Annotated in this window: 116 protein-coding genes and 2 pseudogenes (2 of these 118 only partly in view); 35 read left to right on the top strand and 83 right to left on the bottom strand. The window is 62.5% G+C overall.

Going from position 1 to position 111,200, the window contains the following annotated elements; all coding sequences use genetic code 11:
• The 8 genes from ACVWZM_RS01655 to ACVWZM_RS01690 form a co-directional block, all read right to left on the bottom strand.
• Window positions 1-728 carry the 5' portion of a CaiB/BaiF CoA transferase family protein gene (locus ACVWZM_RS01655; protein ID WP_456851585.1) on the bottom strand. 514 nt of this gene lie to the left of the window's left edge, so only the first 728 of its 1,242 coding nucleotides appear in the window; its start codon is at window positions 726-728; its stop codon lies beyond the left edge, outside the window.
• A 27-nt stretch (window positions 729-755) separates the two neighbouring features.
• Entirely contained in the window at window positions 756-1,655 is a 900-nt protein-coding gene (locus ACVWZM_RS01660) for an enoyl-CoA hydratase-related protein (RefSeq protein ID WP_456851587.1), read from the bottom strand.
• Window positions 1,655-2,869 (bottom strand): acyl-CoA dehydrogenase family protein, encoded by a 1,215-nt coding sequence (locus ACVWZM_RS01665; protein ID WP_456851589.1) that lies wholly within the window; start codon window positions 2,867-2,869, stop codon window positions 1,655-1,657. The genes ACVWZM_RS01660 and ACVWZM_RS01665 overlap by 1 nt, the downstream gene beginning before the upstream one ends.
• A gap of 169 nt (window positions 2,870-3,038) precedes the next feature.
• Complete coding sequence (locus ACVWZM_RS01670) at window positions 3,039-3,794, bottom strand: helix-turn-helix domain-containing protein (RefSeq protein WP_456851591.1); 756 nt, start codon at window positions 3,792-3,794, stop codon at window positions 3,039-3,041.
• 217 nt (window positions 3,795-4,011) lie between these two features.
• Entirely contained in the window at window positions 4,012-4,497 is a 486-nt protein-coding gene (locus ACVWZM_RS01675; protein ID WP_456851593.1) for a hypothetical protein, read from the bottom strand.
• A gap of 54 nt (window positions 4,498-4,551) precedes the next feature.
• Entirely contained in the window at window positions 4,552-4,878 is a 327-nt protein-coding gene (locus ACVWZM_RS01680; protein WP_456851595.1) for a hypothetical protein, read from the bottom strand.
• A 61-nt stretch (window positions 4,879-4,939) separates the two neighbouring features.
• Window positions 4,940-5,128: a hypothetical protein gene (locus ACVWZM_RS01685; protein WP_456851597.1), complete on the bottom strand. Its 189-nt coding sequence runs from the start codon at window positions 5,126-5,128 to the stop codon at window positions 4,940-4,942.
• 138 nt (window positions 5,129-5,266) lie between these two features.
• Window positions 5,267-6,163 (bottom strand): LysR family transcriptional regulator, encoded by an 897-nt coding sequence (locus tag ACVWZM_RS01690; protein WP_168857411.1) that lies wholly within the window; start codon window positions 6,161-6,163, stop codon window positions 5,267-5,269.
• A gap of 224 nt (window positions 6,164-6,387) precedes the next feature.
• On the opposite strand from ACVWZM_RS01690, the gene ACVWZM_RS01695 reads away from it, so the two are divergent.
• The 6 genes from ACVWZM_RS01695 (at window position 6,388) to ACVWZM_RS01720 (ending at window position 11,018) form a co-directional block, all read left to right on the top strand.
• Entirely contained in the window at window positions 6,388-6,528 is a 141-nt protein-coding gene (locus tag ACVWZM_RS01695) for a hypothetical protein (RefSeq protein ID WP_168857412.1), read from the top strand.
• A 562-nt stretch (window positions 6,529-7,090) separates the two neighbouring features.
• On the top strand, window positions 7,091-7,312 hold the full coding sequence (locus ACVWZM_RS01700; protein WP_141340166.1) for a hypothetical protein: 222 nt from the start codon (window positions 7,091-7,093) through the stop codon (window positions 7,310-7,312).
• 31 nt (window positions 7,313-7,343) lie between these two features.
• Window positions 7,344-9,398: an FUSC family protein gene (locus ACVWZM_RS01705; RefSeq protein ID WP_456851599.1), complete on the top strand. Its 2,055-nt coding sequence runs from the start codon at window positions 7,344-7,346 to the stop codon at window positions 9,396-9,398.
• On the top strand, window positions 9,395-9,604 hold the full coding sequence (locus ACVWZM_RS01710) for a DUF1656 domain-containing protein (RefSeq protein WP_141340168.1): 210 nt from the start codon (window positions 9,395-9,397) through the stop codon (window positions 9,602-9,604). The genes ACVWZM_RS01705 and ACVWZM_RS01710 overlap by 4 nt, the downstream gene beginning before the upstream one ends.
• Window positions 9,601-10,038: a DUF983 domain-containing protein gene (locus ACVWZM_RS01715; RefSeq protein ID WP_141340169.1), complete on the top strand. Its 438-nt coding sequence runs from the start codon at window positions 9,601-9,603 to the stop codon at window positions 10,036-10,038. Before ACVWZM_RS01710 ends, ACVWZM_RS01715 begins: the two co-directional genes overlap by 4 nt.
• Window positions 10,035-11,018 (top strand): efflux RND transporter periplasmic adaptor subunit, encoded by a 984-nt coding sequence (locus ACVWZM_RS01720; protein WP_141340170.1) that lies wholly within the window; start codon window positions 10,035-10,037, stop codon window positions 11,016-11,018. Before ACVWZM_RS01715 ends, ACVWZM_RS01720 begins: the two co-directional genes overlap by 4 nt.
• Window positions 11,019-11,220: 202 nt before the next feature.
• Here ACVWZM_RS01720 and ACVWZM_RS01725 read toward each other — a convergent pair whose 3' ends face one another.
• A complete protein-coding gene (locus ACVWZM_RS01725) occupies window positions 11,221-11,445 on the bottom strand; it encodes a hypothetical protein (protein ID WP_141340171.1) in 225 nt (74 codons plus the stop codon).
• Window positions 11,446-11,986: 541 nt separating this feature from the next.
• Between ACVWZM_RS01725 and ACVWZM_RS01730 the strand changes: the two are divergent.
• Window positions 11,987-12,612 (top strand): annotated as a pseudogene (locus ACVWZM_RS01730) (FMN-binding negative transcriptional regulator).
• 128 nt (window positions 12,613-12,740) lie between these two features.
• Here ACVWZM_RS01730 and ACVWZM_RS01735 read toward each other — a convergent pair.
• The 5 genes from ACVWZM_RS01735 to ACVWZM_RS01755 are packed head-to-tail and all read right to left on the bottom strand — an operon-like array spanning window position 12,741 to window position 18,209.
• Window positions 12,741-12,887 (bottom strand): hypothetical protein, encoded by a 147-nt coding sequence (locus ACVWZM_RS01735; RefSeq protein ID WP_159109525.1) that lies wholly within the window; start codon window positions 12,885-12,887, stop codon window positions 12,741-12,743.
• A complete protein-coding gene (locus ACVWZM_RS01740; protein ID WP_141340172.1) occupies window positions 12,884-13,240 on the bottom strand; it encodes a hypothetical protein in 357 nt (118 codons plus the stop codon). The genes ACVWZM_RS01735 and ACVWZM_RS01740 overlap by 4 nt, the downstream gene beginning before the upstream one ends.
• A 54-nt stretch (window positions 13,241-13,294) precedes the next feature.
• Window positions 13,295-16,426 carry an efflux RND transporter permease subunit gene (locus tag ACVWZM_RS01745; RefSeq protein WP_456851602.1) on the bottom strand — a complete coding sequence of 1,044 codons (3,132 nt, stop codon included), beginning with the start codon at window positions 16,424-16,426 and terminating at the stop codon, window positions 13,295-13,297.
• On the bottom strand, window positions 16,423-17,628 hold the full coding sequence (locus ACVWZM_RS01750) for an efflux RND transporter periplasmic adaptor subunit (RefSeq protein WP_456856592.1): 1,206 nt from the start codon (window positions 17,626-17,628) through the stop codon (window positions 16,423-16,425). Before ACVWZM_RS01750 ends, ACVWZM_RS01745 begins: the two co-directional genes overlap by 4 nt.
• A 2-nt stretch (window positions 17,629-17,630) precedes the next feature.
• The gene (locus ACVWZM_RS01755; protein ID WP_141340173.1) at window positions 17,631-18,209 is read right to left on the bottom strand and encodes a hypothetical protein; all 579 of its coding nucleotides are present in this window, start codon (window positions 18,207-18,209) and stop codon (window positions 17,631-17,633) included.
• Window positions 18,210-18,290: 81 nt separating this feature from the next.
• On the opposite strand from ACVWZM_RS01755, the gene ACVWZM_RS01760 reads away from it, so the two are divergent.
• The gene (locus ACVWZM_RS01760) at window positions 18,291-19,181 is read left to right on the top strand and encodes a LysR family transcriptional regulator (protein WP_141340174.1); all 891 of its coding nucleotides are present in this window, start codon (window positions 18,291-18,293) and stop codon (window positions 19,179-19,181) included.
• Window positions 19,182-19,247: 66 nt separating this feature from the next.
• Window positions 19,248-19,436 carry a hypothetical protein gene (locus ACVWZM_RS01765; RefSeq protein ID WP_456851604.1) on the top strand — a complete coding sequence of 63 codons (189 nt, stop codon included), beginning with the start codon at window positions 19,248-19,250 and terminating at the stop codon, window positions 19,434-19,436.
• A gap of 500 nt (window positions 19,437-19,936) precedes the next feature.
• Here ACVWZM_RS01765 and ACVWZM_RS01770 read toward each other — a convergent pair whose 3' ends face one another.
• The 4 genes from ACVWZM_RS01770 to ACVWZM_RS01785 are packed head-to-tail and all read right to left on the bottom strand — an operon-like array spanning window position 19,937 to window position 26,146.
• Entirely contained in the window at window positions 19,937-23,083 is a 3,147-nt protein-coding gene (locus ACVWZM_RS01770; RefSeq protein ID WP_456851606.1) for an efflux RND transporter permease subunit, read from the bottom strand.
• Complete coding sequence (locus tag ACVWZM_RS01775) at window positions 23,080-24,156, bottom strand: efflux RND transporter periplasmic adaptor subunit (protein WP_168857420.1); 1,077 nt, start codon at window positions 24,154-24,156, stop codon at window positions 23,080-23,082. Before ACVWZM_RS01775 ends, ACVWZM_RS01770 begins: the two co-directional genes overlap by 4 nt.
• Window positions 24,153-25,277 carry an efflux RND transporter periplasmic adaptor subunit gene (locus tag ACVWZM_RS01780; RefSeq protein ID WP_456851608.1) on the bottom strand — a complete coding sequence of 375 codons (1,125 nt, stop codon included), beginning with the start codon at window positions 25,275-25,277 and terminating at the stop codon, window positions 24,153-24,155. The genes ACVWZM_RS01775 and ACVWZM_RS01780 overlap by 4 nt, the downstream gene beginning before the upstream one ends.
• Window positions 25,274-26,146, bottom strand: coding sequence for a histidine kinase dimerization/phosphoacceptor domain -containing protein (locus ACVWZM_RS01785; RefSeq protein WP_456851610.1), 873 nt, complete (start codon window positions 26,144-26,146; stop codon window positions 25,274-25,276). Before ACVWZM_RS01785 ends, ACVWZM_RS01780 begins: the two co-directional genes overlap by 4 nt.
• Window positions 26,147-26,352: 206 nt before the next feature.
• On the opposite strand from ACVWZM_RS01785, the gene ACVWZM_RS01790 reads away from it, so the two are divergent.
• Window positions 26,353-27,006 (top strand): TetR/AcrR family transcriptional regulator, encoded by a 654-nt coding sequence (locus ACVWZM_RS01790; RefSeq protein ID WP_141340178.1) that lies wholly within the window; start codon window positions 26,353-26,355, stop codon window positions 27,004-27,006.
• A 44-nt stretch (window positions 27,007-27,050) separates the two neighbouring features.
• Here ACVWZM_RS01790 and ACVWZM_RS01795 read toward each other — a convergent pair whose 3' ends face one another.
• The 4 genes from ACVWZM_RS01795 to ACVWZM_RS01810 form a co-directional block, all read right to left on the bottom strand.
• The gene (locus ACVWZM_RS01795) at window positions 27,051-27,446 is read right to left on the bottom strand and encodes a hypothetical protein (protein ID WP_456851613.1); all 396 of its coding nucleotides are present in this window, start codon (window positions 27,444-27,446) and stop codon (window positions 27,051-27,053) included.
• Window positions 27,431-27,688 (bottom strand): TetR/AcrR family transcriptional regulator, encoded by a 258-nt coding sequence (locus tag ACVWZM_RS01800; RefSeq protein ID WP_456851614.1) that lies wholly within the window; start codon window positions 27,686-27,688, stop codon window positions 27,431-27,433. Before ACVWZM_RS01800 ends, ACVWZM_RS01795 begins: the two co-directional genes overlap by 16 nt.
• A gap of 8 nt (window positions 27,689-27,696) precedes the next feature.
• Complete coding sequence (locus ACVWZM_RS01805; RefSeq protein WP_456851615.1) at window positions 27,697-28,134, bottom strand: hypothetical protein; 438 nt, start codon at window positions 28,132-28,134, stop codon at window positions 27,697-27,699.
• A 71-nt stretch (window positions 28,135-28,205) separates the two neighbouring features.
• Window positions 28,206-28,457: a hypothetical protein gene (locus tag ACVWZM_RS01810; protein WP_141340180.1), complete on the bottom strand. Its 252-nt coding sequence runs from the start codon at window positions 28,455-28,457 to the stop codon at window positions 28,206-28,208.
• Between the two features lie 153 nt (window positions 28,458-28,610).
• Here ACVWZM_RS01810 and ACVWZM_RS01815 point away from each other — a divergent pair, with 153 nt between their 5' ends.
• The 10 genes from ACVWZM_RS01815 (at window position 28,611) to ACVWZM_RS01860 (ending at window position 34,205) form a co-directional block, all read left to right on the top strand.
• Complete coding sequence (locus ACVWZM_RS01815; protein ID WP_141340181.1) at window positions 28,611-28,814, top strand: hypothetical protein; 204 nt, start codon at window positions 28,611-28,613, stop codon at window positions 28,812-28,814.
• Complete coding sequence (locus ACVWZM_RS01820) at window positions 28,811-28,966, top strand: hypothetical protein (protein WP_456851617.1); 156 nt, start codon at window positions 28,811-28,813, stop codon at window positions 28,964-28,966. Before ACVWZM_RS01815 ends, ACVWZM_RS01820 begins: the two co-directional genes overlap by 4 nt.
• A 21-nt stretch (window positions 28,967-28,987) precedes the next feature.
• Window positions 28,988-29,695: a hypothetical protein gene (locus ACVWZM_RS01825; RefSeq protein WP_456851619.1), complete on the top strand. Its 708-nt coding sequence runs from the start codon at window positions 28,988-28,990 to the stop codon at window positions 29,693-29,695.
• Between the two features lie 30 nt (window positions 29,696-29,725).
• Window positions 29,726-30,328, top strand: coding sequence for a PepSY domain-containing protein (locus ACVWZM_RS01830; protein WP_456851621.1), 603 nt, complete (start codon window positions 29,726-29,728; stop codon window positions 30,326-30,328).
• A gap of 40 nt (window positions 30,329-30,368) precedes the next feature.
• Window positions 30,369-31,541 (top strand): DUF3734 domain-containing protein, encoded by a 1,173-nt coding sequence (locus ACVWZM_RS01835; protein WP_456851623.1) that lies wholly within the window; start codon window positions 30,369-30,371, stop codon window positions 31,539-31,541.
• A gap of 29 nt (window positions 31,542-31,570) precedes the next feature.
• Entirely contained in the window at window positions 31,571-32,362 is a 792-nt protein-coding gene (locus ACVWZM_RS01840) for an acetoacetate decarboxylase (protein ID WP_456851625.1), read from the top strand.
• A 73-nt stretch (window positions 32,363-32,435) separates the two neighbouring features.
• The gene (locus tag ACVWZM_RS01845) at window positions 32,436-33,224 is read left to right on the top strand and encodes a 3-hydroxybutyrate dehydrogenase (protein WP_456851627.1); all 789 of its coding nucleotides are present in this window, start codon (window positions 32,436-32,438) and stop codon (window positions 33,222-33,224) included.
• Window positions 33,225-33,250: 26 nt separating this feature from the next.
• Entirely contained in the window at window positions 33,251-33,499 is a 249-nt protein-coding gene (locus ACVWZM_RS01850; protein ID WP_456827375.1) for a hypothetical protein, read from the top strand.
• Between the two features lie 98 nt (window positions 33,500-33,597).
• Window positions 33,598-33,747: a hypothetical protein gene (locus tag ACVWZM_RS01855; protein ID WP_309143781.1), complete on the top strand. Its 150-nt coding sequence runs from the start codon at window positions 33,598-33,600 to the stop codon at window positions 33,745-33,747.
• A 23-nt stretch (window positions 33,748-33,770) separates the two neighbouring features.
• Entirely contained in the window at window positions 33,771-34,205 is a 435-nt protein-coding gene (locus ACVWZM_RS01860) for a hypothetical protein (RefSeq protein ID WP_456851629.1), read from the top strand.
• A gap of 149 nt (window positions 34,206-34,354) precedes the next feature.
• Here the strand turns inward: ACVWZM_RS01860 and ACVWZM_RS01865 are convergent, their stop codons facing one another.
• A complete protein-coding gene (locus tag ACVWZM_RS01865) occupies window positions 34,355-34,591 on the bottom strand; it encodes a hypothetical protein (protein WP_456851631.1) in 237 nt (78 codons plus the stop codon).
• A gap of 97 nt (window positions 34,592-34,688) precedes the next feature.
• Between ACVWZM_RS01865 and ACVWZM_RS01870 the strand changes: the two are divergent.
• Window positions 34,689-34,823 (top strand): annotated as a pseudogene (locus ACVWZM_RS01870) (nitroreductase family protein); the annotation flags it as partial.
• Between the two features lie 19 nt (window positions 34,824-34,842).
• Here the strand turns inward: ACVWZM_RS01870 and ACVWZM_RS01875 are convergent.
• From ACVWZM_RS01875 to ACVWZM_RS01935, 13 genes are all read right to left on the bottom strand, one after another.
• Window positions 34,843-36,459 carry a dihydroxyacetone kinase subunit DhaK gene (locus ACVWZM_RS01875; RefSeq protein WP_456851633.1) on the bottom strand — a complete coding sequence of 539 codons (1,617 nt, stop codon included), beginning with the start codon at window positions 36,457-36,459 and terminating at the stop codon, window positions 34,843-34,845.
• Between the two features lie 162 nt (window positions 36,460-36,621).
• Window positions 36,622-37,623, bottom strand: a complete 1,002-nt coding sequence (locus tag ACVWZM_RS01880; RefSeq protein ID WP_456851635.1) for an ABC transporter substrate-binding protein — start codon at window positions 37,621-37,623, stop codon at window positions 36,622-36,624.
• Window positions 37,624-37,864: 241 nt separating this feature from the next.
• Complete coding sequence (locus ACVWZM_RS01885) at window positions 37,865-38,680, bottom strand: ABC transporter permease (RefSeq protein WP_456851637.1); 816 nt, start codon at window positions 38,678-38,680, stop codon at window positions 37,865-37,867.
• An 11-nt stretch (window positions 38,681-38,691) separates the two neighbouring features.
• Window positions 38,692-39,489 carry an ABC transporter ATP-binding protein gene (locus tag ACVWZM_RS01890; RefSeq protein ID WP_141340189.1) on the bottom strand — a complete coding sequence of 266 codons (798 nt, stop codon included), beginning with the start codon at window positions 39,487-39,489 and terminating at the stop codon, window positions 38,692-38,694.
• A 96-nt stretch (window positions 39,490-39,585) separates the two neighbouring features.
• The gene (locus tag ACVWZM_RS01895; protein WP_456851639.1) at window positions 39,586-40,635 is read right to left on the bottom strand and encodes an alpha/beta fold hydrolase; all 1,050 of its coding nucleotides are present in this window, start codon (window positions 40,633-40,635) and stop codon (window positions 39,586-39,588) included.
• Window positions 40,636-40,645: 10 nt separating this feature from the next.
• Entirely contained in the window at window positions 40,646-41,158 is a 513-nt protein-coding gene (locus tag ACVWZM_RS01900; protein ID WP_229189061.1) for a GlcG/HbpS family heme-binding protein, read from the bottom strand.
• A gap of 247 nt (window positions 41,159-41,405) precedes the next feature.
• A complete protein-coding gene (locus ACVWZM_RS01905; RefSeq protein WP_456851642.1) occupies window positions 41,406-41,933 on the bottom strand; it encodes a helix-turn-helix transcriptional regulator in 528 nt (175 codons plus the stop codon).
• Window positions 41,905-42,315, bottom strand: coding sequence for a hypothetical protein (locus tag ACVWZM_RS01910; protein WP_456851643.1), 411 nt, complete (start codon window positions 42,313-42,315; stop codon window positions 41,905-41,907). Before ACVWZM_RS01910 ends, ACVWZM_RS01905 begins: the two co-directional genes overlap by 29 nt.
• 419 nt (window positions 42,316-42,734) lie before the next feature.
• Window positions 42,735-43,418: an SGNH/GDSL hydrolase family protein gene (locus ACVWZM_RS01915; RefSeq protein WP_316399197.1), complete on the bottom strand. Its 684-nt coding sequence runs from the start codon at window positions 43,416-43,418 to the stop codon at window positions 42,735-42,737.
• 7 nt (window positions 43,419-43,425) lie between these two features.
• On the bottom strand, window positions 43,426-44,373 hold the full coding sequence (locus ACVWZM_RS01920) for an ABC transporter permease (protein WP_456851645.1): 948 nt from the start codon (window positions 44,371-44,373) through the stop codon (window positions 43,426-43,428).
• Window positions 44,374-44,376: 3 nt separating this feature from the next.
• On the bottom strand, window positions 44,377-45,318 hold the full coding sequence (locus ACVWZM_RS01925) for an ABC transporter permease (RefSeq protein ID WP_141340193.1): 942 nt from the start codon (window positions 45,316-45,318) through the stop codon (window positions 44,377-44,379).
• A 15-nt stretch (window positions 45,319-45,333) separates the two neighbouring features.
• A complete protein-coding gene (locus ACVWZM_RS01930; RefSeq protein ID WP_456856594.1) occupies window positions 45,334-46,830 on the bottom strand; it encodes a sugar ABC transporter ATP-binding protein in 1,497 nt (498 codons plus the stop codon).
• Window positions 46,831-46,909: 79 nt separating this feature from the next.
• Window positions 46,910-47,983, bottom strand: coding sequence for an ABC transporter substrate-binding protein (locus tag ACVWZM_RS01935; protein ID WP_168856804.1), 1,074 nt, complete (start codon window positions 47,981-47,983; stop codon window positions 46,910-46,912).
• 322 nt (window positions 47,984-48,305) lie between these two features.
• On the opposite strand from ACVWZM_RS01935, the gene ACVWZM_RS01940 reads away from it, so the two are divergent.
• Window positions 48,306-48,971 (top strand): SGNH/GDSL hydrolase family protein, encoded by a 666-nt coding sequence (locus ACVWZM_RS01940; RefSeq protein WP_456851647.1) that lies wholly within the window; start codon window positions 48,306-48,308, stop codon window positions 48,969-48,971.
• Window positions 48,972-49,019: 48 nt separating this feature from the next.
• Entirely contained in the window at window positions 49,020-50,102 is a 1,083-nt protein-coding gene (locus ACVWZM_RS01945; RefSeq protein ID WP_456856596.1) for an ROK family transcriptional regulator, read from the top strand.
• Window positions 50,103-50,256: 154 nt separating this feature from the next.
• Here the strand turns inward: ACVWZM_RS01945 and ACVWZM_RS01950 are convergent.
• The 5 genes from ACVWZM_RS01950 to ACVWZM_RS01970 all read right to left on the bottom strand — a co-directional run bounded on the left by ACVWZM_RS01950 (window position 50,257) and on the right by ACVWZM_RS01970 (window position 55,701).
• Window positions 50,257-51,020, bottom strand: a protein-coding gene (locus ACVWZM_RS01950) for an IS5 family transposase (RefSeq protein WP_139481326.1) whose coding sequence is annotated in 2 segments (ribosomal slippage) — window positions 50,257-50,682 and window positions 50,685-51,020 — 762 coding nt in all. Because the reading frame shifts where the segments join, the coding sequence is not laid out codon by codon here.
• A gap of 514 nt (window positions 51,021-51,534) precedes the next feature.
• Entirely contained in the window at window positions 51,535-52,215 is a 681-nt protein-coding gene (locus tag ACVWZM_RS01955) for a cupin domain-containing protein (protein ID WP_141342442.1), read from the bottom strand.
• 90 nt (window positions 52,216-52,305) lie between these two features.
• Window positions 52,306-53,616, bottom strand: a complete 1,311-nt coding sequence (locus ACVWZM_RS01960; RefSeq protein ID WP_057017167.1) for a tetratricopeptide repeat protein — start codon at window positions 53,614-53,616, stop codon at window positions 52,306-52,308.
• The gene (locus ACVWZM_RS01965; protein WP_253623982.1) at window positions 53,613-54,488 is read right to left on the bottom strand and encodes a glycine reductase; all 876 of its coding nucleotides are present in this window, start codon (window positions 54,486-54,488) and stop codon (window positions 53,613-53,615) included. Before ACVWZM_RS01965 ends, ACVWZM_RS01960 begins: the two co-directional genes overlap by 4 nt.
• Before the next feature lie 19 nt (window positions 54,489-54,507).
• Window positions 54,508-55,701: an MFS transporter gene (locus tag ACVWZM_RS01970; protein WP_456851650.1), complete on the bottom strand. Its 1,194-nt coding sequence runs from the start codon at window positions 55,699-55,701 to the stop codon at window positions 54,508-54,510.
• A gap of 263 nt (window positions 55,702-55,964) precedes the next feature.
• Here ACVWZM_RS01970 and ACVWZM_RS01975 point away from each other — a divergent pair, with 263 nt between their 5' ends.
• Window positions 55,965-56,744: an AraC family transcriptional regulator gene (locus tag ACVWZM_RS01975; RefSeq protein WP_456851652.1), complete on the top strand. Its 780-nt coding sequence runs from the start codon at window positions 55,965-55,967 to the stop codon at window positions 56,742-56,744.
• A gap of 134 nt (window positions 56,745-56,878) precedes the next feature.
• Here the strand turns inward: ACVWZM_RS01975 and aspT (ACVWZM_RS01980) are convergent, their stop codons facing one another.
• Both aspT (ACVWZM_RS01980) and aspT (ACVWZM_RS01985) read right to left on the bottom strand, forming a co-directional pair.
• The gene (gene aspT / locus ACVWZM_RS01980) at window positions 56,879-58,573 is read right to left on the bottom strand and encodes an aspartate-alanine antiporter (RefSeq protein WP_456849886.1); all 1,695 of its coding nucleotides are present in this window, start codon (window positions 58,571-58,573) and stop codon (window positions 56,879-56,881) included.
• 26 nt (window positions 58,574-58,599) lie between these two features.
• Window positions 58,600-60,291, bottom strand: a complete 1,692-nt coding sequence (aspT, locus tag ACVWZM_RS01985) for an aspartate-alanine antiporter (RefSeq protein ID WP_057017161.1) — start codon at window positions 60,289-60,291, stop codon at window positions 58,600-58,602.
• Between the two features lie 366 nt (window positions 60,292-60,657).
• Here aspT (ACVWZM_RS01985) and aspD point away from each other — a divergent pair, with 366 nt between their 5' ends.
• Entirely contained in the window at window positions 60,658-62,283 is a 1,626-nt protein-coding gene (gene aspD, locus ACVWZM_RS01990) for an aspartate 4-decarboxylase (protein ID WP_141342439.1), read from the top strand.
• Window positions 62,284-62,388: 105 nt separating this feature from the next.
• Here the strand turns inward: aspD and ACVWZM_RS01995 are convergent, their stop codons facing one another.
• The 12 genes from ACVWZM_RS01995 to ACVWZM_RS02050 form a co-directional block, all read right to left on the bottom strand.
• Entirely contained in the window at window positions 62,389-63,126 is a 738-nt protein-coding gene (locus ACVWZM_RS01995; protein ID WP_057017159.1) for an outer membrane protein, read from the bottom strand.
• Between the two features lie 214 nt (window positions 63,127-63,340).
• On the bottom strand, window positions 63,341-63,571 hold the full coding sequence (locus tag ACVWZM_RS02000; protein WP_028344998.1) for a hypothetical protein: 231 nt from the start codon (window positions 63,569-63,571) through the stop codon (window positions 63,341-63,343).
• A gap of 247 nt (window positions 63,572-63,818) precedes the next feature.
• Window positions 63,819-64,112, bottom strand: coding sequence for an HdeA/HdeB family chaperone (locus ACVWZM_RS02005; protein ID WP_076826336.1), 294 nt, complete (start codon window positions 64,110-64,112; stop codon window positions 63,819-63,821).
• 23 nt (window positions 64,113-64,135) lie between these two features.
• Window positions 64,136-64,432, bottom strand: coding sequence for an HdeA/HdeB family chaperone (locus ACVWZM_RS02010; protein WP_016842236.1), 297 nt, complete (start codon window positions 64,430-64,432; stop codon window positions 64,136-64,138).
• 53 nt (window positions 64,433-64,485) lie between these two features.
• Window positions 64,486-64,914: a universal stress protein gene (locus ACVWZM_RS02015; protein ID WP_456851654.1), complete on the bottom strand. Its 429-nt coding sequence runs from the start codon at window positions 64,912-64,914 to the stop codon at window positions 64,486-64,488.
• 187 nt (window positions 64,915-65,101) lie between these two features.
• On the bottom strand, window positions 65,102-65,524 hold the full coding sequence (locus tag ACVWZM_RS02020; protein ID WP_246786803.1) for a hypothetical protein: 423 nt from the start codon (window positions 65,522-65,524) through the stop codon (window positions 65,102-65,104).
• 29 nt (window positions 65,525-65,553) lie between these two features.
• Window positions 65,554-66,438, bottom strand: a complete 885-nt coding sequence (locus tag ACVWZM_RS02025; RefSeq protein ID WP_456856598.1) for a DUF2950 domain-containing protein — start codon at window positions 66,436-66,438, stop codon at window positions 65,554-65,556.
• A 44-nt stretch (window positions 66,439-66,482) separates the two neighbouring features.
• Entirely contained in the window at window positions 66,483-68,228 is a 1,746-nt protein-coding gene (locus ACVWZM_RS02030; RefSeq protein ID WP_456851656.1) for a DUF3300 domain-containing protein, read from the bottom strand.
• 99 nt (window positions 68,229-68,327) lie between these two features.
• The gene (locus ACVWZM_RS02035) at window positions 68,328-69,650 is read right to left on the bottom strand and encodes a TAXI family TRAP transporter solute-binding subunit (RefSeq protein ID WP_229189525.1); all 1,323 of its coding nucleotides are present in this window, start codon (window positions 69,648-69,650) and stop codon (window positions 68,328-68,330) included.
• 91 nt (window positions 69,651-69,741) lie between these two features.
• Window positions 69,742-70,155 carry a hypothetical protein gene (locus ACVWZM_RS02040; RefSeq protein WP_229189524.1) on the bottom strand — a complete coding sequence of 138 codons (414 nt, stop codon included), beginning with the start codon at window positions 70,153-70,155 and terminating at the stop codon, window positions 69,742-69,744.
• 24 nt (window positions 70,156-70,179) lie between these two features.
• Entirely contained in the window at window positions 70,180-71,412 is a 1,233-nt protein-coding gene (locus ACVWZM_RS02045; RefSeq protein ID WP_057017152.1) for an HlyD family secretion protein, read from the bottom strand.
• Window positions 71,405-71,842 (bottom strand): hypothetical protein, encoded by a 438-nt coding sequence (locus tag ACVWZM_RS02050; RefSeq protein ID WP_194295332.1) that lies wholly within the window; start codon window positions 71,840-71,842, stop codon window positions 71,405-71,407. The genes ACVWZM_RS02045 and ACVWZM_RS02050 overlap by 8 nt, the downstream gene beginning before the upstream one ends.
• A 155-nt stretch (window positions 71,843-71,997) precedes the next feature.
• Between ACVWZM_RS02050 and ACVWZM_RS02055 the strand changes: the two genes are divergently transcribed.
• Both ACVWZM_RS02055 and ppk2 read left to right on the top strand, forming a co-directional pair.
• Window positions 71,998-72,453: a hypothetical protein gene (locus ACVWZM_RS02055; protein WP_057017151.1), complete on the top strand. Its 456-nt coding sequence runs from the start codon at window positions 71,998-72,000 to the stop codon at window positions 72,451-72,453.
• Between the two features lie 22 nt (window positions 72,454-72,475).
• Window positions 72,476-73,276: a polyphosphate kinase 2 gene (gene ppk2 / locus ACVWZM_RS02060; RefSeq protein ID WP_057017150.1), complete on the top strand. Its 801-nt coding sequence runs from the start codon at window positions 72,476-72,478 to the stop codon at window positions 73,274-73,276.
• 40 nt (window positions 73,277-73,316) lie between these two features.
• Here the strand turns inward: ppk2 and ACVWZM_RS02065 are convergent, their stop codons facing one another.
• The 3 genes from ACVWZM_RS02065 to ACVWZM_RS02075 all read right to left on the bottom strand — a co-directional run bounded on the left by ACVWZM_RS02065 (window position 73,317) and on the right by ACVWZM_RS02075 (window position 78,473).
• Complete coding sequence (locus tag ACVWZM_RS02065) at window positions 73,317-73,751, bottom strand: hypothetical protein (RefSeq protein WP_456856599.1); 435 nt, start codon at window positions 73,749-73,751, stop codon at window positions 73,317-73,319.
• Window positions 73,752-73,842: 91 nt separating this feature from the next.
• Window positions 73,843-76,593 (bottom strand): decarboxylase, encoded by a 2,751-nt coding sequence (locus tag ACVWZM_RS02070; RefSeq protein WP_057017149.1) that lies wholly within the window; start codon window positions 76,591-76,593, stop codon window positions 73,843-73,845.
• Between the two features lie 185 nt (window positions 76,594-76,778).
• Entirely contained in the window at window positions 76,779-78,473 is a 1,695-nt protein-coding gene (locus ACVWZM_RS02075; protein WP_456851659.1) for a SulP family inorganic anion transporter, read from the bottom strand.
• Window positions 78,474-78,636: 163 nt separating this feature from the next.
• Between ACVWZM_RS02075 and ACVWZM_RS02080 the strand changes: the two genes are divergently transcribed.
• Both ACVWZM_RS02080 and ACVWZM_RS02085 read left to right on the top strand, forming a co-directional pair.
• Complete coding sequence (locus ACVWZM_RS02080; protein ID WP_456851661.1) at window positions 78,637-79,524, top strand: alpha/beta hydrolase family protein; 888 nt, start codon at window positions 78,637-78,639, stop codon at window positions 79,522-79,524.
• A 27-nt stretch (window positions 79,525-79,551) separates the two neighbouring features.
• Window positions 79,552-80,133, top strand: coding sequence for an invasion associated locus B family protein (locus ACVWZM_RS02085; RefSeq protein ID WP_076826317.1), 582 nt, complete (start codon window positions 79,552-79,554; stop codon window positions 80,131-80,133).
• Between the two features lie 16 nt (window positions 80,134-80,149).
• Here ACVWZM_RS02085 and ACVWZM_RS02090 read toward each other — a convergent pair whose 3' ends face one another.
• The 3 genes from ACVWZM_RS02090 to ACVWZM_RS02100 all read right to left on the bottom strand — a co-directional run bounded on the left by ACVWZM_RS02090 (window position 80,150) and on the right by ACVWZM_RS02100 (window position 83,193).
• Window positions 80,150-80,569 carry a response regulator transcription factor gene (locus ACVWZM_RS02090; RefSeq protein ID WP_456784541.1) on the bottom strand — a complete coding sequence of 140 codons (420 nt, stop codon included), beginning with the start codon at window positions 80,567-80,569 and terminating at the stop codon, window positions 80,150-80,152.
• 124 nt (window positions 80,570-80,693) lie between these two features.
• On the bottom strand, window positions 80,694-81,326 hold the full coding sequence (locus ACVWZM_RS02095) for a response regulator transcription factor (RefSeq protein ID WP_076826313.1): 633 nt from the start codon (window positions 81,324-81,326) through the stop codon (window positions 80,694-80,696).
• 118 nt (window positions 81,327-81,444) lie between these two features.
• Window positions 81,445-83,193 carry a sensor histidine kinase gene (locus tag ACVWZM_RS02100; protein ID WP_159109522.1) on the bottom strand — a complete coding sequence of 583 codons (1,749 nt, stop codon included), beginning with the start codon at window positions 83,191-83,193 and terminating at the stop codon, window positions 81,445-81,447.
• A 348-nt stretch (window positions 83,194-83,541) separates the two neighbouring features.
• Between ACVWZM_RS02100 and ACVWZM_RS02105 the strand changes: the two genes are divergently transcribed.
• Window positions 83,542-84,210: a helix-turn-helix domain-containing protein gene (locus ACVWZM_RS02105; RefSeq protein ID WP_316397267.1), complete on the top strand. Its 669-nt coding sequence runs from the start codon at window positions 83,542-83,544 to the stop codon at window positions 84,208-84,210.
• Window positions 84,211-84,216: 6 nt separating this feature from the next.
• On the opposite strand, the gene ACVWZM_RS02110 is transcribed toward ACVWZM_RS02105, so the two are convergent.
• Together ACVWZM_RS02110 and ACVWZM_RS02115 are read right to left on the bottom strand one after the other, a co-directional pair.
• A complete protein-coding gene (locus ACVWZM_RS02110) occupies window positions 84,217-84,654 on the bottom strand; it encodes a potassium channel family protein (protein ID WP_038374727.1) in 438 nt (145 codons plus the stop codon).
• Window positions 84,654-85,733 carry an AI-2E family transporter gene (locus ACVWZM_RS02115; RefSeq protein WP_456851664.1) on the bottom strand — a complete coding sequence of 360 codons (1,080 nt, stop codon included), beginning with the start codon at window positions 85,731-85,733 and terminating at the stop codon, window positions 84,654-84,656. The genes ACVWZM_RS02110 and ACVWZM_RS02115 overlap by 1 nt, the downstream gene beginning before the upstream one ends.
• 404 nt (window positions 85,734-86,137) lie before the next feature.
• Here ACVWZM_RS02115 and ACVWZM_RS02120 point away from each other — a divergent pair, with 404 nt between their 5' ends.
• A complete protein-coding gene (locus ACVWZM_RS02120; protein WP_057017141.1) occupies window positions 86,138-86,557 on the top strand; it encodes a hypothetical protein in 420 nt (139 codons plus the stop codon).
• Between the two features lie 36 nt (window positions 86,558-86,593).
• Here the strand turns inward: ACVWZM_RS02120 and ACVWZM_RS02125 are convergent, their stop codons facing one another.
• Together ACVWZM_RS02125 and ACVWZM_RS02130 are read right to left on the bottom strand one after the other, a co-directional pair.
• On the bottom strand, window positions 86,594-86,911 hold the full coding sequence (locus ACVWZM_RS02125) for a hypothetical protein (protein WP_456851666.1): 318 nt from the start codon (window positions 86,909-86,911) through the stop codon (window positions 86,594-86,596).
• Window positions 86,912-87,351: 440 nt separating this feature from the next.
• Entirely contained in the window at window positions 87,352-87,996 is a 645-nt protein-coding gene (locus ACVWZM_RS02130) for an ATP-dependent Clp protease proteolytic subunit (RefSeq protein WP_141342514.1), read from the bottom strand.
• A gap of 619 nt (window positions 87,997-88,615) precedes the next feature.
• On the opposite strand from ACVWZM_RS02130, the gene ACVWZM_RS02135 reads away from it, so the two are divergent.
• On the top strand, window positions 88,616-88,738 hold the full coding sequence (locus ACVWZM_RS02135) for a hypothetical protein (protein ID WP_256520575.1): 123 nt from the start codon (window positions 88,616-88,618) through the stop codon (window positions 88,736-88,738).
• Between the two features lie 30 nt (window positions 88,739-88,768).
• Here ACVWZM_RS02135 and ACVWZM_RS02140 read toward each other — a convergent pair whose 3' ends face one another.
• The 10 genes from ACVWZM_RS02140 to ACVWZM_RS02185 all read right to left on the bottom strand — a co-directional run bounded on the left by ACVWZM_RS02140 (window position 88,769) and on the right by ACVWZM_RS02185 (window position 97,936).
• Entirely contained in the window at window positions 88,769-89,761 is a 993-nt protein-coding gene (locus tag ACVWZM_RS02140) for a formate dehydrogenase subunit gamma (RefSeq protein WP_057017138.1), read from the bottom strand.
• A gap of 41 nt (window positions 89,762-89,802) precedes the next feature.
• Window positions 89,803-90,399, bottom strand: a complete 597-nt coding sequence (gene fdh3B / locus ACVWZM_RS02145) for a formate dehydrogenase FDH3 subunit beta (protein WP_011088224.1) — start codon at window positions 90,397-90,399, stop codon at window positions 89,803-89,805.
• A 13-nt stretch (window positions 90,400-90,412) separates the two neighbouring features.
• Window positions 90,413-93,355, bottom strand: a complete 2,943-nt coding sequence (locus ACVWZM_RS02150; RefSeq protein ID WP_200844576.1) for a formate dehydrogenase subunit alpha — start codon at window positions 93,353-93,355, stop codon at window positions 90,413-90,415.
• 2 nt (window positions 93,356-93,357) lie between these two features.
• A complete protein-coding gene (locus tag ACVWZM_RS02155; RefSeq protein WP_028345027.1) occupies window positions 93,358-93,576 on the bottom strand; it encodes a twin-arginine translocation signal domain-containing protein in 219 nt (72 codons plus the stop codon).
• Window positions 93,577-93,605: 29 nt separating this feature from the next.
• Window positions 93,606-94,385 (bottom strand): Cro/CI family transcriptional regulator, encoded by a 780-nt coding sequence (locus tag ACVWZM_RS02160; RefSeq protein ID WP_456851668.1) that lies wholly within the window; start codon window positions 94,383-94,385, stop codon window positions 93,606-93,608.
• Between the two features lie 129 nt (window positions 94,386-94,514).
• Entirely contained in the window at window positions 94,515-95,132 is a 618-nt protein-coding gene (locus ACVWZM_RS02165; protein WP_456851670.1) for a DUF3306 domain-containing protein, read from the bottom strand.
• On the bottom strand, window positions 95,129-95,644 hold the full coding sequence (locus tag ACVWZM_RS02170) for a DUF3305 domain-containing protein (RefSeq protein WP_456851672.1): 516 nt from the start codon (window positions 95,642-95,644) through the stop codon (window positions 95,129-95,131). Before ACVWZM_RS02170 ends, ACVWZM_RS02165 begins: the two co-directional genes overlap by 4 nt.
• The gene (locus ACVWZM_RS02175; RefSeq protein WP_456851674.1) at window positions 95,641-96,648 is read right to left on the bottom strand and encodes a DUF6352 family protein; all 1,008 of its coding nucleotides are present in this window, start codon (window positions 96,646-96,648) and stop codon (window positions 95,641-95,643) included. Before ACVWZM_RS02175 ends, ACVWZM_RS02170 begins: the two co-directional genes overlap by 4 nt.
• On the bottom strand, window positions 96,645-97,184 hold the full coding sequence (locus ACVWZM_RS02180; protein WP_456851676.1) for a DUF6505 family protein: 540 nt from the start codon (window positions 97,182-97,184) through the stop codon (window positions 96,645-96,647). The genes ACVWZM_RS02175 and ACVWZM_RS02180 overlap by 4 nt, the downstream gene beginning before the upstream one ends.
• Window positions 97,181-97,936, bottom strand: coding sequence for a biotin/lipoate--protein ligase family protein (locus ACVWZM_RS02185; RefSeq protein ID WP_456851678.1), 756 nt, complete (start codon window positions 97,934-97,936; stop codon window positions 97,181-97,183). Before ACVWZM_RS02185 ends, ACVWZM_RS02180 begins: the two co-directional genes overlap by 4 nt.
• 152 nt (window positions 97,937-98,088) lie before the next feature.
• On the opposite strand from ACVWZM_RS02185, the gene ACVWZM_RS02190 reads away from it, so the two are divergent.
• Entirely contained in the window at window positions 98,089-100,059 is a 1,971-nt protein-coding gene (locus ACVWZM_RS02190) for a 4Fe-4S binding protein (protein WP_456835192.1), read from the top strand.
• Window positions 100,060-100,063: 4 nt separating this feature from the next.
• Window positions 100,064-100,357 (top strand): hypothetical protein, encoded by a 294-nt coding sequence (locus tag ACVWZM_RS02195; RefSeq protein WP_253640146.1) that lies wholly within the window; start codon window positions 100,064-100,066, stop codon window positions 100,355-100,357.
• A gap of 52 nt (window positions 100,358-100,409) precedes the next feature.
• Here the strand turns inward: ACVWZM_RS02195 and ACVWZM_RS02200 are convergent, their stop codons facing one another.
• Window positions 100,410-101,702, bottom strand: a complete 1,293-nt coding sequence (locus tag ACVWZM_RS02200) for a c-type cytochrome (protein WP_316397286.1) — start codon at window positions 101,700-101,702, stop codon at window positions 100,410-100,412.
• 117 nt (window positions 101,703-101,819) lie between these two features.
• On the opposite strand from ACVWZM_RS02200, the gene ACVWZM_RS02205 reads away from it, so the two are divergent.
• Entirely contained in the window at window positions 101,820-102,221 is a 402-nt protein-coding gene (locus tag ACVWZM_RS02205) for a hypothetical protein (RefSeq protein ID WP_225646077.1), read from the top strand.
• A 128-nt stretch (window positions 102,222-102,349) separates the two neighbouring features.
• Here ACVWZM_RS02205 and ACVWZM_RS02210 read toward each other — a convergent pair whose 3' ends face one another.
• The 7 genes from ACVWZM_RS02210 to ACVWZM_RS02240 all read right to left on the bottom strand — a co-directional run.
• Window positions 102,350-102,544 carry a hypothetical protein gene (locus ACVWZM_RS02210; RefSeq protein WP_456835193.1) on the bottom strand — a complete coding sequence of 65 codons (195 nt, stop codon included), beginning with the start codon at window positions 102,542-102,544 and terminating at the stop codon, window positions 102,350-102,352.
• Window positions 102,545-102,680: 136 nt separating this feature from the next.
• Entirely contained in the window at window positions 102,681-103,985 is a 1,305-nt protein-coding gene (locus ACVWZM_RS02215) for an acyl-CoA dehydrogenase family protein (RefSeq protein WP_057017126.1), read from the bottom strand.
• An 11-nt stretch (window positions 103,986-103,996) separates the two neighbouring features.
• Complete coding sequence (locus ACVWZM_RS02220; protein WP_168856833.1) at window positions 103,997-105,673, bottom strand: AMP-binding protein; 1,677 nt, start codon at window positions 105,671-105,673, stop codon at window positions 103,997-103,999.
• 111 nt (window positions 105,674-105,784) lie between these two features.
• Entirely contained in the window at window positions 105,785-106,540 is a 756-nt protein-coding gene (locus ACVWZM_RS02225; protein ID WP_028345041.1) for a GntR family transcriptional regulator, read from the bottom strand.
• 49 nt (window positions 106,541-106,589) lie between these two features.
• Window positions 106,590-108,131, bottom strand: a complete 1,542-nt coding sequence (locus ACVWZM_RS02230) for a sugar ABC transporter ATP-binding protein (protein ID WP_456856602.1) — start codon at window positions 108,129-108,131, stop codon at window positions 106,590-106,592.
• On the bottom strand, window positions 108,128-109,246 hold the full coding sequence (locus ACVWZM_RS02235; protein WP_057017124.1) for an SMP-30/gluconolactonase/LRE family protein: 1,119 nt from the start codon (window positions 109,244-109,246) through the stop codon (window positions 108,128-108,130). The genes ACVWZM_RS02230 and ACVWZM_RS02235 overlap by 4 nt, the downstream gene beginning before the upstream one ends.
• A gap of 3 nt (window positions 109,247-109,249) precedes the next feature.
• Window positions 109,250-111,200: the 3' portion of an ABC transporter permease gene (locus tag ACVWZM_RS02240; protein ID WP_456851680.1), read on the bottom strand. The gene runs 161 nt beyond the window's last position; the window shows 1,951 of its 2,112 coding nt (coding positions 162-2,112); its start codon lies off the right edge, out of view — the gene reads right to left on this strand; the stop codon is at window positions 109,250-109,252.

Here is a 111,200-nt window from a genome sequence, read left to right on the forward strand (position 1 = left end):
TAGACGTTCGCCGCCGCATTGGCAGGATGCGTGCGGTCGTGCATCGGCGGAAACTTGGCGCCGGCGAGAGCTGCCTGAATGGAAACACTCGCGGACCACACGCCCTGGGCCAGCAGAGATGTCGTGACATACGAGCCCTTGCCGGTGCGCTCGCGCCGGTACAGGGCGGTCACGATCGCCGCATAAAGACCGACGGCCGTGGCGTTGTCGCCGCTGCCTCCCACCGGCCAGGTGGGCGGCGCGCCGGCATCGCGCGTCATCGACAACAGACCGCTGCGCGCCCAGTACGAAGTGATGTCGAAGCCGGGCAGCTCGGCATCCGGCCCGTGCTCGCCGAAGCCCGTCAGGTCGGCGTAGATCAGGCGTGGATTCCATCCCGCGACGTCGTCATATTCGAGCTTCAGCTTCTTGCGCGCGTGGTGCGGCGTGTTGACGATGAACACATCCGCCCAGTTGGCGAGCTCGAAGATAACCTGCTGCGCGCTCTGTGACTTGAGGTCGAGTGCGATGCTCCGCTTGTTGCGGTTGGAGAGATGCCACTGATAGGGATCGTGGGAATTCGGCTGAAACGCTACCTTGTGCCCATTGCGCCAGGGATCGCCGTGCGGCGGCTCGACCTTGACGACGTCGGCGCCGAAGTCGGAGAGGATCACAGCCGCGCCCGGTGCGGCCACGAAGCTCGAGAAGTCCACGACCTTCAAGCCCGAGAAAATGTTTTCGTTTGCCATTTGCGTTTCTCCTGAAAATGATTGTGATCAACGTCCCGCAAAATGCGGTGCGCGCTTTTCGAGGAAGGCTGAGGTCCCTTCCCTCTTGTCTTCGGTACCGGCGCAGAGCCCGAAGTAGGATGCTTCAAGGGCCAAGCCTTCGTTCTGGCTTGTCTCCATTCCCTTGTTCACGGCATCGAGGGCGTACGTGACGGCGATCGGCGCGTTGGCGACGATCTCGTTCAGGATTGCCTCTGCGCGTGCGATCAGGTCTGCAGCTGGGACGACCTCGTTGACGAGCCCGATGCGGCAGGCCTCCTGAGCGCCGATCAGTCCGCCCGACAAGATGAGCTGGAGGGCACGACCCTTCCCAACCAGGCGCGGCAGCCGCTGCGTGCCGCCACCTCCGGGAAGCAATCCGAGCTTCACCTCGGGCTGGCCGATCCTTGCATGCTCCACCGCGATGCGGATCGTACATGCCATCGCGGTCTCGCAGCCGCCGCCGAGCGCAAATCCATTGATCGCTGCGATCACCGGCTTGCCGAGATTTTCGATCAGATCGAGGACCTGCTGGCCGAAGCGGCTCGACCGTTCAGCGTCGATCGCACTCGCTTGCGCCAGGCCACCGATGTCGGCGCCGGCGATGAAGGCCTTGTCGCCCGCGCCCGTCAGGATGACGCCGCGCACAGCAGGATCATTCTGCGCGTCCGCGAAAGCGGCCTGCAGCTCCTGCCACGTCGGTACGTTCAGGGCGTTGAGCACCTTGGGCCGGTTGACCGTTACGTAGGCGATCGCGCCCTGCTTCGTGTAGAGGACATTCGTGAGCGTCAGCGCTCTTGTAGCGATGGCGGCAACCGCCGGAGGCGGTGTAATTGTTGTTGTCGACATATCGATTGCTCCTGCCTGAGGGACAGGCCGGCGCCAGAGCGCCGGCCCGGTCTGCGACATCACACGAAAGCGCTGAACCCGGTGATCGCCTTGCCGACGATCAGGTTTTGCATCTGGTAAGTGCCTTCGTAGGAGTAGATCGCTTCAGTGTCGGCAAAGAAGCGCGCCACGTTGTAGTCGACCACGATCCCGTTGCCGCCCAGCACCTCGCGGGCCCAGGCGACCGTTTCCCGCGCCTTGCTGGTGCAGAACGCCTTGACGATCGCTGCCTGCGCATCCGTCAGCTTGCCCGCCGCTTCCAGCTGCACCGCGCGCGCCAGCATGGATTGGCAGGCTACGATGTTGCCCAGCATTTTCGCCAGCAGCTCCTGAATCAGCTGAAACGATGCAATCGGCTTACCGAACTGCAGGCGCTCCTGGGCGTACTTGAGGGCATGTTCGTAAGCGCCCATCTGGGCGCCCGTGATTTCCCAGCCAACGCCATGCCGGGTACCGCGCAGCACCAGCGCAGGATCGCGAAACGTTCCCTTGCCTCCCTGCAGACGGTTGGAGTCAGGCACGCGGCAGTCGGTCATCGTGATCTGGCCGTTCTGCACAACTTTCAGTGCGATCTTGTTCTCGATTTTCTCGACGCTGAAACCCGGCGTCGTCTTGTTCTCGACGATGAAACCCTTGACTTGGTTGTCGGCGACGTCGCGCGCCCAGACGATCGAGATGTCGCACCACGGCGCGTTGCCGATCCAGCGCTTCTGGCCGTTGAGGATCCAGGTGTCGCCGTCGCGTTTTGCCGTGGTGAGGAGTCCAGCACCGGCGCCAGAGCCCACCAGCGGCTCGGTCAGCGCGAAGCAGCCGACTTTTTCCATGCGCGCCATCGGCGGCAACCATTTCTGCTTCTGCTCCTCGGCGCCCGCAAGGTAGATGGATTCCATCGCGAGACCGGTGTGAACACCGTGGAAGGTACAGAACGAAACGTCGGTTCGCGCGATCTCCAGCGCGACCAGTGCAACCAGCAGCGGGCTTCCGCCCGGGCAGCCGTAGCCATTGATGCCGATGCCGGCGATGTTGAGCTCCTTGTACGACGGCAGCAGCTCAAACGGGAACGTGTCCGCGGCCCAGTGCTTGTTGATGATGGGCTGGACCTTCGTCTCCATGTAGGTGCGCACTTTCTTGACGATCGCCCGCTCCTCGTCGCCCAGCAGGTCAGCGAATTGAAAAAAGTCGCTATTTGGCGGCGGAAGCTGCTTCGAAGGCCTCAGTGCGGTAGCGGTGGCCATGTTGATCTCCTGCGTTGTCCGGCCGCGGCTCCGGCGCTGGCCTCTTTGCTCATGGCATCGAAGGTACGGAAGCCGTTGGCCAACGGCTTTGCATCATGTGCTGTCGTTTTGTCTTTTGTTGCTGGCGAAAGGCGCTGCAGTGCAAATGCGCGCATGCGCCCGCCCGCCGCTACTGCGCGCCCAGGTTCTGGCGATATTGACCCGGCGCCTGACCTGTTGCTTGCTTGAATGCGCGGGTGAAACTGGCCTGGTCGGAAAAGCTGAGCGCCAGCGCGATGTCCGCCAGCGGCCTGTCGCCCCCGGTCAGCAACGCCTTCGCGCGCTCCAGGCGCCGGACACTAACGTGACGATGCGGGGATAATCCCATGGCCTGCCTAAACGCCCGCGCAAAATGGTACCTGCTCAGGCAGGCAATCGAGGCTATGCGATCGAGGGTGAGATCGCCTTCCAGATTGGTTTCAATGTAATCCAGCACTCGCTGGAGCCGGCGTCGATCGAGCGCTCCCCTCGCGGCGGGGAAGATGGACTGGCCAGTCGATTTCCTGATGTACCTTTGCACCAACCTCGCCGCCAGACTCGATGCGAGGCCTTCAATGAGCAAGCTTCCGGCGGCCGTTTCAGCCACCAGCTCCGATGCGACCGCGCGTCCGATTTCGGCCAGCAACGGATCTTCGAGAGCACTTTCGTAGCTTAGCCCGCCGATTGCCGACGCATCTATATTGATAGCGAGATTGCCCGGAGAGAAGTGGCTGAGGGGAAGATAGATATGCAACACGCCGCTCATATCTTCGGCGATATCAAGCGAACCTTCCTGCAAGCCGGGAGGCGAGAGCCACACCGTGCCCCGCCTTACGGCGATCCGGCTTTCGATGCCCGGGGCCCGCCGAGCAATGAATGATTTATTGCCGCGGACATCGACGCACATTCTGATCTCGGATTGCGGGGTTCTCCATGGAAACACCGCCCTGCCGACGCTGCACAGCTGAGCCGACAGGCCCGACCAGCCCCGGTTCATCGAACTTGAAGCTAGATTGACGGGGCCGTGCTTTCCCCAAAAGTCGAAGTACGGCCACGACTCAGTCCAGACTGCAGCCGCCCGTTGCTCTTGTAGTACCTCCATGACGCCGCTCCCGCAGAGTTGCTCAAGCAGCGAGCTCGGAAATGCCTGTGCGCAGCCGTTTGAACTTCTCGTTCCGGACCTCGATGGCCTTGACGGAATTTTCGAACGCCTTTTCCAGAACGCGCTTGCCGATAGTCCGGAGGACAAAGCCGAGGAGCCGCCCCATCAGGTTCTTGCCTTCGCGTATGACGACTACGTCAATGTCGGTCTTCCCGTTGGAATGACGTGTGAAGGTGTAGGTGTGGCCCGATGTGCCACCCCACACATTGGAGTCGATCGTCGTAAGGACGACGCGGTTGCGATCGGACCAGTCGTAGTGCAGCCGTTCCCAGATGCCGCCCGAGCCTTCCGTGACGTCGGCATGCGAGCTGCTCCGGTGATGCACCTTGAGACACGCATCGGCGCTGTTGCCGAACAGCGTCGTGCGACCAGGCCCGAAATCAGTCAGGCCGGCGATGTACTGCTCTGGCGTCACCGTGGTCGTCCGGTGAAGATGGATGGTGGACATGCGCGGTCTCCTTGTTACGTTTCGCTTACCGACCGTACCCCCTCAAGTCGAAGTTCAGTTCGAGGCCGTGATCGCGCTGCGAACTAGTACGCGATCGCCCTTCCGGCTGATCTCGATCGCGTATGGTTGCTGCGGTGTAGAGAGGATCACGCGTTGACCAGGCGCAAGAACTGATACGAGACGGATCGGCTTTCCTGCCTCGCCCTGCGCTAGAGTGGCTACCACACGGAAACCATCGCGCTCGACCGTGTAGTAAGCGATCCCGGATATCTCGCCGAGATCGATGCTCTTGCCCTCCATTGGGCGCAGATCGTCTGCATATGCAGGCGCCAGAGCGGCGATACCGAATGCGGCGGCGCAAAGCATGCTGCGGAGTGACATTGCGATTTCTCCTATCAGTTCCGAAAGCGGCATAGGCCAGCGAAGGCCGCCACGATGTTGATCACCAAAAAACCTCGCCGCCCTGATGGATCCAGGTTCCATTGACCGAATGGACGATTGGTGTGTCATCGAGCTGCCTGTTGACGGAATCCGTCGGCGGGAAGACGCTGTCGTACATCGCGCGGGCTTCAAATATCAGGCGGAGCCTTTCGCGCTCGTCCTTCGACATGAATCGGATAACTTCACCCATATTCGCCTCCAACTCGTAACGCCGTTTCCGGCAGATCATTGAGCGGGAGGTGGGGCGAAAGCCTTGGGTCAACAGGCGGGAAAACCGGAAGCCATCCTTCCAAATTCCGGAAGCTCGGACCGAGCCCCCCGTAGCGGCCTACTCCGCGAAGGCTCGCTTCAGCCGCGGCGCGGCAAAGTCCAGAAAAGCGCGAACTTTGATCGGCAGAAAACGGTTGGCCGCGTAGACGAGGTTGACCGGCATTGCCGGCGGCTGAAATGCATTGAGGACGGTTGTCAAGGCTCCTTCCCCCGGCGCATCATGGAGTTGATAGGCAAAGACAATGGAAATTCCCGCGCCAGCGCGCGCGGCGGCGCAAGCCGCTTCGGCGCTGCCGACGATGAGCCGCGTACGCACTGGCACCGCTATGGTCGCCTTGTCCCTGACGAATGTCCAGGAATCGGGTGGCGAGAAGCCGGCATAACTGATGCAATCATGCTCGACCAGATCGTCTGGCGTGCGCGGCGTTCCGCGGGCCGCCAGATAGGTGGGACTGGCGCAGACCACTCGGCGTGTGCTGCCGAGCCGTAACGCTATCAAGCTCGAATCCGGGAGCTCGCCGATCCGCACCGCGATATCGATTTGCTCCTGAGCCAGACTCAGTTTTTGATCAGTAGGGATCATCCGGACCTTGATATCCGGATAAGTCTTGAGAAAGTCCACGATGATCGGCATGAGGATGATACGCCCAAGACCCAGCGGGGTGGTCACAGACAACTCGCCAGTCGGCGCGGTATACTCACCGGACGCTGTACGCTCCGCTTCACTCACGTCCGTGAGGATACGCTTGCAGGCCGCAAGGTAGGAAGCGCCTGTCTCGGTTAACACCAGCTGTCGGTTCGATCGGTTGAAGAGCTTCGTCCGAAGGTGAGACTCGAGCTCAGATACGTTGCGGCTCACCGTTGTGAGCGGTGTTTTCAACCGGCGCGCCGCCGCGGACAAACTGCCCTGCTCGACCACGGTCAGAAAGGTCGACATCGCCTCCAGCCGATCCATCGTGGCCCCTTCCCTATTTCGAAAGCACGCTTTGCATTTTGCCATATCACCCCGGAAATCGGAAGGCCGCCAAGCACTTGTGAGCAATCCAGGAACATGAACCGGCTCGGCCTTCCGCCGTTCGGGAAGAGCCTTTCCGATTCCGAGCTCTGTTAAGGCAAGCCGTTCAGTCCATTTCCTTGAAAGAAGACGTGCGATGCACGTCGCTTACCGAGGAGAGTTCAATGAACACCCGGATCGAACCTTTCCGCTACGAACTTCTGCACAACGATGACGCTGACTTCGTCGCGTATCAACACCTGTCGAGCGACGGTAGCTGGCGAACGGTCTCGATGTGGATGATCCCGCAATCAGCGGGCGACTGAATCCTCGTTAAGCCGCGCTGAATACCTCAGTCTTCGTCGTCAGCAACAAATGACAAACGAACGGCATGCGAAGCCAATCCCATGACCAGCCGCTTCATTATCAATGGTGAATGAGAACTGCCGTCGACTCAATATGAGAGGGATTCCGCTAACGCGGTCTGTTTGTCATGCCGATACGTCAGTATTTTCTTTGGGTCGGAAGTGTCCTTCTCGCAGTACTTTTTGTCGCGGATCTGTTGCTCCCCGCGCCGGTTGCTCATTCACGCGCTGAAATCCCCCCGAATGAAAGGGTCAACCTTCAGATCCGGTCTAATCACAAATGGCCTGAGCGGGTGGTGTTTGACACCGCGCATTCAGCGCCGTCGTTCGCACAGGCTCATGCTGAGCCGGGCCTCGTGCCGCCACCAGATCCCGCCCGCGGGCTGCCAAATGCGCTGGCAGAGGTGGCGCCGGCTCGGGCTTCGGCAGCAACAAATGACAATGCTTCGGCAATCCCGGCAAAGCCGGTGCCGGGAGCCTTTCATATGACTGGGACGATCAAGGTCGACTGAAGGGTGCTGACATGAAGGACATTTTTTGCGTCGCCGTGTTCGCAGGCAAGCTGCTGGGCCTCGCGATATTCGTGAGCGTCCTGCGACCGGACGCTATCGTCGCCGTCAAAGCGTCGATGGAACCCGCCTGCAAGATTGAGCGATCCCGCTGGCAAGGATGCGGCAAGTTGGCGGCGGCTTCGGGCGCCGATGTTGCGCCGTGCCGCGACCGTTCGGGCGTCGTTCACTGCTAAAGACAATTGTGCCTGGCGCCAGGACATCGCCATGAACCACACCTCATCCTTCCGGGAACGTCACGCCGCCATCATCTTTGCGTTTCGCACTTACGCAGCGGCGATGCTGGCGTTCTCGATCGCGCTCCTGCTGGATATGCCGCGCCCCTACTGGGCGATGGCGTCGGTCTATATCACGTCCAACCTGCTCACGGGGGCGACGACCTCAAAGGCGGTCTATCGCATCCTGGGAACGTTGATCGGCGCGGCAGCGACGCTCGCTTTAGTCCCGAACCTGATCAATGCGCCGGAGCTGTTCAGTCTTGCCGTCGCGCTCTGGGTCGGCATTTGCCTATACCTCTCGCTGCTCGACGGCACGCCGCGCAGCTACATATTCATGCTCGCCGGCTACACCGTGGCGCTGCTCGGGTTTCCGATCGTCACAGCTCCGCAGGCGACGTTCAACATTGTGGTCTCCCGGGTGCAGGAAATCACGCTCGGAATCCTCTGCGCGAGCGTCGTTGCGATGCTGGTACTGCCGCGGAGTGTGACGTCTGCAGTCATCGCACAAGCCGACGCCTGGCTCACCGGAGCACGCGGGCTCGCTGTCGGCGTCCTCACCGGTCGGGGCAGCGACAAGGAACGTGACACTGAACGCTTGCGCCTTGCTGCCGCAGCCTCCGAAATCGACCAGCTTGGCCGTCATCTTGCCTACGAGAAGGACGCTTCGGCAAACGTGTCGCGGGGCTTGCAGCGCCTGAGGCGCCACATGCTGTCGCTGCTGCCGCTGTTGGGATCGATAGAGGACCGCCAGCTCGCGCTCATCTCGCACCAACAGGCGTCGGCACGCGTTGCGGCAATTAGCGCGAGGATCGCGGAATGGCTCGCAGGCGGCGGCAGCGATGAAAGGCAGGCCGATGCGCTGCGTGCAGCCCTGGATGAAGTACGGCCGGCGCTGAACGTCGACGCCAACTGGACCGACATTGCCATCAATGGCCTCGCCATCCGCCTGCGCAATCTGATCGATGTCGCACGCGACTGCCGGCTCCTGCGTGAGGCAATCGTTGACGATCGCGATCCCGATTCGCTGCCTCTTGCCTTCCCTCCCAGCCCATTGGCGATAGCCGTCCCGCATCGGGACTACTGGTCTGCGCTCCTGTCGGCCGGGTCGGTGGCCCTTGCGGTGCTGGGCTGCTGCTGTTTCGCCATTGCGACCGGCTGGACCGACGGCATTGTCGCTCCGCTTTTTGCTGCCGTCGTCGGCAGCCTTCTCGCGGGCGTCGACGATCCCCTTCCGACGTTCCGCAACTTCTACGGACTGTTCCTCGTCGTTATCGCCATCCATGGAATCTACCTGTTCGGCGTATTGCCGCGGATTACGACCCTCGAAATGCTCATCGTCGCGCTGATGCCGACTTTCCTTTTGTTCGGCTGGATGGCTGCGCGACCCGCGACGGCCCGCGTCGGCTCGATACTTGCCATCTATATTTCCGTGCAATTGGCGTTGACCGACACCTATTCGGCCGACTTCTTGTCCTATGCCAACTCCAGCGTCGCTTTGATGGTTGGCGTCTCCCTGACGGGCGTCATTTCCGGCATCGTTCGCCTGGTTGGAGCCGACTGGATCGCAGGAAGGTTGCTCCGAAGCAATTGGAGAACTCTCGCCGCGGTCGCGGGGCGCGAGTCGAACCAAAGCCCCTTTGCGCTAGCAAGTCTAATGCAGCATCGCCTTGCGCTGCTCGCCGCCCGCGTGGCTGTGGTCCCTGCCGATGCCAGAAGCGACGCTGCCAATCTTCGCCAGCTTCGAACGGCGCTCAATGTTCTCGACGTCAGGCGGGCGAGCCTCGGCTTGTCACGCCGCTCAAGGGCGACGATCGAAGCATTCTTCGCTCGCATTGCCTCGATTTGCAGGAGCTCGACGGCCGGCTCACTTCCCAACGGACTGGTCGAACAGCTCGATAGCGCGATCGCAATCACGTTGCGGGAGCAGCCGGGCGAAGCCCGCGACGAGGTGCTGCTGGGTCTGACCGGGGTTCGCTCCGGCCTTTTCCCGCGGTCGCCGGCTTATCAGCCGCACGACATCGAACACAGGACAGTTGCCGCATGAAATACGAGCTTGACCTGTTCGGCGTCATCGTTCCGAGCCTGCTGCTCTGGAGCGTGGCCGCCTATTTTCTTGCGCGCATCATCAGCAAGCTGATGAAGCATGCCGACCTGTATCGCCGCATCTGGCATCCCGCGCTGTTCGACTTCGCACTCTTCATCTGCCTGGTTGCCGGGCTCGTCTTCGCTTCCACGGAGTTTTTCTCATGAACGCCCCTGTTTCATTCTCGAAAGCCTTGTGGCGCGGGTTCACGATGAAGTGTCCGAACTGCGGTCAGGGCCATCTGTTCGGCCGCTTTCTGAAAGTTGTCGAGCGCTGCGCGGCTTGCGGCGAGGATTACACGCCGCAACGCGCAGACGACCTCCCGGCCTATCTCGTGATCGCTATCGTTGGTCATCTTGTCGTGCCGGCGCTTCTAGCGGTCGAGATGGCCTATTCACCTCCCGCCTGGCTTCAGCTGCTGATCTGGGTGCCCGTTACCGGGCTAGCGGCACTCCTGCTGCTGCAGCCCGTGAAGGGGACGATTGTCGGCCTGCAATGGCAGACCGGCATGCACGGTTTTGAAGCCGCAAGGCACCGCCGGGATCAAGAAGCCCGCGTTGGTGTTGCGCCCCCGCCCGACCTCAAGGAGCTGATGTCATGAAAGCCGTTCTGAGTTCGCTACGCCGCTTCGCCCTGACCGGCCTCATGGTGATGCTCGCGCTATGGGCCGGCTACAAGCTTTGGGATTACTACTTTGACGCGCCCTGGACTCGCGATGGTCACGTGCGGGCCGACGTCGTGCCCGTTGCTCCCGATGTCTCTGGCTTCGTAAGCGAGGTGCTGGTCCGTGACAACGAGCAAGTACAACGCGGCGATGTGCTTTTCCGGATTGATCGCGCGCGCTATGAGATCGCGCTAAGGCAGGCCGAGGCGGTGCAGGAAGGCAAACGCGCCGTGCTCGACAACGCCAATGCCGACCTGAAGCGCTACAGCGCGCTGACGCCCGGCGTCGTCGTGTCGACCCAGCGAATGGATCAGGTCATCGCCACCCAGGGCTCAGCACAGGCTGCCTATGACCAGTCCGTAGCGGACGTTGCGCTGGCAAAGCTCAATCTCGAGCGCAGCGAGGTGCGCGCCTCCGTCAGCGGCATTGTCACCAACAACGAGCTGCAGCCCGGCGCCTACCTCACCCCCGGTAAAGGCGTGATGGCACTGCTCGATACGGATACGCTGCGCGTGGAGGGGTACTTCGAGGAAACCAAGCTGCAGCGCATCCACGCTGGCGACCCTGTCAAGGTACGACTGATGGGAAGCAGTCGCCTGTTGCAAGGTAAGGTGGAGAGCGTTGCCGCCGGTATCGAGGATCGCGATCGCAGCAATGGCTCTACCCTTCTTGCCAACGTCAATCCGACCTTCAACTGGGTCCGGCTGGCCCAGCGCGTTCCGGTCCGGATCGCGCTCGACCGCGCCGACCAGCGCAACAAGCTCGTCGCCGGCGCCACGGCGACGGTCGAAGTCCTTGCTTCGGCTTCGCGCGACGACACGGGGAAAGCTGGAAACCGACTGGCCGCTTCACGACATGCCGGCTGCTACGGCAATGATACAGCCGGCCTCTCAACTTGCAGGGCGGGCCTTCAATAGGCTCGACCTGATGCGCACTACGAAGAATGGCCATCGGCATGTCCACGAACCCGCAACGGTACCCTTCGGCAAGACACAAAGCGTTTTGGGCGCTCGCGACGGGCCTGCTCGCCGTTCTGTGTGCGGTGGCGCAAATCTCGTCGTCTGCCCGCTCCACTCGATCGGATCAGCTCTTCTATTCCGACTAGGATGCAGCCCTCACCTACGTCGTCGACAGCGCCAATGCGGTCAGCCAGAACGCGGAAGTGGCGCAAGCTCTCGGTAGCCTGATCGGCCGGGTTGCCCAGCATAGCGTCGCCGCGGAGACGACGCTGGCGCGCGCCACGACGATGCTGAGGTAACTCGTGCGGCGTGAAGCCAATGTCCTGTCCATCATCGACGGCTTGCAGGTCGCCTTCTGGGCTGCGATCCTCGGACTGTTGGTCATCAGCCTGATGCGAGCGGCGCCGGCGGGGCCGCTGACGCCAGCGGGTGCGGAACGATGAAGACAGTCCCTTCCGAAGCGCAAAAATTAGCATTGCGCGCGCGACACCGCGGACCGCGGAAGCGTAGATTAGGAGCCTCGCGATCTCTCTCGACGGCGGCCGAACCGCGGGTGACCAGACGCAAATGAGTATCCCTCACAACAAGGAGACCTATTATGAAGACGCCTTCGCTCTGGATGATTGCTACCGGTTGCTTGATCGCCCTGACATCACCCGCGCAGGCGCGATTGGCCTATGATGGATCCTGGGGACCGCCGTTGTGACGCAAAGAGGCGCCTGCGACCCTAGCTACAACTTCACCGTCGGTATTTCAGACGGGATTGTATCGCACCCGTGGGTCAGACAGCGCCGAGTCACTGGTTTCAATCGTCTGCCGTTCGCCTCAGCCAGGCCTATGCAACTGGATTAGCAAGGTATTCCACAACTGGAAGTTCTAAACATAGCGGGGCGCGGCTATCTTGGGTCCGAGAACGGAGAACCACCATGTACGTGCCCCCCGCCTTCAAGGACGGCGATATCGAAAGTATCCGAGCGACCATTCGCTCCGCTCCTCTGGCCAATTTGGTCACGGCCACGGCCGAGGGGCCGATCGCGTCACCTTTGCCGCTCTTCCTCGATGAGACCGAAGGCGAGCACGGAGTGCTGTACGGGCACCTCGCGAGGGGCAATCCACACTGGCGGTCGGCCACGGCGAAGCTCTGGCAATCTTCATGGGTCCGGAGGCCTATGTGACGCCCTCATGGTATGCCACCAAGCAAGAAACCGGGAAGGTGGTGCCGACTTGGAATTACATTGCCGTCCACGCATACGGCCCGGTGGAGTTCTTCCAGGAGCCCGAGCGTCTGCTCGAGGTGGTCAGGCGTCTGACCATCATTCATGAACAGTCTCGCGCGGAGCCTTGGGCTGTCGGCAATGCTCCCGCCGATTACATCGCCTCCCAGTTGCGCGGGATCGTTGGAGTACGCATCCCCGTCAACAGATTCGAAGGCAAGCGCAAGATGAGCCAGAACCGTGTCGAGGCTGACCGCATCGGCGTTGTCGCCGGCCTTGCGGCGAGCGAAAAGCCGGAAGATCGTAACGTAGCTCGGCATATTCCAATTCGAACCTAAGCAGGGCCGAAGTACGAGGCAGTCGACTTAGGTTGGGTGGGTGCGCAAATCCAACGATTCGTGCCCCCGGGTTGCCGGACGTCGATGCCGACAGTAAGCGCACGATGTCCCCACTACACCGCGAGGCCTCATCGGTTGACGGTTGAGGCCGAATAGACAGTCGCGGAGAAAGCGAGCAGCGCGAAACCCGCCGCAGAAGAGCAAAATCCGGCCAGGAACACCGGCACTGCCATGAGCACTTGGCTGCTCAAGGACAGCCCAACGAGCGCGATCATGATTGCTCCGCGATCATGCCGGCCAGGCGATGGTCGACGATAATCGCGAGCAGCAGCAAGGCCGCGACATGGAGGCTGGCGGGCAGGTCCCCTACCCCGAGAAATGTGTCCACATTTTGCGCGAACACAGTCGCCGCCTCGCTCAGCACCGCAATGGCGCCCCAGAAAACGGTGTGCGGATTTCGTCGGCGCACGGACGGCACGGCCACAACGCTAAGCTGGCAGATCGGCACAATGGCCGCTGCCGCGGCCCAAGGGCTCAGATCGATCCCGCGAAGCAGCGCCTGTCCGTCGATGTCGCCCGATGCGGTCACCAGCGCCTGGGCGAGCCAGAACGTGCGCAGAGTTGTCAAAGCGACGCAGCCGACCCGAGCATGTCTAGGGCACTCGAATATCTCCTGCAGCGTTTACGAAACCGTCTCCGCGGCGCCGGCTCCGTGGTCGCCTCGCGAGGGCCAAACCTTCGCACGCAGGCCGGCAAACCACCGGCTCATCCCATCGAGGTAGATGTAGACAACCGGCGTGGTGAACAGCGTCATCAGCTGAGATACAATCAGGCCACCGACTATGGCGTATCCTAGCGGCTGGCGTAGCTCTGCGCCGGTGCCGGTGCCGATCATCAACGGCACGCCGCCGAGCATCGCGCACATCGTCGTCATGAGGATTGGACGAAACCGGATGCGGCAGGCTTCGTATGCCGATTGCTCGGCCGTTAGCCCTCTGTTGCGCTCGGCTTCGAGCGCGAAATCGATCAGCATAATGCCGTTCTTCTGCACGATGCCGATCAGCAGGATAATCCCGATCAACCCAATCACGTCGAGACCGAAGCCGAACGCCCAGAGCGTCAGCAGAGCGCCCAGCCCTGCGGACGGCAGCGTCGACAGAATGGTGACCGGGTGAATAGCGCTTTCATACAGCATGCCCAGGATGAGGTAGACGGCGATCACGGCGGCAACGATGAGGATCGGCGTAGAAGACAACGAGGATTGGAATGCCTGGGCATTGCCCTGGAAGCTGGTCGCGACTGTCGAAGGCATGTGCAAGTCGGCCGTGGCTTTCTGCACGGCAGCTACCGCCGTACCCACCGCCGTCCCGGGCGCGAGGTTGAAGCTCAATGTCACCGACGGAAACTGGCTCTGGTGGTTCACTGAGAGCGGTGCAACACCGTATTCGATCGAGGTGAACTGGCTCAGCGGCACCATAGACCGGTTGGAGGAGCTGACATAAATGCGGTTCAACGCATAGGGCCCAAGCTGGAACGAAGGATCGGCTTCCAGGATGACATAGTAGGTGTTGAGCGTCGTGAAGATCTGGGCGACGTGGCGCTGACCGAACGCATCATAGAGCGCATTGTCGACCGCCGCGGGATCGATGCCCAACCGAGACGCGGCGTCGCGGTCGATATTCAGCTTGAGCTGGCGGGCGGCATTGGCCTGGTCGGTCGCGACGTCGGCCAGTTCCGGCAGCGTCTTGAGCTTATTGAACAGCTTGTCGGACCAGCTGTTGAGCTCGTCCTGATTCACATCCGTCAGCGTGAACTGATACTGCGTCTTCGATAGCCGGCTCGCAAGGTTGATGTCCTGCGTGGACTGCATGAACACCTGAATGCCCTTTTGCGTCTGCAGCTTGGCATCGAGCTGACGGATCACCTGGTCGGACGAGTACTGCCGCTGCGCGCGCGGCTTGAGCAGCACGAACAGGCGACCGTTGTTCTCGGTGACGGTCGGGCCGCCCGGCCCGATATAGCCGGTTGCATTGGCGACCGAAGGGTCTTTTGCGATGATGTCGATGACATGACGCTGCAGCTCCGCCATTTGGCTCGGCGAGACATCGGCGGACGCCTCCGTGATGCCGGCGATCATGCCGGTGTCCTGCTGAGGGAAGAACCCTTTCGGAATGCCCGCGAACAGCACACCTGTGACTCCTACGCTTGCGAGCAACACCGCCATGGTTAGCGGCTTGAACCGCAGCGTGAGCCGGAGCACGGCTTCGTAGCCGGCCTGGATCGCGACAAAGCCCCGCTCAAGGCCGCGCAACAGCGCTCCCGGGTTCGCGCCGTGCCCTGAGTCGAGAAGGTAGGCGCACATCATTGGTGTCAGCGTCACCGAGACGATAACGGATACCGCGATCGCGACGCACACCGTGACGGCGAATTCCTGGAACATGCGTCCGATGACGCCCCTCATCAAGAGCAGCGGAATGAACACCGCCACCAGCGACACCGAGATCGACATGATGGTGAAGCCGATCTCGCCGGCCCCTTTCAACGCCGCCTCAAATGGCGGCAAGCCTTCCTCGATATGCCGCGAAATGTTCTCGATCATCACGATGGCGTCGTCGACCACGAAACCGACCGCGATCGACAGTCCCATCAGCGACAGGTTGTCGAGGCTGTAGTTGAACAGATACATCACCCCGAAGGTGCCGATCAGGGAGATCGGCACGGAAATGCCGGGGATCAGCGTCGCTCGGACGTTGCGCAGGAACAGGAAGATCACGTCTACGACCAAAGCGATCGTCAGCACCAATGTGAACTGCACGTCCGCCACGCTCGCGCGGATAGTCTGGGTGCGGTCGGAGGCAATCTCGACCTTGATGTCAGACGGCAGGCCTGAGATCAGCTGCGGAAGCAGCTGCTTGATCCGGTCGACGGTGGCGATCACGTTGGCGCCGGGCTGCCGCTGAATCGCAAGGACGACGGCCGGCTTGTCGTTGAACCAGCCATGCAGCGTAATGTCCTCGGCGGCGACGATCGCCTGGCCGACGTCGCGAAGCCTCAGCGGCGCGCCATGCCGATAGGCGATGATGAGGTCGTCATAGCCCTTGGCGGTCAGGATCTGGTCGTTAGTGGCCAGCGTGAAGGATTGCTGCGCCCCGTAGAGCGCGCCCTTCGGCTGGTTGACGGTCGCGACGCCCAGCGTTGCACGGAGCTGTTCGAGATCGAGCCCCGCCGCCGCGAGCTTCGCCGGGTTGACCTGTACCCGGATCGACGGCTTCTGCGCGCCGCCGATTGTGACCAGCGACACGCCCGGCACCTGGGAAAGTTTTTGCGCCAAAATGCTGTCGGCATAGTCGTTGACCTTGGTGAGCGGCTGGGTGTCCGACGTCAATGCGATCAAAAGCACCGGGACATCGGCTGGGTTGATCTTCCGGAAGATCGGCGGTGACGGCATGTTCTTCGGCAACTGGCCTGAGGCTGCATTGATCGCCGTCTGCACGTCCTGTGCGGCGGCATCGACGTTGCGGTTCAGCGCAAATTGCAGGGTGATCTGCGTATTGCCGAGCCCGCTGCTCGAGCTCATGACGGTCAGCCCTGCAATCTGGCCGAATTGCCGCTCTAAGGGCGTTGCAACCGAGGAGCCCATGGTCTGCGGATCGGCGCCCGGCAACTGCGCGGTCACTTGGATCGTGGGCGTATCCACCGTCGGCAACGCCGAGATCGGCAGTTGAAAGAAGGCAACCAACCCGATCAGGGTAATCCCAATGGTGAGAAAAGCGGTCGCGACGGGCTTGCGAATAAACCCCGCTGAAACGTTCATGGCAGCATCCCTGCACTTGCGGTGGTGGCGTTCTGAACCCGGCTGCTCTGGCTGTCCGGAACGAGTTCGACCGTCGTTCCCGCGCTGAGCCGGTATTGACCTGCGGTCACCACGGTCTCGTTCGGTGACAGCCCCTGCTCGATCAGCACCTTGCCGGCACGCGATTGCCCCGCTACGACCTGGCGCACAGTTACCTTGTGGTCGGGCCCGATCACGTACACAAAGACGCCGTTCGGGCCCTGCTGGACCGCCGTCAGTGGCACGGTCAGCGCATTCTTGCGGACCGCGACGGTCAGATGGATGTTGACGAACGCGCCGGGCCAGAGAGTCCGGGCGGCATTGGGAAAGGAGGCCTTGAGCCGCACCGTGCCGGTCGAGCTGTCCACCTGATTGTCGATCAGCATCAGGCTGCCATGATCGAGCCTGCGGCGGTTCGAAGCATCATAGGCGTCGACCGCGACGTCTCCCGCCGCAATCGCCTTCTGCACATCGGGGATCTCGGTGGATGGCAAGGTGAAGATTACTGCGATCGGCTGCAGCTGGGTCAGCACGACGAGACCGTTGGGATCACTGGGCTGGACGATATTGCCTGGATCGATTCGGCGGATGCCGGTAACGCCATCCAATGGCGCGGTGATCGTGGTGAAGCTCAACTGCGTTTGCGCCGCCTCGAGCGCTGCCTGGTCGAGCTGAATGGTACCCTCGCCCTGCGCCACCTGCGAATTCTGCGTATCCAGCGCTTGCTGGGTGGCAAAGCCACGGTCCGCAAGCGGTCGTGTCCGCGCTAGGTTTGCCTTCGCATTTTTCAGGCTTGCCTGGTCGCGAACGAGCGCCGCGTCCGCCTGGTCCACCTGCGCCTCGTAGACGCGCTGATCGATGCGGGCCAGCACCTGGCCACGTTTCACCTCCTGTCCCTCGACAAAGTCGACGCTTTCGAGAGTGCCCTGCACCTGAGTACGAATGGTCGCGGTGTTGAGCGGGCTGACTGTGCCAAGGCCTTCCACAACGATAGGCGCATCATCTTGCGCGACGCCTGCGGCTGTCACCGGGATAGCGGCCTGTATGGGGACAGGCGTGCGGGAGGCCCCGCCACGGGATGCGGCGCTTTTCGCCGAACCCAGCCAGATATATCCGCCAAAGCCGGCCGCCGCGGTGACTAGAAGAGCTGCACCCGCCATCTTCAGAGGTCTTGGCATCATCATCTTCAAGCTCCGTGTCCGCTGTGACGACCGACCATCGCGGCCAGCTCCAGCACAAAGGCTTCCGCGGCGCTCGCGATTGTCGCTGATTTGTTGGCGGCGACAGCACCAAGTCCGATGACGCGAACGTCAATGTCCGCGCGCTGCAATTGCTCGACGAGGCCATCTCCGGCCCGCCCCGAGCCGTGGTGATGCACGACGAGGCGGATAGCCGTAGGCGTTGGAACGATGGCGAACGAGAGCGGGTGGCAGGGTATGTCGATCGCGACGATCCCTGCGCAGTCGATCGTACCTTGGGCGACGAGCTCGAACGCTCGACGCCCGGTTTCGCCACAACCGAGGAGAATCAACCGCCGGGGGTTGGCCGCCCTTCGCTTCATCAGCGCGGCGATATTGTCGAGAATCGTGGTCCGGTTGACCTGGGTCAGGCCGATGAGAGCCCACATTGCGGAGGGGATTAGCTGCCGCCAGGGCGCCAGATCTTCCGGCGCTAGGGTCGACGGTTCCGGGCCGGCAATCAGCACGACCATGATCCTTGCATTGGGCCGCGCCGAGGGCGTCGCGGTGTGACTGACGAAGAACATGCTGGGAAACTGGCGTTCCTCAGGCTATTATTCAAATGAATTGCCTTTATCTCTCAATTCACGTTGTGCATCTAGTCCGCCATGAGACTTCGCAATCTCGATCTCAATCTGCTGCTGGTATTTGACGCCGTACTGCATGAGAGAAGCGTCGTGCGGGCGGCCGATGCGCTTTCGATCAGCCAACCCGCAGTCAGCCACGCGCTGAACAGGCTTCGACACGCGCTGAAGGACAAATTGTTCGTCCGCACGCCGTCGGGAATGATGCCGACGCCGCGGGCCGAGCAGCTTGCGCTACCGGTCCGAAAAGCGCTCAACGAGCTCCAGCTCGCAGTGGAAGGCGACAGCTTCGAGCCGTCCACGGCCGACCGGCGCTTTGCCATCGCGGTCAACAATTATGCCGCAGTCGTCGCGGTGGGCCCTATCGTGGCCGCCGTCCGCGCCCAGGCGCCGAAAGTGCGGTTGTCGTTGGTCCCGAGCGGCACGCTCAATCTTGCCGATCGGCTCGATCGCGGCGAACTCGATCTCGCGATCGCCGCGAGGGAAGCAGCCGGCGAGCGATTTGCCTCGCGGCTATTGATCGATGATCGCTATGTCGCGGCTTTGAGAGGCGGCCACCCCGCGCTACGGAAGAAGCTGACGGTCGAGGCCCTCGCAGCAACGCCCCATCTTGCGATCAGCTCAAGTGGCGAGGATCTGGAGTTCATCGATCAGGCATTGACGCAGACCCGCACCGTTGCACTTGACGTGCCCTATCTGTCCGCTGGTGCTGTTCTGGTCCAATCCAACTTGATCGCCATCCTCGGGCGCAAGCTCGCGCAGGAGTTTCGTCGGGCCCATGCCATCGAGATCCACGAGCTTCCATTCGACACTCCCAGGCTGCGCAGCGTCATGATGTGGCACCGCCGGTTCGACGACGTGCCGGCCCATCGCTGGCTGCGCGACACCATCGTGGCAGCGACAGCCGCAATCTGACGACGAGCGGCATGTGGCTACACCAGAGATCCTCGGTGTGCAGATCAGCCTGATTTTACGGGGGCATTGACCCCGGAAAACCTCATCCTCCAGGCGACGTCGCTGCATGGCGAGCGGTTGCCGATGATGCTTCCCGGCATCTGGATCGGCGCGAAGCCCGACGATTACACCTCTTTCAAGACCTTGCGGATAGCGATCTTTGACAGGAGAAAGCTGGACGATATCGGGCGAGCCGCTGTCAGCCGAATGATGTGACGGAGAGAGTGTCAGTCAATCCCCGTTGAAAGATAGAGCATTTTCGACCTTCATAGACCAAAACCCACCAATTCAGCTACGCGCAGAATTGAAAATTCCTCTGCGCGAGCACATTGGAAGACCGGCACCATCGGAAGTGGGACTTAGGAACCAACATAGACCGAGCTACGCAGTTCGACACAGAGGACGGACGCCCAAATACTGATCGAGGGAAAGATCCTGCGTGCCACTGCTGAAATCGAGCCGGTTTTCGTCACACGAACCAGCCAAGCCAGGGCGCCTACGATATCCATGAGCATACTTGGGAGGATGAGCGGGAGCTAATCGGAGATGAGGACGCGCCGGTAGCGCTGTGGGGCGTAGCAACAGGTGCTATTGGCATCGTATCCGCAGCACGAGGCGGCGGCAATTGCGCAAACGCCGCACCTGGCACCTGCGAAATCGCTGCGAACGTCGTAGCCAGCGTCAACGGTTTCTTTCGGGACATAGCGTCTCCCTTGCTAGAATTGCGGCTCAAGGGTCGGCGCTGACGCATCGCGCGGGGAGCTTCGCCCGGGCGCGGCGATTTCGTGCACCGGAGCATCGGCCCCATGCAGTTGATCGCTGTGATCAGGATGAATTCTAAACCACGCCACATACAGCGCCGGCAGAAACAGCAGCGTCAGCAGCGTACCGACGATGATCCCACCCATCATGGCATAGGCCATCGGCCCCCAGAAAATTTCGCGTGCGATTGGGATCAACGCGAGACTTGCGGCGGCCGCGGTCAACAAGATTGGTCGCATGCGGTGCTCGGTTGCTTCCACCACGGCATCCCAGGCGGGCCTGCCCTCCTTCTTGAGATCCTCGATTTGCACGATCAGGATCACGGAGTTCCGGACCAGGATGCCGATGAGAGCCAGCACGCCGAGGATGGCCACGAAGCCCAGCGGCGCGCCGCTTGGCAGCATGGCCATGACAACGCCGATCAGCGCGAGCGGGGCGACAGCGAACACCAGAAACAGGCGCGAAAAGCTCTGCAGCTGCACCATCAGCACGGTCGCCATGATGAACAGCATCAAGGGTACGACCGCGACGATCGGCCCCTGGCTCTTGGCACTCTCCTCCACCGAGCCGCCGATCTTGATCGAGTAGCCCGCGGGCAGCTGCTTGGTAAATTCCGCCACCTTCGGCGCGAGCTGGTCGACGACCGTCTTCGGCTGAACGTTGCCGACCACGGCGGCCTTGAGAGTAATCGTCGGGATCCTGGCGCGGCGCCAGATCGTGGGCTGCTCCAGCTCGTAGCGCAGATTGGCGACCGCGCCGAGCGGCACCGATTGGCCGCCGAGCCCGGTCATCTGCAGGTCGCGCAGCGTATCAATCGAAGCGCGCTCCGGCGCGGTCGCTCGTCCCGTGACGTTGACGAGATAAATGCTGTCACGCACCTGCGTGACCGGCGAGCCCTGAAGCACCGAGTTCAGGGTGGTGGCGATATCTTCCGAGGTCACGCCGAGCTGGCGTGCCTTGTCCTGGAGCACGTCGACCTTGACGACGCGCGCCGGCTCCATCCAGTCGAACACCACATTGCCGAGGTCAGGATTGCTGCGGATGACGCCTGCGAGCTTCTGCGCGAGGTTGCGTACCTCGGCGATGTCGGGGCCGCTCAGGCGGTATTGCACCGGACGTCCCACGGGAGGGCCGACCTCGAGCAGCTTGACGTAGGTGTCGGTGCCCGGGAACGTCTTCCTCAAATAGTCCTCGAACTGCGACTTGAGCTTGTCGCGCGCGGCGATGCCGCCCTTGGTCACGATCACCTGCTGACCGAACCAGGTGTTGGCGGTCTGCAGGTCGAACGACAGAACGAAGCGCGGCGCGCCGGTGCCGACATAGGTGGACCAGTGCTCGATGGAGTCATTGCCCTGCAACTGCTCGCGCTCGAAGCGCGCCATCTGGGTATTGGTCTCGGTGATCGAAGCGTTCTGTGGCAGGTTCCAGTCGATCACGAGTTCGGCACGGTCGGACGAGGGGAAGAACTGCTGCTGCACGAACTGCAAGCCGAACAGGGCGAGCAGGAAGGCCCCGGCCGTGACAGCGACGGTGCTCCAACGGTGATGCATGCAGAACAGCAGCAGGCGCGCGAACATCTGCGCGACGCGCCCCTTTTGCTCGTGGTGTCCCTTCATCTTCGCTGGCAGAATGGTGACGCCGAGCAACGGCGTGAACAAGACGGCCACGATCCAGGAGACGATCAGCGACACCGCGATCACGACGAACAGCGTGAACGTGAACTCGCCGGCATTGCTGCTGTTGAGCCCGATCGGGATGAAGCCAGCAACCGTGACAAGCGTTCCCGTCAGCATCGGGAACGCGGTCGACGTATAGACGTGGGTTGCCGCCTTTTCGAGGGGATCGCCGATCTCGAGCCGCGCCACCATCATCTCGACCGCGATCATGGCGTCGTCGACCAAGAGGCCAAGCGCGATGATCAAGGCGCCCAGCGAAATGCGCTGCAGCGAGATGCCGCAATAGGCCATCACGACGAAGGTGATCGCGAGCACGAGCGGAATGGCGATGGCGACCACGAGACCGGCTCGCATGCCCAGGCTCAGAAAGCTGATGCCGAGCACGATGATCACGGCCTCGAACAGGGCTTCGGTGAAGCCCGAGACGGCATGTTCGACCACGACGGGCTGGTCGGCAACCAGGTGGACGCCGACGCCGATCGGCAGGTCGGCGATGATCTTCGTCATCTCCTCCTTCAGCGCCTTGCCGAACTGCAGCAGGTTGGCGCCGGATTTCATGCCGATCGCGAGGGCGATGGCGGGCTGACCGTTGTACCGAAACAGGGTTGACGGCGGATCGGCATAGCCGCGCGTGATGGTCGCGACATCGGTCAGCGGGAAGAAGCGGTCGTTGATGCGCAGATTGACCGCCTTCAGGCTCGCCTCCGAGGTGAACTGGCCGTTGACGCGGACGCTGATCCGCTCCGGCCCCTCCTGGAACACGCCGGAGGGCGCCACCGCGTTCTGGCCCTGGAGCGAATTCATGATGGCGTGGACGTCGAGACCGAGCGCTGCGATCTTGCGGGTAGAAAATTCCAGATAAATCACCTCGTCCTGCGCGCCGAGAATGTCAACCTTGCCGACATCGGGCACCGTCAGCACCTTGGCCCTGACATCCTCGACCTGATCGCGGAGCTGTCGCTGGCTCAAGCCGTCGCTGGTGAAGGCATAGACGTTGCCGAAGACGTCACCGAAGCGGTCGTTGAAACCGGGCCCGATCACGCCTTGTGGGAAATCGCCCCTGATGTCTGCGATCATGTTTCGGACGCGCACCCAGGTCGGCTTGACGTCGGCCGCCTTGGTCGAATCGCGCAAGTAGACGAAGACGGTGGCCTGACCCGCGACCGTTACACTCTTGGTGTAGTCGAGCGATTCCAGTTCCTCCAGCTTCTTCTCGATCCGGTCGGTGACCTGACGCGTCATCTCCTCGGGCGAGGCGCCCGGCCACTGCGCCTGGATCACCATGGTCTTGATGGTGAAGTCAGGATCCTCCTGTCGTCCCAGCTGGAGATAGGCAAACAGGCCGGCCGCCATGAAGGCGATCATGAAATACCAGACGAGCGAACGATGGCCGAGCGCCCAGTCCGAAAGGTTGAACGACTTCATGGCTCTTGATCCTGTTCGATACGGACGTGTTGTCCGGGCTTGAGGCTGTGGACTCCGGCGGTGACGACGCGGGCGCCGGCGGCAAGTCCGCCGGTGACGCGGATGCCCGCCTGTTCGGCGACACCATCGATCTTCTGCAGCGAGACGGTGCCGGCGGACTGATCGACCACCCAGACGAAATCTGCGCCGTCCCGGGCGAGCACCGCTGATGCGGGTAGGCGCAAGACCTTGCTCTGGTCCTTCCCGAGCTTTGCCGTGACGGTCGCGCCAAGACGGAAGCTTTCGGGCGGGTTGTCGAGCGCAATCCGGACACGTCGCAGCCGCGTCACCGCATCGGCCTGCGGTGCGATTTCGCGGATGCTGCCTTCGACCTGAACCGCGGGAAGGAGCTGCAGGCTGACGGTGAACGGGAGACCGACTTCGAGCGGCACTGGTAGGTCTTCCCCGATATCGACGACCGCCTCGCGAATGTCCGGCCGCGCGACCGTCACTACGGTTTGACCGGGCGAGATCACCTGGCCGACTTCCGCGCCGACGGCGGTGACGACACCGCCGAAGTCGGCCTTGATCTGGGCATAGCCGAGTTGCTCGATGGCTTTGGTCAGGTTCGCCTGCTCCTGCGCGACGCTTGCTTCGGCGCCGGCGCGGGCCTGCTCGGCATTATCCAGCGTCTGCCTGGTGGTCGCATCGCTGGTGATGAGCGTGCGTTGCCGCTCCTCCGTGGCCTTGGCCGTCGCAAACTGCGCCTCGGCCTTCGCAAGTTGAGCTTTGGCCGCGCGAACGGCGAGATCGAGTGCAGTGGGATCAATCGTCCCGATGATTTGTCCTTCGCTGACGATGTCGCCAACGTAGACCGGGCGCGAAGTCAGCCGTCCGAGCACGCGAAAACCAAGGTTGGTCTTGTAGCGCGGCTCGACGACGCCGACAGCAACCGTACTGTCACCGCTGTTCGGCTTGGCCACCATTGAGAGCACGGGGCGCACGGGCTCCGGCGCGTTCATCTCCTGCTGGCAGTCGGTGAGCAACGAGGCCGCCGCGAGCGTGCCAGCGATCATCATGACCTGTCGCTTCATGACTGATCTCCCTCCTCAGTGACCGACTGGCCGACACTCAGAAGCTTGCCGCCGTCGACGACGACGCGCTCGCCGGGCTCGAGGCCTGCCTTGATCAGCACCTGACCGGCTTCATAAGCGCCGACCGTGACGGACTTCAGCGACGCAGTCTTCGTTTTCGGGTCTACGGTCCAGACGGCAGGCCTCCTGCCTGCGGCCATCAGCGCGCTCCAGGGCAAGGTGATGTCCTTCTGAGCTTTCGTCTTGACAGTTCCGGCGACGGCGCTGCCCAGCGTCATCGCGGCCGGCGGATTGTCGATGGACACCTTGACGCGGATCGTGGAGCTCTTCGCGTCGATCGACGGTGAGATCTCTCTCACCTCACCCGTCGCGGTCACGGCGGGATCGGAGACCAGCGCCAGCGTGATGCGGCGGCTGTCGGTCTCGCCAAGAAATACGGATTCATAGACCTCAAAGACGGCATCCCGCCCCCCATCTTGGGCAAGCGAGAACACAGGCTGGGCAGCCGGAACGACCTGGCCGACCTCGAGGTTTCGAGCGGTAATGACACCGTCGGCTTCAGCGCGCAGGACGGCATAGCCGAGCGCATCCTTGGAGGTGCCCAGTTGGGCCTTGGCGGCTTCCAGCACGCCCTCTGCGGTTCGTAAACCTTCCTGGGCCTGGTCGTACACGGTCCGGGTGGTGAAGCCGCTTGCGATGAGCGCTTTCTGACGTTCGAAGGTAGCCTTCGCCACGCGCAGCTGGGCTTCGGCCGAGGCCACTGCCGCGGTCGCGGCATCGACGTCGGCTTGTTGCTCCGCCGGCTCGAGACGGGCGAGAACGTCGCCTTTGTTGACGTGAGCACCGACGTCCACGGTACGGGCAACCACGCGTCCGCTGACGCGGAAAGATAGATCGGCACGAAAGCGCGCCTGGATCTCCCCGGTCAGCGTGAGAGAGGCTTGCCGGTCGCGCGGCTGCACGATCGTGGTCCGGACCAGTGTGGCGCGCGCGGCCGTCTGTGACGCGCGGTCGTTGCAGCCGCTCAGCGCGACGCCGGCAAGCACGGCCGCCGCGACGAGGGCCTTGGCCGCAGGGAGCGTCCGAAGCGGATCGGTCGGATTGGAAGAATGGGTTGTCATGACGCGTCCGCAGGATGGGAAGGCGACAGCAGCCCGCCAAGGACATCGGCGGACCGACAGGGGAGGGCCAGCTCGCGGTCGTGCTGGCACAGCAATCCCGCAAACGGGTCTATCGCAGCGGTAGGCCCGCATTGATGATCGGCCGCTGCGCTGGCCTTCAACACCACTTTGTCTGAAGCGGCAGCTCTCGTGCGGCGCGGAGCCCTCGCCTGGCGCGTCGCGATTGACCGGTTTGGACCCAGTTCGCGTTCGCTGAGCGGAAAAGAGAGGACAATCGAGGTGAATTCGACGCCAAAGCCTTGCTCGATCCGGCCGCCGAGAGCCCTGGCAAGATCTCTCGCTGTTCGCAGTTCGCGGTCAGAGACGTCGCGCGCCGGGCGCGAGCCGTTGTCCAGAACGACGCAATTCACCAGGGCGCCGGCGCGCGTCAGCTTGACCTTGATCTGCCCGGCCCGCCCGTCGAAGCAGGCGTGCCTAGCCGCGTGCATCACGAGTTCATGGACGATCAGCCCCAGGTGCCAGCAGCGCTCCGGCTGAAGCGCGAGGCAGTGAGTCGCGAAGGCCAGTTGAATGTTCATCCGGTCCAGCAGCGCTCGGCGCATGCCACCTTCCAATTTGCGAATGTAGGTGGCGGCGTGAATCAGCGTATCTCCCGCAGGCATCGCCAGAGCGCGATGCACGTCGGCATAACCGTGCAGCAGCTCCACGACATCGCTGAGTGCGCTTTTGGCTTCCTTCCCCTCGACCCGAACGGCGGCGGCGGAGACAACATCGATGGCGAAGGCAACCCCGTTGGTGACCCTGTGATGCAGTTCGCGCAACAGAACGCGCTCCGGCAAGCCGGACCGGTCTGGGCTCAAGATAGTCACGACACTCTCCTCATTTTGCTCGGACGATTGGGCTCGAACGCCCCACCTATGCGAGCCTGATCCTCGCAGGAGCATTCGCCAGGCCCGCAACCATCGAGCCCCACTTAATAAACTATACCGTATATTTTCTTTTTCTTGCCTTTCTTTGCAGCCCGTGTCAAGTGGGAAACCGACGCGCACAGATTCGTGATTTTGGAGGTCCAAGAATGAAGAAGACGAAGCGAGGCAGACCGCCCAAGGATCTTGCCGGCGACGCGCAGGCGCGAATTCTCGATGCAGCCCAGCAACTGTTTCTCGAAAAAGGCTTCCGCAGCGCAAGCATCGACGACATTTCCGAACTTGCTCCCGCGAGCAAGCCGACCATCTATGCTCATTTCCCCGGCAAAGAAGCACTGTTCGCGGCCGTGGTGGCTCGCAGCATCGACGGGCTGACGGATTTTGAGGGCTTCTCGCCCGAAGGCCGCACCATCGAGGACAAGTTGATGAGCCTCGGAATCGCCATTGTCGATAGGGTTATCGAGGAGTCGCTGGGCATGGTCCGGGCGACGATCGCCGAATCTCAGCGGTTTCCCGAACTGAGCCGCAACGTCCACGACGCCGCGCGCGATCGCTCCCTGGCTGCGGTGTCGCAGTGGCTGGATAACGCCACCCAGAAGCTTGCCCGTACACCAAGGGGACCGTTCAGCGCCAAACGAAGCCGCGCCACGGCGCAGATCTTCCTTGACCTGGTCCTGCTGCCGATGCTGTTTCGCTCGCTCATCGGCGAGACGCCGAAAGACCTGAAGAAGGAGCTTCCCGGTTTCGTGCGCGAACGGGTCGGCTTCTTCCTGGCGGCGTGCGAGTCGGACTGGTACCACTAGTTGCAGGCCTGCCGTCTGATCGCGGGGCCGCCCGAGCCGATCCGTCAGCGGCCCACCGCTATCTCCAGGTGCGATGCCATATCGAGCGCTTGCACCGACGGCGTGCGGCGCAACGCACCCGTACAGAAACTCAACATTTCCTCGAAACTCGGCCGAAGCGTCGTCACTCCGGTCCGCGAGGGATTGAGGTAGACATCAAGGGCCTCCAGAAGGCAGCAGGTCAATGCCATCGGACTGCCGTCCCGCAACTCCCCGTTTTCTTGACCGGTGCCGATCACTGGCCGGACCACCCCCCTGATCTGGTCCTCGTAGGCGAGGACGACGGACCAATTCTGCCGAACCGCCGAGGCCAAAAGGTCCTGCAGTCTCCGGTCCCTTGCGGGTCGACCTTCGTTACACTCGGCAATCGCCTTCAGGATTGCGGTCAGGCGCCGCAGCACCGACCCGCCTCGGCTGCCGCGCGCACGATCTCATCGAGCAATTCACCTACGACAGCCTCCTCGATCGCCTGTTTTGAGCGAAAGAAGCGATAGATGTTGGCTGAGGACATCGACAAGCTCCGGCCGATGTCGGCCACGGTGGTCTTGTTGTGACCGATCTGACAATAGAGGGCCTTGGCTGCCCGCACGATCCTGCGGCGCCCGCCCGCATTCCTGGTCCGGTCGTCAATCTGCTCCCGCATCACGCTTCTCACGGAGCTGGCCGGTTCATGAGTTCGCGACGGCAAGCTTCGCCGAAATCGCGCAATGGATCTATTTCCTCGATGAAGTTGGGCAGATCCACAAACGTGCGATTTGGCGACAGATAGGTTTCGATGATCAGACGCCCGGTGCGCTCGGCGGCCTGAACAACCTCGTTGCTCGAGAGAATCCGCATTCGTCCCACCAGCGTATGGAGACTGACGAGCTGCGGAATTTCTGCCTGATCATTGATCAGGGCCTCGGCGTAGAGCCGTGATGCTTCCTCGATGAAGCTGCGATACAGCCGCTCACGCTTCGAGAACGAGCGGGCGTGATGACGCTCACGCAATTTACGTCGTCGGCTGAACCATCCACTCACGATGGTCGAAACTGATCCGAACGCAGAGCCGCCGAAGGCGGCCAAAGCCGGTATGTACATGGTACTCATTATGTCGCTCCTGTTTCCAAAAGGATTGATGCAATCAACGCGGATCTGATCTCGCCCCTGCGAAGCTGCTTCTATTTGGCCCTGTCTGATCCGGTGCTCGCCTGCTCGAACACTGTTTTGCACGCTTCGCTGAGGTCCGACTTCCTGAGCCGCAGACAGGCTTCTACTCCCGACGGATCGGGAATGTAGACACTGCACAGACGAAAGGCGTCGGGCGCACAGGCCGCTCTCTGCTCCGGAGTGCCACGGTTCTCCTGGGCGGACGCGGCTGAGCTCGCAGCCACGACCCCCGCGCCGATGAACAGCGCCAGCGTCAATCTCATCACGTCGAATCCTCTCACCGCTTGAAGCTTCTGGTTCGCCGGAGCGGAGCCTCGCTTCGCCGTAACGCGTTTGTGAGGCCCTTGCCTTTGACATCAACCATGAAGCATGTTTTTATATGAAATATACGGTATAGTTTATTAATGAGGTCGAGAATGTCAACTCTTCTCTTCGCGTTGATGCGTGAAAACCCCTTACCGGGGCTCGCCGCGGCGTCGCTGAACGTTGTCCTCGCTTTGTGTCTCGTGGTCCTGAGCCTGCTGCTCGGCATCACGATCTCGATGGTCGCGTGGGTCCGAACCCTCGTCCGCCGGCTCAGTACCGTCAGGCTTGGCCAGGAACGGAGGACATTCGCATGACGCCAGCTCTGCTGATGGCCCGCAACAGCATCATTTACTGGGTCAACGTCTGGCTCGCGCCGCTCGAATGCATGTTCGACATGATCGAGTCCGAACTGGCGCGCAGAGGCGTTGCGCCCGACGAAATCGAATATCACGCGCACACCGCGTGAGACGGCATCCGGAGTCCTGGCGTGCCGAACATCGCCGAAGTTTTGAAGTGGCAAATGCCGAGCACGCGAGCCGGCATCGCGCCCTTTGGAGTATCCGACAATGAGACTGAATTATTCCGCTGCCAGGCGACGCGTGCCGTGAACCGACGATCCCTCGAGTTCATGCGCGCGAGCCGATCGACTGATCACGGCCTTCCCTTGCGCGGCTATTTTCTTACGGTTGGCAGCGCCCTGGTCTGCTTGCTTCTGGCGACCGACTGGGTGCTGCCGGTGCAGCTCCCGGACCACTTTGCCGGACCAGATGCTGTGCGGCCTTCAATTCGCGTCCACTCCGGCCTCAAGGGACCGGAGCGAGTCGTGATCGATACCAATCAGCTCCTGCCGTCATCCGCTGACAAGGAGATCGCCGCAGCCACTACGCAGCCGGACCATGCACCCGATACGATTCAAAACACGGGCTCGGACGTTCAAACCGATGAAGACGAGGTTTCTCCCGTGACGATGCCCCCACAACCGCGCAACAGTCTTGCACAGTCGGCGGTCGAGGACGTCTCCCGAAATTCCATTGTATTGGCTTCGCCGGAGATAACCCACAAGCTTTCTCACCTATCTGCCGAGAAACGACGGCAAGCCGCGCGGCGCGCGACACCGCATGGCACTGCGGGATCTTGCGGCTCGGCAGGCCACAGCTCTTGCAGCGATACGTTCGCCCTCACTCGCCTTTGGTAGGCGGTCGACCAATCTAAACGAGGTTCACCAATGTCGAAGAAGCATTTGTTTGCCCTGATTGTATGGTCCGCTGCGCTCACGACGACCGGCGCGGTTGCCGACGTGGCACAAAATCCCGCAGACGGGGACGGGCCGAGCGCGACGGCGCAAAGCGAAGCCGAGGACGCTGCGATCCGGCGCGTACTCACGGAATTCCGCACCATACGAGTCCCGCTCAGCCGGGCAATGGAGATCGCCGAGCGTCTGCATGACGGCTCGAAGACTGCCGACATCAGCTTTGAACTCGCCAACCCACCCGTCTACCGCGTTCGCACGATGAGAAATGAAAACGTGTGGGAGAACGCCATCGATGCAAATACCGGAAGCTTCACGGGCAAGGAGCTGGCGTCTTCCCTGAAGGAGCTCGATCGGGACGATCTCGCCAAGATGACTGCCTTGAAATGGAGCAAGCAGGAAATGTCGGATGCGGTGCAAGTCGCCGAAAGAGCTGCGGCCGGCAGTGCGCTCGCCGGTGGTCTCGTGAGACAAGAAGGCAGGCTGAATTTCGTGGTCGTCGTCGCCGCCGGGGACCATTTGAAGGAAGTGATGCTCGAGCCGCGCAGAGTTGGAAAGCAGAGCGCAAGCCAGCGCTGAAACGCGTGTTCACTTCGCAAAACTCAAGAGCAACCGCACCATGAACTTCCAGCCTCGATCCGAGCTCTTTTCCGCGCAACGACGGTTACCCTTTGACTGCATCGCGCTGCTGTTGCAAGGCGGTGGCGCGCTCGGCGCCTATCAGGCGGGCGTGTACGAAGCCTTGGCCGAAGCCAGCATTGATCCTGATTGGGTCGCCGGCATTTCGATCGGAGCCATCAACGCCGCCATCATCGCGGGCAACCCGCCTGAGTCCCGTGTCGAGCGCCTGCGCGACTTCTGGACCCAGGTCACTTCAACGGCGCCCTGGGACTTATCCGGAACACCTTTCCTTGATTGGGCGAAGAGCGACAACACGCGCAACCTCATCAATCAAATGAGCGCCGGCCTGGCAGCGGCGTGCGGCGCAACCGGATTTTTTTCCGCCCGCCCCATCCCACCCTGGCTGCAGCTCGCTGGCGCCAACGATGCGACCAGTATTTACGACACACGCGCACTCAAGACGACGCTGGAGCGCCTTGTCGACTTCGATCGTCTCAATGATGGAACGACGCGCTTCAGCGCGGGCGCGGTCAACGTACGAACAGGGAATTTCGTCTATTTCGACAACACGACCCATACGATCCGGCCCGAGCATATCATGGCAAGCGGCGCGCTGCCGCCGGGCTTCCCTGCCGTGGAAATCGAGGGGGAGCACTATTGGGACGGCGGTCTCGTCTCCAACACACCGCTGCAATGGGTGATCGAGTCTGATGCCCCGCAGGACATGCTTGCCTTCCAGGTCGACCTCTGGAGCGCCCGCGGTCAACTTCCGCGCAACATGGCTGAAGTCGTCACGCGACACAAGGAGATCCAGTATTCCAGCCGCACCCGCGCCAGCACCGACCAATTCAAGCGCGTGCAGCGCCTGCGGCGCGCACTCACGGATCTGCTTGGCCGACTGCCTGACGATCTCAGCCAGCACGAGAACGTAAAACTCCTCAGCACGGCAGTGTCCCGCAACGTCTACAACATCGTCCATCTGATCTATCGCGCGCGCAATCACGAGGGGCACTCCAAGGATTACGAATTCTCGCGCCTTTCGATGCAGGACCACTGGCAAGCCGGCTACCACGACGCGCTGCGCACGCTGCGCCATCCCGAGGTGCTCGCGCGGCCTTCGAGCCCCGACGGGGTCTTCACGTTTGATCTCGAACAAGACGGCCGCGAGTAGGCCCCACCCCAACCGCCTGGAGAGCACAAATGCGCGAGATTGACGTGAAACAACGAGCCTTTGCGATGCCGCTGACCAACCCGGCGTATCCGCCCGGGCCTTACCGGTTCGTCGATCGCGAATACCTGATCATCACCTATCGCACCGATCCGGCCAAGCTCCAGGCGGTGGTTCCTGAGCCGCTTGAGGTCGACGTGCGAGAAGCTCTGGTCAAGTATGAATTCATTCGCATGCCGGATTCGAACGGCTTTGGCGATTACACGGAAAGCGGACAGGTCATCCCCGTCTCCTTCCGCGGACGCAAGGGCGGCTATACGCATTGCATGTTCCTCAACGACGAAGGCCCCATTGCGGGCGGGCGCGAGCTATGGGGCTTTCCGAAGAAGCTCGCCCAGCCGACATTGCGAACCGAGATCGACACATTGATCGGCACGCTGGATTACGGCCCGCTCCGGGTTGCGACCGGGACGATGGGCTACAAGCATCGCGCGGCCGACTTGTCGAAAATCAAGGCGGCCCTGAACGAGCCGAACTTCCTGCTCAAGATCATCCCACATGTCGACGGCAGCTCCCGCATCTGCGAACTCGTCCAATATCATCTCGAAGACATCGTGCTGAAGGGTGCCTGGGCCGGACCCGCGGCCCTCGCCTTGGCGCCCCACGCCCTGGCGCCCGTTGCCGACCTTCCGGTCCTGGAGATCATCTCTGCCGTCCACATCCGCGCCGACCTTACGCTCGGCCTCGGAAAGGTGGTGCACGACTATTTGCAGCAGCCGGCTCGCGGCTCGATTCGAGCCGGTGAGAAAGCCTTGGTCTTTTAAGTTCAACTGGGCGTCGCGAACTCCGGCGCAGCAGCTATCGTCATTCGCATGTGTAGTGAGGAAAGTGTACGAAATGGGATTTCTGAACGGAAAGACAGCTGTCGTCACCGGCTCGACCAGCGGCATCGGCCTCGCGTGCGCGCGAACCTTTGCCGGCGCGGGCGCCAACGTCGTCATCAACGGCATGGGCGCGCCTGCCGATGTCGAGCAGGAGCGTGCCGCGATCGAACGCGATTTCACGGTCAGGGCGATCTACTCACCCGCGGACATGGCGAAGCCAAGCGAGATTGCCGAGCTCATCGTTCTCGGTGAGGAGATCTTCGGCAGCGTTGACATCCTGGTCAACAACGCCGGCATCCAGCACGTTTCGCCGATCGAGGAATTCCCCGCCGAGAAGTGGGATGCGACCCTCGCGATCAACCTGTCTGCCTCTTTCCATGCCAGCCGCGCGGCGGCACCAGGCATGAAGAAGCGCGGCTGGGGCCGCATCATCACCACGGCCTCGGCGCATTCGCTGGTCGCCTCGCCCTTCAAGTCGGCCTATGTCGCAGCCAAGCACGGCATTGCGGGCCTTACCAAGACCGTCGCGCTGGAACTCGCTCGCTCGAAGATCACCTGCAACTGCATCAGCCCCGGCTACGTCTGGACGCCGCTCGTCGAGAAGCAAATTCCGAACACGATGGCGGCCCGGCGCATGCGGCGGGATGAAGTCATCAATGATGTCCTGCTCGCCGCGCAGCCAACGAAGGAGTTCGTCACCGCCGAACAGGTTGCTTCGCTGGCACTGTTCCTGTGCAGCGACGATGCCGCTCAAATCACGGGCGCCAACCTCTCGATGGATGGGGGCTGGACGGTCGCCTAGCCAGTTCAATTCACGGAGCTTCAATCATGTCCCCTGTCAGGCGAGCCAACCGGAACGAGACGATACGCCGTTTCCAGCTCAACCCTTCGGAAGATAACCGCCTTGCGAACGCTCTCCGCGCCTGTGAGGAGATATTCAATGAGGATGTGCTGCCAGGCGACGCCGAGTTGATGGCTCCGAGCGACTTCTACGCAGCGATGGCTCCCGGACCGTCGCGCACTTGGTCAACGGCGCACGGTGATGAGGCAAGGCTGTTTCCCTATCTCGCGGCCTGAGGGACGCTGCATCAGACAATCGGGGCGGTCGACTCAAGTCAACATCTGCAGAATTGACTTGGGAGATCATTCAATTCGAGCACCGAGCGGAGACGATCATGTCAGAGCAGAGCAACGTGCATTTTTACCTGAATTGGGCCAAGGAGCGCATCGACGAGATGGATGCCGCACTCGCCTCGTTCGAGATGAAGGCCGGGCAGGCGAAGGCCGAATCCAAGGTCAAAGCAGGCAGATCATCGCCGATCTGAAGAAGCGCCGCGACGAATTCCAGGTGCAGCCCAAGGCGCAAACCGAAGCCGGCGAAGCGGCCTGGGCACGCAGCAGGACAGAACTCGAGAAGCAATGGAGCGGGTTCGAGGCGCAGATGAAGACCTACTTCGAAAGCGCCGGCAAGCAGCTCGAACAGCAGCAAGCGACCTTCAAGGACATCGCCGCCGCGCAGGCAAAGGCTTGGCGCGAGGCCGCAGACACGTTCCGTGAGGCGGCCGGCAAGGTGGCCGCAACCCACACCGGGGACCTTGATGCAGCCCTCAAGCAGATGAAATCCGATGCATCAGAGGCGGAAGCGCGTCTGCAGCAGCTAAAGCAGGCCGGCAGCGAGTCATGGTCCGTGCTGAGCGCAGCGCTCGCGGAATCCCGCAACGCGTTCGATCGGGCCAACCAAGCGGCTTGGAATGCGCTGAAGGGCTCTAGCTCGAAGAGCTGAGCGCGCTCGCTTTACCAGAGACATATCCCGGGGCGCAGTTAAACGAGCATTGGACCTATCAAGCTGAGCCATGTTCGTGTGCTAACGCCAGGCTTTGTCGTCCTGCCTCCGATTGATGCATTCGGAGTTGCGACCTGGGAGTGTCATAGCTAGCCCTTGGCATGCATCCCGATACGAACAACGAATTCAAGGCGCACGAAATCGGACAAGATCGTAAACCGGCGCACGAGATCGTAGAAATGGCGGAGAGAGTGTCGGTCAATCCCCATTGAAAGATCTGGAATTCCCGACCTTTCCAGACCAAAACCCACGATTTGAGCACCGGCCTGAAGAGCCGTTCGGTCGGCGCCGCCGCAGCTTCGGCCAAATATCGAAAACAACCCCATGCAAAGTAGCCGGCGGCCCGCCGCAACCGACGGCTTGCACCGAAACCTCGACACGTCGGGCAAATCCGCGGCACAATTTCACCATCCCACCACTCAGATGCAGTTTGACGATGTTATCCGCGGTCGCAGGAGTATCCGCGGTTACAAACCTGATCCAGTACCCAAGGCGCTGATTGCGGAAATCATTGGTTTGGCGATGCCCTTTCTGTTGTCGATGAACACCCAGCCCTGGCAACTCGTTCAATGCCGACTTAGCACAAGCTCTCAAGCAATCTCGCAACGGCCTCCGCCCCGGGGTCAGCATGCCCTGTCAACCGTTCCGCGCTGATGTAGACGGCTCTTCCAGCATGCGCCTTGGACATGGTGGCCGTCAGGTTCGCACCCTCTCTTGCTGCGCGAGCTGCGTCGTTCAGCCCCTGCGGCAAGGCATCAAGGGCGGGCAGTAGCGCGTCGATCATGGTCCTGTCACCCGGTTGCGCGCCACCCACCTCCTGCATCCTGGCCAATCCAACCTTGAGCGCGTCGATCGGGCTGTGGCCGCTTGATACCGCATCGCCTGCCGCAGCGAAGAAGATCGCGAGCAGGACACCCGACGAGCCCCCCATGGTCTGGCTGAGCTCCTGCCCCAGCGTGCGATAGAGTTGCGTGGGGTCCGACAGCGGAAGCTGACCGACGTTTTGGATCAAGGCGCTCGCCGCGCTCGCAAGGGTTGTTCCGGTATCGCCATCTCCTGCTCTGGCATCGAGCGCGTTCAGATCCGCTTCGGCGGCGATCAGCGCCTTGCAGCACCGGATGAGGAATTCCTCGGTCGCAGGATCGGCGGAAGGCGTTGGCCGTACGCGAGCCAACCCATCGGGCAAGGGCACGATGCAAGGCGCCACGAAAGGCTGAAGCCCCGGCCAGCTACGCAGTGGCGTTTCTGTGGTCAGCAGTTTTTCGTCCTCGGCGCTCAGCGAATAGAGTGTGAGCGAAAAGCCATGCATGTCGAGGGCCGTCATCATCGAGGCAGGACCAACGATATGGGACACCGCAGGGCCGAGCGCGGACTGCCGCAATTCTTGTGCAAGAACCGACATTTCAAGGGCTGTCGTAGAGCCGAGATTGTTCAGAAGCGCCGCATAGCCGCTCCCGCTCATTCTTGGGACAAGTCTCGCGACCGCGTCAGCCATGGCCTGACGTGCACCGAGATAAGGCAACTTCGCAGCGCCTGCTTCGCCGTGAATGCCAAGCCCCAGTTCAATCTCTCCCGGCCGGATTCGGTTTTCCTTGGGCGAACCGGGCACCGTGCAAGTGTCCAACGACATCCCGATACTCATGACATTGGAAGCCGCGCGACGCGCGGCCGCAGTCACGGCCTCGAGGTCGCCTCCGCTCTCGGACACTGCTCCGGCGATCTTGTGCACGAAGAGCGTTCCAGCGATACCCCGAGGACGGCTGATGTCCGGGATGGCGATATCGTCCTGGACAATCACCATGGCCACTTTCCTGCCCAGTGCTCGTGCCCGTTCAGCAGCAAGACCGAAGTTCAGGCGATCGCCGGTGTAATTCTTGACGATGAGGACACAGCCGGCAGCTCCTGTCACGGCCAGGATTCCTGCCAACACCGCGTCAACGGACGGAGAGGCAAAGACGTCGCCACATATGGCCGCCGTCAGCATGCCCGGGCCGACAAAGCCGGCGTGTGCCGGCTCATGCCCGGACCCGCCGCCGGAGATCACGGCGACGCGGGACTGATCCCAATCCGACCGGGCGATCACGCGTATGAATGGGTAACCGTCCAACATGACAAGCTGGCCGCCAGAAGCGGCAACCAAGCCGTCAAGTGCCTCTTGAACGATGTGTTCCTTGGAGTTGATGAACTGCGCCATTCTGATCGTCTCTTGGTTTGGGCATCAGGTCGAATGCAACTCCTCGCCGGGCATCGGGAGGTGAGTGCCCGGCGAGGTGGCATGGCCGATGCCTGTGCCTGGTCCTTCAGGTGACCGGGATCGCGCCATGCTTCGGTACGCACGCCGCCAGCGTCGCTGGTTCTATCCGTTGATCACGTTGTTGTAGAATTTCGCCTCGACGTCGGCCATGTCGATCGCCGCAAGGTCACTGGGCAGTGCATAAGCGTCAGCATCGGCATGAACCTTCGCCTTGTCGAACTCATTCGCTCCAGCGATGAATTCATTGGTGACATAGCGGGTGGTATCGATGTCGATACTCGACTGGCCGATGGCCTTCAGTATCTTGAAGAAATTGTCCCAGGCCGGAATGTTGTGCTCTCCCCAGCCCGCCCGTGCCGCCATATTGCCCTTGAAGGTGCGGTGAATCTGCATGAGGCTTTCTGTGCCTGCCCGCGGACCGTAGTTTGCCTTGGTCGTCGGCAACGCCTTAAAGACGATATCTGCGGCGGCGCGCGGGTTGCGGTCGGCGAATTCGCTGCCCATCGCCCAGCCCTTCAGGTACTTCTTCAGGAACTTCAGCCGATCGGGATCCTCGAGATCGGACCTCCGCACGACCAACGAATTCGACGGCAGGGGTGAGCCGCGCATGCCCAGCCAGAAGTCGAAATCGAGGCCCTTTGCGCCGAGATCAGCCCTTAGGCCCTCCCATGCGAGGCAGGCATGCCCCTGCCCGCCGGCAAGCGCAGTTGTCCAGGTCGGCCAGCCGGCCTCGACATAGGTGATCTTCTTGGGATTGACGCCGACGGCGGCGAACATTGGGTCGCAGATCGACTGCCAGGCGGCGGACCCCAGAAGCACGGTCTTGCCTTCGAGCTGTTTCAGATCCTTCACTCCCTCGCCTTTGCGGAAAGCGACGTTGAAGAGATCGAGACAACCGCTGCCGAAGACCGAGACGAGGTCCATCCCCGCGTTGACTGCGAACGACAGGACGCCCGGCGAGGGAAAGCCGATGTCGGCCTGTTGCACCGCCAGGAATTTCACCACCGCGGTCCCGTCTGAGGGGCCTGGCTCCATACCGGTCTCTACCCCAAGGTCACCGAAGTAGCCCATCTTCTTGGCCACCCAGTAAGGGTAGTCGTCCATCACCTCGATCGTGCCGCGCGGCGAAATCCAGGTGAAGGGTGATTTGTAAGGCTTGGCCTGGGCCGGGCCCGCGTTCAGCAGGCCGCCGCCGAGAACGGTGGTGGTCACAAGGCCGGTGGCGCTGACCTGCAGCAGCCGCCGACGTGTCATCATTTGGTGAGCCATAGGGTCTCCTCCCTCGTTGGTTGGGCCGCAGTGTTTGTCTTTCCCGGGTCGCGCGCGGCGTCTCGCCCGTTTGTGGTCAGCTTTCCCAGCCGGCCAGCCTTTTTCCGAACCAGAAAAAGAAGGCGTAGATCGTGATCCCGGTGGCAGCGAGGATCACGATGCAAGCAAAGAACTCCGGCATGCGAAGCGTTGACGAATAAGTCGTCAGGCGGCTGCCAAGCCCGAACCCACCGCCCGACATCTCGGCGCCGACAGCGGTGATCATGCCAAAGATCGCCCCGATCATCAGGCCCACGATCACCATCGGCATGGCCATCGGAATGCGGATCTTGGTAAAGATCTGGAGGGTCGACGCCCCGCAGGATCGCGCCAGCGCAATCTTCATCGCATCGACACGCCGAAATCCGGTGGCTGCGTTGATCATCACCATCGGACCAGACGCAAGAGAGACAGCGATGATCCTCGGCGTGAATCCGAAGCCGAAATTCAAGATCAAGAGCGGCACGAGCGCCAGCATCGGCGTGGTCACCAGCAGCAGGATGTAGGGCGTGATCACTTTTTCCACGAACGGGAATTGCGTAATGACCGCAGCGAGGAGCAACCCGATCGACGCACCGATGGCATAGCCAGCAAAGAGCTCGATCAGCGTATAGGAATAGTGTGCGCAGATAGTCGAGATCTCCTGGGAGAAAAACACGCTGGCGATGGCCGAGGGGGCAGGCAGGATGTATCGCGGCACCTCGAACAGACGCAGCAGCAACTCTCCTCCGCCGATGACGAGCAGGGCCACCGCGATGATCGCGGCGACTTCCTTGGCTCCCTGGTCACCAAGCCCGCTGGCAATTCCCGTTGCGCCCGCGATGCCGGCACCGGTCTGGGTTGTCTGGCTCATGCTGGCACCCCTCATCTTGCCATGACGACCGCTGGCGTGGCCGGCCGTTGGTGCTGAATGTCGTGCTTGATCATGTTTACGAGGTCGAAGAACTCGCGCGATTCCATCAGGGCCAGAGACCTCGGCCGCGGAAACGGAATGTCCACCATTCGCGCGATTTGGCCCGGCCGCGCGCTCATGATGTAGACTTTGTCGGCCAAAAACACCGCCTCTGCGATCGAATGGGTGATCAGGATCACCGTCTTGCGGGACTCGAGCCAGATCTCCTCCACCAGCTTGTTCATCTCGTCACGAGTGAAGGCGTCGAGCGCCCCGAAGGGTTCGTCCATCAACAGGACCGCGGGGTCACTGGCCAGCGCGCGCACGATGGACGCGCGCTGCTGCATCCCTCCCGACAGTTCACGAGGCATCCTGTCGCCGAAACCGCCCAGCCCGACCCGCTGCAGGAACGTATCGATCCGCGCTGCGTCCGGGCGTGTTCGGCGAATCTCGAACGGAAGCTCGATGTTCTTGCGGATCGTCCGCCAGGGCAGAAGATTCGCTTCCTGAAACATCATGCCGATACTTGGATGCGGGCCGGTGATCCATTCCTCGCCAAGGGCGATGGCGCCTGAGGTCAGCTTGTGCAATCCCGCGATCGACCAAAGCAGCGTGGTCTTGCCGCAACCCGAGGGACCAACGACGGCGATGAATTCGCCCTGCCGCACGGTCAGATCGACGTCCTTCAGTGCATGGACTTCGCCCGATTGTGTCCTGTAGGTCTTGGTAGCGCCTCTGACGTTGAGCGCCTTGCCTTTGGTCTGTTGCATCTTGCACGCGTCCTCAGGCGCGGTAATCGGGACATGCCCTTCCGTTCTCCGAAGCGACAGCGCTCGGGGGCGATTCAAAACTGGGTTTGAAAGTCGTCAGGCCGTCAGCAATTCATTCAGGTGACGATCAACCTGCTCCATGTATCCCGGCTCGAATCCGTTCAGGCCCATGTGCCCTTCAGGTGATTCGATCACCCGAAACAAAGCGTGCGGGACAAGTCGATAGTCGGCCTCGCATTCCTGCGGAGGAAAGAAACTGTCGTGGCTGATCGGCATGACCATTGTCTTTGCCTTCACCCGCGCCAGCGCTCGAGCGAGATCACCCGCGGTGTGCCGCGATACGTCGGCCAGTTGCCACTTGTGCATCTCACACAACAGGACATTGGGATCCATCGGCTCGAAATAGGCCTTCATCACACCGTTGATGAAATCGTCAAGCGACGACATGCCAATTATGCTGCGCCACCGCTCCTCTTGGTAGAACTGCGTGGACCAGGCGAGTGTCGCGACGATCCGCGCCATCCGGTCCATGCCCTCGCGCACAACGATGCCCGAGGCGTACCAGCCGCCGTTCCAGCAGGGATCCGACGTGATCGCCTCCTTCAGGGTTTCGACAAAAACCTGCTGGTGCAGCGAAACGCGGGCCGTCGCAGCAATCGGCGCTGCCCGTTCAACCATCATCGGATAGGCGACGGCCCATTCATAAACCTGTTGCCCGCCCATCGACCCACCGACCACAAGCGCGAGCCGTTCGATGCCGAACAGGTCTGTCAACATCCGGTGCTGGGCGCGGACATCGTCGCCAATGGCAAGCTTCGGAAACTTCGCCATCGCCTGTGGCGCGGGCGTGTTCTGCGGCGACGATGACACGCCGCTGCCAAGCTGATCCACGATGACAATGAAGTACCGGTCCGGATCAAGCGCGTGGCTCTGGCCGACATATACGTCCTCCATCACCTTGCCGGTTCCGGAGAACCAGGTCGTCACCAGAATGGCGTTGGATTTCCTTGCGTTCAGCCTCCCGAATGTACGGTAGGCAAGCTTTGCTCCGCGGAGGGTTTCGCCGCTTTCCAGGATCAGATTGCCGAGATCGTAGAGCTTGAAATTGCCCTGCGTCTCGGGGCCGTAGAACGGGTTGTTGATCATGGCGCCGCTCTCAGTTCAGGCTTTTCGACACTGCGTTGAGGCCTGCTTGCGCGCAGCTTTCGTCCTGATCCTCGCTGCCGCCACTGACACCGATCCCGCCGACGACATCGCCTGTCGCGGTCTTTATGGGCAGGCCGCCTGCAAACGCCACAAGGCCAGGGACAAAGGCCGCACCCGGCAATCCGGCGTTCACGCCATCGCGCTTCACACCAAAAGACAGGTCGGCAAAGGTCCGGGTCGGTGCAGCATACAGCGACGACGTGATCGCCTTGTTCTGCGCAATGTCCGTGCAGGCCTTGCAGGCCCCATCCTGTCGCGCGGCGGCAATCAGTCGCCCCCCGTCGTCAACCACGACGACATTCACCTTCGCGTATCCGGCGGCCGCCTGCGCAGCGAAACAGGCTGCAATCATCGCTTCAGCCGCGTTATAGGTAAGTATCGGCTTGCTCTTTGAGCCCTCGGCCACGCTGAGCGTTGGCAAGCAAGCCATGAGCATTGCTGCCGCAAGCATTTGTCTGGTCATCTCGCCTCCCCCCTTCGCAAGGCCATCCGTCCAGGATGATTCAGCGCGGCACGACGCTTCGCGTGCAATACGGGTCTACCAAGCGACGCGTGGGGCCATCTATCGCGAAGGTTCGCGATACCAATCGGAATCGGCGAAGCATGGCTTCGTCGATCCAACATCATGGAATTGCCGGTTTTCGCCAGGAGAGGCGTTCGCTCCGCGATGTCACGAATGCGACCTTCGTCGGCGCTGCTCCCGCGGTGCTTCAGACCGGCGGCAACTCGGTCCGCGCAAGCAGGCTGACCAGGGCGGAGGTGCTTGAAACGCCGGTCTTCTGCCGGATGCTTCTGAGCTGATGATCGATCGTGGAAAAGGACCTGCGGCGAACCCTGGCGATTTCCTTGTAGCTCATGCCCTTCGCGACCAGCGTGGCAACCTCGATTTCTGATTGCGTAAGAGTTGCCAGCCAGGCCGGCGCCGAAAGGCCAATGGACAAGGTCAGTGGATAGCCACCCTGCGCCTCTCCATTCCGGCTCACCGGATCTCGATCGGCAATCTCCTTGGCAACGGCCACAATCGGGTTGAGGACATCGACCACCGTCTGCTCGAAACAGTCGTACAGGCCAGATTCCCAGGGGGCAAAATGTTCAGTCCAGTCGGCGCAGATCAGGCCGTAGCTGCCGCGTCCGGTCCGAAGCGCCCAGGCGAACTTTGACTTCGTCCGGGCTCCCGCAAGCCTTTGCCGCAGTCGCATCGTGATGCGGCTATCCTGCTTGATATCGGCAAAGATCACCGGGTGGGGATCCAGCCACATCCTGCATCGCGGCATCCCGATTATCGACGGCTTTGCCGCCGAACGAGGGAACGTCGTAGTTCGCGTCTTTTGCTTCCGCGAAACCCGGGAAATAGTCCCTCGCCTCGCGCATTCCGAAGCCGGTGTCGACACGCTGACATCGAAGCTCGGCCCGCAGCCAGCTAGTCGCAATCGACCAGCAGCCCGACAGGTCATCAAGATACAGAAGCATGTGGGCGGCCAGATCGCGCGCGTGGGCGTTGCGGATCGCACCACAATCAAGAAGCCGGGTGCGCAGCTTCCGCTGCTTTACAAAGACATCCTCGCGGAAATCGTCTGCAAAGGTTGGGATATGCCACGCTTCATGGCTTTGCGCGCCCAACAACTCCTCCCTGTTTCGACTTCCCATCTCGCGGGCGTACGGCTGGCGAAATTTACGGGAGATGGGCACCGGGCGACAAGATGCTCTTCCTTCGATCTTATGCCACCCCTCTTCCAAGTCAAATCCGGATCGGCCAGTGCAGGATCGATAGTGTCGTTTTTGTCCTAGCTTCTCGTGGAGCGAAGAATAAGCGAGGTTCACGATCTCTTTGAAGGTAGGACCACCTTGTCACGGCCTCGGCTGGCGCCAAAAAAAGCCCGCTCCTCGCAAGAGGAGCGGGCTCGGTCATGGCGTCCATGACCAGTCCAGGGAGGAACGTCCCATGCGGGACAACGGAGCGCACGCGGCAGTGGCGCGGCGCAATTCGCAAAAGCGGCCATCGCAGCGGGCTGAAGGCAGCATGCCCTCGTTGACGCGGACTACGTCAACACCATCTCGCGCTTCTGGATGACGGAAAAGATGTCCGCCACTTTTTCCGCGAGCGCCGTTCCAAGGTCAGCATTGTTTTTGGCAGTGAAATGAATGCCATCCACTCCATCGGTCGAGATCACGCTCCCGGCATCGAGGAAATCGACCTTCAGGAAAGCCGCTAGTGATCTGTACTGCTTGGCGAGTTCAACCGTCTTCTCGCGACCACCTTCGAACATTCCCTGAAACCACGGGTCCGGCAAATCGGCGAGTGGGGGCGGCGAAACGATGAGCACTTTGGGCGCGGGATACACCGTTCCTACTCCGCCGCCCGAGGTGAGCACCTGCCCCGCCAGCTTGGACATACCGACCGCGATTTCGTAAGGGGTGCGGCGAAAATAGCTCTTCGTATCGTTGGTCCCGAGCATGAGGATGACGAGATCCAGCGGAAGATGACTTGCAATGGCGGATGGAAGATAGGCCGACCCGTTCAGCCGTGGATCCGCTGGATCATCGAGCGACGTCGTGCGTGCGCTCAAGCCCTCCTCGATGATTTCATAGTCCGGTCCGAGTTTCGCCGCCATGGCTCCCGTCCACCGCTCCGCATAGGGAAAACGCGTCGTCGGCGAGCCCTCCGGGACGGCAACCCATCCCCAGGTAAGCGAGTCTCCAAAGCACAGGATACGTTTCGTCATCGGTCCCTCACGAGTTTGATTTGGAACGAACGCCATAGAAGACGGCGGCGAGAAGAATGATGAGCCCCTGGACAATGAGTTTGCCGGGCTCCTGAACGCCCATGGTCGTCATGACCACGAACAAGAGAGCGAAGCAGAGCACGCCGACGAACGGTCCCCAGACTTGCGCGGGTCGGCCGAAGACCACGCCGCCTAGAATCGTTGCCGCGATCGAGTTCATGACGAGTTCAGGTCCGAACCGCACGCTTCCGACGGCTATCGAGGATGTCTGGACCAGCGCAGCCACGGCAGACATGAGTCCCGAGATCGCATGCGCTAGCACGACGGTCCGTTCGACGGGCACGCCCGAAAAATGTGCGGCTATCGGATTGCTGCCGATCGACCAGACGAAACGGCCAAACACCGATCTTCCGAGAAACGCACTCATCAGCCCGGCAAGCACGAACCAGAAGATGACCGGAGCCGGCAGCGTCCCGAGCCGCACATTATAGAGCTGGCGGAACTGGTCCGGGACGTCCCCCGGCGGCTTCCCGTTCGCGAGATATTCGACCAGTCCAATCAGAACGATGTTCACCGCAAGCGTCACGATGACGGCGGAAGCTCTTCGCTTGCCGACGAGAAGCCCGTTCAAAAACCCGACCGAAAGTCCGACAGCAAGGCAGAGAGGAATGACCTGGAGAATCGGCCGGTCGTAAAGGAGGCCGGAAGAAATCAAGTAATTGACAAGCAGAATGACTCCGCCGGCGGACAGATCGATGGAGCGTGAGGAGATGACGAGCAGTTGCCCCAGAACGACGATGCCGAGCGGCACGACCTGACGGGCGAACGTGCCGAGAATCGCGACATTCATCAGATTGGGCCGCATCATCCACAAGGTGACGAGGAGCACCGCAACAACGATGTAGGAAGGCGGCATCCGCAACGCCACACGAGACAGGCTGTAAAGTCGCTGCATAACCTACAGTCCAATCGTCTTGCGGGGCTGAAGCGAGATGACGGCAAGCAGTATCAGCCCCTTCACGATGGTCTGTATGAAGGCAGAGACATTGAGCAGGTTCATGCCGTTCGCAATGACGGCAAGAAGCGCACAGCCGACGACGGTGCCGTGAAGGCTGCCGATCCCCCCGGCAAGCTGGGTGCCGCCAAGCGCAACGGCCGTGATTGAATCCACCGCATATTGTGCCCCGATGTTTGGGTCGCCCGAAACGATGCGGCCCGCCAGGAAGATCCCGGCGACCGCGGCGAAACAGGAACTCAGGACGTATGCCGCGACGACATTGCGCTGCTCGGCGATGCCGAAGGTGCCAGCCGTTTCACCTCCACCAATCGCAAAGAGGTGCAAGCCGAAGCGGGAGCCGTGCACCACCTTCCAGGCGACCAGGATTGCGGCAGCAACCCATAGGACAGGCATGTAGATGCCGAAAACCTTACCGCTCACGAGGAACAGAATCTCCGATGGCACTGCACCGCCGGCAGAGGGGCGCACAAACATCGCGACGCCCTGCACGATGCCGGTCATCGAGAGGGTCGCGATGATCGGATGCACCCTGAACGAGGTGACTGAAATTCCGTTCAGGAGCCCGATCGCCACGGCCGCGAGGATGACGGCGGGCACCGAAACATAGGCCGGAGCATTGAGCGACAGAATTCCCGTCGTCAGGCTGACGACGGAGCCGACCGACAGATCGAGCCCTCTGACGAGGATCACGATCATCTGTCCTATGCTCACGAGGATGAGTGGCGCTGCTTGTGCGACCAAGTTGAGAATGTTCTGCGAGCTCGCGAACTCGGCCGTCGAGAGGGTCAGGCCCGCACAACAGGCCAGCGCCGCGACCAGCGGAACGGTCCACAACCCGTGCCGGGAATTTGCGCCGAGAAACATGCGACCAAGGTGGCTCATCACTATCGTGTCCGCTCAACCACGCAGGGCAGCTTCGAGAATGGCATGCTCGGTCGCCGATCTGGCCGGCATTTCGGTCACCACATGCTTGTCGTGGATCACGTAGAGGCGGTCACAAAGCCCGATCAGCTCCAGGGTCTCCCGCGAGAGGACGACGACCGAGCCGCCAGCGTTCGCGTAGTCGCGAAGTAGCCTGTAAATCTCGGCCTTCGCGCCAACGTCGACGCCACGGGTCGGCTCCTCGATGATCAGTATGTCGGCGCCCAAGGCCAGATATCGCCCCAGCAAAACCTTTTGCTGATTTCCGCCCGAGAGCGCGTTGACCGGAAGGGACGGTCTTGCGGCCTTTATGGATAGGTTCTTCATCGAGTTCGCGATCACCGCGCGATGAGCCGCGGCCGGCTTCAGCTCAAAATGCCGGCTGTGCAGACCGATGGTGAGATTGTGCGCCAGCGAGAGGTCAAGAAACAGTCCTTCGAGCTTTCTGTCCTCGGGCACAAAGCCGAGGCCCAGCGCCTGCATCTCTCGAATGCCTAGCTCTTCCGAGAGCGGCAGGGCAAACTCCCGCCCCCTGACGGCCACCTTGCCACCGTGGGGCGCATATTGTCCGATGAGCGATCTGACAAGCTCACGCTGCCCTTGTCCCTCCAGGCCCGCAAGCGCGACGATCTCGCCGCGCCGGAGCACGATTGAAGAGGGCGTCGCCTCCGGCGTCAATCGCAGGCCATCGATCGAAAGAACGACCTCCCCGTCCGTCCGATCCGGCTTCGGCGGGAACAACTCACTCAGCTCCCGCCCCACCATCATCGCGATCAGTTGCTTGGGGGTGATCGACGATACCGGCACGGCATCGACATTCCGACCATCCTTCAGCACGGTGATCGTGTCGCAGATCTTGAAGATTTCCTCCATGCGGTGAGAAATGTAGACGACCGCCTTCTGCTCCTTCTTGAGCGCGAGAATCTGAGCATTGAGAACCTCGACATCGGCGGCGTTGAGCGCGGCCGTCGGCTCGTCGAGAATGACCACGTCGGCGCGTGCCGAGATGCCACGCGCGATCTCGACAAATTGTCGCTCCGCGATCGTAAGATTGCCGACGAGCGTCGCCGGATCAAGATCCAGGCCGAGCTCACGCAGGATGTCTTTCGCCTGCCGCTCCATGCGGGCCGTGTCGGTCGTGCCGAACTTCGTGACCGGCTCCTTGCCAAGATACATATTCTCGGCAATCGACAGATTGGGAAGCAGCGAGTGCTCCTGGAACACCGTCGATACTCCGGCATCGAGCGCCTCACGAGGTGAGGCAAAGCGGACGATGTGACCATTCTTCCGAATCATGCCGGCATCAGGCTGAACGACGCCTGCCAAGACCTTCATGAGGGTCGACTTGCCGGCTCCGTTTTCGCCCATGAGCGCATGAACCGATCCGGGAAGCAGTTGAAAATCGACGTTCTCGAGCGCGGCAATGCCCCCAAAGGACTTCGAGATCGATGTCATCTGGACAAGCGGTTGTATGGTCACGCTTCGATCCAATGCTTGTATTGATGGAAGGTGGGTGCCGGCGCACAAGAATGAGCGCCGACACCGGCAAAGATCAGCGCTTGCCGTAGTACCTCTGCAGATCTTGCTCCGTCAGGCTGGTCGGAAACCAGACGTTCGCGCTCAGATCTTTGCGGTAGAATTTCTTGGCTTTCTCCAGATCCCAGCCTTCGGGCTCATAGATGTACCGCTTGTGGAGTTGCTTGCCCTCAAGCAAAGCGACCACGGCGCGCACGCCAGCCGCCCCCTGTTCCGGTCCATACTCCGGCGAGATGGAAGGGAAGCCGAGCTCGATCCAACGGGCGAAAAAGCCGTTGTTGCCCTCGCCCGTGATTGGCGGAATCTTCGCGCCATACTGCTGGAAGACATCGACACAGGCGCGGGTCATATCGGCACCCGATGACCAGATACCGTCGACCTTCGGATTGTTCAGATAAAGGGTCTCGCACACCTGCTTGCCGACGTCATATTGCCACTTGCCGGCATCTTCCGCGATGATCTTGACGTCAGTACCTTTGATCGATTCCAGAAGGCCCTTGTAGCGGTTGATGTCCTCGGGGTGCGCCGGCAGTCCACGCAGGACCCAGATATTTCCCTTGCCACCGAGTTGCTTGACAAGGAAGTCCCCCATCACCTTTCCGAAGTGGACCCCCCCTCCCTGGATATCGACGGTGTACTTGTCAGTCTCGGTAAGACCGGTGTGCACGATGACGGGGATGCCGGCGGCGACCGCTTTTTCAATGCCGGCATCGGCAGAGGTCGGCGTCAGCGGCGTCACGATGATCGCGTCGACCTTCTGCGCGATTAGATCTTCGATATCGGCGACCTGCTTGGCTTGGCTTATATTGGCGTCCAGAAGAATGAATTGACCGACTCTTTTGTCGAGCTTGGCGGCCGCTTCCGCGTCGTGTGCCATCTGGACTGTCCAGGTGTTGGCATTGACGCCGAAATGGCTCATGCCGATCTTCCATGGACCGTCCTTTTTGAACTGATTCGGCGCCGTGACGCGCTCATCGCCTGGCCGCGGCATGACACCCTGCATCAGATTCACTTCCTGTGCGCGAGCTTCCGTCCAACTGACCAACGTCGCAGCGATCAGCCCTGCGACTAATCTCAATCCTTGGTGCATGAATCCCTCCTTCACCGCACGCGATGCGCAATTCTTTTCAGTAGAGGGAAGCAGAGCGCAGGCCGGCGCGCGCCTTCCCGCGACATCGCGGGACGACGTTGTCAGATCCATTCAAGTCGATGGATCGGCTCCTCTCGACGAAGAGCTGCCTCTTGGTGTTCTACTCCCAATGCTGACGGGCTTTCAGTCCGCCGCCAGCTTACGAGTGCACAGTGAAACGTCGTTTGTCAATAGTTATTCAGATTGAATGATCAATTGGTTTATTGCACACTTTCGGTGGTGAGGACAATGTAGGACCGAAAAAGCACGGAGATTCAGGACCATGCGGGTGCGTTCGGTTCTATGTTTCGGCGATTCCAATACTCACGGCCAAATACCGGGGCGCGGGCCGCTCGAACGCTACGATCGCGCCACCCGATGGCCGGGTGTGCTTCAGGCCGAACTTGGGTCGAGATGGTACGTCATCGAAGAGGGGTTGAGCGGACGGACGACCGTTCATGACGACCCCATCGAGGGCACTCACAAGAACGGTCGGACGTATCTACGCCCGTGCATCCAAAGCCACACGATCCTCGATCTCGTGATCATCATGCTCGGCACCAATGACCTCAAGGTGCGATTCAACAAGCCACCTTCGGAGGTCGCAATGGGAATGGGATGTTTGATCTACGACATACGAGAATTGGCGCCAGGGCCGGGTGGAAGCGTGCCCGAGATCATGATCGTCGCCCCTCCCCCTATGCTAGATGACATCAAGGAGTGGAAATCAATCTTTGCGGGGGGACCGGAGAAGTCACGACAGCTCGGCCTTGAATTCGAAATCATGGCGGATTCCCTGGGCGTGCATTTTTTCAACGCAGGGACGGTATGCCAATGCGATGAAGCAGACGGATTTCATCTCAACGCCGGCGCGCATCGCGCACTTGGGGTAGCGCTGGCGCAGGAGATCGATGCGATCGGATGGCCGGTTGGTGATTCTCAGCGCTGAGCAAATCCCTGCCTGAGTTCTTCTGAGAGGAGCAGTTCCTTGCCTGACATGCGATTTGCGCCACCAAACCCGCTGCGGATCGCAGACCGGGCGAGCGGCCTGAATGCGCCCAGCGTGAGAAGCTACAATGAACGACTTGTGCTCTCATTGCTGCTGCAGAGCGCCGGAATTTCACGTCTCGAAATCGGAGAAAAGACCGGCCTTTCCGCGCAGACAGTATCCGTCATCGTGCGTTCACTGGAGCAGGAAGGTCTCGTCTCGAAAGGGGAGGCGCAGCGTGGTCGGGTCGGCCCACCGACCATTCCCCTCTCGCTCAATCCAAAAGGAGCCTTCTCGATCGGCGTGAGCTTCGGCGAGAGCGAGACCGACATTGCCATCATCGATTTCATCGGACAGGTTCAACACCACGCCGCCCATCCATACTCCGCCTTGCGTGGAACTGGCGTGCTCGCTGTAAAGATCGAGGAGGCTCTACTGGCCCTTCCGTCCTCGTACCGCACCCGGGTTGCTGGCATTGGACTGGCGGCTCCAAACGAGGCGGGCTCACCACACCACGTGAGAGATCTCTTGGGGAGCGATCTGGTAGATCTGCAAGCCAGCGTCGAGAGTACCCTCAATCTTTCCGTGTACATCCAGGATGATATTACGGCGGCTGCGGGCGGGGAAAGCCTGTTCGGCGTGGCGCGCTCCCTGCCCGATTTTCTCTTCTTCTATCTGGGCTCTCACCTGCATAGCCGCCTAGTCCTGAACTATCAGATTCACAGGGGGAGATTCGGCATGAGCCACGACGTCGGACTGCAGCGTTTGCGAGAGGAATTGAAGCGGCATGGGCTCGTGCTCAATGACATCGGATCCAAAACTCTGCCGAAGGCTGCCGCGGAGTACTACGCCGAATGGCGCCGCCTATGCTGTCGCCAGTTCGTCGGATCAGTTCGCTCCCTCCTGAGCTTTGTCAGTTTCAACTCCGTGGTCGTCTCGAGCTACGCACCACCGAAACTCGGAGAAGCCCTGTGCTCCCAGCTTCATGAGGAGGTCCCTGAGGTGAATTTCCTCTACGGAGCGAACTCTGTCGCGCCAAAGGCTGTCGGCGCAGCCAATTTGCCATACCACTCGCGCTTTATGGTGCAGTAGGGAGCGTCACACCGATCTCTTACCTGCGTAAGGATCGCGTGGTGTTCAACTCCTGGCGCAGATCAAAGCCGTGGCTTAGACACCCTATGCTCGCGTCGCCAGCGCGCTGCCGCGCGTAAATAGTACAGAGTCGAAGACTAGGTGGTGTGGACATTTATCGCATCCATAAGACGATGGCTGCGAGAGTAACGACGGCCAGGTAATTTCGGGCGGTCTTTTCGAAGCGGGTTGCGACGCGGCGGAACTGCTTGAGTTTTGAGAAGCAGCATTCGACGAGATGACGCTGGGCATAGAGATGCTTGTCCAGCGGATATTTGAGCGCACGTGACGGGTTGTTGGGGATGACGGCGAGCGCGCCTTTGGCAGCGATCGCCTGGCGCAAGTGATCGGCGTCATAAGCCGTATCCGCCATGACGACCTGGGCAGGTAATCCCTCGATCAATTCGGCGGCTTGCGGTACGTCGCTCTTCTGACCTGCGGTGAGCTTGAACCGTACGGGACATCCCAGGCCGCGAACGGCCATATGTATCTTGGTGCTCAGGCCACCGCGCGAGCGACCGATCGCCTGATCTTCAGACCCCCTTTTTTCGCCCCAGCGGCGTGCTGGTGCGCCCGGACGATGGTGGAGTCGACGATCAGATACTCGAAGTCCGGATCACCGGACATCGCTTCGAATATGCGCCACCAGACCCCCTTGATGCTCCATCGACTGAAGCGCCGAAACACGCTGTTCCAGTCTCCAAACACCTCCGGAAGATCACGCCAGGGAGAGCCAGTGCGCACGATCCAAAGTACGCCCTCCACAAACATCCGGTTGTCCCGTCCGGTCGAACCCTTCTGGTCAGGCCGGCCGATGATCAGCGGCGCCATCCGCTCCCATGTCGCGTCGCTCAATACCAAGCGGTCCATCACACCCAAGGCGGCCTCCCCAAAAGCAGCCTTGAATCTGATTTGCGCCTAAAAGGGAATCCTTAGAGTCCACACCACCTAGCGCACGAGATCGTAAAAATGGCGGAGAGAGTGGGAGTCAAACCCACGGTTTTCGACCATTCCGCGTCGAACAGCTGAGACCGCACTTAAGCACTCGCCTCGCCCTGCCCTCGGAAGTTCAGATCCAGGCACATGCGCCACGGGCCTGCGCACGTTGGCTGTGTTGAGATTTTTCTCGATCTCCCGGTGCACACGACGTGCACACGCCATCATCTAACCGGTTGAAAAGCTTAAACTCTCGCTCCAATCCATCATCGGGGCGACGGAAAATTTCCATGTCATCTCAATTGCCTAGCCGCAACATCGGTTCAATGCAACATGATGTTTCGGAGCGCTGCCCGGCCGAAACAGGCCGGCCCAACCAAAATATCGAAAACAACCCCATGCAAAGCCAGCTTCGCCATTGCAGGGAGCTCAACGGAGGCGGTCAGAACTGTACCGGCTACCCGGGAAGTCGACAGACATCCGGATGCAGCAGCGGCGCCTCCTTGACCCAGATTTTCGCGCCCTGCGGGCCCACCGTCGCTTTCAGGTCGACGCCGGCGGGTAGCCGACCCCAGCCCTGCGGCTGCAGCGTCTCGCCCCCGATCGTTAGTCCCCCCGATAGAACAAAGAACTCGAGCCCGCGCGCGTTCGCAAGGCTGACGATTTCACCCGGCCGCCAGTCTTCAAGGCGGACCTCTTCGTGGCCGTCGTCAAATAGCACGCTGACGTTGCTTGCACCGGGGCGCGGCGCAACCTGTTGGCCCTCACCTGGCTGACGCACGACCTGGGTCCGGTCCTCGTCCCGGAACTGCCAGAGCCGCACGAAGATTGTGCAGCCGTCCTTCGAGGCGGGAACATGTGACGTCCCCGGAGGGTTGCGGAAGTAGCTGCCCGCGGGATAGTCGCCATGCTCATCCTGAAAGGTACCTTCAAGGACGACAATCTCTTCTCCACCGCCATGCGTATGACGCGGGAAGGCGCTACCGGGAGCATAGCGCACGATCGAGGTGGCGCGCGCGACCTCGGCGCCAATGCGGAACAGCATGCGCCGATCCACGCCGGCCGACGGACTGGCCACCCAGTCCAGCTTCGAGGCGTGAATGATAACAGGCTTCGACAGATCATCGTTGATGCGCATCGTTACTCTCCCTCAGGCTGCGCTATCCGAAACCCACCGCTTCTCCATTTCGGATCTCTTGACCAGCGCAGGTCCTAAACCAGGACACGTTCAGAACCCCGCGAGCGGAACGCCGCTCGCCGCATTCTGCGGTCGTCGTGACGCGATCAGCCGCCGCGCCTCGTCGGCGCGACCACTGCGCAGCAAGGCGCAAGTCACGGAATATTCCAGCAGGTCGCGCTGCGCGCGGCTGCCTCCAACCCTTTCATGGGTTGCCAGGACGGGCGTTAGCTCATCGACGACGCGTGTCCAGTCCCCCTTGGCCAAACCATCGAACCCGCGCGCGATGGGCACCACCATGTCCGCGGCGGGTCCCTTCGGGTTCTCGATGATCCTGGCCAAGGCCTCCGCATCGCCGGCCATTGCAAAGGCGAGCGCGCTGTGCATGTCGGCAAAGATGATCCCCGAGTTGGGAAACCACTTCGCCGCATACTGGCTGATCTCGCTCCACAGTTCCGGATATCGCGGCTCGCCCGCCATCTCGGCGCGCGCAAGGAACGAGGCGCAATCGGTGAGGACATTGATTTGCGGCCCCCATGAGCCGCCCGGATGCAGCGCCTCACGATAGATCTGCCAGGCTTGATCCCGCCTGCCGGTCTCCAGCGACCACAGGGCAAGATGCCAACTGATATGGCAATGCAGTTGCGCCTCGCGTGGGTAAGCGGCGTTCCATTGCTCGAGATAAGCCAGCCCCTCCTCGCGCTGTCCCTTCTCATAGAACAGATGGGCCTTGATATGCGCAGCGTGAGCGTTGCGGGGACAACCACGAAGTGCGGTCTCGATATTCCTGAAACCACTGTCGAGCCTGTGCAGCTCGATTTCGGCAAACGCGAGCACGGTTCGAAACCACCAGTCATCGCCGTAATGGGTTGCAAGCGGCTCCAGCATCGCCAGTTGCTCAATCTCGCGGCCGGACTTGCCCGAGAAGCCGATCAAGCCGAAGACACCGGTGGCCGGTGCCAGCACCATGGCATCGCGCGGCCAGTGCTTGATATGTTCGGCGATCGCCGAAACCGCCGCAGCGCCTTGACCACTCAGGATCTTGGCAAAGATCGCAATATGACCTTGCTCGCGCGAAGTCGTAGCAGGCGCCAGCGCGATCGCGCGTTCGAGCGGCGCTTTGACTTCGTTGCCGCGACCGAGCAGTTGCAGGGTTCGCGCAAGCGCAATGTGCGCCAGAGCAAAACCTTCGTCGGCGGCGATCGCGTCGCGGAATGCCTGGTCAATCCCCGACCCAGCCGAGAGCAGCTTGTCGACGCCGGCGACATATGCGTCGCGGGCGGCGGCAGAGCTTGTGCTCAAGGGGTTGCCGTACCGGTCTTCAAGAACGCCCACCCGATTTCCCATCGAACTCTCGGTCATTTTGATGACACTCCCTCCATGGAAACCTGCTTGGCCTTGGCTTGCCGCCGGCGGCGCTCGTCACCCAGCTTGAGCAGCCGCTCGCGATCCTCTGGATTTACTCTTCCATACCGGGGCCGCCAAAGGGAACCCTCCTCCTTCCACGCAAATGGCGCTTTCACAGTCGTTCGCGGCGCCGTCGCCGTGTCAAAAAGGGCGAGCGCCTGGCGCATGATTTCGCGCTGCATGTCCGGTCGCCAAGGATGCCCGCAAGGATTGCCCAGCGGGAAATCCCTGAAATAGAACCGTGGCACGCCGCAGTGCTCCACGACATCCTGCGCCGAGCCGACAATGACCGTCGGAATGCCGTTCGCTTCCAGATGCCGGGCCACCAAGCTTACGGTCTGATGACACACGGGGCAAAGGGGGCAAAGGATCGCAGCATCAGCCCCGTCTTTTCGAACCCGTGCCAGGATTTCAGGTGCATCCTCCGCGTTCGTTTTCCGTTGGCTGTATTCTGTCGGCACGCCGTGAAAGTGCCGGGTCAGTCCGACAAGGGCGCCCTCGCCGACCAATCCAAAAGCGGCTTCTACCGGCAGGAAGCTGCCCGGATCATTGGTGTGGGTCGACTCCTTGTCCCACGCAACGTTGTCGGTAAACAGCTTCCCGGGCGGCGGCGAAACCTCACCCGACCACACCCGTTTGACGCCGTCAAAATCCGGCGGACTGGCCGTGGTAATCAGTGCGATACGCAGATCCGATGACAGTTTGGCAGGTTTGATGAAAGGGACATCATCAAACCTCGCCCAGACATAGTCGTTGTCGTAACCAAGGGCACGGTAATATTGGCGCGTTCGCTCCATATATTGAACCGGGGTTTCCGCTACGCTCATGTGGATTCTCCTCGAGACGCTAGCTTGGTCGTGCGGTGGGCCGGTATGAAAAGCCGATGAGTGCCAGCAATGCGGCGACGAGTGGTGCGAACGACAGCATCAGGACGGTCGACCAGCTGAAGGACGACAGCAGCCCGCCCGACAGGAAGGAGCCGACGGTCATCGTGCCGAAGACCACGAAGTCATTGAGCGACTGAACGCGCGCCTTTTCCTCGGGACGATGGCACTCCAGAACCATCGCAGAGGCGCCGATGAAGCCGAAGTTCCAGCCGATCCCGAGCAGGCTCAGCGTCGCCCAGAAATGCACGACATCGATCCCGAGCAGGCCCACCGACGAAGAGGCCGCAATCAATACCAGCCCGACCGCGACGATCGCGGATGCGCCGAAGCGCGTGATCAAGCGGCCGGTCCAGAAACTCGGGGCGTACATCGCAATGACGTGCCACTGCAGACCGAGATTGGCCGATTCCTGAGGCAGCCCGCAGAGCTTCATCGCCAGCGGGGCTGCGGTCATGAGGAAATTCATGAGCAGGTAGGAGACGACCCCGCAGATCACGGCCAGGATAAAGCGCGGCTGCCGGGCAATGACAGCGAGCGGCCTTCCGGCGTTGAGATGCGTTGCAGTCAGCGGAGGAAGCTCAACGCCCGCCAGAATAGCCGCGGAGAGCGCCGCAACCACCGCCTGGCCGACAAACGTCGCGGCAAAGAGGTACGGCGCCCACAGATTCATGGTGTGCGTCACAAGCTGTGGACCGATCACACCGGCGAACACACCGCCAGCCATCACGGCCGAGAGCGCGCGCGGACGCCGTTCAGGTGCTGCGCAATCGACCGCCGCAAAGCGGAACGAGAGCACCACGGCCGCGTAGACGCCGCCAAAGAAGGTCCCGGCGCAGAATAGCGGGAATGACGCGTTGAGTACCGCCAGGACCGCAATCAAGCCTGCGAGGACGCCGCTGCCTGCACCAAGCAGGAATGTCGTGCGCCGGCCATAGCGCTGCGCGACAACGCCCGCCGGCAGCGTGCACAGAGCCATGCCGACGACAAAAACCGAGACCGGCAGCGTCGCAAGTGCCTTGGTGGGCGCCAGCATGTCGCCGACCACGGCCCCGGTTGCGTAGACGACCGTGGAATTGGCGCCTGCGAAAGCCTGGGCGACAGCCAGCCTTGCGACATTGTTGCGCTCGCGGCGAATGGCGGTCGGGCGCCTCATGGGTGGGAACGGAAAAATTGAAGTTCACGTTGCGGCTTGCTCCGCCGTTAGATGTCCGTCGATGGGACGTCGCCGATCAGACCAGTGGCCGATCCACCGGGCCGTGGATCACCGCGTCGGAGTTAAGGAGAAATCGCTGGACTTTTCCTTCTACAGATTGCCAATTTATGTCGATGTAACGTCACATTTCGCCAGGGAATGCCGGCTGGAAGACGGTCGATGCCCCGCAGGGCCTCGGATCACCGAAGCCTTTGATCGTTCGGGTGCAGTCTCTTCCCGCGAGGAGCTACTTCGCCGAACACAGTCACAGCTGGAATCAGCTGGTCTACGCGATCTCAGGCGCGCTCACCGTGAAGGCGGATGGACGGCGCGTCGTCATTTCTCCGGAACAGGCCGTCTGGCTGCCGGCCGGTACGAAGCATTCGGTCGGCTCGCTGATGGGAGCGGAATTCCGGAGCCTCTGGGTCGCCAATGCTGCCAGCCAAGGCATGACTTCGCGCACGACCGTCATCCATGTGTCCCCGCTCCTGCGGACGCTCATCGTGGAAGCCGCGTCGCTGAAAAGCGAGGATCGTCGCTACGCCGACCGCGTTATCGCGCTCATCCTCGATCAGTTGCGGCGGGCGACGCCGATCTCGGCAGCGTTACCTTGGCCCACCCACCCGGGCTTGCTGGCCCTCTGTGAAACCCTGTACGCCGATCCTGCGAATCCGCGCCACGCCGAGAGATGGGGGCGTGAGATTGGCATGTCGCCGCGAACCTTGACGCGACACTTCGAGCGCGAAGTCGGCATGAGCTTGCGTGCATGGCGTCAGCGTCTGCGCCTGCTCAAGGCTATCGAATTGTTGGGCAGCGACCTGCCGATCACAGAGATCGCGTTGCGGCTGGGTTACTCATCGGCCTCCGCATTCATATTCATGTTTCGCTCTGAAATGCGCGTTAGTCCCCTGCAACATCGGCGCAGTCTGGGCCACGCGGCCAGCAGAGGGACTTCATCAAGGCATCGATCCGGATCTCGAGATTCGCCCCGCCGGGCGCGCTGACCCTTCAGCCGCAGGGACTCGTTGGAAACCGCGGTTCAGTTCGGAACAGGCGGAATACGGTCGTCCGGACCAGGGGGACGCTCGCTTGTGCGCCGCTCTCAAAGGCGAGGTAGGCGCGAGCCGTCCCTGCCCCGTCATCCAGCGAAAACAACGACCATGATCGATCCCCAGGTCGTCAGCAGAATATTGGAGATCGGATAGGCGGGCGTGTAGCCAAGCACCACCACGGAGCTGCCCGAGCGCTCCTGAATGGCCGCCATCGCGGCCGTGACCGTCTGAGCTCCAGTCAGCGCACCGAGCAGGAGGATCGGGTTCATGCGCAACACGAAATGGCCGAAGCAGAAGCCGACGATCTGCGGCAACAGGGTGACGATCATGCCGCCCAGCAGCAGCCCGATGCCCGACTCGCGTATCGCGGAAAGGAAGATCGGCCCGGCATGGATCCCGGTCAGGCCGACGAACGCAGCCAGTCCGAGCGATGTCATCAGGCTGATGGCGCCGTCGGGGATCCGGCCGAAATACGGCAGACGCGTACGGAGGTAGCCGACAAGAAGTCCGGCGAGCAGCGTACCGACGCTGGTGCTCAGCGAGATCGTGATGCCGCCAATCGAAAAGCTCAGGAGCACGCCAACGAGGCCGCCGAAGAAGATCGCGAGCCCCAGCACCACGAAATCGATCGTGGTGCTGGGCGCGACGATGACGCCGATGCTCTTGGCCGCGTTCTGCACCACGGTTTCAGGACCCACGATGCTCAGCAGATCGCCGCGCTCCAGAACCGTGCCCGCAGCGATCGGAAGCGCTTCACCGCCCCGGCTCACGGAGCGCAGATAAAGGCCGCGCGTCCAGTCTTGTTCAGACGCCTGCTGGAGGCTGCTGCCCGCGAGCTTCGCGTTGATCAGGAACACGTCCGCCGCGACCACGGGGATATCGAGGAGCTCCCGGTCCTCGACCTCCTCCCCGCGCGGTCCGATCAGTTCGACGATGATCTGGCGCGGCGCCGACAGCGCGACGACATCGCCTGCCGCCAGCACCGTTGCAGGCTCCGCCTCGAGGACGCGCTCGCCGCGACGGATGCGGTGGATGAATACACGCTGCCCGGGCACGCGCGTTTCGGCGGCCGCAACTGTCAGTCCGACGATCGCAGCGTGAGCATCCAGCCGGTAGGCGCGCAGTTCGAACTTGCGCCAGGCCGACGCGAGGCCGGGCTTGGCGCGCGTGATGCCCAGGGTCTGCTCCAGCTTGAGCGCCTCCGCCTTCAGATCGATTTTGAGCAGCGCCGGAACGACAATGGTGCAAAACGTGATCACGCCAGCATAGCCGAAGATGTAGCAGACCGCATCCGCGACCGCGATATGCGAGACAAACAACGCGCGCTGTGCCTCGGACACAGGCAGGGAATTGACCGCGTCGGTCGCCGTACCCATTGCAGCGCTCTGGCTGAGCGCGCCCGACAGGAGCCCGGCGGCAAAGCCGGGGTCGAGCCGCAGCACGCGTGCCACGACGATCGCCGCCGCAAGACCGGTGAGGCTCACGACAACGGCCATCAGCATGGGCTTCAGCCCGTCGCGCTTCATCGCCAGCACGAATTGCGGACCGACCGAATAGCCGACCCCGAACAGGAACAGCAGGAACAGGAACGATTTGGTCATGCTCGAGACGGGCACATGCGCGAAATCGCCGACCGCGAGTCCTGCGAACAGCGCGCCCGTCACCGGGCCAAGGCTGAAAGCGCCGATCTTGAAGCTCCCGATCCAGTAGCCCGCCGCGATCACCAGGAACAGCGCGAGCTCCGGATAACGAACGAGAAATTGCGCCAGCCAGCTCAACATCGTCTCAACACGGTCCCGGGCCGCGACTATGTCATCATCATCACCAGCACCATGCCCCAGATCGTCAGCAGCGTGTTTCCGACCGCGTAGGTGACGGTGTAACCAAGACCGGGAATCTGGCTCTTCGCTCGGTCGTTGATCATGCCCAGCGAAGCGGTCGTGGTGCGCGCGCCGGAGCAGCATCCGAGCAGGATCGCGTCGTGGAAGCGGAACACGTACTTGCCGACAAACATCGCCAGGATCAGCGGCACGGTGGTCACGACGACGCCCCAAAGGAACAGGCTGAAGCCGAGCTTTTGCAGGCCGGCGACAAATCCCGGGCCCGAGGAGATTCCGACCACGGCAATGAAGACGTTCAGGCCGACCGAGTTCATAAACCACACGGTGGGTGACGGGATGCGGCCGAAGGTCGGGTGCACGGACCGGAGCCAGCCGAAGAACAGACCTGAGATCAATGCGCCGCCGGAGGTGGACAACGTCAGCGGCACGCTTCCGATCTTGTAGACGAAGGCGCCGACCAGGGCGCCGATCGCGATCGCAGCCCCGATGAAGGCGACGTCGGCAACATCGGTTGCACGGTCCGGCCGGCCCAGCATCTTTGTGGTGGCAGCGACATCGGACGTGCGGCCGACCAGGGTGAGGATGTCGCCCCGATTGATCTTGGTGTTCGGCAGGATCGGAATCTCGGTCGCGATCGCCCCCCGGGCGATCTTGCGCAGGAATACGCCGCGAGCGCCCGGTTCCTTGGCCAGTTGCTCCAGCGTCTTGCCGTCGACGTCCTTGCTGGTCACGTAGACATCGACACCTTCGATCGGCACCGCCAGCAGCTCGCGATCGTCAACTTCCTCGGCCTGCTCGCCGATCAGCTGCACCAGCACATCGCGGCGCCCGGCGACGGCGACGACATCGCCGGCATGTATCACGGTGTCGGAGGTTGCCTCCACGATCTTGCCGGCTTGCCGGAGCCGGAGGACGAAGATGCGATGATCGGGAAGCAGCGCCTCGGCCTGCCCGACGGTCTTGCCGGCGACGGGTCCGCGCTCATGAACGCGATAGGCGCGCACATCGAACTGGTGCCAGGCCGTCCCTGGGCCGCCCAGCTCCTTCTTGCCGCCATGCTCCTCCTCGTATTTCTTGCACGCGGCTTCGAGATCGATCCCGAGCAGCGCCGGTCCGAGCAGCGCCAGCACGATCGCCGACCCAACCGTGCCGAAGATATAGGTCACGGCATAGGCGACCGGCATGGCATCGAGCAGCTTCTTGGCTTCGTCCGCGGGCAGACCAAGGCGATTGATGGCGTCGGTCGCGAGTCCCATCGACGCGGAGATCGTCTGCGAGCCGGCATAGAGCCCGATCGCCGATCCGACGTCGTAACCGGCGACCTTGGCGCCGAGATAGGCGGACAGCAGACAGAAGACGCAGACCACGGCCGCGAAAATCGCCTGCGGGACGCCGTCCTGCGCGATACCGCGCACGAATTGCGGTCCGACACCGTAACCGATTGCAAACAGGAACATCAGAAAGAAGAACGGTTTCAGCGGCCCTGATATGGTGATCCCGATCTGGCCGATGATGACAGCGGCAACCAGTGTCGCGGTGACCGCGCCCAGTCCAAGCCCCTTATAGGTGAAGGAACCGAAATAGTAGCCCAGGGCCAGCGAGAGGAAGATCGCAATTTCGGGATAGGTGCGGAGCGTCTGGAAGAGCCAATCGATCATGATGTCACCCGTTCATGCTGTCCCGGGGCTTCGGCGTGCGCCCGCTTCGATCTCGTGCGGGGGGTGCCGAAAAGGGCGAGCAACCGTATCGGTCGACATCAGACGGCGGTTGGCGAGCAGAATGTTGATCTATGTCAACCGCAACTGCGAGAGCCTCGCGATTTCATGATCTTGCCGACACTACGCACGTGCCGCGCACTTACATCATGAGCGGCGATCCGTCGCAGCGATCGCATCGCGCTGCGCGTGACCGTTGACATAGATCAAGGCTCGTAACCGGTCGCCGATCATGCTGCGCGCGATTGCGCAGGCAACAGAGCCTGTCGCCACCATTCCAACAGCCTGCATCGCCCCCGGGAGTGTCAAATGGCCGATCTTCTGACCCTGAAGAAATTCGAGGCGTTGAGCCCCTTCGAAATCAAGGACGAACTGATCAACCTCGCCAAGAGCAATTCGAAGCGGAGCCAGATGCCGTTCCTGAACGCCGGGCGGGGCAATCCGAATTGGGTGGCCACGACGCCGCGCGAAGGCTTCTTCCTGCTGGGACAATTCGCCATCACCGAGAGCAAGCGGGTGATGGAGCATCCGGCGGGCATCGGCGGCATGCCCCAGGCAAACGGCATTGCCGGGCGGTTCGAGGCCTGGCTCAAGCAGCACAAGGACATGCCGGGCGCGAGCTTCCTGACCGACATGCTGCCCTTTGCGATCAAGAAATTCGGCTTCAACCCCGACGCGTTCGTCCACGAGCTGGTCGATTCGATCATCGGCGACAATTACCCGGTGCCGGACCGCATGCTGGTGCACAACGAAAAGATCGTGCACGAATACCTGATGTGGGCGGTTTGCGGCGAGCCCCGGCCGGCCGGAAAATTCGACATCTATGCGGTCGAGGGCGGCACGGCGGCGATGTGCTACCTCTTCAAGTCGCTGAAGGCCAACCGGCTGCTGGTGCCCGGCGATACGATCGCGTTGGCGACGCCGATTTTCACGCCCTACATCGAGATGACGCACCTGGAAGACTACGACCTGAAGGTGGTTCAGATCAGGGCTCCGCAGGAGAACAAGTTCCAGTTCACCGACGAGGAGATCAAGAAGCTGGAGGATCCGAAGATCAAGGCCTTCTTCGTGGTCAATCCGTCCAACCCTCCGGGGATGGCGTTGAGCAAGGAGACGGTTGCCAAGCTGGCCAATCTGGTCAGGACCAAGCGCCCCGACCTGATGATCCTCACCGACGACGTCTACGGCACCTTCGTGCACGGCTTCCGTTCGCTGCTGGGCGAGCTGCCGCACAACACCATCGGCGTCTACTCCTATTCGAAGTATTTCGGCTGCACGGGATGGCGGCTCGGCGCGATCGCCATCCACGAGGACAACATCTTCGACAAGATGATCGCCAAGCTTCCGGACGAGGCCGTGAAGGCGCTCGACAAGCGCTACGGGCCGCTTACGCTCGAACCGCGCAAGCTCAAACTGATCGACCGCATCGTCGCCGACAGCCGCGACGTGGCGCTCAATCACACTGCGGGATTGTCGTTGCCGCAGCAGGTGATGATGAGCCTGTTCTCGCTCGCGGAGATGATGGACGAAAAGAAGGCCTATCAGGCTGCCTGCATGGAGATCGTCAACAAGCGCCTGTGGTCGATGCTCGACGGCCTCGGGCTGGCCGACAAGCTGAGCCCGAATCCGAACTATGATGCCTACTACGCCCTGATCGATTTCGAGTTCTGGGCCCGAAAGAATATCGGCGACGAGGCGGTTGAATACCTGAAGAAGAACGTCCATCCGCTGGACCTGGCGTTCAGGCTGGCTGAAGCCCACGGGATCGTGCTGTTGAACGGCGGCGGATTCGATGCGCCCGAATGGTCGCTTCGCGTCTCGCTCGCGAACCTGCCTGACGATGTCTATGACGACATCGGGCGCGGCGTTCGGACCATCGCCAGAGGCTATCGTGACGCCTACGAGGCAGCGAAGGGCGGAGCCGCAAAACGCTGACAGCGGCGCTTGCCGCGCATCGGGCACTTGGTCCGGTAGCCGCCAAAACTAAAAGAAAGGCCCCGGCAAGAATGCCGGGGCCCAAATTACATCCATCCAGGACGATCAGTATCTCGCGACGACCGGCCCGCCGAACCGATAGTTCAGGCGGATCGTCAGCAGATCCACATCCTGTCCGATCCGGTTGGCGGCGCCGGCCACGATAGGATTGACCACCGAGAACGTGTTGTTGGCATCGCCCATGAACAGACGGTCATATTCGAGCCCGACGGACCAGTTCGGGGTGAACCCGTACTCGAAGCCCACGCCGACGGTACCGCCCCAACGGGTCGATGTCGCCGACGCGACCCCGATTCCGCCGACCGTGGTAAAGATGTCATAGCGATTGCTGGTGACCGCTGCACCACCCTTCACGTAGAACAGCGCGGCATCCCAGGCCCAGCCGAGCTGGCCGGTGAAAAGGCCCAGTCCGTCGGTCTTCGTTGTCGTCGAGAACCTCGGATCGATCAGGCTGAGGCGCGAGCTCTTCAGGTCCGCCCAGTCACCCTGCCCTTCCAGGCCGAAGACGAACTGGCCTGCCTGCCAGCGATAGCCGAGTTGTCCGCCGAAAACGCCACCGGAGCGCGAGCTGCACCCGTCGGCCACGACACCTCCCAAGGCGGGGAGGAAATCCCAGCAGGTGCGGCTCTCACCCCAACCGCCATTCGCACCGATATAGAAGCCGGTCCAGTTGTAGACCGGCGGAGGGACCGGCACAGGCGCCGCCTTGACGGCCATGTCAGCCGACAACGCCGGCGTGGCCATGCCGATAATCGCGGCGACAGAAAGCAAAAATCTCTTCATGGAATGATCTCCGGGTCTCTTCGCGTTAATCGAGAAAAGCAGTCCTTGCGCTCGCCCGATCGGGGCAGTGATCGAAGCCTAGATGTGAGTCACGAAAAGCCGCGTGCCAAAATGGCAACACTCAAGGGCAAACCAACACCGTGCTTGGGCTGTGCTTTCAACATTCGGCGCAGCACGAAGCCCGTGCTGCCGGAGAGGAAGCGCCGGAGCCGGCTCACTGTTCGACGAGCCAATCGGCGATGTTCTGCGAGGGGATCAATTGCCTGGGGAGGTGCGGATTGATGGTGCCGGCAAACACGACCAGCCCTTCGTCCAGTTTTGACCGTGCGAACGCCTTGGCTTCCGATTCGCTGGCAAATGTCCTGGTCTCGCGAGGACTGCGCGCCCTTCGAGCCAGCAGACCACGTCGGCGAATTTCATAAGTGACATACCAGATGGCCGACACCGCGACACCGGAGAGAGCAAACAGCCTTAGCGACACACCATCTGGCCGGTGGCCGCGCCTTGACCTTGGTCAAGCGCCCGGACCGTACAAATACGGGCGCCACGGCCCGAGTTGAGGGACAAGCGGTTCGATCAGAAGCGCGAGTGAACCGCGACGAGCTTGCCGACTGTTGGCATCGCCGGCTTCACTTCCGACCCGAGAAGGACAAGGATGCCGACCGCTGCCTGCGCGTTCGCAACGACGATGATCAGCGCCAGTTCTTTTGCATCGCATTCATTACGGTGTCCGCCTTGTGCGACTTGCAGTACTTGCCGATAACCTTGCCGTTTCGCTCGACGTAGCGAAAATCGACGACGGTCAGATTCTTCGATGCGCTGAAATAGCCTGACATCCAGGAGCTGATCAACGTTTGTCGTTCCTGATCCGCCTCCAGCAATTGCTTGCAGGTAATGAGGGACAGATCGACGACGACTTGCGCTTTGGCCACGACGCTGGTGGCGAGGAGTGCAACGGTCGCAACGGCAAGGATCGATGGTTTCATTGTTATCTTCCAACCCTGTTTGATCACTGGCCGGCCGTAGAGCGCTCAAGGCCAGCCATCACGGTCTGAGTGGGATTAATCGCGCACCACGCCTTCACGCTTGCGACATTTCGCGCATACGCGTTGAGATCGACAAAGACGTATCCCTTCTTTTGATTGAACCAGCCGCTCATCCAGGCAGAAAATACGGAAGAATCGCCCGGGGACATGGCGAGGTATTGCGAGCAGGTTATCCGCGCCATATCGATGCTGGTCTGCGCTTGCAGCGGGCTCGACAACGCCGCGCCGGCAAGAGCCAGGCACACAGTGATTTTGTTCATTCGATTTCTCCCAAGCTCCGTGCACAGTGATTTCTATCCGGCGATCTGCGCCCTCACTGACAGACAAGGACCGGAGTCCTTGCTTGCGTCAGCACCTTGTTTGTCACACTGCCGATGAGAAGCTTGGAGAGCCCGCTGCGCCCGTGCGATGACATAACGATGAGATCGCAGCCCTTATCCTCGGCTGCCGCGATGATGGCTTGATCGGGTTGCCCGCTCTCGGCCTGGCTTGTCTCGCAGGGAACGCCGGCCTCACTGGCCGCGTGTGCGGCACGATCCAGCGCGCTCGTGGCCTCTTCCTTGCGTATCTCGGCAAATCTCGCGAGCAGATCACGGTACCGCCCTCCTATTTCCGAGAGCGGCTCAACGACGAAGACGACCGATACTTTGGCTCCGACGGATTTCGCCAGCACCAAACCGTGCTTCACCCCTTGCTCCGCCAGTTCCGACCCATCTGTCGGAATGAGAATGTGCCGGTACATGCTTAGACCTCCCGGTTATCTGGATGACGTATCGCCCTCCGTCAGGTGCAAGCTGCACCTGCGCCTCGGACCCGGCCTTGAGATAGATCAATCCATCGCTCAGTGCCGCACCCCAGACGCTGTCGTCGCTCGGCGGAGGCACCTTCCACCTGCGGCCCATCTGAGGCAGGGCGAATCGAGCCCGAGCTCAGCGCAGCGAGATCGTAAGCCCGCCCAGATTGGCGGCGAATTCCAATCCTGCCTTCGGCCCCTTGAGCATCAGAACCACGCCGTGTTCATTTCGCAGGCTCACCCCGCCCACGCCACCAGCCCATGCGCCACCTGCTCCGACCAGCGCGTAGCTGCCGGCGAAATCGTTGACGTCCCTGATGCCTGAGGCGGTGCCCTCCAGCCAGGTCACCGACGCACCGGCAGTCACGCCGAGGCTGAAGCCGGACGCGATGAACCGATAGTGCCGCCCGCGATAGGTCAACGTGCCGCTGCCGCCGCCGCCGCCCACGACGAGCGCCGCCTTCACGAACTTGACCTGGACGTGGCCGACGGCCTGCGCGAAGCATGGCGCGACCAAGAGGACCATCGCGACAAGCGCCAGTACGACGGAACGGATCATGGACCGCGTCACTGCAGTCCCCTCCTCGCTCAGGGATTTGCCGGATCCACTTTCTTCCAGGTCTGATCCGGATCGAAAGCAATCATGCGCTTGGCGAGGAAATCGGTGCGTGAGCCGAGATCCTTTTGATAGACCGTGCCTGCGTGGTTGACGAGGAAGGTCATGACGCCGGAATTGCCGTATTCGGCGGGATAGGCGACCAGCGCGAATCCACCGATCATCTTGCCCTTCACGACATAGTTCAGCGCGCCGCCCGGGGCGTCGGAGCCCTGTGCCTTCAGAATCCGATAGTAGTAGCCGTGGTACGGCATGCTCTGCTCGCCGACCTTGTAGCCTTCCGCGGCGGCCTGGGCGGCCAGCTCGCCGAGCGGGCTTGGATCCTTGTCGTCGCGCCAGAACAACCCGTCCGTCTTGCCCGGCCTGCTGACGATGCGCTGGGCATAGGCGCCCACACCCTCGCCGCGATCCTTCTCTGCGTATTCGTTCTGTGCGTCGACATAGGCAAGACTGGTCTGGATCGCGGCCAGCTCATTGCGGCCGATCCTGCGGTAGAGGATTTCGCGCCGCCCCGCGGCGGCGTCGAAACTCCAGCCGTCATTGTTGTTGACGAGCGGGATCGGGAACGGGAAATCGTCCCTCCCCAAAATCAAGGTGGCCTTCTTGTTGCCGTCAGCCTTGATCGAATGCTTGGCGTCGTAGGCAGAAAGAAAGCTCTCTCGCGCATTGGCGTCGGCGACATCGTCGCCCGACTCGATGATATCGGCGGCATCGCGGCCCAGCACCTTCAGCATCGCCCGGCTGGTGCCGGCCTTGACGGCGGTTGCCAAGGCGGACGCCGCGTCTTCCGGATTGGGGAAGCCTTGCTGGGCGCGCGCAGGAGACAGCAGCAAGGCGAGTGCTGTTGCCGCGGCCATGCCGATGGAGGCAATACGATCCAGTCGCGAGTATGAGGGGCCTGTCATCGTGATGCCTCCGACCGGGATGGAATCTTCGCGCCGGCCGCAAGCCAGTCGTTGTAGCTGCGGAACTTGAGCCCCAGCTTGTCGTAATAGACCCTGAGATAGCCGTCGGCGCCGCGCGTCACCGCCGCCGGCATGACCTGCTCGACCTCCTGCGCCATCACGCCGACATAACTCTTGTCGCTGCCAAGATAGGAGAAGCGATAGTAGCCGAGGCCGTTGGCGAGATGTCCGAGCAGCGCGATATCGTGCTTGAGCGCGATGTCGGAGCGTCGTCCACCGCCGCCGCCGCGGAAGCCGCCACCTCCGCCACCACCGCGGAAGCCGCCTCCGCCGCCGCCCTGGAAGCCGCCCCCGCCACGGCCGGCAAAACTTGCGCCGCCGCCGCCGCGTGGCATGCTGGCCATGCTCGATCGCCCGCGCGCCGATGCCGCCGCAGCTGCCCGTCCGGACGATACGTTCATGGCGCCGCCGCGACTGCCACCGCCGCGATTCGCCGCAGCTGCGCGGTTACCGGCATTGCCGCGGTTGGCGGCCTTGGCGCGATCGCCGCCGCCCTTGGCCTTGTTGCCGGCACCGGCGCGGTCGCCGCCCTTGGCGCGATCGGCGGCACCGGCACGGTCACCGCCTTTGCCGCGATCGCCCGCACGGTCTCCGGCGCGGTCGCCTCCACGGTCTCCAGCGCGATCTCCCGCACGATCTCCGGCGCGATCACCCGCACGGTCGCCGCCGCGGTCTCCTGCCCGGTCACCTGCGCGATCTGCGCCCGGGCGATCGCCCGGATTGAGAACCTGCTGACCGTCACGGCCGCGAAAGTTCATCCGATCGCTGGCACCGGCCCGATTGGCGTTGCCGCCGAAGCGCTGCTGGACATTGCTGTTGTTGTAGCGAACGCCCTGGCGATGCGCCGGATTGTGCTGCCAGCCATTTGCGATGTTGGTGGTCCGATGATTGACATAGACGTTGCGATTGCCCCAGTTGAAGCCGCCACCCCAATAATTGCCCCAGCGCCCGATCGCCCAGCCGGCACCGAAGGCAAGACCTGCCGCGACAACACCGGCGCCGATATAGGACGGATAGCCGAAATAATACGGCGGATAGTCTGCATAGGGCCACGCGCCATAGACCGTCGCGGGATCGTAATAGGGAACGTAGACGGTGTTCGGATCGGTCTGCTCGATGACGATGACCTGCTTGCTCTCCTGGGTCTGGACGCTGACCTTCTGCTGCTTGGTCGTCACCAGCTTGTTGTTGGCCTGCGCCTTGCTGCGCAGCCGCTGGATCGCGTCCATGACGTCGGGCTGCTGGGCCAGCACGGCATCACCCAGATTTTTCGTCCAATCGATCTTGTCGCTCATCATCGCGAGCACGTCGGCGGTGCTGGTGAGCGCCTTCACGCTGTCATCCCAGGCCTGCTTGTCGACCTCGGCCTTCAGCGCATCCCCTTTCAGGCTCTTGCGCTCCTTGAGCCAGCGATCGGCCTGCACGACCTCGAGCGGATAGGTCGACGCCGCCAGCACGTTGGCGAGCAGTGAGTCCGGGTAGAGCGCGATCGGCGCCACCAGGGCTTCCAGCTGTTCCGGCTTCAGGAGCTGATCGGTCGGCTGGGTTGCCGCAGCCGGCTGGCTAGCCTGGGCGGGCGGGCTGGTCTGGGCGGGCGGCTTGTCAGCCGTTTGCGCGAATGCGGCAACGGACGTCACCGACACCAGCACAACCGCGAGCAGAATCTTGCCCCAACGGAACATCGCGACCTCCATCGACACCAACAGTCGACAGCATCGGCCACGATCCCCTCCCCTCCTTGATCGAGATCAAGGAAACTGTCCTTCGGCTCAGCTTTCGACTCAGCTTTCGACCTGGCTTCCGGCCTGGCCCGGCTGTCGCGACGCAAGGTGGATGCGGCGGTCGTGAATCAGGTTCTCGAGCCGATGGGCCGCAACGTTCACCGCCGTGACGGCACGCTCGGCCTTGTCGTCCGCGACCGGCTGCTCGCGCTGCGTACGCAGCACCTGATCGATTTCGCGCTCGATCTCTTCGAGATCCGACACACGCCTGGCCATCCGAATTCGCCCTGCCAGTGCATAAAGCGTGTCGAGCGCCTCCTTCCGGCTCGGTGCCTCGCTCGAGCGGAGAAATTTCCACGCCGCCGCGAGCACCGACGCAAGCCCGCCTGCGATCATCGGCGCCAGGAAGATCGCATTGCCCCATTGATCGAGAAAGCTCTCCCTGGTCCCCTCATAGACCGCAGCCGCCCCGGGATGCACGGGAATGTAGGCGCCCGCGTCGGTATCAGGCGTAGCGATCTGGGAGAGCGCCGGCAGTTCGGCGAGCAACTCTCGCCGCGCGTTCATGATCGACTGCGTCAGGTCGCTGATCACGTCATTCCCAAGCTTCTTCTGTGCCACCAGATAAAACGACGTCTGGAGCGTCGTCAGGTCATCAGCAGGAACAGGCGGCGAGCCGCGCAGGGTTCCCTTGGGTACGTCGAAGCTTTCGTAGGCGCGCTCTTTCTCGGCGATCGCTCCGGCGGACTCGATGGCGATCATCACCGGGCCGGCTCGCGTGGTGCGCGCGAAGACATTGCGCAGCAGCGAAAGATATTTTTCAGTCAAAGGCATGACGAGCAGGATCGCCCGTACCTCCTTGGTGTCGAGCGCCCGGCGCGCATCCGCGGGGGCGAGCGGCTTGAACGTCACGCCCGCGCGCGTCAGATCGTATTCGTCGGTCAGCACCTTGATCAGCTTCTGATTGGCTTCGGCGCCGATCACACCGATCGCGACGCGTTTCAACTCCGCCACGTCAGATATCGCAGCGCCGGGCGGCGCGACCAACAGGACGGTGGCGTGGGCCAACACGATCACGGCCTGGGCCTGCGATAGATCGCCGACGTCTCCACGGACGACCGCGAGGTCCACCTTTCCGGACGCGAATGCCTTGGCGGACTCAAGCGGTCCCGGCGTCTGGACCAGGCTGAGCCGGACTGGTGCTTTCGATTGGGCGAACTTTCCTGCGATCGCCGAGACCAGCCTCCCGGCCTCGCCGTCCAGCGACCCAACCGCGATCGTCAGGGTCGTCGGTCGCTCGTACCAGCGATAGGCAAACAGGCTTGCACCCCCCGCCAAAAGCACAAGGCCGGCCACCAGGGCGATGCGCAATGACCTCGGCAACCTGCTGGGATCCACGGCGCATCACTCGATCGGTTCGGCGCCAGCCGACAACGGTTCGGCGGCGCTGAGCCAGCGCGGGGAGCAGATGCCTCTAGATCTTGCAACGATGATAGTTGACCTCCATCCCCTCGATGCCCGGGAATTGGCGCGTAATGGTATCGTCGTCGACCGCCTTAAGGAAGAACTGCACATTCGATACCATGATTCCGGACGCACAACCGACGATGATGTTGATGGTCTGGCCGTCGTCCTTGCGCGATTTGATCTTACAGTTCTCGAACTTGCTCCGGAGGCGATCGGGCTCGGCGATGAATCCGCCGCCATAGACGCCTGAGAAGTTCGTGAAGGTCAGCTGGTTCGCCCTGCCCTTGTGGGCGAACACCTTTCGGCATTGCTCGGCGCTCGTGGCCCAGGCACCCGTGAGATCGAAAGCCTGCGCGTAACCCGGCAATCCGAAGATCATGCCCGTCGCCACGATTGCGCGAAGCTTACGGACCGGTTTCATCTGCTGTCTCCCTGTTCGCACCCGTCAGTGGCCACTAACCACCAGCGTCTTGATCGGCAGCAGCAGAGCCTGGATCCGAAGCAGCAAGGCATGAACGAGTGCCGTCGCGTCGACGGCGTGCAGGGCAAAGCCTTTCAACGCCCCGGTTTTCGGATCGGAAATCTCGTCATGGTTGCTGGTGTAGGCATTGACGATGCAAGTGCTGCCCGGCGTCACGCCGTCAAGGCCGCCCTTGTAGAGCGGCTCGAGGAACACGAGGATCGAACCAGGCTGTTGCAGATTCTGCGGGTCGATCAACAGCTCGCTGGCCCGAAACTGGCCGGCGGCGATGAAATCCTGCACGCTGGTGACGACCAGTGGAATGATCACCCAGGGTTTCGACATGCAGGTGGCTTCCGCGACCATGCCGGGCTTCATCACCTGGGCCTCGATCTGCCCGAATCCCGCCTGCAACCTGTTGCGGCCCGCTTCGTCCGGTATCAGGATTCCGGCCGGCCGCATGATCTGGGCGACGAGGTCCCCGGGGCGAACGAGGAATTGCTCGACGCGGCCATCGACGCCGGCACGGACGAAGGTCTTGTCGAGATCCACTTGCGCCTGCGCCCGCGCAGCCTCGGCGCTCGCCTTCTCGGCCGGCAACAGCGTCGAGACGCGCAACGTCGCCGACTCCCTGGCGGCGCTGGCGGCATCGACGCCGGACTGCCGCTGATCAACCAGCACCTGCAGCTTCTCGATGTCACGTTGCGGCACGATGCCGGGATTGCGGCGCTGCAACTCGCTCTTCACCTCCAGCTCGTCCTTGGCCTGCTGCAAGGAGGCCTTCGCCTCCCCGATCTGAGCGTCCGCCTTTACGACGTCGGCCTGCGCCGCGATCAACGACGCATCCACCTCGGCGATCTTTCGCTTGGCGGTCTCGAGCGCGGCCTCCTGCTTCGAACTGTCGAGCCGGAACAGAACGTCCCCCTTCTTCACCGGCGCGGTGAAGCCGACATTGACCTCGACGACACGTCCGGAGCCTTCGGGCAGGATCGGCACGGTCCTGAAGTAGATCGCCGCCGAGGTTGTCGAGGGATGAAAGTAGAAGATCATCGTGATCAGCGAGATCGTGAGCATCAGGCAGCCGGTGATCCCCCATCTCAGTTCATACCAGACAGAGAAGAACGTGATCTCCTTGCCGAACCGCTTGCCTTGCCGATAGCGGCGGTAGAGGTAATCCGGCAGGATCGTCACCAGCGAGCAGATCATCAGCTCAAGCATGGTTGTGCACCTCTTGCTTCGCGGGCGTCCGGACATCGGGACCGCCGCCAGGTCCGGATTCGGCTACCGGTTCGGCAGCGCCCGGCGTGGCGTCGGCTATGCGCTCGACGGAATCTGCGATGCTGCGCATCGGCGTGCCGAAATCCGGCAGGTCGATGAGTGCCAGCAACAGGCCGGCGACCCAGAAGATATGCATGTGGGTGAAAAGCGATATCAAGCCGAGAACGGCGACGATCTCAAACTGAAGTTTCTGGCTCTTGTGCGCCATGCGCTCCGGCAGGCTGTGCAGCTTCCAGTACAGAGTGCCAACCCACAAGACGGTGGCTACGAGGAAAATGCCCATCACCACCATCAGGGTGTCCGACCCGTCGGCGCCGGGAATGAAAAACGGCAGATGATGGGGGGCCGCCGGATGCATCTGTTCGCTCAAGCCAAGTCTCCCGGTCGCAATAACACCGCAGGCGAATCCTGATCGACACTGCTGACGATCCTATCGCGCTTGCTTGATCTGGATCAAGGAAGCCGGTCGGCTCATCCCTACCGTTCCGGGGGCAAGGTGGAAGATCGGGTTAGGAGTCCCCAGCCATGCGAAACAAGATCGATGACCTGATCCCGAAGGCGCACGAGATCCAGAAGCAGGCAGCGCTCAAGGAAGCGGAGAAGGCCGAGGAGCATGCCAAGCGTGCGGCTGCTATCGAAGCCGAGAAGCGCGCGTTGATCGAGCGGCTGAGCAAGCCCTCGGGGCTTACCGAGGACGAGAAGGTCAAGCTGGCGTCGACGGTGATTCAGCGGGCGGTGCGCAATGGCTTGAGCGAGGTCCAGGTCTATCGCTTCCCGAACTCGCTGTGCTCCGACAAGGGGCGAGCGATCAATCAGATGGAGGCCGGCTGGGAGAAGACGCTGACGGGTATCCCTAAGGAAATATACCAGCTCTGGGCTGACTACCTGCAGCCGCGCGGCTACCGCATCCGCTATCAGATCGTTGATTACCCCGGCGGCATGCCCGGCGACATCGGCATTGTCATTGCCTGGGGTGATTAGTTGAAACGATGGACGGATATCCATGGCGAAAGACAAGCCGACCGAGAAGATGAAGCGCAAGGACTATGAGGAAGAGCTGCAGAAGCTGCAGGCCCAGCTCTGCCAGCTCCAGGATTGGGTACAGGCGAACAAGCTCAGGGTCATCATCCTGTTCGAGGGACGCGATGCGGCCGGCAAGGGCGGAACGATCAAGGCCCTGACCGAGAAGGTCAGCCCGCGCGTGTTTCGCGTGGTCGCCCTGCCCGCGCCCTCGGATCGTGAGAAGTCCCAGCTCTTCATCCAGCGCTACATGCAGCAGTTTCCGGCGGCCGGCGAGATCGTGATCTTCGATCGCAGCTGGTACAATCGCGCGGGCGTCGAATATGTGATGGGGTTCTGCACGCCGGCGGAACACAAGCGATTCCTTTCCCTCTGCCCGCAGATGGAGCAATACATCATCGAGGGCGGCATCATCCTGATCAAGCTGTGGCTCGAGGTCGGGATGGAGGAGCAGGAGCGCCGCTTCAGGGCGCGGATCGACGATCCGATGCGGCAATGGAAGCTGAGCCCGATGGACACGGAATCCTATCGCCGCTGGTATGATTACTCCCGCGCGCGCGACCTGATGTTCAAGGCGACGAGCTCGAAGCACGCGCCCTGGAACGTCATCCGTTCCGACGACAAGCGGCGGGCGCGGCTGAATTGCATCTCGTTCCTGCTGAAGACAATTCCTCACGGACGGGTCAAGCGCGACAAGGTCAAGCTCCCCAAGCGCTCCAACAAGGGTCGCTACAACGATCAGGCCGGACTGCGCGGAATGAAGTTCGTCGAGGAACGCTACTAGAGGGTCCAGGCCGCGCCGGGCGCGGCCTGGATCTCCGGATCTATTTCAAGCGGATGGAAACCCCGCCCACGGCGGCCGAGACTTCGGCGCCGACCTTCGGGCCGCTGAGCTGCAGGATCACGCCATTGGCGTTCTGAAGCTGCACGCCGCCAGCGCCCCCGGCGATCGCCCCACCGGCGCCTGCCGCGCTGTAGGAGCCTTCGATCGAGGCAGGCCCTCTGAGATTGAGGGCGCGCCCGACCAGCTTGGTGGTCGAGGCGCCGATCGTGAAGCCGACGCTCATGCCCGACACGGTGAACGGATAGTGCTTGCCGCGCAGCGTCAAGACGCCCTCGCCGCCTCCGACACCAACGATGAATCCACCCTTGGTGAAGATGACGGCGACCGAGCCGGTTTCAGCCAGCGACGGCGTGCTGAAGCCGGCCAATCCAATGGCCAGCATTGCGAGAGCTCCGATCAAACTCACTTTCCTCATCATGTCCCTCCAGGAACCGGTTGCGTTACGCCTCGTTGCGCAAGACTCATCGCCGCAAGAATGCGAAGACGCCTTGCGGACTCTCCTTCGTCTATGATGCAGCCTTGAACTTCGGCGCGGCCGCTCGCGGCTTGCCCATCCTGCCCAATGCCTCGGTCGTCACCAGCTTCAAGCCCTCGGCCGCGTCGTAGCCATGGATCTCCTTCACATCCAGCTTGCGCATGAAATCGATGGTCTCCTGCGTGATAACCTGGCCAGGGACCATGATCGGGAAGCCCGGCGGATAGGGAATCACGAAGTTGGCGGAGACGAGAGCGGGCCCGTTCTTCAGACGCCTGTCGATCTCGGGATCGTGCAGGCGAATATATTCGCATCCTGCCGCGTCATAGGCCGAATAGAATCCGCCGCGGATGTCGCCCTCATTCGTCTTCGCGCCGGCATCGCCGCGATAGGCGTCGTGGAAATGCGAGAAGTTCGGCAAGTCGGGGACATCCTTCATCAGGCTGTTGACCCGCATGTCGAAGTCGACCCTGGCGTTCGCGCCGCCCTTGGTCAGGCCGCGATCGATTTCACCGGAGATTTCGGCCAGCACCCGGACGAGATGCGCGACGTCGCTCCGCGTATTGTTGATGTTGGACTGGATCAGGACCGAGTTGCGCGAGGTCTTGTTGACCTGGATGTTGTAGCGGCTGGCGAGCAGCCCCTTGAACGACGTTCCGTCGTACCCGGCGGTGCCGCAGACCAGCGTCATGCGGGTCGGATCGAGGCAGAACTCGTCGTCGTTCAGGCTCTTCAGGGCGCTAGCCCAGTTGGTCCCGGCCGCCAGATAGTCGGTGAATCCGCTCTCGCGGTATTGCTTCGGCACCATGGCATCCGCGCCAAGAACGCGGAAATATCTCGAAATCAACGGATTGGTGTTGACCGCGTTGCGGATAGCGAACGCGATCTCCATGGCATTGGCCACCAGTCCATATCCCTCGAGCTCCATCTGCCGGCGCGAGACGTCGAGGCTCGCGATCAGCTGCTGGTTCGGGCTGGTCGAGGCGTGCGTGAATACGGCCTCCTTGAACTGCGCTTCGACGGTGTGGAATTCGATGTCCTTGACCGCCAGCATCGAGCCCTGGCGGATCGCCGACATCGACTTGTGCGTCGAGTTGGTCTGGTAGACGCGCAACCGGATCTGGCGCGGATCGGGGATCAGCCTGGTCTTGAGCAGAACCTCGTCGGACGGATTCTTGCCGAGCTCGGCCTGCTGTTTCTCATAGGCGGCGACCGACCTGGGATCGCGCATCCAGGCTTCGATCTCATTCGCCGCGCCCATCGCGGTTCGCCGCCTCAGGAACGGCGAAAACCGCGCGAAGCCGAACCAGGCCTCGTCCCAGAGGAAGATCAGGTCAGGCTTGATCGCGAGGCATTCCTCCATCACCCGCCGCGTGTTGTAGATGTGGCCGTCGAAGGTGCAATTGGTCAGGTCGATCAGCTTGACCCGGTCGAGCCGGCCATCCGCCTTCGCGTTCAGAAGTGCCTGCTTGATCGTCTGCAACGGCACCGCGCCATACATCGAGTATTCCGTCATCGGGAATGCCTCGACGTAGAGCGGCTGCGCGCCGGCCAGCACCATGCCGTAGTGGTGCGACTTGTGGCAATTGCGGTCGACGATTGCGATGTCGCCGGGACCCAGCAGCGCCTGCACCGCCATCTTGTTGGATGTCGAGGTGCCGTTGGTCACGAAGTACACGCGGTCGGCGCCGAGCGCGCGCGCGGCCTTCTCCTGTGCCTTCTTGATGTTGCCGGTCGGCTCCAGCATGCTGTCGAGGCCGCCGGTGGTCGCGCTGCTCTCGGCAAGGAACAGGTTTAGCCCGTAGAATTCGCCCATGTCGCGGATCCAGTCCGACTTGAACACGGACTTGCCGCGCGCGATCGGCAGCGCGTGGAAGGTGCCGATCGGCCGCTGCGCATATTTCTTCAAATTGTCGAAGAACGGCGTGTCGAAGCGATCCTGCACGCCCTCCAGAATTGAAAGGTGCAATTCGAGGATATCCTCGACCGAGTAGAACACCCGGCGCACCACATCGGCTTCGGGATTGCCGGCCAACTCCTCAACGTCGCGGTTGGACATCAGGTAGAGGTCAAGCTCGGGACGCACCCGCTTCAGGATATGGGCCAACCGGAGCGCGGACGCATCGGACTCCTCGCTGAGTCCCATGGCGCCGGTCATGGCACGAAGCACCGGCGCATCGTGGCGCGAGCGCAGCCCGAAGCCTTCATTGATCACCACCGCCGCAATATTGGGGTTCAGCATGGCCGCACAGAAGGCGTCCTCGAGGTTGCCCACGACCACGGGCTCATAGATGAAGGCGTCGACCGGACGCCGCAGCTTGCGCCACTCCGCCAGGAGTCCCGGCCAGTTGCTGGCTGGCACTCCGGTCACGATCAGCGTCTCGAAATACGGCCGTCTCGCCGCCGATTGCCCCAGAGTTGGCGGAAGCAGATCGGGAACGTCGCCATTGCCCTCGTCCTGCGTGCTCCAGTCACCTGCATGCTGGCGGAAGGATTTTGTCTGAAGCGCCTGGGCGATCCGCGTCGCAAGCATATGCGAGGTGGCGGCGTCGCCCGCCGCCGCGGCTTCCTTCAACGCCGCCATCAAACGAAGGCCCGGATAGCCGTGAAACTCCTCCGTCACCGCAAGCGCCGTCAGCGCCGCGTCATACGCCGCACGGTCGCCGCCCCTGCTCCACACCTTCGCCGCCTCGACCAGATCGCGCCAATTGTCGGCACGTCCGCCGGGCCCGGAGAAGAACTGATCGATGCGCTGCTGTGCCGGCTTCGCGTCGTTGGCCATGAGTGTCTCCCGATCTCGTGATCTCAGCGCTGGTTCTGTCCAATCGTACAAACCGGGCCCGTTGCGCCCTTTGATCCAAGTCAAGCTGCAAGCTGGATTGAGACAGCTCCCCAAGCGCGCATGGTCGCGACGTCTTGCGACGCAACAAGGCTGGAATGTCGCGGCAGTCCGTGCGGCCGCGCACGCTAGATTCCTGCCTGCGGCTTCCTGTTGCTCAATACGCTGTCGAGCGTACGCATCCAGTCGCCGCTATCGGTCTTGTCGGCAAGACCATCCGCCCGAAGCAGATCCCGCAACTGCGCGTGCGCGCCGACGATGCAGAATGTGATCTGGCGCGATGCGAGCTCCTGGTGAAGGTCGTGCAGCATGCGCGACCCCGCAAGGTCGATGAACGGCGAGGCCGACAGGTCACAGGCCACCAGCTTGACGTCGGGCGACATCCGAAGCGCCGCCAGCACCGTTTCGAAGATCGTCTCGGCATTGACATAAAGCAGCGAGGTTTCCGGGCGGAACGCGATGATCCCGGTCAAGGGCTCGACATCATCGTGTCGCGCCCGGTCGGAATAGCGCCCGCTGCCGGCTTGACGGCCCAGAAACGCGATATTGGGTTGCGACGCCCGCAACAGCAGCAGGAAGATCGAAGCGACGGCCGCCAGCAGCACGCCCTGCAATATCCCGAGGAACAGGACGGACACCAGCGCGATGATAGCGGCATAGAAATCGATCCGGCTGATCCGCCACATTCTGGCGAGCGCCGCAATATCGACCAGTTTGTAGACGGCTGAGAAAACGATCGCGGCGAGCACGGTCTTCGGCAGATTGGTCAGGAGGCCCGTGAAGAACAGCAGGCAGAGCGCGAGGGTTGCCGAACAGAACACCAGCGCCAGCGGCGTGCGTGCGCCGGCGGCGTCATTCACGGCCGACTGCGACAACCCGCCGGCAACCGGATAGCCATGCCCGAAGGCTACGGCGAGATTGGCCGCGCCGAGTCCCAGAAACTCCTGCCTGACATCCAGCGGGTAGCCGTGCTTTGCCGCAAAGCTTCGCGCGGCGGACACCCCTTCGACATAGGCCAGCACGAGGCATCCGGCGGCGATCGGAAAGAGATCGTCAAATTCAAGCAAGCCAAACGTCGGGAACGACATCGTCGGCAACCCGGTCGGGATCGGCCCGGTCACCGGAAGTCCCAATTCTGCGAGCCCGAATGCACTGGCCGCGAGGACGGACAGCGCGACCACTGCCAGCCCAATGGGTTTTCCGGGCAGTCTCTTCTCACCGAACAGGAGCAGCACGATCGCAGCCACACCAATGCCGAGCACCAACGGCCTGGTGTCGCCGAGCTGGCCCGCTAGCTTGATCGCGCGGTCGAAGAAATTGTGACCGCCGCCTGCCACGCCGAACAGGCTGGGCAGCTGGCTCGTGATGATGGTGAGCCCCGCTCCGGCCTTGAAGCCCACCAGAATACTGTCGCTGATCAGCCGCACCAGCAGGCTGAGCTTGAACAGCCAGGCAATCAGGCAGAGCACGGCGACGCTGACGGCCACGAGACTGGCAATCTGCCCGTAACGCGCGGCGTCCCCGCCGGCCAGTATGCCGACGGCGCCGGCGATCATCAGCGAGATCGCCGACGTGGGTCCGACCGCGAGCTGCCGGGACGAGCCCAGCAGGGCGTAGCCCACGCCGCCGAGCAGATAGCCATAGACGCCGATCTGCGGCGGCAGACCCGCGAGCCCCGCATAGGCCAGCGACACCGGGATCGCGTAGGCTGCCAGCGTGCCCCCGGCGATTGCGTCCGCCCCGAGCCAGGATGCCCGGTAGTCGGCGAGCCAGTTCGCCGGCGGAAACCAGCGCATCCAACTCGTCTCTGCCTGGATCGACATCAAGCCCGCCGTATGACGCACAATGGTCGCATGTGGTTGCGCCGGCGGGCCCGATGCGCGTTGATTCAGATCAAGCCTCGAAGTGCTCAAATGTGCTTCTGATCTTGCGCGGCTCGATCGTCGTGACCTGCAGATTTGCCAGATGACTGCCGGAGCGCATGGCATGCGTCAGCACCGCTTACGGACCCTCGCAACCGCAGCGCTGCTGTTGCTTGGCCTGATCGCTCCGGCGCGCGCGGAGGACCAAGACACGTCCCAGCGCATCCAGGAAGAGATCTGGGCGCTGCCTACCCCGCTGCCGATGTTCGCTTATCTGGTCCGTCCGCTCGGCGATGGCCCTTTCCCGCTGGTCATCATGAACCACGGCGTGTCATTGAACGCCAGGGATCGCAGCTTCTTCCCGCTGGTCGAATTTCGCGATGCCGCAATGTGGTTCGCACGGCGCGGCTATCTCGTGGTGGCACCGGTCGGGACCGGCTATGGCGCGGCGGCCATCGATATTCCCGAACGCGGTCTTTATGGCCCGTTCTTCTCCAAGATCGGCAAATGCACCAATCCGAATTTCCTCGATGCGGGCCTCGCCGTCGCGCAGGTCGATCTCTGGATCATTGATTACATGGCCGCCGAAAAGCGCACCTTGCCGAAGGATGTCATCGTCGTCGGACAGTCGGCCGGCGGCTGGGCTGCGATCGCGTTATCGAGCCTCAACCCGCCGCAGATCAAGGCCATCATCACCTTCGCCGCAGGCCGCGGCGGCCGCGTCGATGGCAAACCCAACAACAATTGCGGCCCCGACAGACTGGTCGAGGCCACCGGCATGTTTGGCCATACATCGCGGGTGCCGATGTTGTGGTTCTACATTGAGAACGACACATTCTTCGGCCCGGCCCTGTCGAAGCGAATGCACGAGGCCTTCACGCGCGCCGGCGGTCGTGCCGAGTACCATCTTTTGCCGCCGTTCGGCGACGAAGGGCATTTCCTGATCGGCTCTCCCGATTCCATTCCCATATGGTCGCCTTTGGTCGAACGATTTCTCGACAAGGTTCGCTAGGCGGCCGTTCGCGCTGGAGGAGCATCCATGGTCCGATATGGTGCCTTGGCGAAGTTGGCGCTGTTTGCGGCCGGCATCAGTGCTGCCCACGCTCAACAGACGTCCTCACCGCCTGCTACGGTGAAAGACGGCGGCGAAGTAGCCCCGCGGGGGGCACGTCAGCCGGTGCGGGACATCAAGTATGGCGAGTGGCGAAAGGTCTGCTTCAACGCCGCCGGCGCCAAGACGCTATGCCGGACGACGATCACCGGCACCTTCCCCACCGGGCAGACGGCCGTTCGCCTCGATCTGATCGAGCGAGAGGACGGCAGCAGCCGCGTCCAGCTATTCCTGCCGGTCGGGATGTATCTACAAGCCGGCGTCAAGCTATCGGTCGACCAGAAGGCGGTTCATCGGCTGCCCTACACCTGGTGCGCGACCAACATGTGCATCGCGGCCGATGTCGCCGATCCCAAGCTTCTCGAGGACATGGATGGCGGAAAGACGCTCTCGATCGAGGTCGTCGACACCAGCATTTTGACGATGACGACATCGGTGCCGCTCGACCGCTTTGCAAGCACGCGCAAGGGCGCGCCTGCGCTGACGCTCGATCAAGTCATCGATGAATGATCGAGACCGGCAACCGCTAGACCACGCCGGCCAACAGCCGTTCAATCGGCTGGATCAGCGAATTGGCAGTGAATGGCTTGGTCAGATAGGCCACGCATCCCGATGCCGTTGCCGCCATGCGCGTCGCCGGATTGTCATTTCCGGTGATGTAGATGACGGGGATTTCGATGCCCTGATCCGCCAGGCGGTGCCGCAGTTCGATCCCGGACCCATCGCTGAGATTGATGTCCAATATCAGACAGACCGCGCTGTCAAAGCTGCCATGTCTCAGTAACGCACCGCCGGTCTCGAATAGCCTGGATGCAAATCCGCACGCCCGCAGCAGACGTCCGATTCCACGAAGCATGGAAGGATTATCATCCACAACGAAAACGAGTTTCGCGGTCGGCAAATCCTGAAGCCTCACCCTATCGCTGAATGACCTTCGCCCACGCATGGATAAAGGGCACGTCAAGCGGCTACCGGCGCGCAATATTCTCGCGGCCAAGATCGGAGATACGCCGCGTCACAGAGCTTTCATATTGTACCATGGGACAGGAGGGGCAGAGCTGCCCGGCCGATCAAGCCTTGACCTCGCCACCGGACGCGCGCGTGCCGAGCTGCTCGGCGATCGAAACCAGCTCGGCAAGCGACTGCACCTGCATCTTCTCCATGACCTGGTGACGATGCGCCTTGATCGTGCGTTCGGTCGTGCCAAGCTCGTGAGCAATCTGCTTGTTGATCCGGCCGCACACAATCAGATCGAACACCTGCCGCTCGCGCGGGGTCAGCTTCGCCAGCAGCGCGCGCAGCGAATCGAGCCTGGTTCGCCGGCCGCGGGCCAGCTCGTGCCGCGCAAGGGCGCGATTGATCGCCTCGATCAGCTGCTCCGACGCGATCGGCTTGGTCAAAAAATCTTCGGCACCTGCCTTGATCGCCTGGACGGTCGTCGCCGTGTCGGCATGTCCGGTCAGGAATACGATCGGGAGCGTCGAGCCCAGCTCGTTGAGGCGGCCCTGCAGCTCCGGACCACTCATTCCGGGGATGCGGACGTCCAGCAGGATACAGCCGGCCCCTTCGTCGTCGGGCAATTGGTCGAGCAATTCCCGGGCCGATGCGTAGGTGACGACGCGATAGCCTGCGAGCTTGAGCCGGCGCTCGAGCGCTGCGCGAAACGAGGCGTCGTCGTCGACTATGTGCACGTAAGCGTGCATTGCTGCTCCATCGCCGGGTGATCGCCACTACCTGTAGAATGTCCATCAGCGGCGATCTGAAAATGCTGCGTTCGTCGTAAATCGAACCTTGCACTCCGGCAAACAAGACCCAAACGCGCTACGCGGCCAGCGGCAGCGAAAGGTGGAATACCGCCCCTCCTCCGGACTGATTCTCGGCCCAGAGCTGGCCGCTATGCGCCAGAACGATCGTCCGTGCGATGGACAGGCCGATGCCCATGCCCTGCTCCTTTGTGGTGAAAAACGGATCGAAGATATCGTTCAGCCTGTCCTGCGGAATTCCCGGCCCGGAATCGCTGATGGAAATCACCGCCGACGCGTCCCCATTGACTTCCGTACGGCCGATGATGGTGCGCCCGTAGGGCATTTTGGCCATCGCGTCCATGCTGTTGACGACGAGGTTGAGAATGACCTGCTGCAACTGCACCGGGTCGCCCTTCACCCGCAGGGTCTGCGGTGAGGTCTGCAGATAGATTGCGACGTTGCGCGTCGAGGCCTGCAGCTTGAGGAAATCAAATGCTTCCCGCATGGTCTGGTTGAGGTCGATCTCCTTCTTCTCAAATGGCGCACGCTTGAGCAGGCTGCGCATCCTGCGGATCACCTCGCTTGCGCGCAGATCATCACGCTTGATGTCGGAAATGATTTCCCGCACCTCCTGAAGGTCGGGCGTCGGCGAAGCGAGGATCAGCTCCGCGCTCTCGGCATTGGTCAGGATCGAGCCCAGCGGCTGGTTGAGCTCATGGGCGATCGAGGACGAGAGTTCTCCGGCAGTAGCCTGCCGATTGATATGGGCGAGCTCGGACAGGCGACTGCGGGCTTCGACCTCGGCACTCCGCCGCATGTGACGCTCGTGGAGCAGGAACGCAATCAGCGCGGTTTGAACCAGCAGCGCCACTGCCAGCGCAACGGCCCGCCAACGATATTTTTCCAGGAAGGATGGCTCACGGAAGCGAATTTCGCTACCTTTTGGCAGACTGGCTTCGCTGACGCCCCAATGCTGCATCTGCCGCCAGTTGAAGATCGGCTTCACCGCATCGATGACCGACGGTGGCAGGCCTTCGGGCGCCTCGCCATCCAGAATGCGCAGCGCCCTTCCCGCAGCCTCGGCACCGATCAGCGACGGAACTATGACGAATCCGCCGATGCCGCCCGCCCCGAGGAAGGTCTCCGCGGCGACGACAATCGGACGATTGGCTCTTGCCGCGACAAATGTGAGGGCATCCGACGGCGGATAATAGTTGCCTTTGCCGTCGCTATAGAGGCCCGTGTAGATGATCGCGCTATGATCGGGGAGCGCCGCGACCCGCTCAACGATCTCGGGCATCGGACGTCCGATGATCTCGATGATGTCGAGGCCCGGAATGCCGGCCGCTGCCTGGTCTTTCCAATTGCGAAACAGAACTTGCCGGTCCCAGTCCGCGCCAACCAGCACGACAGTCTTGAGGCCTGGCATCATGGCGCGGGCAGCCGTGACGGCATCCTTGAGTTTCAAGTTCACGATGCCGCCGGTAACATGGGCCGGCGGCTGCAATCGCTTGAAATCAGCCTCTTCGACCAGCGAAAACACAATTGGCGTGTCGGGCCAGAGCTGAGGGCGCCAGCGGAGCGCAAGCTCAAGCGCAGCCGCGCCAATGGTGACCACCACGCCGATCGGCCGATCGCGATATTTCGCCTCGAGGAATCGCCGGAAATCCTCCTGATAGGCCTCGCCGCCGAAGCGATTGAGATCGAGGCTTTCGGTGTAGACGGTGGTCGGCGCGTGCCCGTGAGCGCTCACCGCATCCCTTAGGCCAACGAACACCTGGTAGTAGAAGGGGCCACGTCGATCGGACTGGTCCAGCACCAGCATGGAATGCGGGCGCGTTTGTTGCGCCCGGAGATCAGCCGGTGCCAACAAAGCAGCCAGCAGGATGATCAGTCCAGAGAGCCGAATTGCACTGCCCATAACGTTCGGAGCCGGAGACCAACGGGTTCAAAACCTAGCACCCGGTTGTCGCCGAGAAAATTGAAAAGTAATCTAAGACTGTGCGCACCAATTTACGAACAAATTGCCGCATTTTGCGCACCCTGTCCTTTAGGACAATGACCTCAAGACCAATAGAGACCGGCCGGGCCCTGTCGTAGTTATTGCGCGCGGACAAAAGCATTTCGAGCCGCCGCGGACGCTGCATCAGTTGTTACCCGAGAGAGTTAGTCCATGTTTGCTCGCGTCAATGCCAGACCCGCCAATGTGCCGAGCATCCTCGGTGGGTTGACCGCCCGGCACGCCAACTGCGTCAGCAGCGAATTCCACTACAGGAAAGGCACCGAGATCTACGGTGAGAAGGAGCCGGCGGAGTACGTCTACCAGGTCGCTTCAGGAGCGGTCCGCAGCTACAAGCTGCTTTCCGACGGACGCCGCCAGATTGGTGCCTTTCACCTCGTCGGGGATATTTTCGGCCTCGAGAATGCCGAAACCCATCGCTTTACCGCGGAAGCCATCGTCGACACGAACGTGCACCTGATCAGGCGGATCAGCCTCGAACGCGTGGCCGACTCCGATTTCGCCCTGGCTCGCAACCTGCTGGTCATGACGACCAGCAACCTGCGGCATGCCGAGGAGCACATGCTGCTACTCGGCCGCAAGACCGCATTGGAGCGGGTTGCGGCTTTTCTGCTCGAAATGGATCGCCGGCTGACCGGAGTCGGTGTCGTCGCCTTGCCGATGTGCCGGCGTGATATTGCCGACTATCTCGGACTGACGCTCGAAACCGTGTCACGTGCGCTATCCAAGCTGCACGCCTATGGCGCGCTCAACTTCCTTGGCTCGAACCAGCGCGAGATCATGCTGGTCGACCGCGACCAGCTGTCCAGGCTGGACAACTAGCCGACGTCAGGGAGATTTCGTCAGCGCCGCCTGGCGCTCGATGGTCTTTTGCAACACCTCGAACAAGACCGCGGTCGACCACCCGAACATGAGAATGCCGTTCATGGCCGCCATCGGTCCGATCAACAGCCACTGCTTGACCGGGATGACGTCGCCATAGCCGAGCGTGGTGTAGTTCACAAAGGCGAAATACAGCAGATTGCTGCCGGCGGGCGCGGCGCCGAGCACCCAATAGGCCAGGCTCCACACCACGATCTCGAGCGTGTGAGCCAGCATCAGCGCAAGCGCGGTTGCGACCATCACGCCGCTGAGCTGTAGCCCCGCCCGGCCGGCCGCGCTCAAGGCAACGTTGCGAAGCAACCCGATCGCCGCGACGGTCCACAGCGAATGGATCGCGATATTGATCGCGCTCACCGCCGATCCCACGAGGAGCTGAAACAGCATTATCGCTCTCCCGCCAGCCGGGCGCGGTCGTCCCGGATCCATGCCGTGAGCAATTCCCAGGCGACCGCGAGAATGATTGGACCGATGAACAGGCCCACGATGCCGTGGGCAAGCGTGCCGCCGATCACGCCGACAAAGATGACGAGCGCCGGCGTGGTCAGGCCCCGTCCCATCACCAGCGGCTTCAGCACATTGTCGAGGACGCCGACGACCAGGAAGAAGAACGTGAGGGCGAGTGCGGTCGTGAAATCCTTGGCCGACCATAGCCAGATGATGACCGGAAACAGCACGATTGCCGCCCCGATCTGCACGATCGCGAGCAGCATCACGACCAACGCCAGCAGCCCCGCGCTCGGGATCCCCGCCAGCTTGAAACCAATGCCGGCCAGCAGCGATTGCAGGACGGCGACGCCGATGACGCCGCGGGAAACCGCCCGGATGGTCGCACCTGCAAGGTCGAGGAAGTGCTCGCTCTGCTCCGGCACGATGCGGGACAGGAAGCTCCGGCACGCCGCCGCAAGCTGCAAGCCATAGGGAAACAGAAACCCTGCCACGACGACCGCCAGCAGAAACTTCAGCATCCCGATCCCGGCATCGCTGGCAAATGCAAACAGGGTCCCGGCCAACGGCTTCAGTTGCGGCACGACCTCGCGCAGCACGGCACGCAGATTGGTCGACGCCCGATCCCAGATCTCATGGAGTGGGCCGCCGATCAGCGGCCAATCCTTGATCTCGGGCGGCGGCGACGGCACGACAACGTGGCCGGCGCCGAGTTGTTCGGCGAGCTCCCTCACCCCCTCTACCGCTCCAATTCCGAGCCAGGTCGCCGGCCCGATGACGACTCCCAGAGAGATCAAGGTCAGCACGAGCGCCGCGACGCCGGTATGGCCGCCGAGCATTGCTGCGAGCCAGGTGAAGACGGGATAGAGCGCGACCGCGAGCACGACGCTCCAGGCCAGGATCGGCACGAACGGGCTGACCAGAACGAACGACCAGTAGATCAACAGTGCCAGCAATCCGAGGCGAATTGCGAGCTGGACGAACTCGTCTCCGGTCACGAGCTGGCGAAGGGTTTTCAAGAGCGTGCTTTCGAGTCGAGCATCAGCAGCTACGCGGGAAGCGATGCCATCGCCTTGCTGCGCACGGCTTGATTCAGATCAAGCGTGACGCGTCCGGACTTTCACCGAGGAAGCGGCCCGGTTCGGGGGCAGGAATCGGGGGCCGCTCCGACTTCGCCGGGATGCATTCGCGCTCGGGATCACGAGCGCGATCGCGCCCCATCAGGCGGCGTCCTGCCTATCCGCGGCAATTGTCCCAGGCGCAGGATCAATCGTCCGCACCGCCCTCTTGCCACTTTGATTCAAATCAAGCTTCGGGCCGGCCGCGGCTGACAGGCTCGGCGTCCTCATGGATCGGAAAGCCGCTCTCGATTTGGCTGCCTTTCGGTCGCGACTGCCTGTGTCACCCCGATGTGGAGGACGTCATGAAGAACACCAAGACCCTGCCGGCCTTGATCCTGCTTGCGAGCATGGTCGGCATTGGCGCGAGCCAGGCGGCCCCGTTGCCGACCAACGTCGCGGCCATGAAGGGCATGGTCGAGAGCAACACCGCCCTTCAGGTGCGCTGGGGCGGCTGGGGCGGCTGGCGCGGCGGCGGCTGGGGCTATCGCGGTTGGCGCGGCACCGGCGGCTGGGGAGGCTATCGTGGATGGGGCTATCGAGGCTGGGGCGCTGCAGCCGCCGGTGCGATCGTTGGCGGAGCCATCGCGAGCTCGGCCTACTATGGCGGGTATCCCTACTATGGCGGTGGATACGGCTATGGCGGCGGCTATGGCTACGACTATTGCCCGCCGGGCGGAGGCTACGGCTATTACGCTCGGCCACGCTACTATGACGGATGGTAGTGCCGGCTTTACGTGACAGGCCGGCCTTCGGTGATGTCACCGAAGGCCGAGCAGCGAACGCCGATAGCCGCTCTCGCGCGCTTCATTCCTGCACACGAAGCCGCCATCGAAGCCCCTGGCATAGCGGCTTTGCCCTTTGAGGTAGTAGCGTCCGCGCCGAAAATCGAGCCAGACCACGCTATCGCCGGGGCAATGCCGCTGAGCCTGGGCTTCATAGCGGTAAGGCGTCAGCGGCAGCGCGGCCGTCTGTTGCGCGCAGCAAAACAGGAAGGTCGCGGCGCAGGTCCCGACGCCCAACTTGGCCGCCAGACGGTCTCGACGTCCGCTCGATTTTTCAGCTAATTCGAAGTGCATTCATTGCCGCCGGGAATGATCCGTGTCGTGCTGAAGACGATATCTCATCTTGTCAGAGCTTCACGGGCGGAGCACCTCAGAACGACAATTCCAGCATCACGCGCGGCAAACAAGAGGCGCGCTCAGGACGATAGCAATCCAAAGGCGATCGCCGCGGTCGACAGCATCCCGGCCGTCACGACCACGACCTTGAAGGCAATATCGCCGTCGGCCTCTTCAAGCCAGCGACGCAGCCAATTGCGAGCGCCAGCCGGCTGGCTTGCGCCACGCACTCGCCGAAATCTGTCGCTGGTATACCCCATGGCTGCGATTGTAGATCGCGGTGGAATGGAGAGACCAGTGCAGCTTGTGCCAAGCAGTCAGGGTCACGTGCGACGGCTTGACTGACCCAATTGGGCTATACGAGCCGGTTCGGCGCCAAAGCCCGCTCAACCAGCGCCCTAGCTTCCCTTCGAGCCGGCGGCGTTCCGCATCGGACGTTGCTCCTCCGACGCGCTCTTCGAGGGCGCCGCGCCGCACATGGAGCCACTCCTTGATTCCGCGGTCGCCGTGCGATCAAACGGATTCCGCTCCATGACCTTCAGCGAAGCGAGTTCCTCCTTGTTCAAATAGGAGATCTTTCCCGGCGGAGTCATGACCATCCTGCCGATGGCCGACGGAGGAATACGGAGCTTGGCCGACAACCTCGCAAGCTTGATCGTGTCACGAATCGTTCGACTGTCCTCGTTGCCGTGTAAATTGGAAACCGAATGGACGCCGATCTTGGCATTTGGCGCCACATAACGCTTCCTGCTCGCCAGGAAAATGAAAGCGCATGCCGAGTCGCATTCTCCGGAAACGTAACTGGCGATTTGCCTCTGGTGCGCGAGCATGGCGATTCGAAAGCCTTCGTAGAGTGACCCACCTCGGGAATCGAGATCGAGGCCAACGACCCGGCGCTCAGTCGCCAGATATCCGCGAAAGCGGACAAAGTCCCCATCCCTGATATCTCCACTGAGCTTCAAGACATCTCCAAAGCACCCCTGGACACGGGAAAACTCCATCGCGAGACAGTTCGTCGAGGTCAGCACGACCGCGATGCTCAAAACGCATCCTGCAATCCGCATCGACCCATGCGTGGCGCTCCGGCTGTTTGCGTCGCCATCGATAAATGTCGCGCGGAGGACCCTCAAAGCGTGCTTCCAGGCTGCCACGGCGCTCCCCATTGGACCCGGTACCTCACACGATAGACAGAGCATCGACGCGCATCGTGGGTTGATCTGAATCAAACCCAATTCAGCAAGCGCGCAGGCGGGAGCGCCATTTTGACGTCTAGAAGCGCACGCTCTGTGCCGAGAGCAAACATCATCTACCGTGACCCTGGGATCAGCCAGTCCAATCCAGCATCGGGGCCACCGACAATCTCCACCTTAAGTCATTCATTTCATTTCTTTCTTTTTGCCCCCGATCCTTGAGGGGACCGGACCGCCTGAGGAATCCCATTAAGGCTCGACATGCGCGATCAATCCACGCTCCACGCGACCTGCTGGTCGCCAAGGCAACCTAACGCGGGATGCGGCGTCTCGATGGTGCAGCGTCCCGAAAGCCGCCGCTTGCGCCCCATGGCTTGAGCGATGGCCGCCCACACGCGCCGGACAACGCTGTCCGCGACGCGTCATCTTGTGTAAACTCCCACTGCATCCCGATCGATTTGGGAGAACGACAATGAAAGTCTTCTTGCTCGCCTGCGTGGCCGCCGTCGTCGTGTCGGCATTCGGGGCCCTGGCGCTAAACCGGGTGCAAGAACCGGTCGCACAGGCCTTTGCAACGACGGGCGTACGGCTGTAGCAAGTTCGCGTTCAACGGCTGCGCGCCCCCCTACTCCGCCGCGGTGACGGAGGGCTGGGGTCGCGCATCGCGCGCATTCTCCTCTTCCAGCCAGAGGCTGTGGTGCTCCCTGGCCCAATTGACATCGACGGTGCCGCTTCCCATCGCCTCGAACGCGCCTTCCATGCCGATCGTGCCGATATAGATGTGCGCCAACATCACTGCCGTGAAGAGCATCGCTACGATGGAGTGGACGATCTGCGCGAGCTGCATCCCTTCGATGCCTGACAGGTAGAAGGGGAACATCAGCGCATATCCCGTCGCTGCCACCAGACCTCCGCCGATGACCACGATCCAGTAGATCGCCTTCTGGCCGGCGTTGAAACGATAGGCCGGCGGATGATCGTGCCCGACGATGCCGCCGCCGCGCTTGATCCAGTCGACATCCGCCTTGTTCGGGATATTGCCGGCGATCCACATCAGGAAGATCAGCACGACGCCGATGGTGAACGGGAAGCTGAGATAGTTGTGAACATATTTCGCCCATTGCGACCATTCGGAAAACGCTTCGTGGCCGATCAACGGCAGCAGCAATGGACGTCCAAAAGTGACGTTCAACCCCGAGATCGCCAGAATGATGAAGCAAGTCGCCGTCATCCAGTGCACGAAGCGCTCGAATGCGGAAAAGCGCACGATGGTCCGGCCGGAACGACCGCTCTGCAGCCGCACCATCCCGCGGCTGAGATAGAAGATGACCAGCGCCGCGAGCATGCCAAGAATGGCGATGCCGCCGATCCAGCGCAGCGTCACGTTCCGGAACTCGCGCCATTCACGGCCGGCCGGCTGTTCGAGAACGCCCGAGCGCTGGTCGGGTATGCTGACGCGTCCCTGCACCCGGTTCAGTTCCTGCAGGAGCTGTTGCTCCTTGACCGCGCTTGCGGTCGGGTTGACCTGCTGGGCTACGGACGGGGAAGCCGCGGAGACGAGCAGCAGGAGTCCAGCCACGCCGATGACGAGCCGAACACATCGTGCAAAACACGCCATAAGGTCCTCCCGATATCGACGCGACCCGCGCCAGGTCGTCGTCAGGACTCGATCGTCTCGCGATAGGCGGTCTTCCAGCCCCATGCGCCTGAGCCGTAGCCGCGCTTCAGCACGCGCTCTTTATAGATCTGGGCAATGATCTCGCCGTCGCCGGCGAGCAGCGACTTGGTCGAGCACATCTCCGCGCACAGCGGCAGCTTGCCTTCGGCAAGCCGGTTCGCGCCGTATTTCTCGTACTCTTCCTTGCTGCCATCGGCCTCGGGACCGCCGGCACAATAGGTGCATTTGTCCATTTTTCCGCGCGAGCCGAAATTGCCGACCTTCGGATATTGCGGCGCGCCGAACGGACAGGCGTAGAAGCAGTAGCCGCAGCCGATGCAGAGATCCTTGGAGTGCAGAACCACGCCGTCGGCGGTGGTATAGAAACAATTCACCGGGCACACCGCCGCACAGGGCGCGTCCGTACAGTGCATGCAGGCCATCGAGACCGAGCGTTCGCCCGGCTTGCCGTCGGCGATGGTGACGACCCGGCGGCGGTTGATGCCCCAGGGCACCTCGTGCTCGTTCTTGCAGGCCGTGACGCAGGCGTTGCACTCGATGCAACGGTCGGCGTCGCAGAGAAACTTCATACGTGCCATCGTCGTTGCTCCCTTATGCCGCCGCGATCTGGCAGAGAGTGACCTTGGGCTCCTGCATGCCCGTCGCGGGATCGTATCCGTAGGTGGTGATCGTGTTCGCGCTTTCGCCGAGCACGATCGGATCGGTGCCCTTCGGGTAGTTGCCGCGAAGATCCTTGCCCGCAAGCCAGCCGCCGAAATGGAAGGGCATCCAGGCGACGCCCTTGCCGACCCGCTCGGTGACGAGCGCCTTCATCCTTGCCCTGGAATTGTTCTCGGCGCCGGTGACCCAGACCCAGCCGCCGTCCTTGACACCGCGATCGGCGGCATCAACAGGGTTGATCTCGATGAACATGTCCTGCTGCAACTCGGCGAGCCACGGGTTTGTGCGCGTCTCCTCGCCGCCGCCCTCATATTCGACCAGACGGCCGGACGACAGGATGAGCGGAAACTGCTTTGCAATGCCCTTCTCCACCGCGGCCTTCTGCACCGAGAATCCGATATTGGGCATCCGGAACTGCTTGGCGTCGGGCAGCGTCGGGTATTTGGCGACGAGATCGACGCGTGGCGTATAGATCGGCTCGCGGTGAACCGGGATCGGATCCGGCAAGCCGAAGGCATTCATGCGCGCCTTGCCGTTGCCGTAGGGTACGCAGCCGTGCGCCAGCGCGACGCGCTGAATGCCGCCCGACAGATCGAGCGACCACGACACCGTGTCCGGATTGGCCGGATTGATCTTGTTGATCACGGCCATTTCCGCTTCGGTGAGCTCGCTGTCCCAGCCGAGCTTCTTCAGGCTCGCCAGCGTGAATTCCGGATAGCCATCCTGGATTCCCGACCCCAACGAATACGAGCCGTCCGCGAGCAGGCTTACCTTCCGCGTCGTGCCGTCCGGCAGCTTCTCCTCACGCTCGACGCCGAACCGCGGCCGGAACGTGCCGCCGCCGTCCATCACGTGCAGATTGGTGTTGTAGAGCAGTGGCGTGCCGGGGTGCCTGACCTCGGGTGATCCCCAGCACGGCCAAGGCAGCCCGTAATAGTCGCCGCCAACCTCGGGATCATCCTTTGGCGCCCGCATCGTCAGCATGTCGAACTTCGCCTGGTTCTTCATGTGCGCCTTGAGGCGCTCGGGCGATTGTCCGCAATAGCCGGTCGACCAGCTACCGCGGTTCATCTCGCGCAGCACGTCCTCGGCCTCGGGCAGGTTGTTCTCGACCTTGATCTTCTTGAACATCTGATCGGCGAAGCCGAGCTTCTTCGCCATCAGATAGATGATTTCGAGATCGTCCTTCGACTCGAAGATCGGCTTCACGATCTGCTCGCCCCATTGCAGCGAGCGGTTGGAAGCGACGCGCGACCCCTTGCACTCGAACTGGGTGGCGACCGGGAGAATGTAGACGCCTTCGGTGCGTCCCGCCTCGACCGCGAGCGAGGCCCAGGTCGTCGGATGCGGATCGGCGATGACGAGCAGCTCGAGCGCCTTCAGGCCGTTGAGGGATTCAGGGATACGGGTGATGCTGTTGGAGGCGTGTCCCTGCACGAACACCGCCTTCACGTTGTCCTTCTGCGCAACCTGCTCCTTCGGCAACGTCACCGCCTCGAACCAGCGGGTCAGCGGAATGCCGGGGGTTTCCATGATCTGCTTGGAATCGAACCGCGCCTTCAGGAAGTCATAGTCGACCTCCCAGACCCGCGACCAGTGCTTCCAGGCGCCTTCGGCAAGGCCGTAGTAGAACGGCAGCGTGACGATATCGAGCCCGACATCGGTCGCGCCCTGCACGTTGTCGTGGCCTCGGAAGATGTTGGCGCCGGCGCCGGCCTTGCCGACATTGCCGGTCATCAGCAGCGCGATGCAGCTCGCCCGCACATTGGCGGTGCCGACGGTCTTCTGCGTCTGGCCCATGGCCCAGATCAGCGTTGCCGGCTTCTCGGTGGCGAACATCTTGGCGACGCGCTTGAGCTGCTCGCCGGGAATGCCGGTGACGCGCTCGACTTCCTCAGGAGGCCATTTCTCGACCTCCTTCTTGAGGTCGTCGAAACCGTAGACGCGCTGCCGGATGAACTCCTTGTCCTCCCAGCCGTTCTGCAGGATGTGCCACATCATGCCGTAGAGCACCGGAATGTCGGTACCCGGCCGCATCCGCACATATTCGGTCGCGTGCGCGGCGGTGCGCGTCAGCCGCGGGTCGATGACGATGAAGTTGGCCCTTTGCAGCTCCTTGCCCTCGAGCAGATGCTGCAGCGAGACGGGATGCGCCTCGGCCGGATTGCCGCCCAGGATGACCTGCGTCTTCGCATTGCGGATGTCATTGTAGCTGTTGGTCATCGCGCCGTAGCCCCAGGTGTTGGCGACGCCGGTGACGGTGGTTGAATGGCAGATGCGGGCCTGGTGATCGGTATTGTTGGTGCCCCAGAACGCGCCGAGCTTGCGGAACAGGTAGGCGCCTTCGTTGGTCATCTTGGCCGAGCCGAGCCAATAGACGGAATCGGGACCCGACTTCTCACGTACCGCCTGAATCTTGTCGCCGATCTCATTGATCGCGGTGTCCCAGGAGACGCGGGTCCACTGCCCGCCCACCAGCTTCATCGGATAGCGCAACCGCCGCTCGCTGTGCACGAGCTCACGCACGGAAGCGCCCTTGGCGCAATGCGAGCCGCGATTGATCGGAGAATCCCAGCTCGGCTCCTGGCCGATCCATACCCCGTTCAAGACCTCGGCCGTCACCGTGCACCCAACCGAGCAATGCGTGCAGATGCTCTTGCGCACGGTCGCTCCCGCCGTGAGCGGACCGGCCGCCGCGGCTTCCGCCTTGCGCACGCTGCCGAGCGGCAAGGTGCCGAATGCGGCAAGCGCGCCGCCGGCAAGACCGGATTTGCGCAGGAAGCTGCGGCGGTCGAGGCCACCGGCCTGATCTGCAAGGGAGCTGGCGGCGGAGCCTTGGCGCAGGGAACGCTGGTTTGTTCGCTTGATCAGCACGGTCAACCTCCCTTTGCCGGATAACGATTGACGCGGTAGAACGCCTTGACGTGATCGGTTTCCTTGTAGCGCGCCTTGCGCTTCTCATCGTTGGTTTCGCTGTCAGCCTGCGCAGCCCCGACCAGCGGCGTTGCGAGGGTCGCGCCGGCGCCCACCGTGCCGACGCCGACCTTGCGCAAGAAATCGCGGCGCCCGACTGTGGTTGTCCTGTCTTCACTCATCGCATCTCTCCTGGACCTGCGGATGCAGGTCAGTTCGCGAACGTGAATGCTTCTGTCTCGATCTCGACAAAGGCGCGACCAAGCGCACCGACCGCACGATAGAAGACGGCGCTCTCCGCGCGCTCGATGTCGACGAACAGCCGCCCCATCCAGGGCGCGACGTGTTTGCCGAAGAAGGCACGCTGCGTGTCGAACGGCGCCGGGAAACGCCCTCCCGCGAAGCCTGCCATGATCTCGCACAGGATAGCCGCGTGATCTTCCGGCTCGGAATTGTTCGCTATGCGCTCGATCCCGGACGCAGCGAGGTCGGCGCGCAGCCTCGACAGCGGCCGCTCGTTGAGAAAGCCGGTCAGATAGTAGGAGGCGTAGGGCAAGAGTTCGCCGCGGCCGAGACCTGTGAACAGATCGAAATATTCGCGTTCGACCGTCGCCGCGACTGCATTGGCGGCGGATTCGGCCAGCGCGGCATGCGCGCGCCCAAGCGGCGTGGCATCGGCGGTCAACGCAGCCAGTTGATCGAGCAGTTTCTTCGATGGTGCGGCGGACAACAGTGTCGCGAGCAGCAGATATTCCTGCGCACGCGCGACATCGACAGAATCGATCGGCTCTTCGGAGAAAAACGGCTCGCTGTACAGATCAGGCCGCAAATGATCGCGCGAGATGCCTGTGGCGGCTTCGACGGCGATCACCCGTTGCGCGGGCACCTTGTTCCAGTTCGAAACAGAGGGCTGGCTGATGCCGATTTTGCGCGCAAGCTCTGCAACGCCGCCGGCAGCGTCAATGGCTCGCTCAAGGCCAGCATCGCGCACGTGGACCTCCATCCAAGTCCCGGGTGCTGATTTTGCTTTTCTTACAAAGCGCTAGCGAAGCCTAGTCCCAGCCCAACGAGGGGTCAATCAGCTCGCATAGTCTGAGGCTATGGCCTTTCGTCGCGGTCCCTAGCGAGGCAGCGCGCTGCCGTGCGTGCGGCGCTCAACCGGCACCTGTTCGCCGTCGGAGCTTTCGGTGAGCGTTCGTTGCGTTGCAGCAGGATCAGGTGCGGTTCCCGTGGTCGCGGCTTCTTCGGCGCCGATGCCCGGCAACTCGACCTCGCGCAATTGCTGCGAAGAATCCGCGACTTCAACCGAACGCTCGGGCGGTGCCTCGGCCGGCTTGCCGAGGCCGCCGACGATTCTGTCGATGAGCGCGGTGAGCTCAGCCTCGGAGCAATCCAGCGGGCCAAAGCCCGGCATCGCGGTCGGGTCGTTGAAGTCCCAGGCATTCTCGGCAAGCCCGACAAAGTCGCGAATGACGGGATCGGCGCTCCAGGCGCGACGAAGCGCCGCACGCGTCAGCTCCTGCGGGATTCCCTTGCGCAGGAACGCGGTGATGTCGGTCGCCGAGGTAATCGTGTCAATCGAAGGCAGGCTCGCAAGGTCGAACTCCGCGTCGTCGTCTTTGACGGCTGGCGGCGGCGACTGCATGTCGTCGCGCATTGCCGGATCCGGTTGCGTGGCGTTCGCCTTTGCCTCCTGCTTGCGGCGGGACCAGCGCGTCAGGAACTTGTCCTCACTCATTCGTGTCCGCCTTCATGCTGCCGGCGCGCGAGCGCCTCGGGATCGGCCTGCCGTCGCTTGCGCTTGAAGAACTCACGTTCGACGTGGTGCTCGGCCACGAAGCTTTCAATCCGCTCACGCAGCATCTCCGGCATGGGGACGGCCTCGACCAGATTCGCACCGGCCTCCGTGAACGCCTCGCCCTCCGAAGGATCGGCGGTCGCGGCAGCCACCGAGTAGGGCCAGGCGCCTTCCGCCGGCGACAAGACGGCCCAGATGGCCGGACTGCCCGAGGCGAGATTGTCGCGATAGCGCGCCGTCTCGGAACCATAGAGATCGACCGTGGCGCTGCCGGCATAAAACAGCGTCGTCCCGTTCTCGTCGCGAAGCACCGTCCAGGGTTTGGTGTCCGGCTCGTCGGGCAGAACGGCAACCGCGCGCCAGACGAAATCGGTCCACGGCGAGTCCGCCTGATGCCGTTCCACCACGACGCCGACGGGAACACGCACAAGCGGCAGCGCGGCCGGACTCATGTCGCCATCTCCAGATGTTTGACCGGCAGCCCCGTCAGCAAGTTCTGCGGCTTCAGCCGGAGCTTCTGGTCGGCGTTCATCGACAGAATGAGATAGACCGGCTCGGCCCGCATCTCGTCTGCGGCCACGCTGGCGTCCGCAAACGTCAGGCGGAACAATGAGAGCACGCGTCCGGCGCTGCGGTCGTCGAGCTGCTCGCCATGCCAGAGACGGTCGCCGAGCCTGGTCGCATCGGCGTCGAGCCCGACATACCAGGTGAGACGTGCATCACGCAGTTCGCGCAGCGGCTCAATGCTGACGTCGATCCCGAGCAGATGGGAGATCCAGCGCGCCATCGCCTGCGCCAGCGCCGCCGGCCCGCGGCCGCCTGCGGTGAGGTCGAATGCCATGTCGAATTGATCGCTCCGGCGCCAGTAATCGCCGGCATTGTCCTCGCGCAAGACGTCGAGCTCGGCATCGGTCAACGCCCCCAGCATCGACATCAGCGAGAGCACCGGGGTCGGAGTCTGTCCCCCGACGACCTCTTCATCACCGAGCAGCAGGGCCTGCTCCTGCGGCAGGATGCGCTGCGGGCGGAAGAACAGCTCGGCTGCGCGCAGCACGAACGGATCATCGCAGCCATCGAGCGCATTGCGCAGGATCACGTGCACGAGCTGATTGACGAACAGCGGCGGCAAATCGCTCGTCCCGGACCGGACGGTTGCAAGATAGGCCTGCTCCAGCGTCGGATGCCGCAGGAGGAGATCGCGGAAGGCAAGCACGAGCCGCCAGTTCTCCCGAGCATCCGCATCGACGATCGCGTCAATCTCTTCCGCGCCGACCGGCCTGCGGGGAGCTGCGAGCAGCGCGCGGTGCAGCCGCCGCTCGACCGGGCATGCTTCGTCCGGCGGAACCAGCTCCGGACGAGCAAAATAGGCCTTCAGGAACTCGTCGGTGACGCAAAGCCCCCCGCTCTCGTCGCGATCGAGCAGATGGTGGCCGCACGCGATCCAGAAATCATTCATCGGTGCCGCGGCTCCCCGCTCATATCGGCAAGCCTGAGATCACCGTCAGGCTCGACATCGTCTTCGACTTCCATGAACGAGAACGCCTTGCTGTGTCCCTGACCCTGACGCAGTTGCAGCCTGCGGAACGACTCCCGGACTTCGCCGTCGCTCACCGAACGGTGAACGGCAATGAGCGAGCTGACCGGATGGTTGCAGAGCGACTGCGCGAAGGCGACCTCCTCTTCCGCCGCCACCCGCGCGGTCGCCAGATCCGGCGCACCGAAGCGATCGATCAATTGCCTCGCGAGGCGGTCGATCAGCGCGCTGCAATCGTTCTCGGTGGCAGGCACGATCTGCACCAGCGTCGACCAGCCCCAGGACTGCACCCCAAGGAAGCCACTGCGGAACGCGACGCGGGCCTTGCCGGTCAGCTTCGTCGGATCCTGATCGCAGAAGCGGAAGGCGCCGGAGACGGCCCATTCGCCCGGCTCGGCCGCCACATCGAATACGAAGGTGTCGGAGGGATCGAGCGCGATGCTGCGGAGCAGTTTCACAGTCGCGGCCCTCCGAGCTTCGGATCGAACCAGGACGGCGTTCCGAGCGCCTTGATGAGTACGCTGCGTTCAATCCTGCCGGCACCGACGTGGCGCGTGAGGAGATCGCCGCCGTCATCGATCCGCAGCACGGTTCGCCGCTCGCGGGGGATCCGGCTGAGATAATCGCGCGCGAGGCTGCCAAAGCCATCGGTCTGCCAGCTATCGATCGCCCGCATCAGGTGCCGGGCAAAGCTCTCGGTCACCTGCACGGCTCCCGCTTCGCCAAACCCCTCCTCATCCAGCGCGGACGCGAGCGGATGGACGCCTGGTCCCTGATCGGCCATTGCGACCGTCCGGATCATGGCGCCGAACACCAGCCAGGCAGGCGGCTCGTCCTCGCGCGCGGACGTCGGCCATCCCATCCGTCCGCCGCCGACCAGCCCACCGTCGATCGCGACCGCATCGGGCCAGCCGATCGCGACCGTCTTGTGCGGCGGCGCATAGGCGCGCAGAGCGTCGGTGAGCGCGACCATGCCCGCATAGAAGGCGCGCCGCGCGGTGGCCAAGGGCTCGCCCGGCTCGAGCACCACGGCGAATTCGGCAAGATCGAACCGCCCGACGCACACCAGCGTGCCGGCACCGCTTTTAGGTGCAATGCGGCAAGCGTGAGCAAAGGCGTCTCCGCTCTCACGCAACCGGACGAGCGTGAATGGCGGCGGCAGATGGATCGCTTCCGTCACGGAGACGCGGCTGGTCGGGGTCGACCGCAAGTGCCGTCCTCCACTTTCCTTTTCCTTCCGATAGTGAATATCTATACGAGGTGAAGGAATGGCGCGAGTCCGCAAGACGGCGCCGCACCCGCGGAGGGATCGACCTGGAGCAGCCAGCGAAGACCGTCCTGATCTGCTCGTGTGAAGACACGATGCGCCTTGACGTGGCCGCGATCCAGCGTGGATGTCCCAACTGCGAGATCAGGAGCCATCGTCATCTCTGCGGCGCCGAGCTCGAAGATTTCCGCAACGCCGCGAAAGCCGACGGCCCGCTGACCGTCGCCTGCACGCAGCAGGCCGGCCAGTTCACCAATGAGATGGGCGAACGCGCCGGCCCGATCAGCTTCGTCAACATCCGCGAGACGGCGGGCTGGTCGCGCGACGGCGCGAAGGCGGGCCCGAAGATGGCGGCGCTGCTTGCAGCGGCGGCGGTTCCCGCGCCGGACTATCCGCTGGTCACATTGTCGAGCGATGGCATCATCCTGATCTATGGGCGCGACGAGACCGCGATCGAGGCTGGCCGGCTGCTGGCGGACCATCTCGACGTCACGGTCATGCTCAGGAAGCCGGCGGACGTCGTGCCGCCTGCCGCGGCCGTGTTCCCGATCGTGCAGGGCACGATCCGCAATGCGCGGGGGCACTTTGGCGGCTTCGAGCTCGCGATCGACGACTACGCGCAGCCACGCCCGTCCTCACGCGCCCGCTTCGAGTTCGAAGCCCCGCGCAACGGCGCGATCTCGCGCTGCGATCTCGTGCTCGACCTCTCCGGCGAGCCGCCTCTGTTTCCCGCACACGATCTGCGAGACGGCTATCTCCGCGCGGATCCGAGAGATCCCGCGGCCATGCTGCGTGCGGTGCTCGCCGCCCGCGATCTCGTCGGAAGCTTCGACAAGCCGAGATATGTCGACTTCACACCCAGCCTCTGCGCGCATTCCCGCTCGAAGCTGATCGGATGCCATCGCTGCCTCGATTTGTGCCCGACCGGCGCGATCACGCCGGACGGCGACCATGTCGCAGTCAACGCGGAGGTGTGCGCAGGCTGCGGGCAATGTGCGGCCGCCTGCCCCACCGGAGCGGCATCCTACGCGCTGCCACCCGCCGATACCCAGTTGCAGATCCTCCGCGCCATGTTGCGCGCCTATCGCGAGGCCGGCGGCACACATCCGGTCCTGCTGCTGCATGACAGCCAGCACGGCACGCCGCTGATCGATGCGCTCGCCCGCCATGGCGACGGATTGCCGGCCAACGTGCTTCCCCTCGCCGTCAACGAGCTGACGCAGGTCGGCCTGGAAGCCATCATCGGCGCCTTCGGCTATGGCGCGGCTGCCGTGCGGCTCCTGCTGCGCGCCAAGCCACGACACGACGTGACCGGATCGTTGCTGACGATCCGGATGGCCGAGACCATTCTCGCCGGACTCGGATTTGACGGCCGCCGCGTGAGCACGATCGAAACCGACGATCCCGACACTCTGGCCGAGCAACTGACGGGGATTGGCCCCCTCGCCGGCCTCGAAAATCCCGCGACTTTCCTGACGGTCGGCAAACGCGGCGATCTGCTTCGCTTCGGCTTGAGCGAACTGCATCGCCTCGCCCCCAAGCCGGTTGACGTGATCGCCTTGCCTGAGGGTGCACCTATCGGTGCGATCACCGTCGACGTCGCCGGTTGCACGCTGTGCCTGTCCTGTGTTTCGGCCTGCCCAACCGGCGCGCTCCGCGCCGATCCCGACCGCCCTGTCCTCAAATTCGTGGAGGACGCCTGCGTGCAGTGCGGTTTGTGTCAGAGCACCTGTCCTGAAAAAGTCATCAGGCTCGCCCCGCAGATCGATTTCCGGGCAAGACGCGCGCCGGCGCGGGTGATCAAGGAAGAAGAACCTGCCCTGTGTATTCGCTGTGGCACGCCGTTCGGCGTCAAGAGCACGATCGATCGGATCGCGACCAAACTCGAGGGACGGCATTGGATGTACCCTGCCGGGGACCGCCGGACCGAGGCCTTGCGGATGTGCGCCGATTGCCGGGTCATCGTCATGAGCGAACAGCAGTTCGATCCGATCCAGGACGTGCCGGAACGCGCGCCGCCACGAACGACGGATGACTACCTGCGTCAACGCGAGAACAAGGACTAGCCGCATGCCTCGATTCATGAAGGTTCTGTCGACGTGCCTTGTCACCACCTCCCTTGGCGGCACAGCCGTCGAGGCCGCCGCTCTTACCAAAGCCGAAAAGGTTGCACTCAAGCAGGCGGTCGTCGCCTGCAAGGCCGAGGCGAAGGGCAAGAAGATCAAGTGGCTGTCCCGCCGCAAATACGTCAACCAGTGCGTCGTGGCAGCGCTCAAGGAACATCCCAGCATTAATATCGCCCGCATGCTCAAGGAGAACCCGGAGCTGACGAAAATTCCAGTGGAGCAATGGCCGGGGTATTAAAGCCTCATATCTTCGCTTGAGGACGCCGCAAGGCGGCTAGCGCCAACTCGGGCTATTTCGACGTCGCACGCGCCAGGAAGTCTGTGAGCGCGCGGCGATCTTCGGCCGAGCCGATCTGCTGCTCCGGCATCTTCGTGCCGGGCGTATAGGCGTTCGGCCCGATCTCGAACAATTTTGAGACGGTCTCCGGCGTCCAGACGATGTCCATCGTCTTGAGTGCGTCGGAGAAGCGATAGCCCGGCAGCGAGGCGATCCTCCGACCGAACAGTCCGGCAAGGGTGGGACCGGCGCGCTGCACCTCCGTCTCCGACAATGTGTGGCAGGCGACGCAGGCCCTGAAGATTTCGGCGCCGTGATCGCCGCCATAAGCGGCGAGCGGGTCCCTCGGCGTGCCCACCACGTTCGATCCGGCCGCCGCGCCAGTCAGTGCATTCCAGCGCCTGATCTTGCCGTCGGCGCCGCCGGTCAGGAGCGTCACGCCATCGGGCAGGAATGCCACCGACCAAACCGGCCCGCCCAGCCCGCCGAGCGTGCGCAGCACGCTGCGCGCCTTGCGATCGACGATCGCCACCGTGCCGTCAATGGCCGCCGCGGCGATCAAGGCGCCGTCATGCGAGACTGCCAAGGCGACGATCGGAGTGGCGCCGGCCGTGACCTCGCCGCTTGCCTTGCCGTCGGCCGTCATCATGCGCAGCTTGCCGTCCGCTGCGCCGGTGACGATTTCGCCGTCAGGCGAGATGGCCACGGCATTCAGCGGCAACGGCACCGTGACGACCTCGGCGCTGCCGTCCGGCAGGCGCCAGATCCGCACCGTCAGATCGTAGCCCACGCTCACCAGCGACTGTCCGTCGGGGGCAAAGGCCACGCCATTCACGTTTTGCGAGTGACCTTGCAGCACGCGCGAGCCCCCGTCGGACAACGACGAGAGCCGCACGGTATGGTCCCACGAGGCGGATGCGAGCTTGGATGCATCGGGCGAAACGGCGAGCCCGACGATGGGTCCCGTATGGTCCGCGAAAACCCGGTCCGGCTGCGGCCGGCCCGACGTCCAGATGGCAATCTGGCCATCCGCACCCGCCGTTGCCATTCTTCCATCGCCGAGGAAGGCGACCGCGTTCACCGCACCCGAATGGAAGCGAAGGACCTGATCCGCGGACTCGGTTGCCAGCGACCATCGGATCGCCGCAGTGTCGAAGCTGCCCGACAGAACCGTCCTGCCATCGCCTGAAACGGCGATCGCGCGGACAGGTCCGCCGTGTCCGGCCAATTGCGCTTGCGCGGGTTGCAGCGCAAGAAGCAGCGATGCTGTTACAAGGAACGTGGCGAGACGCAAAATCAAATCCATGGCCGTCGGAGACACTCGCAGCGCAGCCCCCAAGCCATTCTGCCCGTTTTTGCTGCCCGGCCAAAGTGCTCCCCTGGCGTCCATCGGCCCCGCCGGCGATCATTCTGGAAATCTGGCGTGTCGATGGGCGACGGGCTTGGCCCTTGGCAACAACGTGCCCATTTCACCAGTAATCAACAAGGGAGTTCGTATTCGGTTTGGGGTGCGACAAGCGGCGCCTTGAAGAGCGGCCCACGCGGTCGCAGTCTTGGTAAAGGCGCCTCACAATCGAGGTCGAACATGCAAATACATCCGAAAGCATATCTGCAGTTCATCTCGCGCATTTGGCATTCTCGCGTGTTGCCGCCGCGGGATCGCAATCCCACCAGCCGGGACGCGTCGCCACTGCTCATCTACATCGCTGCGGTGTTGGCGCTGCTACTGGCAATTCTGATAGTCGATCGCCACGGTGCGCCGTTTCAATTCCCAGAACATGTCGGCGATCCCGCTGAGATCAACCCGATCTTCATGAGTTTTTGAAACACAGCGCGCGACGGGGGCTGCGCAAGCGAACAAGCCGTCCGACGCGTCGCGCTGTTCAACGCCAGACGATTTCCAGCCCGCTCATCCCGAACCGAATGCGTTCGGATACGACGGCACCATTCTCTCTATTGCTGAGTTCCCCTCGGAAACACCAGCGATCGATCGTCGAAATCTTCAACCGGCAGCTTGTCTTGTTCTTGCACAGCGGGCATCCCTGCCACCGATGTGTGGCTCACGGACGATGGATGCGATCTCGGGACATTCGTCGCAGCCAGAAAAAGCGCGATGGCGGTCAGGCCGGCGATCATCAGGAGCTTCATGCGAACCTCCGTTGGTTCTGGGAGAGTCCTGACTAGTGCAGGACTCGACATCCCCCTGTGAGATCGCTCACAACTCTCCTTTTGTTGATCAGCGCTGGAGCCGATGCGCTCCGGCTCCAGCCCCTTCCCAACCCGCCTATGGCAAATCTTTCGGGCGCGGCCACAAGCCGCCTTCGGACCAGGATTCGGATTCATCGGGCGACAACGGATCCGCGCCACCGCCGGTCCGTGCGGGATCGACGTTGAGCCATCGGCGCAATTCGAGCTTGCCGATCTGGTTGCGGTGGACCTCGTCGGGGCCATCGGCCAGTCGCAACAAGCGCGTCGTCGCGAGCGCTGCCGAAAGGAAATGGTCGTTGTTGGTGCCGCCACCCCCGAACGCCTGGATCGCCCAATCAACAATGGTCTGCGCCATGTTCGGCGCGACGACCTTGATCATCGCGATTTCCTGCCGCGCTGCCTTGTTGCCGACCGTGTCCATCATGTAGGCCGCTCTGAGCGTCAGCAGCCGCGCCTGGTCGATCTTCATGCGCGCTTCGGCCACGCGCTCGAGCGTCACGGTTTGCTCGGCGAGAGGCTTGCCGAAGGCGACGCGTTTCAGCGCGCGTCGGCACATGCGCTCGAGCACGCGCTCGGAGAGGCCGATCAGCCGCATGCAATGATGAATGCGTCCGGGCCCGAGCCGACCCTGCGCGATCTCGAACCCACGCCCCTCGCCGAGCAGCATGTTGGCGGCCGGCACGCGTACATTGGTGAATATCACCTCGGATGCACGATCCGGGACGCCGTAGAAGCCGAGCACGGGCAGCGAACGGACGACATGCACGCCGGGCGTCTCCTTCGGCACGAGGATCATCGACTGACGCTTGTGACGATCCGGATTCTGCGGATCGGTCTGCCCCATGAAGATGATGATCTTGCATCGCGGATCGGTGGCGCCGGTGGTGTACCATTTGCGACCGTTGATCACGTAATCGTCGCCATCACGGACGATCGAGCTGGCCACATTGGTCGCGTCGGACGAGGCAACGTCGGGCTCCGTCATCGCAAAGGAAGAACGGATCTCGCCGGCCAGCAAGGGCTTCAGCCAGCGTTCCTTCTGCGCCTCCGTTCCGTAGCGCAGGATGGTCTCCATGTTGCCCGTGTCAGGGGCGCTGCAATTGAAGACCTCGGGAGCAAGATGCGAACGTCCCATGATCTCGCACAGCGGGGCATATTCGAGATTGGTCAGCCCGTCCTCGTGAGCGGGTAGAAACAGGTTCCACAGGCCGGCCTGTTGTGCGAGCGGCTTCAGTTCCTCGACAACCGGGTGCACAGCCCAGGGCCCGAGCCGCTCGGCCTCCTGATAATATCGGCGCTCATTCGGATAGATGTGCTCCATCATGAAGCGCTGGAGACGCGCGGCCAGTTGCTGGCTGCGCTCGCTTTGGGTGATATCCATGTAGATTCTCCTTACCGGCCGCGTAGGCCGTCCCTGAGCGTGTTTCGGGTGATTTTTCCGGATTCCGTCTTCGGCAGATCGTCCAGCACGCGAATGTCGACCGGGCACTTGTAGGCCGCCAGTCGCTCGCGGCAGAAGCGCGAGAGCGCGGCAACATCGATCACGGTGCCGGGTTGAGCGGAGACGAAGGCGACCACCGTCTCGCCGCGATAGGGATCGGCGGCGCCGACGACGGCTGCTTCGCGCACGCCCGGAAAGCCATAGATCACGTCTTCGACTTCGCGCGGCCAGACCTTGAAGCCGGAGGCGGAGATCATGTCCTTCTTGCGGTCCACGAGGTAGAACCAGCCGCTCTCGTCAAAGAAGCCGACGTCGCCGCTATGCAGCCAGCCGTTGGTCAGCACCTCGTCGGTTTCCGCCGGCTTCCTCCAGTAGCCGGCCATCACACCTGAGCCACGCACAACCACCTCGCCATGCGCGCCGGGTCCGAGCGGGCGGCGCTCGTCGTCGACGACGATCGCATCGACGCCCGAAGTCGGCCTGCCGATCGACAGCGCGCCTGAGTCGGGATCGACCGGAATCCGACCTTCGTTGGGCGCAAGATGGCTTGCAGAGGTCAGTTCGGTCATTCCATAGGAACTGCGGATCGCCCGTCCAAACCGTTTCGCAAAGGCATCGATGACCGAGGGCGCGATCGGCGCGCCGCCGGAATAGATATGTACGAAGCTCTCGAAATGCCGGCTCGTTGCGTCAGCCTGGTTCATCAGCGCGATGTACGCGGTGATGGCACCGACGATGAATGTCGGCCGCCATTCAAGGAAGGCATCGAGCGCGACCTGGGGCTGGAAGCGATAGGTCAGCACCATCGCTGCACGCGCGGCAAACGCCGCGACCATCTGGATTTCAAAGCCGGTGATGTGGAACAGCGGCGCGACCCCAAAGATGCACGACGTGCCGTTCAATTCGAAATGATCGCAACAGATCAACGCGGTCGCCACCAGATTGCGATGCGTGAGCATGGCGCCCTTTGGAACGCCCGTGGTTCCGGAGGTATACAAGAGAAGGGCGATGTCGTCGGACGTCAGAACCGGTGCCGGTGGTGCAGCTGCATTTTCGGCAAAAACCGTCGCCAGCGCCCGGGCCTGCGGAGCTGCGCCCGGCACCGGCAGCACCCGGACATCGTTTCGCAGCTGGAATTCCCGAGCGCCGGTCCAGAACACCAGCTCGGAATCGACCGAACCGGCGGCCAGGAAAACGTTCTCCCATTGATCGTCGTGGCAGATCACCGCCTTCGGCTCGCAATCCCCGAACAGCTTGCGAAGCTCTGGCGTGCGGTACATCGGGTTGAGGCTGACGACGATGGCCCCGACCTTCCAGGCCGCTACGCTGACGATGACGAACTGCGGCACATTCTGAAGAATGACGGCGACCCGATCGCCGCGCCCGACTCCTTTTTGCGCGAAGCGGGCGGCGAGCCGGTCGCTGAGCCGATCGATATCGGCATAGGTCTGCGTCGCATCGAAATAGAACACGGCCGGCGCCTCGCGCGGCGCGGCTCGAAACAGATCAAGCGCCGTCCGCCTTCCGGGATCGGGCGGAGCGACCGATTCCCCGAGCCGCGCGCGCAGCCGGCCCGCGGCTTCCTCGTAAGCGCGTGCACGCGACACGGAATCCAGGTCGACAGTCATCGCCGCTTGCCACCACTGTCGCAACGATGGCAGCCCCGTCCGGGCCGGCGGCCGCTATAGCCCGCCGCCACCTGGCGCAGCAGGAACCGTGGCAAAAGGCGTTCGCCGCCACTACTCATTGGCACTTTTTCCTCGATAGACCGAGCCGAGACGCGCATGCGGAAGCGCGGCACGGCTTGCAAGGGGCGGCTGGGCCGCCCCACTCTCTTTTGCTTGAATGACAACGCGCGTGCGCCGGATGTGGAGACGCACCAACACCTGTGCAGCTTCGACATCGCGCGCCCGGATCGCGTCCATGATCAGGACATGCTGGGGATCGGAGAACGGAAACCCGTCCTTGGCATAGGTCTCGCTCACAAACTGTCGCCGGAAATGCTGCGTGCTGTTCCAGAAGCGTTCGACCATCGCGAGCAGTTGCGGCATCCGCGCCCGCGAATAGGTCCGTAGATGAAACTCCCGATCAAGCTGGATGTACTCCTCGAGCGTGGTGACCTGCTCAAGTTCGCGCACAATGCGGTCAAGAGTCTCGATATCCTCGTCGGTCAGATTTGGAACGCTTTCGCCGATGGCAAGCGGCTCGACCGCTTCACGGATCTTGTAGATCTCGATCGATTCTTCCGAATTGACGTCCGCAATCCAGGCGCCACGGTTCGGCGCCATGACGACGAGCCCCTCGTTCTCGAGCTGCTTCAGCGCCTCGCGCACGGGAATGCGGCTGGCTCCGAAATGGGCCGCAAGAAGCTCCTGCCGAATCCGCGTGCCTGGCCGCATCTCGCCGCTCAGCACCGCGCTGCGAATCTCGCTTGCGATCCTCTCGCTCATCAGGCGACGGGACTCCGGATCGTCCTCATTGCCGTCCCGCGTCATGTCCTTCCAATGGGGAGGCCGCTGATAAGGACTCATGAAAGGCCCTCCTTCAATGAATGGCCGCGTACATGATCTTGTCCTCGGTCGCATCAGCCCGTGCCATTTCCTCGACGATACGTCCGCCGCGAGCGACCAGGATCCGATCCGAGATAGCCAGAATCTCCGGCAGATAAGAAGAAATAACGACAACCGCCTTGTTCTCGCGCGCCAGCCTGCGAATCGCCTCGTGAATTTGTGGAATGGCGCTCACATCGACACCACGCGTCGGTTCGTCGAAGATGACCACCGTAGGCTCCTGGGCCAGAGACTTTCCCACCACGACTTTCTGTTGGTTGCCGCCGGAATATTCGACAATCTTCAGCGTCCGCTTCAATGCAGAGATCGAGAGCGCCGAGATCCATTGATCGGCGATCCGTTTCATCTCGCGCGCGGAGTAAAGGAACCGCTTGACGCGCGGCGACGACAGATAGCCAAGATAGATATTCTGATCCACCGTCATCGTCTCGAAGAAACCGTCGACCTTGCGATCCTCGGTGATGTAGGCGATTCCGTCGCGCACCGCCTGCCGCGGCACCCGGTAGCGGATCGGCTTGTCCCGCAGATAGATCATCCCGCCGCGCAGGAAGTTGCGCTTGCGGGCGCCGCTGACGATCTGCGCGATCTCGGAGCGTCCTGCCCCGACCAGCCCGAAGATGCCGACGACTTCTCCATTGAACACCGAGAACGACATGTTCTTGACGATGCTGCCCATCGTCACGTTCTCGACCGAAAGCACCTTCTCACCGCGGGAGGCATGCGGCTTCGGCGCATCCGGATCAGCCCCGTGGGTCGCGTACTGCGCTGCGGTTTCCTCACGGCCAACCATCATCCGCACCAGGGCGTCACGCGTGACGTCCTTCGCCGGTACGGTGGCGACCAGCTTGCCATCGCGCAGCACGGTGATGCGATCCGCGATGTTCAATGCTTCTTCCAGCGCATGCGAGATGAAGATGATCCCGGCGCCCTTCTCCTTCAGGGTGTTGAGAAGATGGAACAGGTGCTGGGTCTCTTCAGGGGTCAGCGATGCGGTCGGCTCATCGAAGATGAAGACCTGGGCGTTGTGGCGAACCGCACGCACGATTTCGACCATCTGCCGCTTGGCGGTTCCGAGATTCTCCACCAGCACCAGCGGGTCGACGTTGAAGTTCATCGATTGCAGCGACTGGGTCGCGGCGATGTTGATCTTGCTGTAGACCGTGACCCATTTCTCCATGCCGAGTTCAAGGTTCTGCGCCACCGTCATCGACGGGACCAGGCTGGATTCCTGGTAGACCATCGCGACCCCACCCTCGAGCGCTTCCTTTGGCGAGGCGAACGAGACCTTGCGCCCCTGGATCAGGTAGTCGCCGGAGGTCAGCACGATCGCACCGGCAATCGCCTTGCAGAGCGTCGATTTCCCCGCGCCGTTTTCTCCCAGCAGCGCGTGAATTTCGCCCGGCCGCAGATCGAAATTGACAGCATCGATCGCGTGCAGGCCGCCATAGACCTTGCTGCCATTGACGATCTGAAGCAGCGGGGTTCCTGCCTGTTGTTCGGCCGCCATGGCGTTCATCCTTCTTGCATGCCGCGACCAGGAGGCAGTTCGACGAGGCAATCGCGTCCCTTGGACACCGCCAGCACGCGCGAGCCGATCGGGCGGACGGCGGTGATTCCATGAACCCGACCATCGACGCGGCTGTGCAGCGTCTCGGTCGCCGCGCCCTTGTCGTCGAGCCGGGCGACGAGACCATAGGAACGCGGCGGCGCCCACGGCTTCTGGATGCCGAGTTTCTTGATGCGGCCGATCTGGGTCGGTTCGCGCGGATTGAGGCGGCCATCCAGCGCCGGCCCGATCCAAAGCTCAGGTGGCACCGTCCGCATCATCTCTTCGCAGAATGCCCGCTCGCGCAGGACGAATTCGGTCAATTGCGTGCGCAGCGCGAGGAAGGCCATCCAGACCTCACCGTTCGCGCCTCGGGCAAGACGCGCCGGGTAGCCGGTATGATTCTTGACGATCACGCGCCTGTCGTCACCCGTGCGTGAAAAAGCGGTCAGGCGGTGGGTCCAGGATTCGGCGACCCAGACCTCCTTGCCGTCGCCGGATACGACCAAGCCGAGCGGCCATGCGAGCTTGTCCGCACGCACGCTCGCACTGCCGAGCGAGGAATTGCAGGCGATGAGCCGGCCCGAGGGGGCGCGGTTCTGCATCAGGTCGGTCAGCCAATGCTCTGGCCGATTGTTTCGCGAGCCGTCGGTCAGGTAGATCGCCCCGTCCGGCGCGACCGTCACCGACAGCGGACAGGCAATCTTTTCACCGCCGACGCTTTCGAGCTTGCCGATGATCTCGCCAGCCGGCGAAAGCGCCACCAGCCCCACGCCGGAGACGCAGGCGAGCAGCCGGCCGTCCGGCGTGCAGGCAAGCCCGCCGACCGGGCCGTCGAGCGTCGCGAACTCCGTGCGCGTGTTGAAGTCGTCTCCCGTGCAACGCAGGACGTGGTTGCCGGTCGAGACGTAGAGCGCACCGTCCTGCCCGAGCGCAATGTCGTCCGGTCGCTCGATCTCGTCGCCGAGCTGGCGCGCCTGATCGAGCCGCTGGTTCGGGGAGAAGGCGCCGTCGAGCACCGGAATGCCGTGAATTTCCCGGTTCGGGGACAGCACGCGATCGATGATATCGCCAAGCAGAGACATGGCTCAGGCCCTTCCCCAATAGGACTTGTGCGCTTCCCAGGTCGGGTCGGCGTCCTGCAGGCTGATGCGGCCGATGCGGTTGTTCTCCAGACCCCCGATATAGAGATAGCCCTTGTGTTCACGGACCGACGTGATGGTCGGATGCGAAAGCCCGCCTGGATCCCAGAGCGATTCCGTCACCACGCCGTTGTCGTCGAACTTGACCACGCAGCCGTAGTTGATGCCCGGACACAGCCATTCGTCCGGCGGGATCTGCTTGACCATGCGGGTGCGGAAAACAGGGTTGCGCATCGCAAGGTCGTAGACCGGCGTGCGCAGGCCGACGAAGGCGAGCCAGTACTTGCCGTCGGAGGCGCGGTTGATGTTGTCGCAATAGCCCGGAAGGTTGTCGATCAGGATTTCGCTGGTGCCCGCCTTCGGGCCGGCGATCCAGAAGCGGTTGATCTGGCATAGCCAGGTGCTGGCCCACAGCACCGACTGACCGTCATGCGAAATGCAGATGCCGTTCGGGAACGTCAAGTTCTTGAGGACCGTCCTGGTGGTGCCGGTCTTCGGATCGTGGCAGATCAGCCGGCCGTTGCCGCGCCCCTCGAAGCCGTCGAGCGCCCAGTCGGTGAGTTCATAGCGGGTCGAGGCCTCGCTGAAATAGATCTTGCCGTCTGGCGCGACGTCGAGATCGTCAGCGAGATAGAGCCGCGAGTCGTCCTTGAGGCGCGTACGCGTGCGCGTGGTGCGGTCGGTGACCTTGAAGACCGAGCGATCGGGCTTCACGCCGTAAACGCCCATGCCCGCGATGCAGACGAGCAGGTTCTGATCCCGATCGAACGCCAACCCGAGCGGCCGGCCACCGATGCGCGCGAACTCTTCGCGCACGGTATAGTCCGGCGCGAGAAAGCGGATGATCGAGCCGTTGCGGTTGACGGTGTAGAGGTTGTCCTTGCGGTCAAGGATGATGTCTTCCGGGCCCTCGATCATGTCGAGCGCGATCGCTTCCGCGTTCTTCAGGCGATCGTTCTCCGCGAACGGCGTGCCGCTGCCCCGCTCGACCGACGGCGGCGGCTCGAAATCAACCCAGCTTGGGGTGACGTAGACCTTTTGCAGCACCTTGCCCTTGTTCTTGACCCACTTCACGTTGAAGCCGACTGCAAGCAGCAGGATGATGCCGATGATGGCGGTCGTCAGGTTGCCGGAGATGCCGAGCCGGACCATGCCGCTGGTGAGCATGAAGATGATCGCCGCGCCCATGACGGCGCGCGCGATGGTACCGCGGCCGCCGGCCAGGCTGATGCCGCCGAGCACCACCGCGGCCAGCGCGTTGATCTCCCAGCCGACGCCGGTGTCGGTGCCGGAGCTGCTCTGCCGCGCGGCATAGAGGATTCCCGCCAGCGCCGCGATCGCGCCCGACATCACATAGGCCGAGAACAGCACGCGCTTGACGTTGACGCCGGCGTGGCGGGCCGCCTTGCGGCTCGACCCGACCGCCATGATGTGGACGCCGGGCTTGATGCGGGTGAGGAAGAAGTGGGTTCCGACCGCAAGCAGGATCAGCACCAGCATGTTGAAGGGAATGCCGAGAACCCTCCCCGAGCCCATGAAGTCCCACGTACTGGACCCGCTGTCGATGCTCGCGAGTTCGTTCGTGAACGCAACCGTCACCTTGTTGTAGGCGGCGCGGACGATGATGAGGACGACGAGCGTCGTCAGGAACGGCCGGGTCTTGCCGTAGGCAATCAGGCCGCCGTTGATCGCGCCCATCGCCGCGCCGAACAGGATGACAAGCACGATGGTCACGGGCAGCGGCAGCCCGAGGATGAGGTACAGATAGAGCGCGAGGAAGTTCGACATCGCGAACACCGCGCCGACCGACAGGTCGATGCCGCCCGACAGCACGGAGAAAGCCATCGCGACCGCGACCATCCCCTGCTCCGCGAAATTCCGCATCAGTTCCTGCAGG

Source organism: Bradyrhizobium sp. USDA 4501, assembly GCF_054062115.1.

Excerpts from the sequence above, each read along its gene's own strand:
- ACVWZM_RS01660 (WP_456851587.1), bottom strand. The coding sequence starts at position 1,655 with ATGTCGCAGACCGGGCCGGCGCTCTGGCGCCGGCCTGTCCCTCAGGCA.
- ACVWZM_RS01665 (WP_456851589.1), bottom strand. The coding sequence starts at position 2,869 with ATGGCCACCGCTACCGCACTGAGGCCTTCGAAGCAGCTTCCGCCGCCA.
- ACVWZM_RS01670 (WP_456851591.1), bottom strand. The coding sequence starts at position 3,794 with ATGTGCGTCGATGTCCGCGGCAATAAATCATTCATTGCTCGGCGGGCC.
- ACVWZM_RS01675 (WP_456851593.1), bottom strand. The coding sequence starts at position 4,497 with ATGTCCACCATCCATCTTCACCGGACGACCACGGTGACGCCAGAGCAG.
- ACVWZM_RS01680 (WP_456851595.1), bottom strand. The coding sequence starts at position 4,878 with ATGTCACTCCGCAGCATGCTTTGCGCCGCCGCATTCGGTATCGCCGCT.
- ACVWZM_RS01685 (WP_456851597.1), bottom strand. The coding sequence starts at position 5,128 with ATGGGTGAAGTTATCCGATTCATGTCGAAGGACGAGCGCGAAAGGCTC.
- ACVWZM_RS01690 (WP_168857411.1), bottom strand. The coding sequence starts at position 6,163 with ATGGATCGGCTGGAGGCGATGTCGACCTTTCTGACCGTGGTCGAGCAG.
- ACVWZM_RS01695 (WP_168857412.1), top strand. The coding sequence starts at position 6,388 with ATGAACACCCGGATCGAACCTTTCCGCTACGAACTTCTGCACAACGAT.
- ACVWZM_RS01700 (WP_141340166.1), top strand. The coding sequence starts at position 7,091 with ATGAAGGACATTTTTTGCGTCGCCGTGTTCGCAGGCAAGCTGCTGGGC.
- ACVWZM_RS01705 (WP_456851599.1), top strand. The coding sequence starts at position 7,344 with ATGAACCACACCTCATCCTTCCGGGAACGTCACGCCGCCATCATCTTT.
- ACVWZM_RS01710 (WP_141340168.1), top strand. The coding sequence starts at position 9,395 with ATGAAATACGAGCTTGACCTGTTCGGCGTCATCGTTCCGAGCCTGCTG.
- ACVWZM_RS01715 (WP_141340169.1), top strand. The coding sequence starts at position 9,601 with ATGAACGCCCCTGTTTCATTCTCGAAAGCCTTGTGGCGCGGGTTCACG.
- ACVWZM_RS01720 (WP_141340170.1), top strand. The coding sequence starts at position 10,035 with ATGAAAGCCGTTCTGAGTTCGCTACGCCGCTTCGCCCTGACCGGCCTC.
- ACVWZM_RS01725 (WP_141340171.1), bottom strand. The coding sequence starts at position 11,445 with ATGACCAACAGTCCGAGGATCGCAGCCCAGAAGGCGACCTGCAAGCCG.
- ACVWZM_RS01735 (WP_159109525.1), bottom strand. The coding sequence starts at position 12,887 with ATGATCGCGCTCGTTGGGCTGTCCTTGAGCAGCCAAGTGCTCATGGCA.
- ACVWZM_RS01745 (WP_456851602.1), bottom strand. The coding sequence starts at position 16,426 with ATGAACGTTTCAGCGGGGTTTATTCGCAAGCCCGTCGCGACCGCTTTT.
- ACVWZM_RS01750 (WP_456856592.1), bottom strand. The coding sequence starts at position 17,628 with ATGATGATGCCAAGACCTCTGAAGATGGCGGGTGCAGCTCTTCTAGTC.
- ACVWZM_RS01755 (WP_141340173.1), bottom strand. The coding sequence starts at position 18,209 with ATGTTCTTCGTCAGTCACACCGCGACGCCCTCGGCGCGGCCCAATGCA.
- ACVWZM_RS01760 (WP_141340174.1), top strand. The coding sequence starts at position 18,291 with ATGAGACTTCGCAATCTCGATCTCAATCTGCTGCTGGTATTTGACGCC.
- ACVWZM_RS01770 (WP_456851606.1), bottom strand. The coding sequence starts at position 23,083 with ATGAAGTCGTTCAACCTTTCGGACTGGGCGCTCGGCCATCGTTCGCTC.
- ACVWZM_RS01775 (WP_168857420.1), bottom strand. The coding sequence starts at position 24,156 with ATGAAGCGACAGGTCATGATGATCGCTGGCACGCTCGCGGCGGCCTCG.
- ACVWZM_RS01780 (WP_456851608.1), bottom strand. The coding sequence starts at position 25,277 with ATGACAACCCATTCTTCCAATCCGACCGATCCGCTTCGGACGCTCCCT.
- ACVWZM_RS01790 (WP_141340178.1), top strand. The coding sequence starts at position 26,353 with ATGAAGAAGACGAAGCGAGGCAGACCGCCCAAGGATCTTGCCGGCGAC.
- ACVWZM_RS01800 (WP_456851614.1), bottom strand. The coding sequence starts at position 27,688 with ATGCGGGAGCAGATTGACGACCGGACCAGGAATGCGGGCGGGCGCCGC.
- ACVWZM_RS01805 (WP_456851615.1), bottom strand. The coding sequence starts at position 28,134 with ATGAGTACCATGTACATACCGGCTTTGGCCGCCTTCGGCGGCTCTGCG.
- ACVWZM_RS01810 (WP_141340180.1), bottom strand. The coding sequence starts at position 28,457 with ATGAGATTGACGCTGGCGCTGTTCATCGGCGCGGGGGTCGTGGCTGCG.
- ACVWZM_RS01815 (WP_141340181.1), top strand. The coding sequence starts at position 28,611 with ATGTCAACTCTTCTCTTCGCGTTGATGCGTGAAAACCCCTTACCGGGG.
- ACVWZM_RS01820 (WP_456851617.1), top strand. The coding sequence starts at position 28,811 with ATGACGCCAGCTCTGCTGATGGCCCGCAACAGCATCATTTACTGGGTC.
- ACVWZM_RS01830 (WP_456851621.1), top strand. The coding sequence starts at position 29,726 with ATGTCGAAGAAGCATTTGTTTGCCCTGATTGTATGGTCCGCTGCGCTC.
- ACVWZM_RS01835 (WP_456851623.1), top strand. The coding sequence starts at position 30,369 with ATGAACTTCCAGCCTCGATCCGAGCTCTTTTCCGCGCAACGACGGTTA.
- ACVWZM_RS01840 (WP_456851625.1), top strand. The coding sequence starts at position 31,571 with ATGCGCGAGATTGACGTGAAACAACGAGCCTTTGCGATGCCGCTGACC.
- ACVWZM_RS01845 (WP_456851627.1), top strand. The coding sequence starts at position 32,436 with ATGGGATTTCTGAACGGAAAGACAGCTGTCGTCACCGGCTCGACCAGC.
- ACVWZM_RS01850 (WP_456827375.1), top strand. The coding sequence starts at position 33,251 with ATGTCCCCTGTCAGGCGAGCCAACCGGAACGAGACGATACGCCGTTTC.
- ACVWZM_RS01855 (WP_309143781.1), top strand. The coding sequence starts at position 33,598 with ATGTCAGAGCAGAGCAACGTGCATTTTTACCTGAATTGGGCCAAGGAG.
- ACVWZM_RS01865 (WP_456851631.1), bottom strand. The coding sequence starts at position 34,591 with ATGGGGTTGTTTTCGATATTTGGCCGAAGCTGCGGCGGCGCCGACCGA.
- ACVWZM_RS01875 (WP_456851633.1), bottom strand. The coding sequence starts at position 36,459 with ATGGCGCAGTTCATCAACTCCAAGGAACACATCGTTCAAGAGGCACTT.
- ACVWZM_RS01880 (WP_456851635.1), bottom strand. The coding sequence starts at position 37,623 with ATGGACGACTACCCTTACTGGGTGGCCAAGAAGATGGGCTACTTCGGT.
- ACVWZM_RS01885 (WP_456851637.1), bottom strand. The coding sequence starts at position 38,680 with ATGAGCCAGACAACCCAGACCGGTGCCGGCATCGCGGGCGCAACGGGA.
- ACVWZM_RS01890 (WP_141340189.1), bottom strand. The coding sequence starts at position 39,489 with ATGCAACAGACCAAAGGCAAGGCGCTCAACGTCAGAGGCGCTACCAAG.
- ACVWZM_RS01895 (WP_456851639.1), bottom strand. The coding sequence starts at position 40,635 with ATGATCAACAACCCGTTCTACGGCCCCGAGACGCAGGGCAATTTCAAG.
- ACVWZM_RS01900 (WP_229189061.1), bottom strand. The coding sequence starts at position 41,158 with ATGACCAGACAAATGCTTGCGGCAGCAATGCTCATGGCTTGCTTGCCA.
- ACVWZM_RS01915 (WP_316399197.1), bottom strand. The coding sequence starts at position 43,418 with ATGACGAAACGTATCCTGTGCTTTGGAGACTCGCTTACCTGGGGATGG.
- ACVWZM_RS01920 (WP_456851645.1), bottom strand. The coding sequence starts at position 44,373 with ATGCAGCGACTTTACAGCCTGTCTCGTGTGGCGTTGCGGATGCCGCCT.
- ACVWZM_RS01925 (WP_141340193.1), bottom strand. The coding sequence starts at position 45,318 with ATGAGCCACCTTGGTCGCATGTTTCTCGGCGCAAATTCCCGGCACGGG.
- ACVWZM_RS01935 (WP_168856804.1), bottom strand. The coding sequence starts at position 47,983 with ATGCACCAAGGATTGAGATTAGTCGCAGGGCTGATCGCTGCGACGTTG.
- ACVWZM_RS01940 (WP_456851647.1), top strand. The coding sequence starts at position 48,306 with ATGCGGGTGCGTTCGGTTCTATGTTTCGGCGATTCCAATACTCACGGC.
- ACVWZM_RS01945 (WP_456856596.1), top strand. The coding sequence starts at position 49,020 with ATGCGATTTGCGCCACCAAACCCGCTGCGGATCGCAGACCGGGCGAGC.
- ACVWZM_RS01955 (WP_141342442.1), bottom strand. The coding sequence starts at position 52,215 with ATGCGCATCAACGATGATCTGTCGAAGCCTGTTATCATTCACGCCTCG.
- ACVWZM_RS01960 (WP_057017167.1), bottom strand. The coding sequence starts at position 53,616 with ATGACCGAGAGTTCGATGGGAAATCGGGTGGGCGTTCTTGAAGACCGG.
- ACVWZM_RS01965 (WP_253623982.1), bottom strand. The coding sequence starts at position 54,488 with ATGAGCGTAGCGGAAACCCCGGTTCAATATATGGAGCGAACGCGCCAA.
- ACVWZM_RS01970 (WP_456851650.1), bottom strand. The coding sequence starts at position 55,701 with ATGAGGCGCCCGACCGCCATTCGCCGCGAGCGCAACAATGTCGCAAGG.
- aspT (WP_456849886.1), bottom strand. The coding sequence starts at position 58,573 with ATGTTGAGCTGGCTGGCGCAATTTCTCGTTCGTTATCCGGAGCTCGCG.
- aspT (WP_057017161.1), bottom strand. The coding sequence starts at position 60,291 with ATGATCGATTGGCTCTTCCAGACGCTCCGCACCTATCCCGAAATTGCG.
- aspD (WP_141342439.1), top strand. The coding sequence starts at position 60,658 with ATGGCCGATCTTCTGACCCTGAAGAAATTCGAGGCGTTGAGCCCCTTC.
- ACVWZM_RS01995 (WP_057017159.1), bottom strand. The coding sequence starts at position 63,126 with ATGAAGAGATTTTTGCTTTCTGTCGCCGCGATTATCGGCATGGCCACG.
- ACVWZM_RS02005 (WP_076826336.1), bottom strand. The coding sequence starts at position 64,112 with ATGAAACCATCGATCCTTGCCGTTGCGACCGTTGCACTCCTCGCCACC.
- ACVWZM_RS02010 (WP_016842236.1), bottom strand. The coding sequence starts at position 64,432 with ATGAACAAAATCACTGTGTGCCTGGCTCTTGCCGGCGCGGCGTTGTCG.
- ACVWZM_RS02015 (WP_456851654.1), bottom strand. The coding sequence starts at position 64,914 with ATGTACCGGCACATTCTCATTCCGACAGATGGGTCGGAACTGGCGGAG.
- ACVWZM_RS02020 (WP_246786803.1), bottom strand. The coding sequence starts at position 65,524 with ATGATCCGTTCCGTCGTACTGGCGCTTGTCGCGATGGTCCTCTTGGTC.
- ACVWZM_RS02025 (WP_456856598.1), bottom strand. The coding sequence starts at position 66,438 with ATGGCCGCGGCAACAGCACTCGCCTTGCTGCTGTCTCCTGCGCGCGCC.
- ACVWZM_RS02030 (WP_456851656.1), bottom strand. The coding sequence starts at position 68,228 with ATGTTCCGTTGGGGCAAGATTCTGCTCGCGGTTGTGCTGGTGTCGGTG.
- ACVWZM_RS02040 (WP_229189524.1), bottom strand. The coding sequence starts at position 70,155 with ATGAAACCGGTCCGTAAGCTTCGCGCAATCGTGGCGACGGGCATGATC.
- ACVWZM_RS02045 (WP_057017152.1), bottom strand. The coding sequence starts at position 71,412 with ATGCTTGAGCTGATGATCTGCTCGCTGGTGACGATCCTGCCGGATTAC.
- ACVWZM_RS02055 (WP_057017151.1), top strand. The coding sequence starts at position 71,998 with ATGCGAAACAAGATCGATGACCTGATCCCGAAGGCGCACGAGATCCAG.
- ppk2 (WP_057017150.1), top strand. The coding sequence starts at position 72,476 with ATGGCGAAAGACAAGCCGACCGAGAAGATGAAGCGCAAGGACTATGAG.
- ACVWZM_RS02065 (WP_456856599.1), bottom strand. The coding sequence starts at position 73,751 with ATGAGGAAAGTGAGTTTGATCGGAGCTCTCGCAATGCTGGCCATTGGA.
- ACVWZM_RS02070 (WP_057017149.1), bottom strand. The coding sequence starts at position 76,593 with ATGGCCAACGACGCGAAGCCGGCACAGCAGCGCATCGATCAGTTCTTC.
- ACVWZM_RS02075 (WP_456851659.1), bottom strand. The coding sequence starts at position 78,473 with ATGTCGATCCAGGCAGAGACGAGTTGGATGCGCTGGTTTCCGCCGGCG.
- ACVWZM_RS02080 (WP_456851661.1), top strand. The coding sequence starts at position 78,637 with ATGCGTCAGCACCGCTTACGGACCCTCGCAACCGCAGCGCTGCTGTTG.
- ACVWZM_RS02085 (WP_076826317.1), top strand. The coding sequence starts at position 79,552 with ATGGTCCGATATGGTGCCTTGGCGAAGTTGGCGCTGTTTGCGGCCGGC.
- ACVWZM_RS02090 (WP_456784541.1), bottom strand. The coding sequence starts at position 80,569 with ATGCGTGGGCGAAGGTCATTCAGCGATAGGGTGAGGCTTCAGGATTTG.
- ACVWZM_RS02095 (WP_076826313.1), bottom strand. The coding sequence starts at position 81,326 with ATGCACGCTTACGTGCACATAGTCGACGACGACGCCTCGTTTCGCGCA.
- ACVWZM_RS02100 (WP_159109522.1), bottom strand. The coding sequence starts at position 83,193 with ATGCTGGTGCTGGACCAGTCCGATCGACGTGGCCCCTTCTACTACCAG.
- ACVWZM_RS02105 (WP_316397267.1), top strand. The coding sequence starts at position 83,542 with ATGTTTGCTCGCGTCAATGCCAGACCCGCCAATGTGCCGAGCATCCTC.
- ACVWZM_RS02110 (WP_038374727.1), bottom strand. The coding sequence starts at position 84,654 with ATGCTGTTTCAGCTCCTCGTGGGATCGGCGGTGAGCGCGATCAATATC.
- ACVWZM_RS02120 (WP_057017141.1), top strand. The coding sequence starts at position 86,138 with ATGAAGAACACCAAGACCCTGCCGGCCTTGATCCTGCTTGCGAGCATG.
- ACVWZM_RS02125 (WP_456851666.1), bottom strand. The coding sequence starts at position 86,911 with ATGCACTTCGAATTAGCTGAAAAATCGAGCGGACGTCGAGACCGTCTG.
- ACVWZM_RS02135 (WP_256520575.1), top strand. The coding sequence starts at position 88,616 with ATGAAAGTCTTCTTGCTCGCCTGCGTGGCCGCCGTCGTCGTGTCGGCA.
- ACVWZM_RS02140 (WP_057017138.1), bottom strand. The coding sequence starts at position 89,761 with ATGGCGTGTTTTGCACGATGTGTTCGGCTCGTCATCGGCGTGGCTGGA.
- fdh3B (WP_011088224.1), bottom strand. The coding sequence starts at position 90,399 with ATGGCACGTATGAAGTTTCTCTGCGACGCCGACCGTTGCATCGAGTGC.
- ACVWZM_RS02155 (WP_028345027.1), bottom strand. The coding sequence starts at position 93,576 with ATGAGTGAAGACAGGACAACCACAGTCGGGCGCCGCGATTTCTTGCGC.
- ACVWZM_RS02165 (WP_456851670.1), bottom strand. The coding sequence starts at position 95,132 with ATGAGTGAGGACAAGTTCCTGACGCGCTGGTCCCGCCGCAAGCAGGAG.
- ACVWZM_RS02170 (WP_456851672.1), bottom strand. The coding sequence starts at position 95,644 with ATGAGTCCGGCCGCGCTGCCGCTTGTGCGTGTTCCCGTCGGCGTCGTG.
- ACVWZM_RS02175 (WP_456851674.1), bottom strand. The coding sequence starts at position 96,648 with ATGAATGATTTCTGGATCGCGTGCGGCCACCATCTGCTCGATCGCGAC.
- ACVWZM_RS02190 (WP_456835192.1), top strand. The coding sequence starts at position 98,089 with ATGCGCCTTGACGTGGCCGCGATCCAGCGTGGATGTCCCAACTGCGAG.
- ACVWZM_RS02195 (WP_253640146.1), top strand. The coding sequence starts at position 100,064 with ATGCCTCGATTCATGAAGGTTCTGTCGACGTGCCTTGTCACCACCTCC.
- ACVWZM_RS02200 (WP_316397286.1), bottom strand. The coding sequence starts at position 101,702 with ATGGATTTGATTTTGCGTCTCGCCACGTTCCTTGTAACAGCATCGCTG.
- ACVWZM_RS02210 (WP_456835193.1), bottom strand. The coding sequence starts at position 102,544 with ATGAAGCTCCTGATGATCGCCGGCCTGACCGCCATCGCGCTTTTTCTG.
- ACVWZM_RS02215 (WP_057017126.1), bottom strand. The coding sequence starts at position 103,985 with ATGGATATCACCCAAAGCGAGCGCAGCCAGCAACTGGCCGCGCGTCTC.
- ACVWZM_RS02220 (WP_168856833.1), bottom strand. The coding sequence starts at position 105,673 with ATGACTGTCGACCTGGATTCCGTGTCGCGTGCACGCGCTTACGAGGAA.
- ACVWZM_RS02225 (WP_028345041.1), bottom strand. The coding sequence starts at position 106,540 with ATGACGCGGGACGGCAATGAGGACGATCCGGAGTCCCGTCGCCTGATG.
- ACVWZM_RS02230 (WP_456856602.1), bottom strand. The coding sequence starts at position 108,131 with ATGAACGCCATGGCGGCCGAACAACAGGCAGGAACCCCGCTGCTTCAG.
- ACVWZM_RS02235 (WP_057017124.1), bottom strand. The coding sequence starts at position 109,246 with ATGTCTCTGCTTGGCGATATCATCGATCGCGTGCTGTCCCCGAACCGG.